Annotated in this window: 82 protein-coding genes and 3 pseudogenes; 40 read left to right on the top strand and 45 right to left on the bottom strand. The window is 63.3% G+C overall.

From position 1 onward, the window contains the following. Positions 1-164: 164 nt before the first annotated feature. From rluB to M2D63_RS15240, 5 genes and pseudogenes are all read right to left on the bottom strand, one after another. Complete coding sequence (rluB, locus tag M2D63_RS15260) at positions 165-1,256, bottom strand: 23S rRNA pseudouridine(2605) synthase RluB (protein ID WP_285863775.1); 1,092 nt, start codon at positions 1,254-1,256, stop codon at positions 165-167. Between the two features lie 152 nt (positions 1,257-1,408). Beyond that, positions 1,409-2,185 (bottom strand): annotated as a pseudogene (gene scpB, locus M2D63_RS15255) (SMC-Scp complex subunit ScpB); the annotation flags it as partial. 12 nt (positions 2,186-2,197) lie between these two features. Next, on the bottom strand, positions 2,198-2,896 hold the full coding sequence (locus M2D63_RS15250; protein WP_285863777.1) for a ScpA family protein: 699 nt from the start codon (positions 2,894-2,896) through the stop codon (positions 2,198-2,200). Between the two features lie 128 nt (positions 2,897-3,024). Next, a complete protein-coding gene (locus tag M2D63_RS15245) occupies positions 3,025-3,654 on the bottom strand; it encodes an L-threonylcarbamoyladenylate synthase (RefSeq protein ID WP_285863773.1) in 630 nt (209 codons plus the stop codon). Positions 3,655-3,667: 13 nt separating this feature from the next. Continuing rightward, positions 3,668-4,531 (bottom strand): PHP domain-containing protein, encoded by an 864-nt coding sequence (locus M2D63_RS15240; RefSeq protein WP_285863772.1) that lies wholly within the window; start codon positions 4,529-4,531, stop codon positions 3,668-3,670. A gap of 66 nt (positions 4,532-4,597) precedes the next feature. Here M2D63_RS15240 and M2D63_RS15235 point away from each other — a divergent pair, with 66 nt between their 5' ends. The 6 genes from M2D63_RS15235 to M2D63_RS15210 all read left to right on the top strand — a co-directional run bounded on the left by M2D63_RS15235 (position 4,598) and on the right by M2D63_RS15210 (position 8,644). Continuing rightward, on the top strand, positions 4,598-5,206 hold the full coding sequence (locus tag M2D63_RS15235) for a septation protein A (protein ID WP_285863771.1): 609 nt from the start codon (positions 4,598-4,600) through the stop codon (positions 5,204-5,206). 1 nt (position 5,207) lies between these two features. After that, positions 5,208-5,507: a YciI family protein gene (locus M2D63_RS15230; RefSeq protein WP_285863770.1), complete on the top strand. Its 300-nt coding sequence runs from the start codon at positions 5,208-5,210 to the stop codon at positions 5,505-5,507. 117 nt (positions 5,508-5,624) lie between these two features. After that, positions 5,625-6,026 (top strand): translation initiation factor 2, encoded by a 402-nt coding sequence (locus tag M2D63_RS15225; RefSeq protein ID WP_285863769.1) that lies wholly within the window; start codon positions 5,625-5,627, stop codon positions 6,024-6,026. Positions 6,027-6,033: 7 nt separating this feature from the next. Next, the gene (locus M2D63_RS15220) at positions 6,034-6,711 is read left to right on the top strand and encodes a response regulator transcription factor (protein WP_285863768.1); all 678 of its coding nucleotides are present in this window, start codon (positions 6,034-6,036) and stop codon (positions 6,709-6,711) included. Between the two features lie 119 nt (positions 6,712-6,830). Continuing rightward, positions 6,831-7,244: a Spy/CpxP family protein refolding chaperone gene (locus M2D63_RS15215; protein WP_285863767.1), complete on the top strand. Its 414-nt coding sequence runs from the start codon at positions 6,831-6,833 to the stop codon at positions 7,242-7,244. A gap of 65 nt (positions 7,245-7,309) precedes the next feature. Beyond that, positions 7,310-8,644, top strand: coding sequence for a HAMP domain-containing sensor histidine kinase (locus M2D63_RS15210; protein WP_285863765.1), 1,335 nt, complete (start codon positions 7,310-7,312; stop codon positions 8,642-8,644). 120 nt (positions 8,645-8,764) lie between these two features. Here the strand turns inward: M2D63_RS15210 and M2D63_RS15205 are convergent, their stop codons facing one another. Further along, on the bottom strand, positions 8,765-9,322 hold the full coding sequence (locus M2D63_RS15205) for a nitroreductase family protein (protein ID WP_285863764.1): 558 nt from the start codon (positions 9,320-9,322) through the stop codon (positions 8,765-8,767). A gap of 100 nt (positions 9,323-9,422) precedes the next feature. Here M2D63_RS15205 and M2D63_RS15200 point away from each other — a divergent pair, with 100 nt between their 5' ends. Continuing rightward, positions 9,423-10,877, top strand: coding sequence for a TrkH family potassium uptake protein (locus M2D63_RS15200; protein WP_285863762.1), 1,455 nt, complete (start codon positions 9,423-9,425; stop codon positions 10,875-10,877). Here M2D63_RS15200 and M2D63_RS15195 read toward each other — a convergent pair. After that, complete coding sequence (locus M2D63_RS15195) at positions 10,871-11,926, bottom strand: AraC family transcriptional regulator (RefSeq protein WP_285863761.1); 1,056 nt, start codon at positions 11,924-11,926, stop codon at positions 10,871-10,873. The genes M2D63_RS15200 and M2D63_RS15195 overlap by 7 nt on opposite strands. Positions 11,927-12,086: 160 nt before the next feature. Between M2D63_RS15195 and M2D63_RS15190 the strand changes: the two genes are divergently transcribed. The 4 genes from M2D63_RS15190 (at position 12,087) to M2D63_RS15175 (ending at position 14,956) form a co-directional block, all read left to right on the top strand. Beyond that, positions 12,087-12,398: a DUF962 domain-containing protein gene (locus tag M2D63_RS15190; protein WP_285863760.1), complete on the top strand. Its 312-nt coding sequence runs from the start codon at positions 12,087-12,089 to the stop codon at positions 12,396-12,398. 97 nt (positions 12,399-12,495) lie between these two features. Next, complete coding sequence (locus M2D63_RS15185; protein WP_285863759.1) at positions 12,496-13,089, top strand: HD domain-containing protein; 594 nt, start codon at positions 12,496-12,498, stop codon at positions 13,087-13,089. A gap of 143 nt (positions 13,090-13,232) precedes the next feature. Continuing rightward, the gene (locus M2D63_RS15180; RefSeq protein ID WP_285863758.1) at positions 13,233-13,997 is read left to right on the top strand and encodes an AraC family transcriptional regulator; all 765 of its coding nucleotides are present in this window, start codon (positions 13,233-13,235) and stop codon (positions 13,995-13,997) included. A 77-nt stretch (positions 13,998-14,074) separates the two neighbouring features. Further along, on the top strand, positions 14,075-14,956 hold the full coding sequence (locus M2D63_RS15175; protein ID WP_285863757.1) for a DMT family transporter: 882 nt from the start codon (positions 14,075-14,077) through the stop codon (positions 14,954-14,956). Between the two features lie 3 nt (positions 14,957-14,959). Here M2D63_RS15175 and M2D63_RS15170 read toward each other — a convergent pair whose 3' ends face one another. Beyond that, positions 14,960-15,244: a SelT/SelW/SelH family protein gene (locus tag M2D63_RS15170; RefSeq protein ID WP_285863756.1), complete on the bottom strand. Its 285-nt coding sequence runs from the start codon at positions 15,242-15,244 to the stop codon at positions 14,960-14,962. 70 nt (positions 15,245-15,314) lie between these two features. On the opposite strand from M2D63_RS15170, the gene M2D63_RS15165 reads away from it, so the two are divergent. After that, on the top strand, positions 15,315-17,504 hold the full coding sequence (locus tag M2D63_RS15165; RefSeq protein ID WP_285863755.1) for a patatin-like phospholipase family protein: 2,190 nt from the start codon (positions 15,315-15,317) through the stop codon (positions 17,502-17,504). A gap of 7 nt (positions 17,505-17,511) precedes the next feature. Here the strand turns inward: M2D63_RS15165 and M2D63_RS15160 are convergent, their stop codons facing one another. Together M2D63_RS15160 and recQ are read right to left on the bottom strand one after the other, a co-directional pair. Further along, complete coding sequence (locus M2D63_RS15160; protein WP_285863754.1) at positions 17,512-17,946, bottom strand: MarR family transcriptional regulator; 435 nt, start codon at positions 17,944-17,946, stop codon at positions 17,512-17,514. A 106-nt stretch (positions 17,947-18,052) separates the two neighbouring features. Next, positions 18,053-20,188, bottom strand: a complete 2,136-nt coding sequence (gene recQ, locus M2D63_RS15155) for a DNA helicase RecQ (protein ID WP_285863753.1) — start codon at positions 20,186-20,188, stop codon at positions 18,053-18,055. 246 nt (positions 20,189-20,434) lie between these two features. Between recQ and M2D63_RS15150 the strand changes: the two genes are divergently transcribed. Continuing rightward, complete coding sequence (locus M2D63_RS15150) at positions 20,435-21,028, top strand: UPF0149 family protein (protein ID WP_285863752.1); 594 nt, start codon at positions 20,435-20,437, stop codon at positions 21,026-21,028. A gap of 10 nt (positions 21,029-21,038) precedes the next feature. Next, entirely contained in the window at positions 21,039-21,404 is a 366-nt protein-coding gene (locus M2D63_RS15145) for a YbaN family protein (RefSeq protein WP_285863751.1), read from the top strand. A gap of 102 nt (positions 21,405-21,506) precedes the next feature. On the opposite strand, the gene M2D63_RS15140 is transcribed toward M2D63_RS15145, so the two are convergent. Then, a complete protein-coding gene (locus M2D63_RS15140; protein WP_285863750.1) occupies positions 21,507-28,595 on the bottom strand; it encodes a retention module-containing protein in 7,089 nt (2,362 codons plus the stop codon). 517 nt (positions 28,596-29,112) lie between these two features. On the opposite strand from M2D63_RS15140, the gene M2D63_RS15135 reads away from it, so the two are divergent. The 3 genes from M2D63_RS15135 to M2D63_RS15125 are packed head-to-tail and all read left to right on the top strand — an operon-like array spanning position 29,113 to position 34,039. Beyond that, complete coding sequence (locus tag M2D63_RS15135) at positions 29,113-30,486, top strand: TolC family outer membrane protein (RefSeq protein ID WP_285863749.1); 1,374 nt, start codon at positions 29,113-29,115, stop codon at positions 30,484-30,486. A gap of 29 nt (positions 30,487-30,515) precedes the next feature. After that, complete coding sequence (locus M2D63_RS15130) at positions 30,516-32,672, top strand: type I secretion system permease/ATPase (RefSeq protein ID WP_285863748.1); 2,157 nt, start codon at positions 30,516-30,518, stop codon at positions 32,670-32,672. Positions 32,673-32,683: 11 nt separating this feature from the next. After that, on the top strand, positions 32,684-34,039 hold the full coding sequence (locus M2D63_RS15125; protein WP_285863747.1) for an HlyD family type I secretion periplasmic adaptor subunit: 1,356 nt from the start codon (positions 32,684-32,686) through the stop codon (positions 34,037-34,039). Between the two features lie 39 nt (positions 34,040-34,078). On the opposite strand, the gene M2D63_RS15120 is transcribed toward M2D63_RS15125, so the two are convergent. The 4 genes and pseudogenes from M2D63_RS15120 to M2D63_RS15105 all read right to left on the bottom strand — a co-directional run bounded on the left by M2D63_RS15120 (position 34,079) and on the right by M2D63_RS15105 (position 38,156). Continuing rightward, the gene (locus M2D63_RS15120; RefSeq protein ID WP_285863746.1) at positions 34,079-34,705 is read right to left on the bottom strand and encodes a tRNA-uridine aminocarboxypropyltransferase; all 627 of its coding nucleotides are present in this window, start codon (positions 34,703-34,705) and stop codon (positions 34,079-34,081) included. 855 nt (positions 34,706-35,560) lie between these two features. Then, positions 35,561-36,535 (bottom strand): annotated as a pseudogene (locus M2D63_RS15115) (methyl-accepting chemotaxis protein); the annotation flags it as partial. A gap of 306 nt (positions 36,536-36,841) precedes the next feature. Then, positions 36,842-37,120 (bottom strand): annotated as a pseudogene (locus M2D63_RS15110) (PAS domain-containing protein); the annotation flags it as partial. Between the two features lie 142 nt (positions 37,121-37,262). After that, positions 37,263-38,156 carry a LysR family transcriptional regulator gene (locus M2D63_RS15105; protein ID WP_038613562.1) on the bottom strand — a complete coding sequence of 298 codons (894 nt, stop codon included), beginning with the start codon at positions 38,154-38,156 and terminating at the stop codon, positions 37,263-37,265. A 224-nt stretch (positions 38,157-38,380) separates the two neighbouring features. Here M2D63_RS15105 and speB point away from each other — a divergent pair, with 224 nt between their 5' ends. Then, entirely contained in the window at positions 38,381-39,331 is a 951-nt protein-coding gene (gene speB, locus M2D63_RS15100) for an agmatinase (RefSeq protein ID WP_285863744.1), read from the top strand. 141 nt (positions 39,332-39,472) lie between these two features. Continuing rightward, complete coding sequence (locus M2D63_RS15095) at positions 39,473-40,852, top strand: sodium:solute symporter (protein WP_285863743.1); 1,380 nt, start codon at positions 39,473-39,475, stop codon at positions 40,850-40,852. Positions 40,853-40,907: 55 nt separating this feature from the next. Here the strand turns inward: M2D63_RS15095 and M2D63_RS15090 are convergent, their stop codons facing one another. Continuing rightward, the gene (locus M2D63_RS15090; RefSeq protein WP_256205393.1) at positions 40,908-41,033 is read right to left on the bottom strand and encodes a PA1414 family protein; all 126 of its coding nucleotides are present in this window, start codon (positions 41,031-41,033) and stop codon (positions 40,908-40,910) included. Positions 41,034-41,157: 124 nt separating this feature from the next. Continuing rightward, positions 41,158-42,051 (bottom strand): putrescine utilization regulator PtrR, encoded by an 894-nt coding sequence (locus tag M2D63_RS15085; RefSeq protein WP_285863742.1) that lies wholly within the window; start codon positions 42,049-42,051, stop codon positions 41,158-41,160. A 105-nt stretch (positions 42,052-42,156) separates the two neighbouring features. On the opposite strand from M2D63_RS15085, the gene M2D63_RS15080 reads away from it, so the two are divergent. Further along, positions 42,157-43,341: an MFS transporter gene (locus tag M2D63_RS15080; protein WP_285863741.1), complete on the top strand. Its 1,185-nt coding sequence runs from the start codon at positions 42,157-42,159 to the stop codon at positions 43,339-43,341. Here M2D63_RS15080 and M2D63_RS15075 read toward each other — a convergent pair. Continuing rightward, on the bottom strand, positions 43,292-44,218 hold the full coding sequence (locus M2D63_RS15075) for a DMT family transporter (RefSeq protein ID WP_285863740.1): 927 nt from the start codon (positions 44,216-44,218) through the stop codon (positions 43,292-43,294). The two genes, M2D63_RS15080 and M2D63_RS15075, sit on opposite strands and share 50 nt — an antisense overlap. Positions 44,219-44,402: 184 nt before the next feature. Between M2D63_RS15075 and M2D63_RS15070 the strand changes: the two genes are divergently transcribed. Beyond that, on the top strand, positions 44,403-44,672 hold the full coding sequence (locus M2D63_RS15070; RefSeq protein ID WP_285863776.1) for a hypothetical protein: 270 nt from the start codon (positions 44,403-44,405) through the stop codon (positions 44,670-44,672). Between the two features lie 77 nt (positions 44,673-44,749). Here M2D63_RS15070 and M2D63_RS15065 read toward each other — a convergent pair whose 3' ends face one another. Beyond that, entirely contained in the window at positions 44,750-46,081 is a 1,332-nt protein-coding gene (locus M2D63_RS15065) for a DEAD/DEAH box helicase (RefSeq protein ID WP_285863739.1), read from the bottom strand. 145 nt (positions 46,082-46,226) lie between these two features. Between M2D63_RS15065 and M2D63_RS15060 the strand changes: the two genes are divergently transcribed. After that, positions 46,227-47,528, top strand: coding sequence for a mechanosensitive ion channel family protein (locus tag M2D63_RS15060; RefSeq protein ID WP_285863738.1), 1,302 nt, complete (start codon positions 46,227-46,229; stop codon positions 47,526-47,528). Here M2D63_RS15060 and M2D63_RS15055 read toward each other — a convergent pair. The 3 genes from M2D63_RS15055 to M2D63_RS15045 form a co-directional block, all read right to left on the bottom strand. Beyond that, complete coding sequence (locus tag M2D63_RS15055; protein WP_285863737.1) at positions 47,469-48,347, bottom strand: carboxylate/amino acid/amine transporter; 879 nt, start codon at positions 48,345-48,347, stop codon at positions 47,469-47,471. The two genes, M2D63_RS15060 and M2D63_RS15055, sit on opposite strands and share 60 nt — an antisense overlap. A gap of 179 nt (positions 48,348-48,526) precedes the next feature. After that, complete coding sequence (locus M2D63_RS15050) at positions 48,527-49,126, bottom strand: FMN-dependent NADH-azoreductase (protein WP_285863736.1); 600 nt, start codon at positions 49,124-49,126, stop codon at positions 48,527-48,529. 151 nt (positions 49,127-49,277) lie between these two features. Beyond that, complete coding sequence (locus M2D63_RS15045; protein WP_285863735.1) at positions 49,278-49,592, bottom strand: 3-phosphoglycerate kinase; 315 nt, start codon at positions 49,590-49,592, stop codon at positions 49,278-49,280. A gap of 49 nt (positions 49,593-49,641) precedes the next feature. On the opposite strand from M2D63_RS15045, the gene M2D63_RS15040 reads away from it, so the two are divergent. The 4 genes from M2D63_RS15040 to M2D63_RS15025 all read left to right on the top strand — a co-directional run bounded on the left by M2D63_RS15040 (position 49,642) and on the right by M2D63_RS15025 (position 53,844). Further along, on the top strand, positions 49,642-50,565 hold the full coding sequence (locus M2D63_RS15040) for a LysR family transcriptional regulator (protein ID WP_285863734.1): 924 nt from the start codon (positions 49,642-49,644) through the stop codon (positions 50,563-50,565). Between the two features lie 14 nt (positions 50,566-50,579). Further along, positions 50,580-51,392: an alpha/beta fold hydrolase gene (locus tag M2D63_RS15035; protein ID WP_285863733.1), complete on the top strand. Its 813-nt coding sequence runs from the start codon at positions 50,580-50,582 to the stop codon at positions 51,390-51,392. After that, positions 51,386-51,943, top strand: coding sequence for a peptidylprolyl isomerase (locus M2D63_RS15030; RefSeq protein WP_285863732.1), 558 nt, complete (start codon positions 51,386-51,388; stop codon positions 51,941-51,943). The genes M2D63_RS15035 and M2D63_RS15030 overlap by 7 nt, the downstream gene beginning before the upstream one ends. A gap of 68 nt (positions 51,944-52,011) precedes the next feature. Continuing rightward, positions 52,012-53,844 (top strand): ABC transporter ATP-binding protein, encoded by a 1,833-nt coding sequence (locus M2D63_RS15025; RefSeq protein ID WP_285863731.1) that lies wholly within the window; start codon positions 52,012-52,014, stop codon positions 53,842-53,844. Positions 53,845-53,947: 103 nt separating this feature from the next. On the opposite strand, the gene M2D63_RS15020 is transcribed toward M2D63_RS15025, so the two are convergent. The 6 genes from M2D63_RS15020 to hrpA all read right to left on the bottom strand — a co-directional run bounded on the left by M2D63_RS15020 (position 53,948) and on the right by hrpA (position 62,922). Next, positions 53,948-55,072, bottom strand: a complete 1,125-nt coding sequence (locus M2D63_RS15020) for a GNAT family N-acetyltransferase (protein WP_285863730.1) — start codon at positions 55,070-55,072, stop codon at positions 53,948-53,950. A gap of 125 nt (positions 55,073-55,197) precedes the next feature. Further along, a complete protein-coding gene (locus M2D63_RS15015) occupies positions 55,198-56,511 on the bottom strand; it encodes an OprO/OprP family phosphate-selective porin (RefSeq protein ID WP_285863729.1) in 1,314 nt (437 codons plus the stop codon). A 198-nt stretch (positions 56,512-56,709) separates the two neighbouring features. Next, positions 56,710-56,949 (bottom strand): anti-sigma factor, encoded by a 240-nt coding sequence (locus M2D63_RS15010; protein WP_285863728.1) that lies wholly within the window; start codon positions 56,947-56,949, stop codon positions 56,710-56,712. Then, complete coding sequence (locus M2D63_RS15005; protein ID WP_285863726.1) at positions 56,943-57,554, bottom strand: RNA polymerase sigma factor; 612 nt, start codon at positions 57,552-57,554, stop codon at positions 56,943-56,945. Before M2D63_RS15005 ends, M2D63_RS15010 begins: the two co-directional genes overlap by 7 nt. Positions 57,555-57,703: 149 nt before the next feature. Further along, positions 57,704-58,825 carry a beta-ketoacyl-ACP synthase III gene (locus M2D63_RS15000; protein ID WP_285863725.1) on the bottom strand — a complete coding sequence of 374 codons (1,122 nt, stop codon included), beginning with the start codon at positions 58,823-58,825 and terminating at the stop codon, positions 57,704-57,706. A 191-nt stretch (positions 58,826-59,016) separates the two neighbouring features. Beyond that, positions 59,017-62,922, bottom strand: a complete 3,906-nt coding sequence (gene hrpA / locus M2D63_RS14995; RefSeq protein ID WP_285863724.1) for an ATP-dependent RNA helicase HrpA — start codon at positions 62,920-62,922, stop codon at positions 59,017-59,019. A gap of 187 nt (positions 62,923-63,109) precedes the next feature. Here hrpA and M2D63_RS14990 point away from each other — a divergent pair, with 187 nt between their 5' ends. The 3 genes from M2D63_RS14990 to M2D63_RS14980 all read left to right on the top strand — a co-directional run bounded on the left by M2D63_RS14990 (position 63,110) and on the right by M2D63_RS14980 (position 66,073). Next, positions 63,110-63,274 carry a hypothetical protein gene (locus M2D63_RS14990; protein ID WP_285863722.1) on the top strand — a complete coding sequence of 55 codons (165 nt, stop codon included), beginning with the start codon at positions 63,110-63,112 and terminating at the stop codon, positions 63,272-63,274. A 97-nt stretch (positions 63,275-63,371) separates the two neighbouring features. Next, a complete protein-coding gene (locus M2D63_RS14985; RefSeq protein WP_285863721.1) occupies positions 63,372-64,736 on the top strand; it encodes a glutamine synthetase family protein in 1,365 nt (454 codons plus the stop codon). Between the two features lie 29 nt (positions 64,737-64,765). After that, positions 64,766-66,073, top strand: coding sequence for an FAD-binding oxidoreductase (locus M2D63_RS14980; RefSeq protein ID WP_285863720.1), 1,308 nt, complete (start codon positions 64,766-64,768; stop codon positions 66,071-66,073). Between the two features lie 93 nt (positions 66,074-66,166). Here the strand turns inward: M2D63_RS14980 and fadD1 are convergent, their stop codons facing one another. Further along, the gene (gene fadD1, locus M2D63_RS14975; RefSeq protein ID WP_285863719.1) at positions 66,167-67,864 is read right to left on the bottom strand and encodes a long-chain-fatty-acid--CoA ligase FadD1; all 1,698 of its coding nucleotides are present in this window, start codon (positions 67,862-67,864) and stop codon (positions 66,167-66,169) included. 297 nt (positions 67,865-68,161) lie between these two features. Next, the gene (gene fadD2 / locus M2D63_RS14970; RefSeq protein WP_285863718.1) at positions 68,162-69,850 is read right to left on the bottom strand and encodes a long-chain-fatty-acid--CoA ligase FadD2; all 1,689 of its coding nucleotides are present in this window, start codon (positions 69,848-69,850) and stop codon (positions 68,162-68,164) included. Positions 69,851-70,060: 210 nt separating this feature from the next. Between fadD2 and M2D63_RS14965 the strand changes: the two genes are divergently transcribed. Together M2D63_RS14965 and M2D63_RS14960 are read left to right on the top strand one after the other, a co-directional pair. Beyond that, positions 70,061-71,005 (top strand): alpha/beta hydrolase, encoded by a 945-nt coding sequence (locus M2D63_RS14965; RefSeq protein WP_285863717.1) that lies wholly within the window; start codon positions 70,061-70,063, stop codon positions 71,003-71,005. Between the two features lie 32 nt (positions 71,006-71,037). Further along, positions 71,038-71,508: a MaoC family dehydratase gene (locus M2D63_RS14960; RefSeq protein WP_285863716.1), complete on the top strand. Its 471-nt coding sequence runs from the start codon at positions 71,038-71,040 to the stop codon at positions 71,506-71,508. A gap of 3 nt (positions 71,509-71,511) precedes the next feature. Here the strand turns inward: M2D63_RS14960 and M2D63_RS14955 are convergent, their stop codons facing one another. The 9 genes from M2D63_RS14955 to M2D63_RS14915 all read right to left on the bottom strand — a co-directional run bounded on the left by M2D63_RS14955 (position 71,512) and on the right by M2D63_RS14915 (position 77,286). Continuing rightward, positions 71,512-72,747, bottom strand: coding sequence for an RNA polymerase sigma factor (locus M2D63_RS14955; protein ID WP_285863715.1), 1,236 nt, complete (start codon positions 72,745-72,747; stop codon positions 71,512-71,514). Further along, positions 72,744-73,232: an SRPBCC family protein gene (locus tag M2D63_RS14950; RefSeq protein WP_285863714.1), complete on the bottom strand. Its 489-nt coding sequence runs from the start codon at positions 73,230-73,232 to the stop codon at positions 72,744-72,746. The genes M2D63_RS14955 and M2D63_RS14950 overlap by 4 nt, the downstream gene beginning before the upstream one ends. Before the next feature lie 19 nt (positions 73,233-73,251). Beyond that, positions 73,252-73,596, bottom strand: coding sequence for a YciI family protein (locus M2D63_RS14945; RefSeq protein ID WP_285863713.1), 345 nt, complete (start codon positions 73,594-73,596; stop codon positions 73,252-73,254). Positions 73,597-73,685: 89 nt separating this feature from the next. Next, positions 73,686-74,120, bottom strand: coding sequence for a nuclear transport factor 2 family protein (locus M2D63_RS14940; protein WP_285863712.1), 435 nt, complete (start codon positions 74,118-74,120; stop codon positions 73,686-73,688). Positions 74,121-74,239: 119 nt separating this feature from the next. Beyond that, the gene (locus M2D63_RS14935) at positions 74,240-74,728 is read right to left on the bottom strand and encodes a GyrI-like domain-containing protein (protein WP_285863711.1); all 489 of its coding nucleotides are present in this window, start codon (positions 74,726-74,728) and stop codon (positions 74,240-74,242) included. A gap of 214 nt (positions 74,729-74,942) precedes the next feature. Next, positions 74,943-75,599 (bottom strand): LysE family translocator, encoded by a 657-nt coding sequence (locus M2D63_RS14930; protein WP_285863709.1) that lies wholly within the window; start codon positions 75,597-75,599, stop codon positions 74,943-74,945. A 96-nt stretch (positions 75,600-75,695) separates the two neighbouring features. Next, positions 75,696-76,028, bottom strand: a complete 333-nt coding sequence (locus M2D63_RS14925; protein ID WP_285863708.1) for a type II toxin-antitoxin system HicB family antitoxin — start codon at positions 76,026-76,028, stop codon at positions 75,696-75,698. Further along, the gene (locus M2D63_RS14920) at positions 76,025-76,279 is read right to left on the bottom strand and encodes a type II toxin-antitoxin system HicA family toxin (protein ID WP_285863707.1); all 255 of its coding nucleotides are present in this window, start codon (positions 76,277-76,279) and stop codon (positions 76,025-76,027) included. Before M2D63_RS14920 ends, M2D63_RS14925 begins: the two co-directional genes overlap by 4 nt. Before the next feature lie 47 nt (positions 76,280-76,326). Continuing rightward, complete coding sequence (locus tag M2D63_RS14915; RefSeq protein WP_285863706.1) at positions 76,327-77,286, bottom strand: threonine dehydratase; 960 nt, start codon at positions 77,284-77,286, stop codon at positions 76,327-76,329. 87 nt (positions 77,287-77,373) lie between these two features. Here M2D63_RS14915 and M2D63_RS14910 point away from each other — a divergent pair, with 87 nt between their 5' ends. The 3 genes from M2D63_RS14910 to ada all read left to right on the top strand — a co-directional run bounded on the left by M2D63_RS14910 (position 77,374) and on the right by ada (position 80,517). Next, complete coding sequence (locus M2D63_RS14910) at positions 77,374-78,720, top strand: PLP-dependent aminotransferase family protein (protein ID WP_285863705.1); 1,347 nt, start codon at positions 77,374-77,376, stop codon at positions 78,718-78,720. Continuing rightward, complete coding sequence (locus M2D63_RS14905) at positions 78,717-79,340, top strand: DNA-3-methyladenine glycosylase (RefSeq protein ID WP_285863704.1); 624 nt, start codon at positions 78,717-78,719, stop codon at positions 79,338-79,340. The genes M2D63_RS14910 and M2D63_RS14905 overlap by 4 nt, the downstream gene beginning before the upstream one ends. A 76-nt stretch (positions 79,341-79,416) precedes the next feature. Then, positions 79,417-80,517, top strand: a complete 1,101-nt coding sequence (gene ada / locus M2D63_RS14900; protein WP_285863703.1) for a bifunctional DNA-binding transcriptional regulator/O6-methylguanine-DNA methyltransferase Ada — start codon at positions 79,417-79,419, stop codon at positions 80,515-80,517. Positions 80,518-80,569: 52 nt separating this feature from the next. Here the strand turns inward: ada and M2D63_RS14895 are convergent, their stop codons facing one another. Next, complete coding sequence (locus tag M2D63_RS14895; protein ID WP_285863702.1) at positions 80,570-80,827, bottom strand: DUF2790 domain-containing protein; 258 nt, start codon at positions 80,825-80,827, stop codon at positions 80,570-80,572. A 277-nt stretch (positions 80,828-81,104) separates the two neighbouring features. Here M2D63_RS14895 and M2D63_RS14890 point away from each other — a divergent pair, with 277 nt between their 5' ends. Further along, positions 81,105-81,566, top strand: a complete 462-nt coding sequence (locus M2D63_RS14890) for a GNAT family N-acetyltransferase (protein WP_405310171.1) — start codon at positions 81,105-81,107, stop codon at positions 81,564-81,566. Here M2D63_RS14890 and def read toward each other — a convergent pair. Continuing rightward, positions 81,518-82,057, bottom strand: a complete 540-nt coding sequence (gene def, locus M2D63_RS14885; RefSeq protein WP_285863700.1) for a peptide deformylase — start codon at positions 82,055-82,057, stop codon at positions 81,518-81,520. The two genes, M2D63_RS14890 and def, sit on opposite strands and share 49 nt — an antisense overlap. Further along, positions 82,047-83,033, bottom strand: a complete 987-nt coding sequence (locus M2D63_RS14880) for a YihY/virulence factor BrkB family protein (RefSeq protein ID WP_285863699.1) — start codon at positions 83,031-83,033, stop codon at positions 82,047-82,049. The genes def and M2D63_RS14880 overlap by 11 nt, the downstream gene beginning before the upstream one ends. A gap of 192 nt (positions 83,034-83,225) precedes the next feature. Here M2D63_RS14880 and M2D63_RS14875 point away from each other — a divergent pair, with 192 nt between their 5' ends. Next, the gene (locus tag M2D63_RS14875) at positions 83,226-83,609 is read left to right on the top strand and encodes a hypothetical protein (RefSeq protein ID WP_285863698.1); all 384 of its coding nucleotides are present in this window, start codon (positions 83,226-83,228) and stop codon (positions 83,607-83,609) included. Here M2D63_RS14875 and M2D63_RS14870 read toward each other — a convergent pair whose 3' ends face one another. Next, a complete protein-coding gene (locus tag M2D63_RS14870) occupies positions 83,610-84,446 on the bottom strand; it encodes a S1 RNA-binding domain-containing protein (RefSeq protein ID WP_285863697.1) in 837 nt (278 codons plus the stop codon). It lies immediately after the preceding gene. A 111-nt stretch (positions 84,447-84,557) separates the two neighbouring features. Here M2D63_RS14870 and M2D63_RS14865 point away from each other — a divergent pair, with 111 nt between their 5' ends. Next, positions 84,558-85,427, top strand: a complete 870-nt coding sequence (locus M2D63_RS14865) for a DUF6279 family lipoprotein (protein WP_285863696.1) — start codon at positions 84,558-84,560, stop codon at positions 85,425-85,427. Positions 85,428-85,563: 136 nt separating this feature from the next. On the opposite strand, the gene aceK is transcribed toward M2D63_RS14865, so the two are convergent. Next, positions 85,564-87,285: a bifunctional isocitrate dehydrogenase kinase/phosphatase gene (aceK, locus tag M2D63_RS14860; protein WP_285863695.1), complete on the bottom strand. Its 1,722-nt coding sequence runs from the start codon at positions 87,283-87,285 to the stop codon at positions 85,564-85,566. A 219-nt stretch (positions 87,286-87,504) separates the two neighbouring features. Here aceK and M2D63_RS14855 point away from each other — a divergent pair, with 219 nt between their 5' ends. Continuing rightward, a complete protein-coding gene (locus M2D63_RS14855) occupies positions 87,505-88,647 on the top strand; it encodes a polymorphic toxin type 44 domain-containing protein (RefSeq protein ID WP_285863694.1) in 1,143 nt (380 codons plus the stop codon). 1,100 nt (positions 88,648-89,747) lie between these two features. Beyond that, on the top strand, positions 89,748-90,650 hold the full coding sequence (locus M2D63_RS14850) for a DMT family transporter (RefSeq protein ID WP_285863692.1): 903 nt from the start codon (positions 89,748-89,750) through the stop codon (positions 90,648-90,650). Between the two features lie 78 nt (positions 90,651-90,728). Here the strand turns inward: M2D63_RS14850 and M2D63_RS14845 are convergent, their stop codons facing one another. Further along, a complete protein-coding gene (locus tag M2D63_RS14845) occupies positions 90,729-91,619 on the bottom strand; it encodes a DMT family transporter (protein ID WP_285863691.1) in 891 nt (296 codons plus the stop codon). A gap of 174 nt (positions 91,620-91,793) precedes the next feature. Here M2D63_RS14845 and M2D63_RS14840 point away from each other — a divergent pair, with 174 nt between their 5' ends. Next, positions 91,794-91,919, top strand: a complete 126-nt coding sequence (locus M2D63_RS14840; RefSeq protein WP_285863690.1) for a hypothetical protein — start codon at positions 91,794-91,796, stop codon at positions 91,917-91,919. Positions 91,920-92,056: the final 137 nt, after the last annotated feature.

The raw sequence follows: 92,056 nt of genomic DNA, 5'->3' as shown, positions 1-92,056 counted from the left end.
GGAGCGAGCGGTTTTGCCTACTTTTCCCAAGAGAAAAGTAGGCCGCCGTAAGGGCGGAAGGGGCCGGCAGCGTCGCCGCAATGAATGGATAAGCTCAAAGCCCCGGCACCCACCCCCAAAAAAAAGGCCAACCCGAAGGTTGGCCTTTCTCCTGCCTTGACCGCTTAAGGACGAGGCTTGCGCGAGCTGCCTGGTCGCTTGGCAACCGGAGTACCACGCTTGTTCACTTCGCTCGGACGTTCGGCGACGGTGCTACGACCCCGCCCACTGTCCTTGCGTGGTGCCTCGCCACGCCCTGCGTCTTTACGCGGCGCTTCGCCACGCGGCTGGCGGGCAGGCGCCTCGGCGGCACCGGCATCCTTGGCCGGACGCAGCGTGCGCACGCGCTCGCCACGGCCCAGCGGACGAGTGGACTTGCGCTGCAGGCGCTCCAGCTTGTCCTTGGACTTGTGGTTGAGCACCGGCATGGCTACCGGGGTCAGGCCCACTTCGGCCGCCAGGATGTCCACTTCCTGCTGGCTCATTTCGCGCCAGCGGCCCATCGGCAGGTCGGAGTTGAGGAACACCGGACCGAAACGCACGCGCTTCAGGCGGCTGACCACCAGGCCCTGGGATTCCCACAGGCGACGTACTTCACGGTTGCGACCTTCCATCACCACGCAGTGGTACCAATGGTTGAAGCCTTCACCGCCTGGTGCTTCCTGGATGTCGGTAAAGCGCGCAGGGCCGTCCTCGAGCACGACACCGGCCTTGAGGCGGGCGATCATGTCTTCGTCGACTTCACCACGCACGCGCACGGCGTACTCGCGGTCCATCTCGTAGGACGGGTGCATCAGGCGGTTGGCCAGCTCACCGTCGGTGGTGAACATCAGCAGGCCAGTGGTGTTGATGTCCAGGCGGCCGATGTTGATCCAGCGGCCTTCTTTCGGCCGTGGCAGGCGATCGAACACGGTCGGACGGCCTTCAGGGTCGTCACGGGTGCAGATCTCGCCGTCGGGCTTGTTGTACATGATCACCCGGCGCACGGTCTCGGCAGACTCTTCACGCTTGATCAGGCGGCCATCGACGGAAATCGCGTCATGCAGGTCGACACGCTGGCCGAGGGTGGCATCGACGCCGTTGACCTTGATCCGGCCCTGGCTGATCCAGGCCTCGACATCGCGGCGCGAGCCCACGCCGATACGCGCGAGCACTTTTTGCAGCTTCTCGCCTGATGGCGGCAGTGGCTGGGTTTCTTGCAGGTCTTTATCACTCATCTGGGCACCTCCCGGTGTAGGAATGGAAAACTGGCTTGGCGCACTCGCGCCAAAAAGGGTCGCAAATCATACGCTGATCGCGACCGAAGCGCACCTGAGACTAGTCGATTTCGGCAAAGTTGCCGGGACTTTCCGCCCGAAGGCCGACGTTACTCGCGCGGCGTCTCGGGTTCGGTCTCCAGCGGCTCGGCGGCGTCTTCGACCGACGACTCGTCGAGCAGGTCGTCGAAATCGGTCTTGAGCCCTTCTTCCATGGCATCCAGCTCGGTCAGCAGGGTGCGAAAGCTGGTTTCCTCCGGCGCAGGCTCAGGCTCGGCACTGGCGTCGGCCAGGGCCTGCAGGTGGGCGGGCACCGGCGCGTCGTCGAGGTCCAGCACAGGTGCAGGTTCGGGCTCCATTTCGCGCAACTCGGCCAGCGGTGGCAGCTCGTCGAGGTTCTTCAGGTTGAAATGGTCGAGGAACGCCTTGGTGGTGGCGAACATCGCCGGTTTGCCCGGCACTTCCCGGTAGCCGACGATGCGGATCCACTCGCGCTCGAGCAGGGTCTTGATGATGTTGCTGTTGACCGCAACGCCGCGCACGTCTTCGATTTCGCCACGGGTGATGGGCTGACGGTAGGCGATCAGCGCCATGGTCTCCAGCAGGGCACGGGAGTAACGCTGCGGGCGTTCTTCCCACAAACGCCCGACCCAGGGGGCGTAGTCCTCGCGGATCTGCAAGCGGTAGCCGGACGCCACCTCCTTGAGCTCGAAGGCGCGACCGTTGCAAGACTTGCGCAGCACTTCCAGGGCTTTCTTGAACACCGCAGGTTCCGGGCGTTCGGCTTCCTCGAACAGCTCGTAGAGCCGTTCCAGCGATTGCGGTTTACCCGAGGCCAGGAGAAAGGCTTCGAGCAGGGGCGCCAGGTCGCGCGGGTCTGTCAGGTTCATGGCGTTGCTTGGTCACTCGACGCGGGCGCGGACGTGGATCGGCGCAAAGGGTTCATTCTGCACCAGTTCGATCAGGGATTCCTTCACCAGTTCGAGAATGGCCATGAAGGTCACCACTACGCCGAGCTTGCCTTCCTCGGCGCTGAACAGCTCGACGAAAGGCACGAAACCACCGCCCTTGAGGCGTTCGAGCACTTCGCTCATGCGCTCGCGGGTCGACAGCGCCTCGCGGCTGACCTGGTGGCTTTCGAACAGGTCGCCACGGCGCATCACCTCAGCCATGGACACCAGCAGCTCTTCCAGGCTGACCTCCGGCAACAACTTGCGCACCTTGGCCTGGGGCGCATCCAGACGCGGTACCACGACCTCGCGGCCAACCCGGCTCAAGCCATCGATGCCTTCGGCCGCCGCCTTGAAGCGCTCGTATTCCTGCAGCCGGCGGATCAGTTCGGCGCGCGGGTCGCCCTCTTCTTCCTCGACCTCGGTCGAACGCGGCAGGAGCATGCGCGACTTGATCTCGGCCAGCATCGCCGCCATCACCAGGTACTCGGCGGCCAGTTCCAGGCGCACGGTCTTCATCAGTTCGACATAGCCCATGTACTGGCGGGTGATTTCCGCCACGGGGATATCGAGGATGTCGACGTTCTGCTTGCGGATCAGGTACAGCAGCAAGTCCAACGGGCCTTCGAAGGCCTCCAGAAACACTTCCAGGGCATCCGGCGGGATATACAGGTCCACCGGCATCTCGGTCAGGGCCTGGCCGTAGACCAGCACCAGCGGCAGCTCCTGCTGGGCGCCTGCTTGCGGGTCGATGCTCGGCTCGGCGGTCGGTGCCTGGCTCACGCTTCGACCATGAACGGTGCCGGGTCGCCGCAACCGACGCGGATCACTTCCGGCTCGTCGCCGGTCAGGTCGATCACGGTGGACGCCTTGAGGTCGCCAAACCCACCATCGATGATCAGGTCGACATGGTGTTCGAGGCGCTGGCGGATCTCGTAGGGATCGGTCATCGGCTCCTCGTCGCCCGGCAGGATCAGGCTGACGCTCATCAAGGGTTCGCCCAGTTCCTCCAGCAGCGCCAGCAGGATGGGGTTCTGCGGTACACGCAGGCCGATGGTGCGGCGCTTCTCGTGCAGCAGCAGCCGCGGTACTTCGCGGGTGCCGTTGAGGATGAAGGTGTAGGGGCCGGGTACATGGGCCTTGAGAATGCGGAAAATGCCGGTATCGATCTTGGCGAACAGGCCCAGCTGCGACATGTCGCAGCACATCAAGGTGAAGTTGTGGGTCTTGTCCAGCTGGCGCAGGCGGCGAACCCGCTCCACGGCATTCTTGTCACCGATCTGGCAGCCCATGGCGTAGGCCGAGTCGGTGGGATAGACCACCACCCCGCCCTTGCGGATGATGTCGACGGCCTGTTTGATCAGGCGCGGCTGCGGGTTCTCCCCATGAATCTGGAAAAATTGACTCACACTATCTTCCTGTTCAGACGGCCGCGATAGGCTGCTCATGTTTGAATCGACGCCACAGCGGTGGCAGGTCCTCCGGCAATGGCCGGTAGGCACCGATCTCACCCCAGGTGCCTGGGCCATGGAAATCACTGCCGGCGCTGGCCAGCAGACCGAACTCACGGGCGAGGATGGACATAGTCCCCACCTGCTCGGCCGGCATCATCCCATTGACCACTTCCAGTGCCTGGCCGCCTGCTTGAATATAGTCGGCAATCAGCCGGCGGCGCTTGCTGCGTGTTAATTCATAGTGCATCGGGTGGGCCAGGCTCACCCAGGCACCGGCATTGCGCAGGGTCTGCACGGTGTCGTCCAGGCTCGGCCAGTGCAGTTTGACGTCCCCCAGCTTGCCGGCGCCCAACCACTTGCGAAATGCCTCGGCGCGGTCTCGGACGTGGCCTGCGCGTACCAGGTACTCGGCAAAATGCGGGCGTGCCGGGGCATTGCCGCTGTCGCCCAGCTCCTGCTGGATGGCCCGTGCGCCATCCAGTGCGCCGGGCATGCCCTTGAGGCCCAACCGTCGGTCGATTTCTTCGGCGCGCAGCCAGCGGCCGCGGTGCAACGCCTCGATCGCCTCCAGCAACGGGGCGGCGTCGAGGGCGAAGTTGTAGCCCAGGACATGGATGGTCGCGCCGCCCCAGGTGCACGACAATTCCACCCCGCTGACCCACTGCATGCCCAGGGCCTGGGTGGCGGCGCGCGCCTCGAGCTGGCCGTCGAGGGTGTCGTGGTCTGTCAGGGAGAGCATCCGCACGCCGTGCTCATGGGCCCGGGCGACCAGTACCGTCGGCGTCAGGGCGCCGTCGGAGGCGGTACTGTGGCAGTGCAGATCAACATTCATAGGTGGCGCTTTCGCTGTCTTTGATGTTTGTTATTATGCCGTCACATCCTGCTTCTGGCTGCCACTGTGAAACAATTCATCGATTTCATCCCGCTGTTCCTGTTCTTCATCGTCTACAAGCTTGACCCGCGTGCCGTCGAATTCGCCGGCCACAGCGTCGAGCTGGGCGGTATCTACAGCGCCACGGCCATGCTGATCCTCAGTTCCCTGGTGGTCTATGGCGCCCTGTTCATCCGCCAGCGCAAGCTGGAGAAAGGCCAATGGCTGACCCTGGTCGCCTGCCTGGTGTTCGGTGGCCTGACCCTGACCTTCCACAGCGAAACCTTCCTCAAGTGGAAGGCCCCGGTGGTCAACTGGCTGTTCGCCCTGGCCTTTGCCGGCAGCCACTTCGTCGGCGACCGGGTGTTGATCAAGCGCATCATGGGCCATGCCGTCAGCCTGCCGGACGGCGTCTGGACCCGCCTGAACCTGGCCTGGATCGGCTTTTTCCTGTTCTGCGGCGCGGCCAACCTGTTCGTGGCCTTCACCTTCCAGGACATCTGGGTCGACTTCAAGGTGTTCGGCAGCCTGGGCATGACCGTATTGTTCCTGGTGGCCCAGGGCGTTTACCTGTCCCGCCACCTGCACGACAGCGACCCCACCACGCCGCCTTCAACCCCGAAGCAAGAGGATTGACATGCTCTACGCCATCATCGCCAGCGACGTTGCCGACTCCCTGGAAAAACGCCTGGCCGCCCGTCCGGCGCACATCGAACGCCTGCAACAACTCAAGGCCGAAGGTCGCGTAGTGCTGGCCGGCCCGCATCCGGCCATCGACAGCAACGACCCGGGCGCCGCCGGTTTCAGCGGCAGCCTGATCGTCGCCGAGTTCGACTCCCTGGCCGCGGCCCAGGCCTGGGCCGATGCCGATCCGTACATCGCCGCCGGTGTCTACGACAAGGTCGTGGTCAAGCCGTTCAAGCAAGTCCTGCCCTGATCCGCTGCACACGGTGCGCCGCCGGGCGCACCGTTCCCGCCCTTTACCTGCGCAATTGCTCATTATTCTCGTCTGCCAGCCGACAACCTGCTGAATCGACAAGAATCAGGAGTTCCCATGCGTCTAGGTCCGTTGTCCCTGTTGCTGTGCCTGTTGCTGCTGAGCCCGCAAGCCTTGGCAGAAGAGGCCACCGCCAGCACCCCGCTGTCGCTCAGTGCCGGTAGCCAGATCACCGAGTTGCAGCAGCGCCTGAAGGAAAGCGAGCGCCTGCGCGAAGCGCTGACCGAGCAATTGCACAACGCCGACAGCGAACGCGAAAGCGCCCAACTGACCCGCCTGCGCCAGGAGAACCAGCGCCTGAAGCTGGCCATCAAGGAACTGCAGGCCAGCGCCCCGGCCCGACTGATTACCGACCAGCAGCAATGGTTCCTGATTGGCGGCGCAGTTGCCCTGTTGGCCGCACTCTGCGGTATCTTTGCCAGCGGCGGACACAGAAAGCGTCGGCAATGGTTGAATTGAGTGAGTCATGAGCGAGCTGTTACTGATTGATGATGACGAGGAACTCTGCGAGCTGCTGGGCAGCTGGCTGACCCAGGAGGGCTTTGTGGTGCGTGCCTGCCACGATGGCCAGAGCGCGCGCAAGGCCCTGGCCACGCAGGCTCCGGCCGCCGTGGTGCTGGACGTGATGCTGCCCGACGGCAGCGGCCTGGAGCTGCTCAAGCAACTGCGCAGCGAACATGCCGACTTGCCGGTGCTGATGCTCTCGGCCCGTGGCGAGCCGCTGGACCGCATCCTCGGCCTGGAACTGGGCGCCGACGATTACCTGGCCAAACCCTGCGACCCGCGTGAACTGACCGCCCGCCTGCGCGCCGTGCTGCGCCGCAGCCACCCCAGCACCCCGCCCAGCCAACTGGAAATCGGCGACCTGTGCTTCAGCCCGGCGCGTGGCGTGGTCAGCATCGACCAGCACGAGCTGACCCTGACCCTCTCCGAAAGCCGCATCCTCGAAGCCTTGCTACGCCAGCCGGGCGAGCCGCTGGACAAACAGGAACTGGCGCAGATCGCCCTGGGCCGCAAGCTGACCCTGTACGACCGTAGCCTGGACATGCACGTCAGCAACCTGCGCAAGAAGATCGGCCCGCACCCCGATGGCCGTCCGCGCATCGTCGCCCTGCGCAGCCGCGGCTATTACTACAGCCGGTAATGTCAGTAATGCGGGCGGGCATCTTTACTCAAGCTTTACGCTTGCCTGACCGCCGTTGACCTTGATCTCCCTAGACTGGGCACATCCGGTAATCACCGGCCCCTGAAAGGAGAGACACCATGCGCAAGACCCTTATCGCCCTGATGTTCGCTGCCGCACTGCCGACCGTCGCCATGGCCATGCCAGAAGACGGCTCGCGCCATGGCGATCACCACCGCGGTGGAGCGCCTTTCGCCCAGCTGGACCTGACCCGCGAACAGCGCCAGCAGATCCGCACGCTGATGGGCGAGCAGATGAAGAGCCGTCATGAAATCACCCAGCGCTACCTGGAAAAACTCCCGGCAGCCGACCAGAAGGCCCTGAAGGACGAGCTGAAGGCCAAGAAGGACAAGACCCAGGCCGACATCCGTGCCCTGCTCAAGCCCGACCAGCAGAAGAAGTTCGACGAGCTGAAGAAAGAGCAGGATGCACGCAGCGCCGAATGGAACGAGTTCAAGGCCTGGAAGGCTGAAAAAGCCACCAAGGCCCAGTAAGCTGTCAGCCACCCGCCCGACCTGCCTCCCGGCAGGCCGGGCTTTTGCCGTTGAAGGAGCCTCCCTTGCGTTCATTGTTCTGGCGCATCCTGGCCAGTTTCTGGCTGGCCATTGCCCTGGTCGCCGGCCTGTCGATCCTGCTCGCGCACATGCTCAACCAGGACGCCTGGATCCTCAGCCGCCATCCGGGCCTCAACACCCTGGCGCAGAAGTGGACCCAGCGGTACGAACAGGAAGGTCCGGATGCCGCGCAGCACTTTCTTGAACGGCGCAAACACCACTACAACATCGACGTGCAGGTGCTCAACGACAGCGGCGACGCCGTGGTGCCCGGCACCTTTCCGCGTCGTGCGGCGGCATTCGAGGCGCGGCGCAACAACGACGACCGCCGCCTGCCGTGGCGCCGGCTGACCGAGGAATACACCAGCCCCGAGAGCGGTGAAACCTACCTGCTGATCTACCGTATCCCACACCCGGAACTGGACGCCTGGCACCGCGACAGCCTGCTCTGGCCGCTGAGTGCCTTAGGCATTGCCCTGGTGGTGCTGACCCTGTTCAGCCTGCTGGTGACCCTGTCCATCACCCGCCCACTGAGCCGCTTGCGTGGCGCGGTACACGACCTGGGCCAGACCACCTACCAGCAGAACAGCCTGGCGCGCCTGGCCGCTCGCCGCGATGAGTTTGGCGTGCTGGCCAATGACTTCAACCGCATGGGCGCTCGCCTGCAGAGCCTGATCGGCAGCCAGCGCCAGCTGTTGCGCGACGTGTCCCATGAATTGCGCTCGCCCCTGGCGCGCCTGCGCATTGCCCTGGCGCTGGCCGAGCGCGCCGGGCCTGAACAACGCCAGGCGCTGTGGCCACGCCTGACCCGTGAGTGCGACCGCCTGGAAGCGCTGATCAGCGAAATCCTGGTGCTGGCCCGGGTCGATGCCGAGCAGGCGCGGGCTGAACCGGTGGACCTGGATGCGCTGCTGCAGAGCGTGCACAAGGATGCCCAACTGAGTGCACCAGAACAGGATATCCAGTTGCGCCACGACAGCGGCCTGAGCCTGCAGGGCTGGCCGACGCTGGTCGAGCGGGCGCTGGACAACCTGCTGCGCAACGCCCTGCGCTTCAACCCGCCGGGGCAGCCCATCGAAGTCAGCGGGGTGCGCGACAACGAGCGAATCGTGCTCAGCGTCCGTGACCATGGCCCGGGGGTGGCCGATGAGCACCTGGCGCAGTTGGGCGAGCCGTTCTTCCGCGCCCCCGGCCAGAGCGCCGCTGGCCATGGCCTGGGCCTGGCGATTGCGCGCAAGGCGGCGGAACGGCATGGGGGGAATTTGAGCCTGGCCAATCACCCTGAAGGGGGATTCGTGGCACGCCTGGAATTGCCGTTGGCCGGGCCGGGCAGTGCCTGACGTTAGATAGGCGGTGCCTCTATCGCAGGCTTTGCCAGCTCCCACAAGAGCCAATGCCGGCCACCGATCTGTGGGAGCCGGCGTAGCCGGCGATGAGGCCGGCACAGCCGCTACAAAACCTTACTCGCCCCAGGCCCTGACAAAATCGGCGGTCGCCAGCACCGGTGCGGTGCGCGGCTCGCTGAGCGGGGTACCCAGGTAGAGGAAGCCAATGATCTCCTCGCCCTCGGCCAGCTCCAGCCCCTTGGCCACATGGTTGTCGTAGGCAAGATCACCGGTACGCCACATCGCCCCCACGCCCTGGGCATGGGCCGCCAACAGAATGCCATGAGCCGCACAGGCCGCCGACAGACGCTGCTCCGACTGGGGAATCTTGAAGTGATTCTGCAAACGGGCGATCGCCACCACCAGCAAGGGCGCGCGCAACGGCATGGCCCGGGCCTTGTCCAGCGCTGCCTGGTTGGCATCACCTTTGGCCTGCACCGCCTCGGCGAACAGTTCTCCGAGTTTTTCCCGTGCCGCACCTTCGATGGTCAGGAACCGCCAGGGCCGCAACTGGCCATGGTCCGGGGCGCGCAAGGCGGCCTGGAACAAAGCCTCGCGCTGCGCGGCATTGGGCGCTGGCTCCACCAGGCGTGGTACGGAAACACGGTTGAGCAATGCGTCGAGAGCCTCCATCGGCTACCCCCTGAATAGAAATGTGCAGCTATTCTAGCGTTTACTTAAAAAGGTCCATAGGTAGAATGGCGCCCTTCCGCACCGAGTCAGAGCAGATCACATGGCGTTGCCGACTTTAAGGACTATTGGTTTCATCATCGGCATCTTCCTGATCACCCTGGCGATCAGCATGGTCGTGCCCATGGCCACCCTGGTGATCTTCGAGCGCACCGGCGACCTGCCGTCGTTCCTCTGGTCGAGCATGATCACCTTCATCGCCGGCCTGGCCCTGGTGCTCCAGGGCAAGCCCGAGCACGTGCACTTGCGCCCGCGTGACATGTACCTGCTGACGGTCAGCAGCTGGCTGGTGGTGGGCGTCTTCGCCGCCCTGCCCTTCCTGCTGACCCAGCACATCAGCTACACCGACGCCTTCTTCGAAAGCATGTCCGGCATCACCGCCACCGGCGCCACGGTGCTCAGCGGCCTGGACAGCATGTCGCCGGGCATCCTGATGTGGCGCTCGTTGCTGCACTGGCTCGGCGGTATCGGCTTTATCGCCATGGCCGTGGCGATCCTGCCATTGCTGCGCATCGGTGGCATGCGCCTGTTCCAGACCGAGTCCTCGGACCGCTCCGAGAAGGTCATGCCCCGCTCGCACATGGTCGCCAAGTCGATCGTGGCGGTGTACATCGGCATCACAGCTATTGGCAGCCTGGCCTTCTGGCTGGCGGGCATGAGCACCTTCGATGCCATCAACCACGCCATGTCGGCAATTTCCACCGGCGGTTTCTCCACCTCCGACCAGTCCCTGGCCCACTGGCCGCAGCCAGCGGTGCACTGGGTGGCGATTGTGGTGATGATCCTCGGCAGCCTGCCCTTCGCCCTCTACGTCTCCACCCTGCGCGGCAACCGCAAGGCGCTGATCAAGGACCAGCAGGTCCAGGGCCTGCTGGCGATGCTGCTGGTGACTTGGGTGGTGCTGGGCACCTGGTACTGGGCCACCACCGATCTGCACTGGCTGGAGGCCTTGCGCCACGTGGCGCTGAACGTGACCTCGGTGGTCACCACCACGGGCTTCGCCCTGGGCGACTACAGCCTGTGGGGCAACTTCTCGCTGATGCTGTTCTTCTACCTGGGCTTCGTCGGCGGCTGCTCCGGCTCGACCGCAGGCGGCATCAAGACCTTCCGCTTCCAGGTTGCCTACATCCTGCTCAAGGCCAACCTCAATCAGCTGATCCACCCGCGTGCGGTGATCAAGCAGAAGTACAACGGCCACCGCCTGGACGAAGAGATCGTCCGCTCGATCCTGACCTTTTCGTTCTTCTTCGCCATCACCATCTGCGTGATCGCCCTGCTGCTGTCCTTGCTCGGGGTCGACTGGATGACTGCCCTGACCGGCGCCGCCAGCACCGTTTCAGGCGTCGGCCCGGGCCTGGGCGAAACCATTGGCCCGGCCGGCAACTTCGCCAGCCTGCCGGATGCGGCCAAGTGGATCCTGTCCGCCGGCATGCTGCTCGGCCGCCTGGAGATCATTACCGTGCTGGTACTGTTCATGCCGGCGTTCTGGCGTCACTGACCGGCCGTCATTCCTTGCCGCTCCGGCGCCGGGGCCACAGCGCCCCCGCCCAGGCGCAAACGGTACTCGCCGGGGGTGACGTCGAACCAGCGGCGAAACGCCCGGAAGAAGTTGCTCGGGTCGGCAAACCCCAGCAGGTAGGCGGTTTCCAGCAAGGTCATGTTCGGTTGCGCCAGGTACTGCTCGGCCAGTTCTCGACGGGTGTCGTCGAGCAGGGTCTGGAAACTGGTGCCTTCTTCCTGCAGGCGTCGCTGCAAGGTGCGCTGGGACAGGTGCAGGGCCTGGGCCACGGTCTCGCGCTTGGGTTCGCCCTGGGGCAACATCCGGCACAACACCTGGCGGGCACGGTGGGTCACCCGGCTTTCGGAAAACCGCGCCAGGTACTCACCGGCAAAGCGATCGTGCAAGGTGGCCATGGCCTCGTTGGCCGTGGGCAACGGCGCCTCCATGTCGGCACGCTCGAACACCAGCGCATCATAGGGGGCAGCGAACACCAGCGGTGCATGAAAAGCCGTCTTGTAGGGCGTAATGTCCGCCGGTTGCGGCCCCTGGATCAACACCCGCCGGGGCTGGATCACCCGTCCGCTGAGCCAGCTGCACAGCGACAAGGCGCAGGCCAGCGAAGCTTCGGCGCTGTGCCGGGTCGGTGGCAGGTGGTCGCCATGAACCGTCAGGATCAAGGCATAACCGTCCGGTTCCAGACGGAAACTCAAGTCCGAGCTTTCGGCGATGATGCGCTGGTAGCGCACCAACCGCTCGAAACCGTCGGCCAGGGTGCGGCTCGACATCAAGGCATAGCCGACCACATGGAAGGACGCCGGGCGCACCACCCGCGCCATGTTCAGGCCGATGGCCTGGTTGCCCGACAGGTCGACCGCCAGTTGCCACAGGCGGGTCATGGAATCCTGGGTAAAGCGGGCATCAGGGTCGTCCAGCGCGGCGAAATCCAGGCCGAGCTGCTTGAACATGGCACGGCAATCCAGCCCTTCCAGCTCGAGTGCCTTGACGATCCCTGATGCCCAGCTTGCTGACGTGGTTCTTTCGCTCATGGCTGGCTTCTTATAGTCGAACTGTCCGCTCCTGCGGCGAACTCAAAGGATAGTCAATTGGCGCCTATTGTCACTGCCCTGCAGTGTCGGTCACTCTAGACTCGGATCAGGCTCCACGCCGTGTATCTTCGTCAGCACCGACAGACACAGGAGCAGCGTCGTGAACAGTCCTCAGCAATTTCGCAGTTTTGCCGAGTTCTATCCCTTCTACCTGGAAGAACACCGCCACCCCACCTGCCGTCGCCTGCACTTCGTCGGCACCAGCCTGGTCATCGCCCTGCTCGCCTACACCCTGGGCAGTGGCCAGTGGGCCCTGCTGCTGGCGGTGCCGTTCGCCGGCTACGGCTTTGCCTGGGTCGGCCACTTCTTTTTCGAGAAGAACCGCCCGGCCACCTTCAAGCATCCGCTCTACAGCCTGATCGGCGACTTCGCCATGTACCGCGACATGCTGCGCGGCAAGGTGTCCTTCTGATTTCGGCCCACAAGGTCAGCAAGCCGTCTTCAGCGGCCACTGTTCCGACAGGCGGTCAGGCTACAGTGGTTTTGCCCATCGCAACCCTGGAGCGCCGATGAACCAGCAGGCTCGTTTCACCCACATGCAAGATGGCACCCAGCAGGACTGGGCGATCATCGCCAGTGATTTCAGGGCCTATGCCAGCCAGCTGGCCGAGCGCATCCTGGCACACCTGCGCCTGCTCGACGGCGATTTCGGCGGTTTTCCCATCGACCGCCTGAGCCACTCGCTGCAAACCGCCACTCGCGCCTTTCGCGACGGGCGCGACGAGGAATACGTGATCTGCGCGCTGCTGCACGATATCGGCGACACCTTGGGCAGCTACAACCACCCGGACATCGCCGCCGCCATCCTCAAGCCCTTCGTCAGCCCGGAAAACCTGTGGATGGTGGAAAAGCACGGGATCTTCCAGGGCTATTACTTCTTCCACCACCTGGGCATGGATCGGCACCTGCGCGAGCAGTTCCAGGATCATCCGCAGTACCAGCAGACCATCGAGTTCTGCGCCCGCTACGATGCCGCCGCGTTCGATCCGGCCTACGACAACCTGCCCCTGAGCTTGTTCGAGCCGATGCTCAAGCGCCTGTTCGCCCAACCGCGCCAGTCGATCTACAAGGCCGCCCTGCAATCGATGGCTGAAAACGCCTGACTGCAGCTGTGGGAGCGGCGGTGCGAAGACTCGACTTGCCCGCACTACAATCTGGCGGGTAGGCGCGGGCTTGCCCCGCGATACAATCTGGCTGACAGTACACAATCGCGGGGCAAGCCCGCTCCTACCAGGAGGGCTCAGCAATGAGCAGCGCCTCGATACTTTCCCTGCGCCACTACCGTCACGACCTGATTGCCCACAGCCACCAGCACCCACAGTTGGTGTTCGGCCTGCGTGGGCAACTGGAGTTCGAGGTCGAAGGTCGCAGCGGCCGGGTCGATCGCCAGGGCCTGATGGTGATACCGGCCGGCGCCCACCATAGCTGCGGCAGCCCCGGCGGCAGCCATTGCCTGGTGCTCGATGTGCCAGACGACACCTGGCTGGCCCACAGCCTGGGCAGCCATGCCCTGGCCAGCCAGCGCCTGCTCGACCAGCCCGGACCGCTGAACCTGGACAACCGCCAGCAGCAACTGGTCGACTGGCTGGCAGCAAGCCCGGTGGCCGACCCGTTGATCGCCCAGCAAGGCGCCGTGCTGCTGCTTGCCAGCCTGAGCCAGGCAAGCCCGGCCGCGGTGGTGCACAAGTTGCTGCCCTATGCGGCCTTCGACGCACATATCGACCAGTATGCCGCCTACCCCTTGCAAGTGGCGGACCTGGCGCGCCTGGCCGGCCTGTCCAGCGCCCGCCTGCATACGCGCTTCGTCAGCGAAGCCGGCATGACGCCCATGGACTACGTCCGCCAGCGGCGCCTGCTGCAGGGGCGCAGGCTGCTGGTGGAAAGCGACCTGGCCATCGGCGAGATCGCCAGCCGGGTCGGCTACAGCTCCCAGAGTGCCTTTTCCGCCGCCATGCTCAAGGCCTTCGGCTGTTCGCCCCGGGCGTTAAGGCGCGAGTCCGGCGACAACTGACGCGAGGAACGCGACAGACAGCCGCGGCCACGGCTTCGTACACTGGCCGGGCTGTCCTGCCTCTTTCAAGGATCATCATGAACCACCGTACCGCACTCGGCGCCCTGCACATCGGCGCGCTGTTCTTCGGCCTCACCGGGGTCTTCGGCAAACTGGCCCAGGCCACGCCGTCGCTCATCGTCTTCGGTCGCGCCGCCTTTGCCGTGCTGGCCCTGGGCATTTTCGCCCGCTGCGCCGGCAAAGGCTGGCAGGCACTGCAAGGCCGGGACTGGCGTCGTCTGCTGCTGGGCGGCGTGCTGCTGGCCGGGCACTGGGTGAGTTTTTTCATTGCGGTCAAAGTCGCCGGCGTGGCGATCGCCACCCTGGGCTTTGCCAGCTTCCCGGCGTTTACCGTGATCCTCGAAGGCCTGCTGTTTCGCGAGCGCATCCGTAGCAACGAGATCATTCTGGTGCTGCTGGTGAGTATCGGCCTGGTGCTGGTCACCCCGGACTTCGACCTCGCCAGCCAGGCTACCGGCGGCCTGCTCTGGTCCCTGTTGTCGGGCCTGCTGTTCTCGCTGCTGTCGCTGACCAACCGGGTCTCGTCCGGGCGCATACCCGCGGTGCAGGCCGCCCTGTGCCAGAACGCGGTGGTCGCCCTGTGCCTGTTGCCGGCCGCAGCGCCGGTGCTGGGTGAGGTGGCGCCCATGGACTGGTTGTGGATCGGCCTGCTGGGGGTGTTCTGCACGGGCGTGGCCCACAGCCTGTTCGTCGCCAGCCTGGCGGTGATCAAGGCGCGCACCGCCGCGGTGGTATTCGCCCTGGAGCCGGTCTACGGCATCGCCATGGCCTGGCTGATCTTTGCCGAGACGCCCACCCCGCGCATGTTGCTGGGTGGCGTGCTGATCATCTTCGCCATCGTCATCTCCAGCCGCCTGGCGGCCGGCAATGCCGACAAGCGCGTCGCCGCCACCGGCTGAAAGTCAGGGACGGTCGCTGTGCCCCAGGTCGCGCTGCGGGTCGATCTGGTCGCGAACCCGCTGCTTGAGCACCTTGGCTTCCGGGAAGCCGCCATCGGCCTTGCGCTCCCAGATCTGCACGCCGTCACAGGTAATGCGGAAGACGCCACCGGTGCCCGGCTCCAGGGCCACCCGGGCCAGGTCGTCGCTGAAAGTGCTGAGCAGTTCCTGGGCCAGCCAGGCAGCGCGCAGCAACCACTGGCACTGGGTGCAATAGGTAATGACGATTTCGGCTTTGGGCGTATTCATGGGCTAACAGCTTCCTGACAGGCGGTCGTGCATATACTAGCGGTCTTTAGCCTTTGCTCCGAGAGTCCCGATGCACCGCCTGCTGTTGAGTCTGTTGCTGCTCGTCGTTTCCTTCCCGCTGCTGGCCGCCGAGCCGCCCCGACCTAAAGTCGGCCTGGTGCTGTCCGGTGGCGCCGCCCGTGGCCTGGCTCACATCGGCGTGCTCAAGGCCCTGGAAGAACAAGGCATCAAGATCGACGCCATCGCCGGCACCAGCATGGGGGCGGTGGTCGGTGGCCTGTATGCCTCCGGCTACAAGATCGATGAGCTGGAAAAACTGGCCCTGGGCATCGACTGGAAACAAGCCTTGTCCGACGCGCCACCGCGCAAGGACGTACCGTTCCGGCGCAAGCAGGATGACCGCGACTTCCTGGTCAAGCAGAAGCTCAGCTTTCGTGACGACGGCAGCCTCGGCCTGCCCCTGGGGGTGATCCAGGGGCAGAACCTGGCGTTGATGCTGGAAAGCATGCTCGCCCATGTCAGCGACACCCGCGACTTCGACAAGCTGCCGATCCCCTTCCGTGCCGTAGCCACCGACATCGCCAGCGGCGAAAAAGTGGTGTTCAGCCGCGGCCACCTGCCCCGGGTGATACGCGCCAGCATGTCGATACCGGCAGTGTTCGCCCCGGTCGAGCTGGACGGCCGGTTGCTGGTCGATGGCGGCATGGTCGACAACATCCCCCTGGATGTGGCGCGCGAGATGGGTGTGGACGTGGCCATCGTCGTCGATATCGGTACGCCGTTGCGCAGTCGTGACCAGCTGACCTCCGTGGTCGATGTGCTCAACCAGTCGATCACCCTGATGACCCGGCGCAACTCCGAAGAACAACTGGCCGCCCTGCACCACGACGACATCCTGATCCAGCCGCCACTGGCCAGCTATGGCGTCACCGACTTCGGCCGCGCCCAGGAAATGATCGATGCCGGCTACCGCGCCGCCCGCGCCCTGGACTCGCGCCTGGCGGTGCTCAAGCGTCCCGACGACAGCGACGAAGAACTCAATGCGGCGCGCTCGCCGAGCCAGCGTACGCCGGTGATCACCGCCATCCGCATCGAAAACGACTCGAAGGTCAGCGACGACGTGATCCGTTTCTACATTCGCCAACCCATCGGCGAACCCCTGGAGCTGGGCCGCCTGCAGACCGACATGGGCACCTTGTACGGCCTCGACTACTTCGACCGGGTGCAGTACCGGGTGGTGCACAAGGGCAAGGACAACACCCTGGTGATCAACGCCCTGGGCCGTCGCGGCGGCACCGACTACCTGCGCCTGGGCCTGAACCTGTCCGATGACCTGCAGGGCGACAGCGCCTTCAACATTGGCGCCAGCTACCGCATCAACGGCATCAACCAACTGGGCGCCGAGTGGCTGACCCGGGCGCAGATCGGCGACCAGCAAGAGCTGTACAGCGAGTTCTACCAGCCGCTGGATGCCGGCTCACGCTACTTCGTCGCACCTTACCTGGCCCTCGGCTCGCAGAACATCGAGGCGACCCTGGAGGACGACCCGATCGCCGAATACCGTCTGGAACGCTACGGCTTCGGCCTGAACCTGGGGCGCCAGATCGGCAACAGCGGCGAGGTGCGCTTCGGCGTCGGCCAGGCCTGGGGCAACGCCGAGGTGCGCATCGGCGACCAGGACCTGCCTCGGTTCAGCTTCAGCGAAGGCTTCTACGAGCTCAAGTACTCCTTCGATAGCCTGGACAACGTCTACTTCCCCCACACCGGCGAAGACATCAGCCTGGACCTGCGCCAGTACGAACCGGACCTGGGCTCGGACCAGCGTTACCGGCAGTGGCAGTTCAAGCTGGACAAGGCCCTGAGCAGCGGCGCCAATACCTGGGTACTGGGGGGCCAGTACGGACGGACCCTGGATGATGCCGAGGTGGTGACTTCAAGCTTCGTCCTGGGCGGCGCCCGGCAGTTGTCGGGCTTTCGCCAGGACTCGGTGTCCGGACAGAACATGAGCCTGATGCGCATGGTCTACTACCGCCGGCTGACGCCACGGGCCTACCTGCCGCTGGACTTCCCGCTGTACCTGGGCGGCTCGCTGGAGCGTGGCCGGGCCTGGAACAATGACAACGACTTCGACAGTGGCTACATCAATGCAGCCAGCGTCTTCATCGGCTTCGAGACACCCCTGGGGCCGCTGAACTTCAGCTATGGGGCCAACAGCGAGAATCAGAAGGCGTTGTACCTGAACCTGGGCCACACCTTCTGAGTCGGGGTCAGTTCTTTTCCAGATTGGCCAGAATCCGTGCATGCACCCGCATGCACAGGTCCAGCTCTTCTTCATCGATGCCGGTGAACAGCTCGACGCGCAAGGCATTGGCGATGGTTTCGATCTGCTCGATCAACGGCTTGGCCGGAGGGCACAGGAGGATTTTCTTGGCCCGCCGGTCTTCGAGCACCGCCTGACGGCGTACCAGCCCCTGGGATTCCAGGCTGTCGAGCAGGCGTGCCAGGGTCGGGCCCTCGACGCCGACGCTCTGCGCCAGTTCGCGCTGGGTGGGGGCTTCATCGAAACGGGCCAGGTGCAGCAGCACCAGCCAGCGCGCCTGGGACAGGTTCAGGCCGGCCAGGCGGCGATCCAGCTCGGCGCGCCAACCCCGGGACATCTGGGCCAGCTGCATTCCGAAGCGGTGGTGGTCGGTCAACGGCATAGAAAACTCATCATCAGAACTAATTATTAGTCAGCTAACCATGTCCCTGCACAACAGGCAAGGATCTATCGGGCTAACAATCGTTATAAATGATGACAAAACAGCCTTACATCTCGAATTCAGCCGCCAACGCCGCCCGCACGCAGTACAGAACGCCCTCGGGCACCCGCGCACCGAACAGCTCGGCCACGGCCGAGACCGGCGGCAGTTCGCCTTCGCCGTCGAGGAAGGCATCCTGGATTTCGGCCAGCAAGTCTTCGGGCAGGTCCAGGGCCTGCTCCAGCGACAGTTGCTGGCGGCCAATGGCTTCGGCCAGCAGGCTGTAGACGTTCTTCTCGCTGCAATTGAGCTGGCCTGCGATCTGTGCCGGGGTCATGCCGGCCCGGGCCAGGGTGGTCAACTCGTGGCGCAGGTCGGCCACCACCGGTGGCGTCTCGGCCGCACCACCCAGCACTTCGAGGAAGGCTTCGCCGTAGCGCTCCAGCTTGCGCGCGCCGACACCGCTGACCCGGGCCATTTCGCTGAGGCTGGTAGGCTGGCTGCGCAGCATCTCCAGCAGGGTCGAGTCGGGGAAGATGACGTACGGTGGCACGCCATGCTCCTCGGCCAGCTTGCGCCGCAAGGCACGCAAGGCTTCCCACTGTTCGCGCTCCTCGCCGCGCACCAGCTGGCTGGCCGGGCTGCCACCACCGCTGCTGCCCTTGCTGCTGGTCTGCGGCTTGAGGTCGCGGCGCAGTTCAAGGCTGACTTCACCGCGCAACAACGGCCGGCAGCTGTCGGACAGGCGCAGGCCGCCATAGCCCTCCAGGTCGATATCGGCAAGGCCACGGGCTACCAGCTGGCGGAACAGCGAACGCCATTCGCCTTCGGAGCGCGCCTTGCCGACGCCGTAGACGGCGAGTTTTTCATGGCCGAAGTTGCGGATCTTCTCGTTGTCACGGCCCAGCAACACATCCACCAGATGGCCGACACCATAGCGCTGGCCGGTGCGGTACACCGCCGACAGGGCCTGGCGCGCAGGCTCGGTGGCGTCCCAGGTCTGCACGCCGTCGATGCAGTTGTCGCAGTGCCCGCAGGGCTGGGGCAGTTCTTCATCGAAATAGTTGAGCAGGGTCTGGCGCCGGCAGCGGGTCTCTTCGCAGAGCGCGAGCATGGCGTCGAGCTTGTGCTGCTCGATGCGTTTGTGGCGCTCGTCGCCTTCGGAGTTCTGCAGCATCTGCTTGAGCATCACCATGTCCTGCAGGCCGTAGGCCATCCAGGCATCGGCCGGCAGGCCGTCACGACCGGCCCGGCCGGTTTCCTGGTAGTAGGCTTCCAGCGACTTGGGCAGGTCGAGGTGGGCGACGAAGCGCACGTTGGGCTTGTCGATGCCCATGCCGAAGGCGATGGTGGCGACCATGATCAGGCCTTCCTCGTTGAGGAAGCGGCGCTGGTTGGCGGCGCGGGTCTCAGCGGGCAGGCCGGCGTGATACGGCAGCGCCGGAAAGCCCTGCTCGCACAGGAAGGCGGCGACCTCGTCGACCTTCTTGCGCGACAGGCAGTAGACGATCCCGGCGTTGCCGCGCCGCTCGCCGAGGAATGCCAGCAACTGCTTGCGCGGCTGCTCCTTGGGCACGATGCGGTAGAAGATGTTCGGCCGGTCGAAGCTCGACAGGAAGCGCTCGGCGTTCTGCAGGTGCAGGCGGCTGACGATTTCCTCGCGGGTACGCATGTCTGCCGTGGCGGTCAGGGCAATGCGCGGCACCTGGGGAAACAGCTCGGCCAATTGCCCCAGTTGCAGGTACTCGGGACGGAAATCGTGGCCCCATTGCGATACGCAGTGGGCCTCGTCGATGGCGAACAGGGCGATGTCCAGGTCGCGCAAGAAATCCAGCATGCGCGGCTGCACCAGGCGCTCCGGCGCCAGGTAGAGCATCTTCACCTCGCCCCGGCGAATGCGCCCGGCCAGGTCGCGCTGTTGCTCGGGGCTCAAGGTGGAGTTGAGCGACGCCGCCGCCACACCCAGTTCGTCGAGGGTCGCTACCTGGTCTTCCATCAACGCGATCAGGGGCGAGACCACCACCGCCAGGCCCGGACGCAGCAACGCCGGCACCTGGAAACACAGGGACTTGCCGCCCCCGGTGGGCATCAGCACCAGCGCATCGCCACCCTTGGCCACGCATTCGATGATCGCCCCCTGGCGCCCCCGAAAACTGTCGTAGCCGAAGATGTCCTTGAGGACGCGCTGAGCCTGTTCGAGCATAAAAACTCCAAAAATCGCAGAACCATCCTGGGCACAGGCTGGATGAAAAACGCGCTTGCCACACCCAAAAATGCGTAAGCAGCTTTTACCCCGGCCACGTGATACGGGCGGCCCGGGGCAAAAGCCGGGCATTATACCCGAGCGTCCGCCTTCACAGGATGCTCTGCGATAGACGTCTTCCTTTGCCTTGTCTGCGCTGCAAGGTGCTAGAATTCAGTCATCGTTTATTCCCAAGGTAGCCCCGTAATGTCCTTCGCCGAGCAATTGACCCGCCTGCAAGCCTTCCTCGACGCCGACGAGCTGCACGAGGAGGCGCTGGACTACGTTGCCGCCCACGGCTACCTGACCGCGCTGTCGATCGGTACCGAGGTCGTTCCCGAGCGTGAATGGATCGAAGCCTTGTTCGCCGAAGAGCCGCACTACAAGGACGACGCCCAGCGCGAAGAGATCGAAGCCACGCTGATCCAGCTCAAGGCCCATATCGCTCGCCAGCTGGCCAGCGACGAGGAGTTCGAACTGCCTTGCGACCTCGACCTGGGCGAGGAGCCGGACGATTCCGACCTGCGCGGCTGGTGCATCGGCTTCATGGAAGGCGTATTCATGCGTGAAGAAGCCTGGTTCGAGACCGCCGAGGAAGAAGTCAGCGAAATGCTCCTGCCGATCATGGTCGGTTCGGGCCTGTTCGACGAGCAGCCTGAATTCGAAGACATCGCCAAGGATGCCAACCTGCAGGACGACATGATCGTCCAGATTCCAGAGGCCCTGACCGCGCTGTACCTGCTGCAGCACGCGCCGGACGAAAAACCAGCACCCGCGCTGCTCAAGCCACGCCACCACTGAGTTGGCGTCAATGCGCTACCTGCTGCTGGCCACCGGCTGGCTCAGCGTTGCGCTGGGGGTGATCGGGATCTTCCTGCCGGTGTTGCCGACCACCCCTTTCCTGCTCCTGGCTGCGGCCTGCTTCGCCCGCAGCTCGCCGCGCTTTCACCATTGGCTGATCAATCACCCGCAGCTCGGGCCGTGGATCCGTGACTACCTCAGTGGTGAAGGCATCCCGCTCAAGGGCAAGGTCTATGCGATCGGCCTGATGTGGTTGAGCATCGGCCTGTCCTGCTACCTGGTGCCACTGCCCTGGGCGCGCGCCTTCATGCTGACCAGCGCGGTGCTGGTCAGCATCTACATCCTGCGCCAGACGACCCTGCGACGGCCTTCATGAAACACCTCTGCAAATCCCTGTAGGCGCTCACACCCCATCGGGGGGAAAGCCCGCTCCAAAAACCGTCGGTTGGAGCGGGATGGCCCCGCGATTGCATGCCGGTTACACGGTATCCACCTTCAACGAATGATCGTTGAGCATGCCGTTGATGATGGTCGCCGTGTCCTGCCCCGCCGCAATCACCCCGCCGGCCCCCGCCGTCACCCCGTAATGCTGGGCCAGGTTGACCCCGGCAAGATCGATGGTCTGGGTCGGTGCCGCCCCCGCCACCACACTCACCTCGATGGTCGACACCACGCCGGCGCCGCTGCCGGTGACCTTGAAGTGCAGGTAATCATCCAGTGACGCCGAAGTGGCGTTCTCGCCCTGGAGCAGTTGCGACAGGTCGAGCCGGTCGGTGCCCGGAGTGAAGTCGCTCACCACATCGTGACCGCTGTTGCCTTGCTGCCAGAGGAAAGTATCGCTGCCGGCGCCCCCGCTCAGGGTGTTGTTCCCCGGCCCGCCGATCAGCACATCGTTGCCCCCGCCGCCATTGAGCGTGTCGTTGCCCAACCCGCCGCTGAGCAGGTTGGCATTGCCGTCGCCGGTGAGGTTGTCGTTGTAGTCCGAACCGATCAGGTTCTCGATCCCGCTCAGGGTGTCCGTTCCTGCCCCGAACGTATTCTGTGCCGAAGTGGTCGCCAGGCTGACGGTCACCGGCCCGCCGGCACCGGCATAGCTGGCCGTGTCGATACCGTCGCCGCCGATCAGCAGGTCATTGCCGTCGCCACCGATCAGCAGGTCGTTGCCATCGCCGCCATTGAGGGTGTCGTTGCCGGCACCGCCGATCAGTACGTCATTGCCGGCACCGGCATTGAGGGTGTCATCGCCCGACCCGGCCAGCAGGATGTCATCACCCCCGGTGCCAGTCAGGGTAGCGCCTGCCTGGTAGGAAATATCCACGTTGCCCGTGCCAGTGCCACCGTGTCCGTCACTGACCGTATAGGTGCCGTAGTAGGTGTCGGGCTGGGTATTGGCGTAGTCGACCGTCATGGTCAGTGCGTAGTTCTCCTGCGCGGTGGGGTTGCTGCCGCTGGGGTTGGACTGGTTGACCACATGGATGCTGTAGACACCGTCATGACTGGCGGTGAAGCTGGAACCGTCGGCGATGGTCTGATAGACGCCGTTCTCATCCTTCCACTCCATCAGGATATTGCCGGCCGGCCGATCGTGATCGAGCTTGAGCGATTCGCCTTTTTTCAAGCTGATGGTCAGCACATCTTCGGCGTTGGCGCCGCTCGACAGCGAACCCAGGTAGCCATTGACGATCAGCGCTGCGGTGGTGGCATTCGCGGCACCGCGGAACGCACTGCGCTCCAGGGCCTTGAACTGGTTGCTCAGGTTGTTGGTGTTGCTCGAGAAGTTCAGCGACGGCGTGCCACTGCCCACCGAGAAGCCCGCCCCCTTGGCCCAGTTGGTGTTGAAGGTGATCGGCGATGCGTTGAGCGGATCGCCGTTGGCGTCGCTGTCGTTGGCCAGCAATGCCTCGCCCGGCACGGTAAGGCTGCTGGAGAGGATGTTGGTGATGATATGGTCGGCCCCGGCCACGGGTGCTGCGTTGGAGTAGACATTGACCACCAGGTTGGCGCTGCTGAGGTCGCCATCGTTGTCACTGGCCGTGAAGCCGATGTTCTCGGTCACCGCACTGCCGCTGTCCTTCGGTGGCGTGTAGGTGAACTCGCCGGTGTCCATGTCGACCAGCAGGGTGCCGCCGAGCACGGTCTTGATGTTGAAGGTGTTGGTGGCCGTGTCGAAGCTGCCACGATCGGTGCCGGTGGCGGTGTAGCTGCCCTGCCCGCCATTGGCCTTGGGATCGTAGGTGTAGGTCGTGCCGTCGACCAGCAGCGCCTTGATGAAGCCGCCATCGGCGCCGAAGGTGCCACCGCTCATCAGGCTGCCGGTGATCGGCGCGCCCTGCACGGTGCCCGACAGCACCTGGTTCAGGGCATTGAGATCGGTGACCACCACGGCGTTGGTGTCGGTATGCGAACTACCGTCGTAGGCCAGGGGGTTGAGGTTGCTGTCGTTGACACCGGTGCCCAGGCCAATGGCATAGGACTTGATCCCGTTGTTGTCGAGGAAGGTCTTCCAGGCGGCCTCGTCAGCGGTGCCGATCGCCTGTCCGTTGGTGGGGTTGCCGTCGGAGAAGAAGTAACCGATGTTCTGCGCGCCGGTCAGTTTGCCTGCCGTGCTGAAGGCCGACTGCGCCGCGGCCACCGCCGCGTCGTAGTTGGTGCCGCCACCGGAATTGAGGCCGCTGACCAGGGCCTTGGCCTCGGCCACCGTCACCCACGACGTCGACAGGACCGTGGCGCCGCTGCTGAAGGTGACGATCTGGACCTTGACGTCGCCCATCTCGTCGTACTTGTCGAGCAAGGCATTGATGGCTTCCTTGGCCAGTTCCAGACGGGTCTTGCCAGACACCCCGGAGTAGTTGCTCATGCTGCCGGAGACGTCGATGGTCAGCAGCAGGTTGGAATCGACCTGCCCCGGCGTCACCGAACGCTCCGCCCCCACTACCGATCCCAGGTCGTCGACGATGGTCACATCCAGGGTCGCATTGGCGGTGCTGCCATCACGATCGACCGCCGTGACAGGGATGGCCTCGTTGAGGTCATTGATGCCGTTGGCATCCGGGTGGTTTTCGCTATCGAGCAAGGTGTAGGTGTAGCTGACCACGCCGGTCGCCGGGTTGTAGCCGGTGATGGTCAGCGAGTTGCCCAGCGGCGTGGTGCCGGTTTGCGGGAAACCTGCGACCACCCCGCCACTGACCACGTTGATGCCACCGACGGTCAGGGTCTGCAGGCCGTCCGGCGCGGTCACCGTAAAGCTGCCGGTGCGGGTCAGGGCCGCGGTGTCCGGGCTGGTGCCGTCACCGAGGTTCTTCTCGTAGACCGTCTGTTCGCCGCCGTTGACGTTCAGGCCATCGATGGTGACCGGGTTGTCCAGGTTGCTGACGTTGAGTTTCAGGGTCGCGGTGCTGGTGTCACCGTCCGCATCCTTGAGGGTGTAGGTAAAGGTCTCGGTACCGGTTGCGCCACCCTTGAGGCTGATGAAATCCGGATCACTGGTGTTCAACGTGTAGGTGTAGGTGCCGTCGGCCGCCAGCACCAGGGTGCCGTATTTGCCCGTGATGGATTGCGGGGTGATTGGCCCGCTGGTAATGCGGTCGGCGCCCTGGACATCGTTGCTCAGCACGTTGCCGGTCAGGATCAGCTGGGTTTCCGTGGCCGTGGTGGTGTTGACGTCGTCGTATGCCTTGGGCGCATCGTCGACGATATTCACATCGAGTGTGCCGCGGGCGCTGCTGCCATCCTTGTCGGTGGCGACGATCACGAAGCCTTCGGTCAGGAAGGTGCCATTGCCGGTGGTGTGCGCTTCGTTGTCCACCAGGGTGTAGGTGTAGGTCACCACGCCCGTGGCGGGGTCATAACCGGTGATGGTCAGGGTGTTGCCCAGCGGCGTGGTGCCCGACTGCGGGAAGCCGCCGACACCGTTGCTGATCACCGTGACGCCCGCCACGACCAGGGTCTGCAGGCCATCCGGAGCGGTGATGGTGAAACTGCCGGACTGGGTCAGGGCGGCCCCGTTCGGGCTGCTGCCGTCACTGAGGTTTTTTTCGTAGACCGTCAGTTCGCCACACTCGATATCCAGGCCCTTGATCGTCACCGGATCGTTCAGGTTGCTGACATTGAGTCTCAGGGTGGCCGTCGAGGTGTCGCCGTCGGCGTCCCTGAGGGTGTAGGTGAAGGTCTCGATGCCATTGCCGGCGCCATGGGCGATGAAGTCCGGATCGCTGGTGTCGAGCGTATAGGTGTAGGAACCGTCGGCGGCCAATACCAGGGTGCCGTAGGTGCCGGTGATGGTTTGCGGGGTGATCGGACCGCTCGCAATGCGGTCGGCGCCCTGGACATCATTGCTCAGCACGTTGCCGCTCAGGGTCAGCTGGGCCTCGCTGGCCGTCACGGCGTTGCTGTCGTCGTATGCCTTGGGGGCATCGTCGACGATGTTCACATCGAGTGTGCCGCGAGCGGTACTGCCATCGGTATCGGTGGCGACGATCACAAAGCCTTCGGTCAGGAAGGTGCCATTGCCGGTGGTGTGCGCTTCGTTGTCCACCAGGGTGTAGGTGTAGGTCACCACGCCCGTGGCAGGGTTGTAACCGGTGATTGTCAGGGTATTGCCCAGCGGCGTGGTGCCGGACTGCGGAAAGCTGCCGACGCCGTTGCTGATCACGGTGACGCCGGCGACGACCAGGGTCTGCAGGCCATCCGGGGCGCTGATGGTGAAGCTGCCGGACTGGGTCAGGGCGCCAGCGTCCGGGCTGCTACCGTCGCTGAGGTGCTTTTCGTAGACCGTCAGTTCGCCACAGTGGATATCCAGGCCCGTGAGCGTCACCGGGTCATTCAGGTTGCTGACATCGAGTTTCAAAGTGGCCGTCGAGGTGTCGCCGTCGGCATCCTTGAGGGTGTAGGTGAAGGTCTCGAAGCCGGTACCGCCGCCTTTTAGGTTGATGAAGTCCGGATCACTGGTGTTCAGGGTGTAGGTGTAGGTGCCATCCGCCGCCAGCACCAGGGTGCCGTAGGTACCGGTGATGGTTTGCGGGACGATTGGCCCTGTGGTCACGCGGTCCGCGCCCTGGACATCGTTGCTCAGTACGTTGCCGGTCAGGATTTGCTGGGTCTCGCTGGCCGTCACGGCATTGCTGTCGTTAACCGCGGTCGGCAGGTCATCGATGATATTCACATCGATGTTGCCACTGGCACTGCTGCCATCGGTATCGGTGGCGGTGACCACGAAGCTTTCACTCAGGCCGTTGGCGTCGTTGCCAGTGGCGTGGGCCTCGTTGTCCAGCAGCGTGTAGGTGTAGCTGACAACACCGGTGGCGGCATTGTAGCCGGTGATGGTCAGGGTATTACCCAATGGAGTGGTGGCCGATTGCGGAAAGCCCACCGCCACCCCGCCACTGACCACGGTGATGCCGCCGACGGTCAGGGTCTGCAGGCCATCCGGCGCCCCCACGGTGAAGCTGCCGGCCTGGGTCAGGGCGGCATTGTTGGGCGCACTGCCGTCGCCGAGATTTTTCTCGTAGACCGTCAGCTCACCGCCCTCGACGTTCAGGCCGGTGAGGGTCACGGGATCGTTGAGGTTGCTGACATTGAGCACCAGCTTGGCGGTGCTGCTGTCGCCATCGGAGTCGGTGATGGTGTAGGTAAAGGTCTCGCTCCCGTTACCACCACCCTTCAGGTTGATGAAGTCCGGGTCGCTGGTGTTCAAGGTGTAGGTGTAGGAACCGTCGGCCGCCAGCACCAGGGTGCCGTAGGTACCGGTGATGGTCTGCGGCGTGACCGGGCCGGTGGGCACACGGTCGGCACCTTGCACGTCATTGCCGAGCACGTTGCCGGTCAGGGTCAGCTGGTTCTCGGTGGCGGTGACGGCGTTGCTGTCATCCGCCGCCGTCGGCACATCGTCGAAAATGGTGACGTCGATATTCAGGCTGGCGCTACTGCCATCGGTGTCGGTAGCCACCACGGTGAAGCTTTCGCTGCCACTGGGGCTTGCCTGGGCGCCATTGCCCTGCAGGGTGTAGCTGTAGGTCACTTCACCCGTGGCCGGGTTATAGCCGGTGATGCTCAGTGTGCTGCCCAGGCCCGTGGTGATCGACTGCGGGAAGGCATTGACCACCCCGCCACTGATGACCGTGATGCCCCCGACAGTCAGGGTTTGCAAGCCATCGGCCGCCGTCACCGTGAAGGTGCCACTGCGGGTCAGCGCCGCCGCATCGGGGCTGCTGCCGGTGTCCAGGTTCTTCTCGAACAGCACCAGCTCGCCGCCGCTGAGGCTCAACCCGTTGAGTTCGACCGGGTCATTGAGGTTGCTGACATTGAGCACCAGGTTGGCGCTACTGCTATCGCCGTCGGCATCGGTGAGGGTGTAGGTGAAGGTCTCGATCCCGTTGCCACCGCCCTTGAGGTTGATGAAGTCCGGGTCGCTGGTGTTCAAGGTGTAGGTGTAGGAACCGTCGGCCGCCAGCACCAGGGTGCCGTAGGTACCGACGAAGGTGCCGGGAGTGATGGGGCCGGTAGGCACACGGTCGGCACCCTGCACATCGTTGCTCAGCACATTGCCGGTCAGCACCAGCTGGTTTTCCGACGCCGTCAGCGCATGGCCATCGTCTACCGCACGGGGGACATCGTCGATCACGACAATGTCCAGCGAACCGCTGGCGGCATCGCCATCGCTGTCGCTGACCAGCACCGTGATGCTCTCGCCCAGGCCGTTGCTGCCGTTGCCGGCAGGATGGCTCTCGGCGCCGGTGAGGGTGTAGCTGTAGCTGACCACGCCGGTGGCCGCATCGTAGCCGGTAATGGTCAGGGTATTGCCCAGCCCGGTGGTGATCGACTGGCCGACACCGGTCACGACCCCGCCGGTCACCACATTGATGCCGCCGACGTTGAGATTGAACACGCCGTCTGCCGCCACCACGGTGAAGCTGCCCACCCGGGTCAGCGCCGCCGGATCGCTGGCCGAGCCCTGTGCCAGGCTGGCCTCGTTCAAGGACAACTCGCCACCGTCGACGGCAAGCCCCACGAGGCTGACCGGATTGTTCACCACCGGCAGCAGCGGGGGGGCGTCATTGTTGTTGAAGTCGCCGACCTCCAGATCGGCGATTTCCGGAAAACCATTGAAGCCGGCGGTAGGGAAACCGATGACCGGATCGACCCGAGCGGCCACTTCATCGAGGATCACGAACGAGTGACCACCGCCCAGGGCACCCGCTGCGCCGCCGCTGCCGGGGCCTGCGGCGGTGGGATCGGCTTCCTGGCTGGGGTCGGCACCGGCAGCGATGGCTTGCTGGAGTTTCTCCACATCGGTGAGCTGGGCCTGGCTTGGCGTCAGGGCATCCGGCGAATCCACCTGGGACGCCTGACCGGCCAGCAATTGCGGCGTCAGCTCCAGGCTACTGCCCCGCCCCAGGGTGAGTTCGCCGCCGTTTTGCAGACGAACGGCTACCGCGCCAGCAGCCCCGGTCTCCAGTTGTTCGCCAGCAAACAGCCGGTCACCTTCAAGCAGTGCCCGACGAGTGCCGTCGTTGGCCACTGCGAAGACCTCACCGACTACCTTGCTGACAATCCCGATTAACTTGGCCATGGGCGCTCTCCTCCGCTGCGGAACGGTTTTTCGCAGAAAAGCGCTCTGATTCTCGCGGGGTCGACCCACCACGCCAGTCTTGGGCCGATACCCAGAAAGTGCTGAAAACGCAGGTGGATTTCAATGGAATCAACACCTTCGTCTGACAGACACTTCGTGAACGTGGAAAAACGACATGGCCACTTGGCATCTGCCAAAAATTTGTCGCCTCGTCTGCTCTTCCTCCATCCCCTCCGCTACATCCGTGCCCTTTGCCGCAAAAAATAATTGAACTTTTTCTGACGCCCGAAAAATGCCAGCTAGCGCAGCATCGACGGGTCGCCTGATATGAACAATGTCTTGGTTTGCTTAGACCGCATAAGTTTTTTTTCGCATAACCTTTATGAAAAAATCTTCTAAGTTCTCCTTATAAATGTTCTTAGCTCTGTTGTTACAAGCCAGAAACGGTTAACACCATAAAACCGTCAAAAATATGGCGACAGCAATACCTCATTAGGAAATCAGGGAGAAGTACCCCATGCGCGTTTTGACCCCCATCACCAGTGCAATACTGTTGGCCATGGCATGCGCCAATGCTCAGGCGATGTCGATTACGGAAGCTGTGCAAAGCGCCGTGGACCAACATCCGGAGATCGGCGCCAGCCGCAACAGTCGACTGTCTGCCGATGAAGACGTGAAAGTGGCCAAAGGTGGTTACTTTCCCCGCGTCGACCTGATCGCCGGTTACGGCCGGCAAAAATCGGACAACACCAATACCCGCACTACCAATCCCGACGGCACCCGCAACCACAACACCGAAACCCTGAACTACACCCAGTCGGACCTGCGCCTGCGGCAAATGCTGTTCGACGGTTTCAACACGCCGAACGAAGTCGGACGCACGGAAGCGGTGGTCAACTCCCGCGCCTACTTCACCCAGGCCACCGCCGAGACCGTCGCCCTGCGCGCCATCGAGGTGTACCTGGAAGTGCTCAAGCGCCGCGAGCTGGTAACCCTGGCCAAGAACAACCTGCAGGCGCACCTGCGGGTCGATGACCAGATCGGCCTGCGCAGCGAGCGTGGTGTCGGCAGCAACGCCGACCGCGACCAGTCCACTGCCCGTCGCGCCCTGGCGGAAAACAACCTGTACACCGCCGAAGTCGACCTGGCCGACGCCGAAGCCAACTTCTTCAGTGTGGTCGGGCGTCCAGCCGACGAGCTGGAAACCCCGGTCACCATCAAGGGTGAAATGCCCGCCAGCCTTCTGGACGCACGCCAGGGCATGCTGGAACACAACCCCTACCTCAAATCGGCGCAAGCCGATGTGCAAGCCGCCGAGCAGCAGTACGAAGTGGCCAAGTCGCCGTTCTACCCGCGCCTGGATGCCGTGCTGGCCACCGGGGCGAACAACAACACCGCAGGCCAGGTCGGTCACGACAACAACGACTGGCAAGCCGGCGTCGAGATGAGCTACAACCTGTTCCGCGGCGGCAGCGACAAGGCCCGCCTGCAGTCGGATGCGCACAAGATCAACCAGGCCATGGACATCCGCAACAACGCCCTGCGCACCCTCAACGAGAACCTGGCGCTGGCCTGGAACGCCATGACCAACGCTCGCCTGCAAACCCCGACCGCCCGTGAATACGCCGACACCTCCACGCGGGTGCGCGCGGCCTACCAGGATCAGTTCGGCCTCGGCCAACGCACCCTGCTCGACCTGCTCGACAGCGAAAACGAGCTGTACAACGCCAACCGCCGCTACACCGAAGTGCGCTACACCGAGGAGTTCTCCATGTACCGGGTGCTGGCCAACATGGGTGAACTGCTGAGCAAGCAGCGCATCTCGTTGCCGCCCGAAGCCATTGCCAAGAGTGAAGTGAGGAACGAAGCCCGGTTGCCCGACATGCGTTAATCACCGACACGCTGCAGGAGTAGGCCATTGTGACCAGCATGCAACCTGCGAGCTCGGCGGCGGATCCGCGCCAGAGTTTCGATGACCCGCTACTCGATGGATTGCTGATTCTCTGCAAGTTGCATGGTTGTACCGTCAGTCGCGCGGGCCTCAGTGCCGGCCTGCCGCTGGCGCAGCAACGCCTGAGCCTTGACCTGCTGCCCCGGGCCGCCGCCCGCGCAGGGTTGCAGGCCCGGGTGCTGCGCCGCGAGCTTGGCGCCATTTCAGCGCTGAACCTGCCGGTGCTGCTGCTGTTCAAGGAAGGCCGCTGCGCCGTGCTGCGGCGCTGGGGCGACGATGGCCGGGCGCTGATCCTGCCCTGCGAGGCCGAAGGCGGCGAGCAGTGGGTCAGCCACGAGGAACTGGAGCAGGCCTACGCCGGCGAAGCCCTGTTCGCCCGCCCCCGGCACGAACTCGAAGACCTGCGCGCGCCCCTGATGCCACGGGTCAACGCCTGGTTCCGCGATACCCTCAAACTGTCCCGCTGGCTCTACAGCGATGCCGTGCTGGCCAGCCTGCTGATCAACCTGCTGGGCCTGATGGTGCCGCTGTTCGTCATGCAGACCTACGACCGGGTCGTACCCAACCAGGCGATTTCCACCCTGTGGGTGCTGGCCGTCGGCCTGTTGATCGGTACCCTGTTCGAATTGATCCTGCGCGTAGTACGCGCCCACTTGCTCGATCAGGCCGGCAAGAAAACCGACCTGATTCTCTCGGCGACCCTGTTCGAGCGCATCACCGGCATGTCGATGAAAGCCCGCCCGGCCACGGTCGGCGGCTTTGCCCAGAGCATCCACGACTTCCAGGGGCTGCGCGAGTTTCTCACCGCCGTGACCCTGACCAGCGTCATCGACCTGCCCTTCGTGGTGCTGATGCTGCTGGTGATCGGCCTGCTCGGCGGCTGGCTGGTGGTGATCCCGCTGATCGCCTTCCCGCTGACCATCATCTTTGCCCTGTTCATCCAGGTGCGCCTGCGCGACACGGTGCAGAAGAGCCTGGCCCTGGGCGCGGTGCGCCAGGCGCTGTTGATCGAGACCCTCGGCGGCCTGGAAACCCTCAAGGCCTGCAGCGCCGAAAGTGAACGCCAGTACCAGTGGGAAAGCACCCACGGCGCCCTGACCCGCCTCGACGCCCATGCCCGCAACCTGTCGGCCCTGGCCACCAACGGCACGTTGTTCATCCAGCAGTTCTGCGGCATGGCGACCATCGTCGCCGGGGTCTACAGCATCATCGCCGGCAACCTCAGCGTCGGCGCCCTGGTGGCCAGCTACATGCTCGGCAGCCGGGTCCTGGCGCCCCTGGGGCAGATCGCCGGGCTGATCACCCGCTACCAGCAAGCACAGTTGACCATGCGCAGTACCGACGCCCTGATGGCCCTGCCCCAGGAACGCCAGGTGGGCCAGCAACCGCTGGAACGCACGCAACTGCACGGCGGGCTTGAGGTCAGCCACGTCACCTTCCGCTATGCCGGGCAAAATGCTGCGGCCCTCAATGGCGTCAGCTTCAGTGTCAAACCCGGCGAGCGCATCGGCATCATCGGCCGCAGCGGCTCGGGCAAAAGCACCCTGGCCCGGCTGATGATGGGCTTCTACGCCCCGGACGAAGGACAGATCCTGCTCGACAACCTCGACCTGCGCCAGCTCGACATCGCCGACCTGCGCCATCAGATCGGCTACGTCGCCCATGACCTGCCGCTGCTGGCCGGCAGCCTGCGCGACAACCTCACCCTCGGCGCCCGCTACGTGAGCGACGCGCGCATGCTGGAAGTGGCCGAGCTGACTGGCGTCAGCGAACTGGCCCGCCAGCACCCGCAAGGCTTCGACCGCCCAGTGGGCGAACGTGGCCAGCTGCTCTCCGGCGGCCAGCGCCAGTCGGTGCTGCTGGCCCGGGCGATGCTGCTGGAACCGCCGATCATGATCCTCGACGAACCCACCAGCCACATGGACAACGCCAGCGAAGACCAGCTGCGCCAGCGCCTGCACGGCTGGGTGCAGGGCAAGACCCTGCTGCTGGTCACCCACCGTACCTCGATGCTCAGCCTGGTCGACCGCCTGCTGGTGCTCGACAACGGCAAGGTGGTGGCCGACGGGCCGAAGGACGCGGTCATCGACGCACTGCGCAAAGGCCGGGTCGGTACGGCCATCTAGGGGGTCCAGTCATGTCCATCAGTCAAGGCCTGCGCAGCTACTTCCAGAGTTTCGGCAAGACCGCCGAACGCGACTACATGCCCGACGTGGCCGGCGCCACCCTGCAGGATTCGCCGCGCCTGTCGCGCATCACCGTGTGGCTGGCCGCCGCCCTGCTGCTGGTCGCCCTGGTCTGGGCCTGGTTCGCGGTGCTCGATGAAGTCACCATGGGCGAAGGCAAGGCGATACCGTCGAGCAAGGTGCAGGTCATCCAGAACCTGGAGGGCGGCATCGTCACCGAGATCTTCGTCCGCGAAGGGCAGATGGTGAACAAGGGCGATACTTTGCTGCGCCTGGATGACACGCGTTTTCTGTCCAACAAGGGCGAGAGCGAGGCAGACCGCTATGCCCTCAGCGCCCAGGTCGAGCGCCTGTCGGCCGAAGCCGAAGGCCGCCCCTTCCAGGTCTCCGATGAAATACGCGCCAAGGCGCCGCAAGTGGCCGAGGACGAGCTGTCGCTGTACCAGTCCCGGCAGCGTCGCCTGACCAGCGAGAAACAGACTCTCAACGAACAACTGCGGCAGAAGACCCAGGAGCTGGCCGAGTTCCGCTCCAAGGCCGAACAGTACCGTTCGGCCCTGGCCCTGCTGCAACAGGAACTGAACATGTCTACGCCGCTGGTGGGCACCGGGGCGATTTCACCGGTGGAGATCCTGCGCCTCAAACGCAGCACCGTGGAAGCCCGTGGTTCGCTGAACGCCACCACCCTGGCGATCCCCCGGGCTGAAGCGGCGGTTGCGGAAATCAAGAGCAAGATCGAAGAGGCCGATGCCGGTTTTCGCTCGGAGGCAGCCAAGGAACTCAACGAGAAGCGCACCGACCTGTCGAAGATCACCGCGTCCAGCATCGCCATCGATGACCGCGTCACCCGCACCACGGTGGTCTCGCCGGTGCGCGGCATCATCAAGCTGCTCAAGGTCAACACCATTGGCGGCGTGGTCCAGCCGGGCAGCGACCTGGTGGAGATCGTGCCGCTGGAAGACAACCTGCTGATCGAAGCCAAGGTGCGCCCGCAGGACGTGGCGTTCCTGCACCCCGGGCAGTCGGCGATGGTCAAGTTCAGCGCCTATGACTACACCATCTACGGAGGCCTGAAGGCGAAGCTGGAGCTGATCAGCGCCGACACCGTGACCGATGACAAGGGCAATTCCTTCTACCTGATCCAGGTGCGTACCGACAAGAATCACCTGGGCGGCGACAACAAGCCCTTGCTGATCATCCCTGGCATGACCGCGACGGTGGACATCATCACCGGGCAAAAGAGCGTGCTCGACTACCTGCTCAAGCCGGTGCTCAAGGCCCGCACCGAGGCCATGCGCGAACGCTGACCGTGGGAGCGGGCTTGCCCCGCGATGGCGTTCTGTCTGTCACATTGCATCGCGGGGCAAGCCCGCTCCCACAAGGTGATTGCGCTCGAACGTCTCGCGTCCCATCGCCTTGATCTGCCCTTCGATCAAGGCGTCGAACGGTTTGAGCAACGCGTCGAAACAGTTCGGCGCCTCCAGCACATTCAGTGCCTGCACCACCGCCTCCAGGGTCGACAGTGCCCCCGGTGCGGGTGCCTTGCGCAGGCGATAGCGCGAGGGCAGTACCTGGGCCAGGGTTACCCGCGGCAAGGCCGCCAGCAGCGGGTTCAGGTGCAGCAGCTTGCTCGCCTTGCGCCAGGTGCCGTCGGGCACGACCAGCAGCCAGGGACGCTCATCGGCGTCGGTTGCGTAACCGCTCAGTGGTTGCGCATCCTCGCCGGGAAACAGCAGTGCACTGCGGTACCCCGGTACGGCGATCAACCCGGCCAGGTCGTCGAACACCTCCCCTACCACCAGCTCGGCATTGCGCAGGCCCAGGGCGGCCAGTTTGGCAGTGTTGAGTGCATGGCGCACTTCGCTGGGGTGCTGCAGCAGCAACACGCGGGTGCGACTGTCCAGCGACGGGATCAGCGGGCAAAGGCAATGGGTTTGTGGACGCAGGCAGCGTTCACACTGGATTCTGGACATCGGGCTCTCCTGGGGCGACAAATTGTGCCACAGCAGTACCGAAAGAAGGTTCTTCACGGGATTCTGGGGACTACGATCCTTGGGTTTGGGTTTGGGTGCTGAGGCTGCGAGCTTATCCATTCCATGCAGCGATGCTGCCGGCCCCTTCCGCCCTTACGGCGGGTCCCTTTTGTCTTGGCAAAAGGAACCAAAACCGCTCGCTCCTGCATCCGGCCCTCCGCTGCGCTCCGGGTTCCCTCGCTACGGTGTCTTCCAGGGGCTGCGCGGCCTACGACTTGCTTCGCCAAGTCTACGGCTCGCGTTCTTCGGCTACGCCGAAGGGTGCTACGCACCTGCCCCCTACAGACACCTACGCTCGGCCTCCTGAAGTCGCGAAGTTACGGGTGGCGCCTGCGCGGACGCATCTTCGAAATCAGAGGTTGGCGAAGCCTGGTTGACGCCATCGCGGGGCAAGCCCGCTCCTACGGTTGCTCTTGATCTTCATGCGCGTCATTTCGGGCGCCGCAGAATGCGACTTCAGGAGGCCGAGTGGAGGTGTCTGGAGGGGCCGTGCGCAGCACCTTCGGCGTCAGCCGAAGAACGCGAGCCGTAGACTTGGCGAAGCAAGTCGTAGGCCGCGTGGCCCCGGAGGGCGCCGGAGCGAGGGGACCCGAAGCGCAGCGGAGGGCCGTATGCAGGAGCAAGCGGTTTTGCCTACTTTTCCCAAGAGAAAAGTAGGCCGCCGTAAAGGCGGAAGGGGCCGGCAGCGTCGCCACATCGAATGGATAAGCCCGCAGACTCGACACCCAAGCCCAAGCCCAAGGATCTCGTGAAAAGCCGAAAAAAGCCCACTTCCCTGTGGGCGAGACAAACAGGTCAACGGTTGAAGCGTTCAGCCAGGCCGTACAGGGAGTCGGCCATGCGCTCCAGCTCCTGGCTGATCTCAGCACCTTGCTTGGCTTGTCCGGCACTGTGATCGCAGAGCTGGGCGATGCGGGTGATCTGCTGGTTGATGTCCTCGGCCACATGGCTCTGCTGTTCGGAGGCCGTGGCCATCTGTTGGCTCATGCCGGTAATGCGACTGACGGCTTGGGTGATCCCCACCAACGCCGATTGCACCGCTTCCACGCGCTGCACGCTGTCGCGGGAAATCTGCTCGCCCTTGCTCGCCGTCGACACCGCCCGCTGTGCCCCGTCGCGCAGGGAGGCGATGATCTGGTGAATCTCTTCGGTGGAAGTCCGGGTGCGCTGGGCCAGCGAACGCACTTCGTCGGCCACCACGGCAAAACCACGGCCCTGCTCGCCAGCCCGCGCCGCCTCGATCGCGGCATTGAGCGCCAGCAGATTGGTCTGTTCGGCGATCGAGGTGATCACATCCACCACGCTGCCGATCGACTGGGTCTGCTCGGCCAGGGCATTGACCGCCTGGCCAATGTCATTGACCGCCTCGTTCATGCTGCTCATGGCCTGCAGGCTCTGGCGGGCCAGGTCGCTGCCCTGCTGGGCCAGTTGATCGGCATCGGCGGCGGCCGTGGCGGTGCTCTGTACGTTGTGGGTGACTTCCTGGATGGTCGCCGCCATCTGCGCGATGGCGGTGGCCGACTGGTCGGTTTCACTGCGCTGGCGGTCGAGCATCTGGGCCTGGGCACCGGACAGGTCGGAGGACTGTGCAGCCCGTGACTTCACCCCTACTCCGGCATCTACCAATCGGGTCAGGGCCGTCTGCAAACGGGCTTCTTCACTGAGGATCGCCAGGTCCAGCTGCCCTTGCAGGCCCTTGTTGTCGCTGTAGGTCAGCGCCACCAGCGGGCTGGTGAAGGCCTTGGGGTGCTCGCCCAGGGTCCGCCTGATCACCCGCTGCTGGCGCGCCTCGGTCAGGTACCAGGCGCTGAGCAGGCTGGCCATCAGCACGCCGAGCGCCGCGTATTGCGGCAGCCACAGGTAGGCAGAGGCCGACAGCACTCCGGCGCCGATCAATGGCCAGCCGTGTTCCAGCGCAGCGCCGGCGCGCGCCGTCCAGGGCACCGCCGCACGGCCCTGGCGCAACCGCGCATAAAGCGCCGTGGCCCGGCGGATCTGGTCGCGGCTCGGTACCGAACGCACCGATTCGTAGCCGCTGACCCGGCCGTTTTCATAGATGGCCGTTACGTAGGCGCTGACCCAGTAGTAATCGCCGTTCTTGGCGCGGTTCTTGACCACGCCCATCCACGGCTTGCCCTGTTTGATGGTCTCCCACATATGGCCGAATACCGCCGGCGGCATATCAGGATGGCGCACCAGGTTGTGTGGCTGTCCAAGGAGTTCTTCGTAGGTAAAGCCGCTGATGGCGACGAAGGCATCGTTGCAATAGGTGATGCGGCTGTTGAGGTCGGTGGTGGAGATCAGGCGCTGGTCGTGGGGGAAGGTTCTTTCATGCTCAGTGACGGGCAAATTCATGCGCATCTAGGCAATTCCTTGCTTGGAATTTTAGGGGGAAACACGTCAAAGCAAGGAAATATTTAGCAAAAGAATTGTTGAGAAATCGTTAATAACCGAGGAAATCACCAGGTTTATTTGATTTTTCAAGACGACATTTCGGTCAAGCGGGCGTGAGCTGCGCCTTGAGCAAATCGCGGAAGGTCTGGATCAGCGGTTCACGGCTGCGTCCCCGGCGAATGATCATGGAAAACGGCGCCTGGTAGCCGAACGTGGCCGGCGACAATACCCGCAAATCGCCCTTGTCGGCCCAGGCCTGGGCATAGTGTTCCGGCAGGTAGCCGATATAGGCGCCGGAGAGCACCAGAATCAGCTGCGCCTCCATGCTTTCCACCGTTGCCGCGCTGTGCTTGAAGCCATGGCGGGCCAGTTCTGCCTGGCTCCAGTAGCCACGCCCGACCATGCGCTGCTGGGTGATGACCTGCTCGGGAATGCGCCGCTCATGGAACAGCGGATGGCGGTTGCTGCAGTACAGCCAGTGCTGCTCGCGGTACAGCGGCTGGTACACCAGCCCGCTCATGCGCGTGGAGAAGGCACCGATGGCCAGGTCCAGGCGGTTGTCCTGCACGCCCAGCTGCAACTCGTAGGGGCTGGAGACCGACAGGTGCAGGTGTACCGCCGGGTGCTCCTGGCTGTAGGCGCCGATGGCTTCGGCCAGGGGCAAGGCGCGGTCGCCGACGGTCGAGTCGATCACTCCCAGGTTCAGCGTACCGCGCAGCTCGCCCTTGAGGGCGGCGGCGTACTGCTCGAAGCCGTCCATCTCCGCCAGCAGGCGCAGGGTCTCCTGATGGAACAGCTCGCCCTTGCTGGTCAGGCTGAAACCGCCACGGCCACGGTGACAGAGCACGATGCCCAGGGCCGCTTCCAGCTGGCTCATGTAGGTGCTGATGGCCGAGGTCGACAGGTTGAGTTCGCGCTGGGCGTTGGCGAAGCCCTGGTGGCGCACGACGCTGACGAAAATGCGCAGGAGTTTCAGGTCAGGCAGTGCGGAGGCCATGGAAATCGGAGTCCAGAATAGACGGCAATGCAGAAAGTCTAACCGGCTTTTCGCGATTAGTTTAGGAAAACCTGAACTAAGTATTTGCCTGTAGCGATTCTCTTCGGCCACTACCTTTTGCAGACTTTGCTGCAATGCACCTGCTCACCGGCGTAAACGGGATCTACCCAGGCCCGCGAGACAGGTTCCAACAACTAGAACAATCGAATCGATGAGGCCCGACCGTGGACAAGATTCTTCACCAACCACTGGGCGGCAATGAAATGCCGCGTTTCGGCGGTATCGCCACCATGCTCCGCCTTCCTCATCTGCCGAGCGCCGAAGGCCTGGATGCGGCTTTCATCGGTATCCCCCTGGATATCGGTACCTCGCTGCGCTCGGGCACCCGCTTCGGCCCACGGCAGATCCGTGCCGAGTCGGTGATGATCCGTCCCTACAACATGGCCACCGGCGCCGCGCCCTTCGATTCGCTGTCGGTCGCCGATATCGGCGACGTGGCGATCAACACCTTCAACCTGCTTGAAGCCGTGCGCATCATCGAAGAAGCCTACGACGAGATCCTCGAACACAACATCATCCCCCTGACCATGGGTGGCGACCACACCATCACCCTGCCGATCCTGCGGGCGATCCACAAGAAGCACGGCAAGGTAGGCCTGGTGCACATCGATGCCCACGCCGACGTCAACGATCACATGTTCGGCGAGAAAATCGCCCACGGCACCACCTTCCGCCGCGCCGTGGAAGAAGGCCTGCTGGATTGCGACCGCGTGGTGCAGATCGGCCTGCGCGCCCAGGGCTATACCGCCGAAGACTTCAACTGGAGCCGCAAGCAGGGCTTCCGTGTGGTCCAGGCCGAAGAGTGCTGGCACAAGTCCCTGGCACCGCTGATGGCCGAAGTGCGCGAGAAAGTCGGCGGCGGCCCGGTTTACCTGAGCTTCGACATCGACGGCATCGACCCGGCCTGGGCCCCAGGCACCGGCACCCCGGAAATCGGTGGTCTGACCACCATCCAGGCGATGGAAATCATCCGTGGCTGCCAGGGCCTGGACCTGATCGGCTGCGACCTGGTCGAAGTCTCGCCGCCTTACGACACCACCGGCAACACCTCGTTGCTCGGCGCCAACCTGCTGTACGAAATGCTCTGTGTTCTGCCCGGCGTAGCACATCGCTAACAGTCACCGGCAAGGAGCTTCACCCCGGCAGGAGCCATGACGGCGGTCCGCACAAGACGGGCCGCACTACGAAGAAATGACCTGCGCAGGTAATCCGTGCGCAGGCACGATCTCACATAAAAAAGATAATCGGAGACACCCATGGCCTTGGACATACTTGTTGTATTGATCTATGCCGCCGGCATGCTCGCATTGGGCTGGTACGGCATGCGCCGGGCAAAAACCCACGAAGACTATCTGGTCGCCGGGCGTAACCTGGGCCCCAGCCTGTACATGGGCACCATGGCCGCCACGGTCCTGGGCGGCGCGTCCACCGTCGGCACCGTGAAGCTGGGCTATGTGCACGGTATTTCCGGCTTCTGGCTGTGCGCGGCACTGGGCCTGGGCATCATCGCCCTGAACCTGTTCCTCGCCAAACCGCTGCTGCGCCTGAAAATCTTCACCGTGACCCAGGTCCTGGAGCGTCGCTATAACCCGATGGCCCGCCAGGCCAGTGCGGTGATCATGCTGGCCTACGCCCTGATGATCGGCGTGACCTCGACCCTGGCCATCGGTACTGTGCTGCAGGTGCTGTTCGATCTGCCGTTCTGGGCGTCGATCTTGCTCGGTGGTGGCGTGGTGGTGGTGTACTCGACCATCGGCGGCATGTGGTCGCTGACCCTGACCGACATCGTCCAGTTTGTGATCAAGACCGTCGGCCTGATGTTCATCCTGCTGCCAATCTGCCTGTACCGCGTCGGTGGCTGGGATCAACTGGTGGCCAAGCTGCCGGAAGCCAGCTTCAACCTGACCACCATCGGTTGGGACACCATCATCACCTACTTCCTGATCTACTTCTTCGGCATCCTGATCGGTCAGGACATCTGGCAGCGCGTGTTCACTGCCCGTGACGAAAAAGTCGCAAAACGTGCCGGTACCACCGCCGGTATCTACTGCGTGATCTACGGTCTGGTGTGTGCGGTGATCGGTATGGCGGCCCACGTGCTGCTGCCGGATCTGGACAATGCCAACAACGCCTTTGCCGCCATCGTCAAATCCGCCCTGCCTGACGGCATCCGCGGCCTGGTGATCGCTGCTGCGCTGGCGGCGATGATGTCCACGGCCAGTGCCGGCCTGCTGGCAGCTTCGACCGTGCTCACCGAAGACCTGCTGCCCAAGCTGCGCGGCGGCAAGCAGTCGAGCCTGGCGGTCAACCGCCTGTTCACTCTGCTGACCGGTATTGCCGTACTGGGTATCGCCCTGGTGGTCGAAGACGTGATCAGCGCCCTGACCCTGGCCTACAACCTGCTGGTAGGTGGCATGCTGGTGCCGCTGATCGGTGCGATCTACTGGAAGCGCGCCACCACTGCGGCGGCAATCACCAGTATGTCCCTGGGCTTCGTCACCGCCCTGGTGTTCATGCTCAAGGATGGTATGGATGCCAACACGCCGATCTACTACAGCCTGGCGATCGGTCTGGTCAGCTTTGTGCTGGTGAGCCTGATGTCCCGTCGTCCGGCGGGTGCGGTAAACCTGGCCTGATACAGGCAAACGATAGCCGTCGCATCAGCCCTGATGCGGCGGCCCGAGCCAAGCGCTAGCGCCGAGGCTGGCGCTTGCGCTGCTCCTCATCGGTGGGAATCGGCACCGGCTGCAATGGCGGTGGAATCAAGCCCAGGGCCGCAGCCAGGTCATGAAGCCAGTTGAACAGATTATTTCTCATAACTCCCCCTTACGGGTCAGCCTGCACGGTGATTCAATCCTGCGATGCTTCATACAGATCATAGTCCTATGTCTGACATCGCGCATGGTCTAGCTACATGAGTTGGGGACAAGTTTGATTTCGATCAAGCCCCCACCGCCACTTCCACCCCCTGCATAACTGTTTCCCCTTGTTGCAGATCGATCCAGGCACTCAAGTTCGCGCCACGCATGCCCTTGCGCCACATCAGCCAGGTGGTGGCCTGGTCGAACGGCGCCTGCAGCCGATGCGCCGCCACCCGCTCGCGACCCGGCAGGCTGGCGAGCATCGACTCGGCCATCAGCGCCACACCCGCGCCCGCAATCACACAGGCCAGCATGCTCGGATAGGACTCGATTTCCATGACCCGGCCCATGGCCGCATGATCGTGGGCATACCAGGCTTCCAGGCGCATGCGGTAGGAACAGCCCTGGCGAAAGGTGAACACCGCCCGCCCGGCCACATCCCGGGCACTGCGCACCGGCAGATGGTCCGGCTCGGTGATCAGCACCAGGGTTTCATCGCATAGCGGCACGCCGTCGAGCCCGGCCAGGGCCAATGGTCCGTCCACCAGGGCGGCATCCAGGCGACCGTTGAGCAGGCCTTCGAACAACTCGCCACTGGGCGCCGCCTGCACCTGCAGGTTCACCGCCGGGTAGGCTTTGTGATAACGCGCCAGCAGGGCCGGCAGATGAATCGCCGCCGTGCTGTACATGGTGCCCAGGGCGAAATCCCCCGCCGGCTGCCCGCCCTGCACCGCCGCCACGGCTTCATCGTGCAGCGCCTGCAGGCGTGCGGCGTAATCGAGCAAGACCTTGCCCGCCGGCGACAACTGCAGGCGCTGGCGCTCACGGCGAAACAACTCGACACCCAGTTGTTCTTCCAGCTGGCGCAGCCGGGTGGACAGGTTCGACGGCACCCGGTGCAGGCGTTCGGCGGCCCGGGTTACCGAACCTTCCTCGGCGACCGCCTGAAAAATCCGTAGCTGGCTGAGCTCCACGAGATCTTCTCCATAACAGAACAAGTTTCTCATCATTATTCAATTTTACTGAAAGTCAATCGACAGTAGCCTGACGGTCATCGCCATCGCTTCAGGAACCTGGACATGTCTCCTTTCATTAGCCTGTTCGCCAGCGCCATCGCCCTGATGATGGCCATGGGCATCGGTCGCTTCGCCCTCACCCCGCAACTGCCGCACCTGATCGGCGAAGGTCAGGTCAGCCTCACCGCCGCGGGCCTGATCGCCGCGGCCAACTACCTGGGCTATTTGCTCGGTGCGCTGGACGCCATGTTCGCCCGCCGGCCGGGCCAGGTCAGCGCACGCCTGCACGGCGGCCTGTGGCTATGCGCGCTGCTCACCCTGGCGTCGTTCTGGGCCAGCGGCTTCTGGAGTCATTTGCTGCTGCGTTTCGGTACCGGCGTGGCCAGCGCCTGGGTGCTGGTGATGCTCACCAGCCTCACCCAGCAGCTCGCCGCAGCCAGCAACCGACCGCGCACGGGCGCACTGGTTTTCGCCGGCCCCGGGGTTGGCATCATGCTGACAGGGTTACTGGCGCTGGTCTCCAACCTGTACGGCCTGGGCTCGGCGCCGCTGTGGCTGATCTATGCCGGTGCGGCGCTGGCGATGTTGCTGGCGGTGCTGCCGTTCCTGCCACGCCCGCAGCCAGCTTCGGCGCCGGCTGCCACCACAGTGACGATGCCAGCGCCCACTCGGGGGATTGCCCGCCTCTGCCTGGTCTATGGGCTGTACGGGATCGGCTACATCATCCCGGCCACCTTCATGTCGCAGATGGCCAGTGCGCGCTTCCAGGGACACTGGCTGGCCGATCTGTTCTGGCCGGGTTTCGGCCTGGCGGCCGCCATCGGTGTAGGGGTGGCCAGCCTGCGTCGCCCGGCCACCGGCAGCACCTCGCGCTGGTTGATGATCACCTTGTGGCTGCAGGCCGTCGGCGTGTTCGCCTGCCTGCTGGACAATGGTCCGGGGCTGGCCCTGGGGGTGATCCTCTGCGGCGGACCGTTCCTGGCCTGCATGCAACTGGTGATGCAACGCTCGCGGGAGCTGGCGCCCCAGGCCACCCAGCGCAATGCCGGCCTGCTCACCGCCTGCTTCGCCGTCGGCCAGCTCAGCGGCCCGTTGCTGGCCGCCCTGAGCAATCAGTTCGCAGGCAGCCTGCAACCGGCGCTGATCGTCGCCGGTAGCGGCCTGCTGCTGGCCGGTGCACTGCTCTGGCGCCCGCAGGTCAGCCGAGCAGACTGCGCAAGCGTCGGCGTATCCATTGCTCGGCACTGACCAGGGTAACGCCGAGCAGGACCATGATGGCCCCGAGCACGAAGTTCATGCTCAGCGGCTCACCGAGCAACAGCACACCGAAGGTCACCCCGAACAGCGGGGTGATGAAGGAGAACACCGCCAGGTTCGAAGCCAGGTAGCGGCGCAGCAGCCAGAACCAGGCAAGGTAGCTGAAGAATGACACGATCAGCCCCTGGAACAGCAGGCTGCCGATGGAGACGGGGGTAAAGCTGACGTGGCTGACCTGGCCGCTGACGGCCGCGATCAGCAGCAGCCCGACGAAACCGACCGCCAGTTGGTAGAACAGTGTCAGGGTCGCCGGGGCCTCCGACAGCCGTGAGCCGCGCACCACCACCGTGGTGGCGCCCCAGGCCAGGCCGGCCAGTACACCGAAGGCATCGCCCAACAACATGCGGCTGTCCATCTGCTCCAGCGACATCCCGCCGGCGAAGGCAAAGGCAATACCGCCGAACGACAGCAGGATGCCCAGCCATTGCAGCGGTCGCAGGCGCTCGCTGGGCAGCAGCCAGTGCAGGCCCAGGGCCGTGAATACCGGTGCGGTATAGAGGAACACCGACATATGTGCTGCCGACGTCAATTTCAGCCCTTCGGCGATGAACAGGAACTCCAGGCCGAACAAGGCGCCGGCCAGCACCCCGCCGCGCCAGGTGTGCGCCACCTGGTCCCAGCCGCCACGCCAGCACATCAGCAACCCCACCAGCACCGCCGCCATGCCTGAGCGCAGGGCCTGCTGCATCACCGGGGCGATGTCTGGCGCGGCCCATTTGATCATCACCTGCTGGATACCCCAGATCAGGCACAGCACCAGCATGACTTGCAGGGCAAAGGCATCGGTATTGCGGCGGGTGGCGCTCATTGCAGGCACCCGGTTGTCACGTATGGCATGGCAGATTCTCGGCAACTGTGGATCCAGTGCCGATTATCGGGGGCTGCAGGCCTGTATTGCCAGCCTTGGATTCGTCGAACACCTACTGGGGGCTCGACTGAACTTTGCGCGCCCGGGTGCGTTCAACCGCATAACCATGTCAGGGAGTTGCGCCATGAAGACCTTGTTGAACATCACTGCCGCCGCCAGTTTGCTGTTGGCCTTGCCCAGCTGGGCCTGCACGCTGGAGGAAGCCACGGAAAAACGCGAGGAACTGGCCAAGGAGGTTTCTCGACTGACGGAGCAGAATCCGCAGAAGGCCAAGGAAATCAACGAAGAATTGAAAGGGATGAAGCTGGACAGTGCCAGCCGGGATCTGCCTGACAAGTGTCAGCTGATCGATCGGCGCTTGCAGGAATTGCGCACGGCAGAGAAGCAGGTTTGAAGCCATCGCGGGGCCAGCCCGCTCCTACACAGCTATCTGTAGGAGCGGGCTTGCCCCGCGATGAGGCCTGAATGGCTTTACTCGGCAGCCGCCTCAGGCTTGCGACGCTTGAGCGGCGCCAGGCCGTCGGCGCTGGCCAGCGGTGCATTGCGCTTGGGCTTGGCGGTCGGCTTGCGTTTGGCCGCTGCCGTGGTCTTCTTGTCGCCCTTCTTGTCGGTCTTTTTCTTCTTCACCCCGGCCGCCTTGCCCGAGGCCTTGACCTTCTTCGGCCCGCCGTAGGTGCCCTTGACCTCCTTGATGACCCGGCGCTCGAAGCTCTGCTTGAGGTAGCGCTCGATGCTCGACATCAGGTTCCAGTCGTTGTGGCAGATCAGCGACACTGCCAGGCCTTCGTTACCGGCACGGCCGGTGCGACCGATACGGTGCACGTATTCGTCGCCACTGCGCGGCATGTCGAAGTTGATCACCAGGTCCAGGCCGTCGACGTCCAGGCCGCGGGCGGCGACATCGGTGGCGACCAGGATCTTCGCCCCGCCCTGCTTCAGGCGCTCGATAGCCAGCTTGCGGTCCTTCTGGTCCTTGTCACCGTGCAGGACGAAGGCCTTGTAGTCCTTGGCCACCAGGTGACCGTAGATGCGGTCGGCCATGACCCGGGTGTTGGTGAAGATGATTGCCTTGTCGTAGGTCTCGTTCGCCAGCAGCCACTGGACGATCTGTTCCTTGTGCTGGTTATGGTCGGCGGTGATGATCTGCTGGCGAGTGCCCTCGGCCAGCTGGCTGACGCTGTTGAGCATCAGGTGCTCAGGGTCTTTGAGCACTTTGCCGATCATCTCGCGCAGGCTGGCACCGCCCGTGGTGGCGGAGAACAGCATGGTCTGTTCGCGGTTCGGGCACTCGTTGCACAGGCGCTCGACGTCTTCGGCAAAGCCCATGTCGAGCATGCGGTCGGCTTCGTCCAGAACGATGACCTGGACATGCTCCAGCTTCAGGTTACCGGCATTGAGTTGCTCGAGCAGGCGGCCCGGGGTGCCGATCAGCACATCCGGCACCTTGCGCAGCATGGCAGCCTGTTCCTTGAAGTCTTCGCCACCGGTCACCAGGCCCGCCTTGATGAAGGTGAACTGGGAGAAGCGCTGGACTTCCTTGAGCGTCTGTTGCGCCAACTCACGGGTCGGCAGCAGCACCAGGGCGCGGATCTCGACGCGCTTCTGCTGCAGGTCGACCAGGCGATTGAGCAGCGGCAGGACGAAGGCTGCGGTCTTGCCGCTACCGGTTTGCGCCGTCACCCGCAGGTCCCGCCCTTGCAACGCCAGGGGAATGGCCGCTGCCTGCACCGGCGTCGGCTCGACAAAGTTCAGCTCGGCCACGGCTTTGAGCAGGCGTTCGTGCAGGGCGAATTGGGAAAACACGGGTGTACCTCGGGCATGGGCAAAAAATTCAGTTGCATAGGGTAACGTTTTCCGGCGTCGACGCCGAATTTCTTTTGCCCCCCGCCCGTCGATCCGCGCTCTAATACCCCCTGTTTTTCGAAATACGGACACTCCTCAACGCGTTATGGACATTCAACAGATGTGGCAAAACACCCTGGACCTCTGGGGCACGCTCGACCAACACCCGGTGTTGCACGCCGGCCTGGGCCTGACGGTACTGCTGGTGATCGCCCTGGTGCTGGGCCGGGTGGCGCGCTTCCTGATCCTGCACGCCGCCCGCCTGCTGGGGCGCCAGCCGGCCCTGCACTGGCTCAATGACCTGCGCCAGAACAAGGTCTTCCATCGCCTGGCCCAGACCACCCCGTCGCTGCTGGTGCAGTTCGGCCTGAAACTGGTGCCGGAGCTGAACGCCACCAGCCAGCATTTCCTCGGCAATGTGGCCCTGGCGTTCACCATCCTGTTCCTGACCCTGGCCCTCTCGGCCCTGCTCGACGCCCTGCTGGACATCTACGCCCGCACCGAACACGCGCGCACCCGCTCGATCAAGGGTTATGTGCAACTGGCCAAGATGGTGCTGTTCGTGTTCGCCGCGATCGTCATCGTCGCCACCCTGATCGACCGCTCGCCGCTGTTGCTGCTGTCGGGCCTGGGTGCCATGTCGGCGGTCATTTTGCTGGTGTACAAGGACACCCTGCTGTCGTTCGTGGCCAGCGTGCAGCTGACCAGCAACGACATGCTGCGGGTCGGCGACTGGATCGAGATGCCCCAGGTCGGCGCCGACGGCGATGTGGTGGATATCACCCTGCACACGGTCAAGGTGCAGAACTTCGACAAGACCATCGTCTCCATCCCCACCTGGCGGCTGATGTCCGAGTCGTTCAAGAACTGGCGCGGCATGCAGCAGGCCGGTGGGCGGCGAATCAAGCGCAGCCTGTTCATCGACGCCGGCGGCGTGCGCTTCCTGCGCCCCGACGAGGAGCAGCGCCTGGGTGAAGTGCGTCTGCTGAGCGACTACATCGCCCGCAAGCGCAACGAGCTCAAGAGCTGGAACGAGGCCCAGGGCAACGTCGCCGAGCTGTCCGCCAACCGCCGACGGATGACCAACATCGGCACCTTCCGCGCCTATGCCCTGGCTTATCTTAAGAGCCACCCGGACATCCAGCCGAATATGACCTGCATGGTCCGCCAGATGCAGACCACCGCCCAAGGCGTGCCGCTGGAGATCTACTGCTTCACCCGCACCACCGTGTGGGCTGACTACGAACGCATCCAGGGCGACATCTTCGACTACCTGCTGGCGGTGATGCCGGAGTTCGGCCTGAGCCTGTACCAGCAACCCAGCGGCAACGACCTGCGCGCCGGCCTGCTACCCGCGACCCTGCCCGGCCAGCACCGCACGCTCAGTGCCGAGACGGCCGAGCCATAGCGAAGCGAGGATCACCGCGCCACCGATGAACAGCCTGCCCAGGGGCTCGTGCTGGTTCCAGATCAGCAGGTTGAGCAACAGCCCCACCGGCACATGCAGGTTGTTCATCACCGCCAGGGTAGCGCCATTGACCAGGCAAGCGCCCTTGTTCCACCAGTACAGCCCCAGCGCCGTCGGGCACAGGCCGAGGAACAACAGCACCAGCCACTGCACGTCGGTGCTGGGCAGGTGCTGGCGGTTGCCGAAGGCCAGGAAGGCCGGCAGCACCACCAGCAAGGCACCCAGGTAGAAGTAGCCGAAGCGTCGGTAGTGCGGCAAGTCGCTGGGGTTGCGCGCGATCAGGTGGCGGTACAGCACCTGCCCGGCGGCGTAGGTGAAGTTGGCCAGCTGCAGCAGCAAAAAGCCCATGAAGAAGTCCGGGCTGATGCTGTCGAAACGGATCACCGCCGCCCCCGCCACCGCCACTAGTGCAGCCAGCAACGCCCAGGGGTTGAAGCGCCGGTTCAGGGCGTCCTCGATCAGGGTCACATGCAAGGGGGTGAGGATGGTGAACAACAGCACTTCCGGCACCGTCAGCACCCTGAAGCTCAGGTACAGGCAAACATAGGTGATGCCGTATTGCAGGGCGCCGATCAGCAGCATCGAGCGCATGAAGCGAGGCTCGACCTGGCGCCAGCGGGTCAGCGGCAGGAACACCAGCCCCGCCAGTAGCACCCGCGCCAGCACGGCGAAATAGCTGTCGACCTGCCCGGCCAGGTACTCGCCGATCAGGCTGAAAGAAAACGCCTGGATCAGCGCGACGATCAATAAATAGCCCATGGTTGCCCCTTGCTGTGGAGGCGGCGACCTTAGCTTTTCGTGGGGGTGGGGGCAACTGGTGATCGCGGGGCAAGCCCGCTCCTACAGGTTTTCTTCACGCCCACAAAAAAGCCCGGTCAATGACCGGGCAGGTACACCTAAGGAGCAACAGGTGTCAGGCGGGAAAGATCAGGTGCGACTCAAGCCACCGCAGCCAGCTGGGCCTTGGCCTGGTTCAAGCCTTTCTCGTGGAAGTCGCCGCCCATGTTCAGGCCTTCGGCATGGATGAAGGTCACGTCATGGATACCGATGAAGGCCATCACCTGGCGCAGGTAGGGTTCCTGATGGTCGCTGGTCGCACCAGCATGGATGCCGCCACGCGCGGTGAGGATGTAGGCACGCTTGCCGGTCAGCAGGCCTTGTGGACCGGTTTCGGTGTACTTGAAGGTGACACCGGCGCGCAGCACATGGTCCAGCCAGGCTTTCAGGGTGCTGGGGATGGTGAAGTTGTACATCGGCGCGGCCAGTACCAGCACATCGGCGGCCAGCACTTCATCGGTCAGTTCGTTGGAACGGGCCAGGGCCTTGAGCTCTTCGTCACTGCGCTGCTCTGCAGGCTTCATCCAGCCACCGAGCAGGTTGGCGTCCAGGTGCGGGACCGGGTTGACGGCCAGGTCACGCTGGGTGATGACGTCGGCCGGGTGTGCGGTCTGCCACTGGCTGACGAAATCACGGGTCAGTTGCCGGGAGATCGAATCCTGCTGGCGGGCGCTGCTTTCGATAACGAGTACACGGGACATGGTTGCCTCCATCGGCGAATGTGGTCAGTCGATGGAGGGAAGATTAATCAGTGACCGATCGATTAAAAAGCGTAAAATCTGGGTGCAATCTATCAGTTAATTTGTTTTATTTGCTCGATGCTCTACCCTCAACGGCAAGTCGTACCCCTGGCTACTGCGGTTTGCAGCTCAGGGCGATGCGCAGCTTGATGATTTCGCGGTTGAACTTGGCGGTGGCATCGACGCTTTTCTTCGCCGGTACCTGCACACGACGCACCCGCGGGGCTTCCGGCCCGTTGCGGAAGGTCACCTTGCACTGGGCGGCGACGTCACCATAGTTGTTCACGGTGATCGAGCCGATGTCGCGGTCGGTGTCGTAGGTGACGTAGTCGATCTTGACGCCTTCGATGGTCTTTTCCACATCGATGGGGTACGCCAGCGCGGTGAGCGGAAGCAGGGCCAGCAGTACTGCAAAACATTTCTTCATTCGACGCTCTCCATGAAAGAGCGCCAGCTTAGGACAACAGGAGCCGAAGATGAAAGCGCCGCGCGTTACCCTGGATCAGTGGCGGACCCTCCAGGCAGTGGTCGACCACGGTGGTTTCGCCCAGGCGGCAGAAGCGCTACACCGCTCGCAATCCTCGGTCAGCTATACCGTGGCGCGCATGCAGGACCAGCTGGGAGTGCCACTGCTGCGCATCGACGGACGCAAAGCGGTGCTGACCGAAGCCGGCAACGTGCTGCTGCGCCGCTCGCGGCAACTGGTCAAACAGGCCAGCCAGCTGGAAGACCTGGCCCACCACATGGAACAGGGCTGGGAAGCCGAGGTGCGCCTGGTGGTCGATGCTGCCTACCCCAACGCCCGCCTGGTCCGCGCCCTGAGCGCCTTCATGCCGCAAAGCCGTGGCTGCCGGGTACGCCTGCGCGAAGAGGTGCTGTCCGGGGTCGAGGAGGTGCTGCATGAAGGCATCGCCGATCTTGCCATCAGCGGCTTCAATATTTCCGGCTACCTGGGCACCGAACTCAGTTCGGTCGAGTTCGTCGCCGTCGCCCACCCGGAACACAGCCTGCACCGCCTGGGCCGCGAGCTGAGCTTCCAGGACCTGGAAAGCCAACTGCAGGTGGTGATCCGCGACTCGGGCCGTGCGCAACCCCGCGACGTTGGCTGGCTGGGCGCCGAACAACGCTGGACCGTGGGCAGCCTGGCCACCGCTGCAACCTTCGTCAGCAGCGGCCTGGGCTTTGCCTGGCTGCCGCGCCACCTGATCGAACGGGAACTGCGCGAAGGCCTGCTCAAGCCCCTGCCGCTGGATCAGGGTGGCAGTCGCCATCCACTGTTCTACCTTTATTCGAACAAGGACAAACCCCTGGGTCCGGCCACGCAGATTCTCATCGAGTTGCTGCGCAACTTCGACACCGCGCCGCTGGACGTCCCCTTCGCCGCCCCCGCCCAAGCCTGACAGGAATCACGCCCATGGCCTATTTCGAACATGAAGGTTGTTCGCTGCACTACGAGGAATACGGCCAGGGCGAGCCGCTGGTGCTGCTGCACGGCCTGGGATCCAGCACCCGGGACTGGGAAATGCAGGTGCCGGACCTGGCTCGGCATTACCGGGTGATTCTGATGGACATCCGCGGCCACGGCCGCTCCGACAAACCCCGCGAGCGCTACAGCATCGCCTCGTTCAGCGCCGACCTGCTGGCGTTGCTCGAACAGTTGCAGACCGGCCCCGTGCACCTGGTCGGCCTGTCCATGGGCGGCATGGTGGGCTTTCAGTTCGCCGTCGATCATCCCGAATGGCTGCGCAGCCTGTGCATCGTCAACAGTGCCCCGGAGGTCAAGCGCCGCACCCGCAGCGACTGGATCTGGTGGGCCAAGCGTTGGGCCATGGCCCGCCTGCTGAGCCTGGAAGCCATCGGCAAGGGCCTGGCCGCGCGCCTGTTCCCCAAGCCCGAACAGGCCGAACTGCGGCGCAAGATGGCCCAGCGCTGGGCCCAGAACGACAAGCGCGCCTACCTTGCCAGTTTCGATGCCATCGTCGGCTGGGGCGTCAGCGAACGCCTGGCGCAGATCAGCTGTCCTACCCTGGTGATCACCGCCGACCAGGATTACACCCCGATACAACTCAAGGAACGCTATGTCCGCCTGATTCCCCAGGCGCGACTGGCGGTGATCGAGGATTCGCGGCACGCTACACCCCTGGACCAACCTCAGGTTTTCAACCAGACGCTGCTGCACTTCCTGTCAGCGTCCACCACTTCTCAAGGAACATTGAGCCCATGCTGAAAAAACTCATGCTCGCCACCTGCTCGGTCGTCTTCGCCACCAGCCTGATGGCGGCCGACAAAGCGCCCCATGTCCTGCTGGACACCAGCTTCGGCCCGATCGAAGTGGAACTGGACCCGGTCAAGGCGCCGATCAGCAGCAAGAACTTCCTCGAATACGTGGACAGCGGCTTCTACAACAACACCATTTTCCATCGGGTGATCCCGGGCTTCATGGTCCAGGGTGGCGGCTTTACTGATCAGATGTCGCAGAAGGAAACCAAGGCGCCGATCACGAACGAAGCCAGCAATGGCCTGCACAACGTCCGTGGCACGCTGGCCATGGCACGCACCTCCGACCCCAACTCGGCTACCAGCCAGTTCTTCATCAACGTTGCCGATAACGATTTCCTCAACCCGGGCCGCGACCGCGGCTATGCCGTGTTCGGCAAGGTGACCAAAGGCATGGAGGTGGTCGACCAGATCGTCAACTCGCCGACCACCGTAAAGAGAGGCATGCGCGACGTACCGGCCGATCCGGTCTACATCAAGTCGGCCAAACGCATCGACTGAAACACCGGGGGCTCACAGGGACGTGACCCCAGGCCTTAAGGTCGAACCAGACAGGAGTTACCCTTTCCATGCTGTTCCGCCGTTTCGAAAAGTTGATCGATATCTTCCGTGAGGCGCCCACGGCGGCGCCGCCCAGCACGGTCTGGCCGTTTTACCTGTACTACCTGCGCCAGGTCTGGCCCAGCTTTGCCGCGCTACTGGTGATCGGTTTTATCGGCGCGCTGATCGAAGTGGCGCTGTTCAGTTACCTGAGCCGGATCATCGACCTGGCCCAGGGCACCCCTTCCAGCAACTTTTTCAGCGACCACGCCGGCGAGCTGCTGTGGATGCTGGTCGTGGCGCTGATCCTGCGCCCGGTGTTTCTCGCCCTGCATGACCTGCTGGTGCACCAGACCATCAGCCCGGGCATGACCAGCATGATCCGCTGGCAGAACCACACCTTCGTGCTCAAGCAGAGCCTGAACTTCTTCCAGAGCGACTTTGCCGGACGTATCGCCCAGCGCATCATGCAGACCGGCAACTCGCTGCGCGACTCGGCGGTCCAGGCCGTGGATGCCCTCTGGCATGTGCTGATCTATGCCATCAGCTCGCTGGTGCTGTTCTTCGAAGCCGACTGGCGCCTGATGCTGCCGCTGCTCGCCTGGATCGCCAGCTACATCGGCGCGCTCTACTACTTCGTGCCACGGGTCAAGGAACGCTCGGTGATCTCCTCGGACGCCCGCTCCAAGCTCATGGGGCGGATCGTCGACGGCTACACCAACATCGCTACCCTCAAGCTGTTCGCCCATACCGAACACGAACAACAGTACGCCCGCGATGCCATCAGCGAGCAGACCGAGAAGACCCAGCTCGCCGCCCGGGTGGTCACCAGCATGGACGTGGTCATCACCAGCCTCAACGGCCTGCTGATCGTCACCACCACGGGCCTGGCCCTGTGGCTGTGGACCCAGTCGCTGATCACGGTCGGTGCCATTGCCCTGGCCACCGGCCTGGTGATCCGCATCGTCAACATGTCCGGCTGGATCATGTGGGTGGTCAATGGCATCTTCGAAAACATCGGTATGGTCCAGGATGGCCTGCAGACCATCGCCCAGCCGGTCACCGTCACCGATGTGCCGAACGCCCCGGCGCTCAAGGTCGAACGCGGTGCGGTCAAGTTCGAGAACGTGGGCTTTCACTACGGCAAGGGAAGCCGGGTCATCGACGGCCTGAACCTGGACATTCGCCCCGGCGAAAAAATCGGCCTGATCGGCCCGTCAGGTGCTGGTAAATCGACCCTGGTCAATCTGCTGCTGCGCCTGTACGACCTGGAAAGCGGGCGCATCCTGATCGATGGCCAGGACATCGCCCGGGTGACCCAGGCCAGCCTGCGTGCGCAGATCGGCATGATCACCCAGGACACCTCGCTGCTGCACCGCTCGATCCGCGACAACCTGTTGTACGGACGCCCGGATGCCAGCGAAGCCGCGTTGTGGGAAGCAGTACGCCGGGCGCGGGCCGACGAGTTCATTCCGCAATTGTCCGACGCCCAGGGCCGCACCGGCTTCGATGCCCATGTCGGTGAGCGCGGGGTCAAGCTGTCCGGCGGCCAGCGCCAGCGCATCGCCATTGCCCGGGTACTGCTGAAAAACGCGCCGATCCTGATCATGGACGAGGCGACCTCGGCGCTGGATTCGGAAGTCGAGGCGGCGATCCAGGAAAGCCTGGAAACCCTGATGAAGGGCAAGACCGTGATAGCCATCGCCCACCGCCTGTCGACCATTGCCCGCATGGATCGCCTGGTGGTGCTGGAAAAGGGGCGGATCGTCGAGATGGGCAGCCATGCCGAGCTGCTCGCTCACCAGGGGCTGTATGCCCGATTGTGGCATCACCAGACTGGCGGGTTTGTCGGTATCGATTGAAGCACCTGTAGGAGCGAACTGTGGGAGCGGGCTTGCCCCGCGATTGCGTCACACCACATCGCGGGGCAAGTCGAATCGTCGCACCGCCACTCCCACAGGGTCATCAAGCCTGGCGGTACGGCAACGCCGCCCTGGCCTCCTCGGCATACGCCATCACCCCCGCCCGCTCCTGTTCAAGGAACTCCACCACCGCCCGGCGCAAGCCCGGGTGCAGCAGGTAATGCCAGGAGCGGGTAATCACCGGCTCAAAGCCCCGGATCAGCTTGTGCTCGCCCTGCGCCCCGGCATCGAAGCGCTGCAGGCCTTCGGCGATGGCGAAGTCCATGCCCTGGTAGAAGCAGGTTTCGAAATGCAGCCGGTCGAATTCATCCACACAGCCCCAGTAGCGGCCATACAGGCTGTCGCCGCCCACCAGGCTGAAGGCCATGGCCACGTCGCGTCCGGCCTGGCGCGCCATGACCACCCGGATCGCTTGAGGCATGCGCTCGGCCAGCAGGCTGAAGAACGAGCGCGTCAGGTACGGCGCACGACGGCGCACGGCGTAGGTATTGGCATAGCAGGCAAAGACGAAGTCCCACTGTGCCTCGCTCAGCTCATCGCCGCGGTACCAGCGAAATTCGATTCCCTGCCCCGCCACCTGCTCACGCTCCTTGCGCATCTGCTTGCGCTTGCGCGAGCTGAGGCTGTCGAGGAAGTCCTGGAAGTCCCGGTAGCCCTGGTTGCGCCAGTGAAACTGACAGCCAAGGCGCTCCATCCAGCCCTCACGCCCCCGCATCACGGCATCGCCGTGCTCATCGGTGAAATTGATGTGAGCGCCTGACAGCCCCTGCTCGAACAATTCTGCAGTCAGCTGGTCGACCAGCTCGGCGGCCGCCTCGGGATTACCCAGCAGCCGCGCACCGGTCACCGGGGAAAACGGCACGGCGCAAAGCAGTTTCGGGTAGTACGCAATTCCCGCCCGCTCGCAGGCATCAGCCCAGCCATGGTCGAAGACATACTCGCCATAGGAATGGCTCTTCACATAGGCCGGCAACGCGGCCAGTAACTGACCCGCGGTATCGGTCAACAACCGATGGGCCGGAGTCCAGCCTGTGCGCGAAGAAACGCTGCCACTGTCTTCCAGGCTGCTCAGGAAGGCATGGCGCAAAAAGGGTTGCTCCCCCGGCACCAGGGCATCCCAGTGCTGTGGGGCAAGATCGGCGAGGTGAGACAAGGTCAGGGTAGGCATTGGCGCAGTCTGCCTCGTCAGGCGCGCGAAAAAAAGCCCAGTGGGAGCGGGCTTGCCCCGCGATTGCGTTTTGTCGGGCAAATCGCAATCGCGAGGCAAGCTCGCTCCCACAGCAGCGGTGTTGCTTAGAACACGTATTGCGCGCGCATGACGAAACCATCGCCGCTGTCGTCGCCGGCAGCGTTTTCGGCGTTGTCGACCTTGGACTTGACGTACACGCCGCTGAGTTTGATCGACTCGTTGGCGTACCAGTTCAGACCGACGTTGTGCACCTTGCCTTCGACATCGTCGATGTTGGCGAACGCGCCGTTGTCATCGTCGGTGCTCAGGTGATCGTAGCGGTAGAACACTTCCCAGGCGCCGATCTGCTTGTTCGACGGCTTGATGCTGTCGAACTTGCCGAGTTTGTAGCCACGGGCTTCACCGGTGAGGGTGTAGGCCAGTTGACCGTAGTAGCCTTCGGACTTGATGTCGGAGAAGGCAGCGCTGTCAGCCTCGGTGTCACGTTTGATGTATTCGCCCTGTACCGAGAATGGCCCCATGGCCCAGGCGGCTTCCAGGTTCCAGGCCATGTCGGTGTCGTAGGCACCGACCGGGGTGTTGTTCTGGCCGCCGAGCAGCAGGCGGTTGCCGTTGCTGCCGGCATCCTGGCCACCGTCGGTGCTCACGCCACGCATGCCCAGGCGGCTGCGGATACGGCCGTCGAATGCGGTGTCGGACAGATCGCGCTGGGCGTAGTTGATACCGAAGTGCAGGACATTGCCGGTTTCGTGCATCGGGGCGAATACGCCGCGCAGGTTGAACTGCTTGGTGCTGTCGCCATCCTTGTCCTGGTTGGTGGCGTCCTTGGCGAACACACCGACCGAACCGTACAGCGACTCACCGGCGTTACCCGATACCTGCAGGCCCATGCCGCCGTTGTGGGCGTTGGTCCAGTCCACCAGGTCGTAGGCGGCGGTACGCTCCTGGGCGGTGACCCACTTGGAGCTGGTGGCCTTTTCCAGACCGAACTCAGGGTCGAAACGACCGACCTTGATCTGCACCGGCTTGAAGCCGTTGTAGGCCAGCGAGGCTTCGTCGAAGTAACCGTCTTCGCTGCGGTTGTCACCGCCGGAGTTGTGCGAGAAGTCGTAGGCGATCTGGTAGGCCCAGTCGGTGTACATCACACCACCCAGCTCCAGGTAGGCACGGCGGAAGTAACCGGCGTCGGCAGTGTTGCCGTTGTTGGTGTAGAAACCGTCGAAGCGGCTGTAGTCGGCCTGGACACGACCGCCCAGCTTGAAGCTGAATTCCTTGTCGGTAGTAGCGACCTCGAGGCCACCTTTGGTCTTGACTACGATATCGGCGCCGTCGGTGGTTACGGTACCCGCGAAAGCCTGGGCGGTTACGGCCATGGCCAAGGCGCTGGCTGCGAAACCTGCGAAGTGCTTACGGATCATCGAAGTAGCTCCCCTACTGTATGGTCTTGAAAGTGTTGGAAAAACACGCGGCCAGGGCCACTTGTGCTGGGGAGGAATCTTGGCGGGGGGTTATGTCAGATCAGTGGCTTTTATATAAATGTTTTATGACAACGGAACTTTTTTACTTCCAAACGAAATAAGCCGGAAAACGCCATTGCAGCGCCTTCCAGTCGTCGTTCAGGGCTTGTTCGCGCCCCGCTGCTCGCGCGACAGACGCTCGGCCAGCGCCGCGCTACCGGGCTCCGGTGCTGGCGGCATGGCCCGCACGGTGGCCTGGGCCAGTTGCAGCTGCTTGATGAAGCGCCGGCAGTTTCGGCAGAACAGCAGGTGCTGACGCACCATCAGGCGCTCGCCCAGGTTCAGTTGTTCATCGACGAAGTCGCTGGAGCGGGCGACTAGTTCCTTGCAGGTCAGCATTGGCCGGTTTCCTCGAAGTGTTCCAGGGTCGCGAAGACCTTCAGCCGTGCCCGGTGCAGCAGCACGCGGACATTGGAGAGCGAGATATCGAGAAGATTACAGATCTGTTCCAGTTCCAGCCCCTGGCGTTCGCGCAACACCAGGACGCTGCTTTGCAGCTCCGACAGGCTGAGCAAGGTGTGCTCCAGGCACTTACGCAGCTCGTCCTGGCTGAGCAAGGCTTCAGGGCTGTCTTCGTGCCAGGCTGAAGGCGCCAGCAACCAGTGGCCGTCGCTGGCAAAACGCTCGTCGCCGATGCTGCCATGGGGCGCGGGCAGGTCGTCGAGCAGCACTTCCCGGCGGTTGTGTTTGTAACGGGTCTTGGCCGCGTTGGCGGTAATGGTCAGCAGCCAGGTCTTGAGGCTGGAACGCTGCTGGAATCCGCCCAGGTTGCGCACCACCGCCAACCAGGCATCCTGCACCACCTCATCGGCGTTGCGGCTGCCGACAATGGCATAGGCCACGGCGCGCATCGCTCCTTGATAGGTATCGACCAGTTCCTTGAAAGCCTGTTGCTCGCCCTTGAGCAGCCGCTCGAGCAAGCGGCCTTGTTCTTCACCTGTCATCGCCATCCATCCGTCGTTGTGCCGGTAGAGTCTGATTAGAGGAGTTTGTTACAGGCTTGGCGATCAGCAAAGGGAACATTCACGGGGGAACGATTCCCTTTGCCATTGGATAGAACCGCCTCAGCGTTGTGTGACGGTTCGCAGGTCGATCAGCGCTTGCGCAGGATCACGCTACCGATGGAATAACCGGCGCCGAACGAACTGAGCACACCCAGCGCGCCCTTGGCCAGGTCGTCCTGGTGCTTGTGCAGGGCGATCACCGAGCCGGCCGAGCTGGTGTTGGCGTAGCTGTCGAGGATCACCGGTGCCTCTTCTTCCAGCGCATCGCGGCCCAGCAGCTTCTTGACGATCAGGTGGTTCATGCTCAAGTTGGCCTGGTGCAGCCAGAAGCGCTTGACGTCACTGACGTTGAGGTTGTTCTCGGCCAGGTGCTGGCCGATCAGCTCGGCGACCATCGGGCAGACTTCGCGGAACACCTTGCGACCTTCCTGGACGAAGAGCTTGTCCGGAGCACCGATGCCCTCTTCGGCGGCGCGGTTGAGGAAGCCGAAGTTGTTGCGGATGTTGTTGGAGAACTGGGTCAGCAGCTTGGTGCTGACGATGTCGAACTGATGGGCGGAGGTCGCCAGGTCAGCCCGCTCGACCAGCACGGCAGTCGCCGCGTCACCGAAGATGAAGTGGCTGTCGCGGTCGCGGAAATTCAGGTGGCCGGTGCAGATTTCCGGGCTGATCACCAGTACGGCGCGGGCCTGGCCCAGTTGCACGCTGTTGCAGGCGGTCTGGATGCCGAAGGTGGCCGAAGAGCAGGCGACGTTCATGTCGAAGCCGAAGCCGTTGATGCCCAGGGCCTGCTGCACTTCGATGGCAATGGCCGGGTACGGGCGCTGCAGGTTGGAACAGGCGACGATCACCGCATCGACGTCGGCCGCCGTGCGCCCGGCCCGTTGCAGGGCCTGCTCGGCAGCCGCCACGGCCATCTGGCAGAGGATCGACGGCTCGTCGTTGGAACGCTCCGGCAAGCGTGGCTTCATGCGCTGCGGGTCGAGGATGCCGTCCTTGTCCATGACGAAGCGGCTCTTGATCCCCGAGGCCTTTTCGATGAAGGCGGCGCTGGACTCAGCCAGGGCCTGGACTTCGCCACGCTCGATGGCCTGGGCGTTGTCAGCGTTGAACTGCTGCACATAGGCATTGAAGGAATCCACCAGCTCCTCGTTGGAGATGCTGTTGGCCGGGGTGTACAGGCCGGTGCCGCTGATGACGACGTTATGCACGGTCGTTCCTCTGTTCAGGGGCCGATGCCGGTCGGGCAGCGGCCTGTTCGATTCGAAAATGGTACGAACGTACCAATTTGTGCAGGCAATAACCCCCGTGCGGGATCGCCGCGGGGCCTCTCATTGGTTAAACACCGCTGCCGGGCAGGCAGCGGTCATATATCGGCCAAGTGTGCCACAAATAAAGGTCTCTAGGCTTCTACCTGACTCCACTGCTTGTTCAGTCGCTTGTCGGAAACCGGCACCTTGGTGCCCAGCTGCTGGGCGAACAAGGACACCCGATACTCCTCCAGCCACCAGCGGTACAGCGTCAGATGTGCATCGCGCTTGCCTTCCTGGGCGTGCTTGTCGGCGCGGGTCTTGTACTGCGTCCAGAGATTACCCAGCTCGCCGCTCCAGACCCGGTCCTTCTGGACCTGGCTGCCCAGTTTCTCCAGGCGCAGTTCGACGGCCTTGAGGTAGCGCGGCATCTCCTTGAGCCACAGCATCGGAGTTTCACGGACAAAGCCCGGGTACACCAGGTTGCCCAGTTGCTGCTTGATGTCGTTGAGCGCCACGGCCTGGGCCAGGTCGATCTTGCCCTTGAAGCGCTTCTGCAACCCATGCCAGAGCTTGAGGATCTCCAGGGTCAGGCGCGCCAGGCGTTCGGCGTGCTCGGTCCAGCTGCCGCGCTTGCGCTCGGCCAGCGAGGCCAGGCCGGCACCATCGCGTGGCAGGTTGCTTTCACCGTCGAGGATGCAGCTGTCGAGGCTGGCCAAAAGGATATCCTCGACCAACGCCTCGATACGCCCCAGTTCGCGGTACAGCAGGCCAAGCTCGGTAAGGCCGGGCAACTTGCCGCGCAGGAACTTGGCCGGCTCGGCCAGTTGCTGCAGCAGCAGGCGCTGCAAGGCGCGCCGGTGCTGGAACTCGGCTTCGGCCTGGGTCGAGAAACGCCCTTCCTTGACCGTGCCATTTTCCTCCACCAAGGCCGGATAGACCGTCATCGACAGCCCGGCGATCTTCTGCTGGGCGGTCTCGGCCACCTGGGCGAAGGCCTTGGCCTGCACCGGCTGCTGGCTCTTTTCGGTCTGCGGCACGGCCAGTGCGGCCTGGCTGGCGGCGGCAAAGCGCGCGGTCAGTTCCGCCAGGTCGCGGCCTTCGCCAAGGAACTTGCCGCGCCCGTCGACCACTTCCAGGTTCATCTTCAGGTGGTTATCGACTTGTCCTGCGGCTTCGGCCCAGGCCTCATCGCTGACTCGTGCCCCGGTCATGCGCAGCAGTTCGCGGCCCAGGGCCTGGGGCAAGGAGCCTTCGGCAAAGGTCATGCGTTGCAGGGCGGCCTTGACGAAGTCCGGTACCGGCACGAAGTTCTTGCGCAGGGCCTTGGGCAGGTTGCGCACCAGGGCGATGCACTTGGCTTCGAGCAGGCCCGGCACCAGCCACTCCAGGCGTTCGCCCGGCAGGCTCGGCAACAATGGCGCCGGTACCCGCACCGTGACACCGTCGCGCGGATGATTGGGTTCGAAGTGATAACTCAGGGCCAGGCTCAAGTCGCCCAGGCGCAAGGTGTCGGGGTACTGCGCCGCCGTGACCTCGCTGGCCTCGCGGGCCAGCACGTCTTCCTCGCGCATGATCAGCAGCTGCGGATCTTTCTGGCTGTTGACCCGGTACCAACTGTCGAAGGTCGCGGTCTGGTGGATCTCGGCCGGCAAGCGCGCCTCGTAGAAGCCGTAAAGGGTTTCGTCGTCGGCGAGGATGTCGCGACGCCGGGCCTTGGCTTCCAGTTCGTCGAGTTGTTCGAGCAGGTTGCGATTGGCGCTCAGGCACTTGGCCCGGGACTGGATTTCACCGCCCACCAGCGCCTCGCGGATAAACAGCTCGCGGGACATCACCGGGTCGATCGGCCCGAAATGCACCGGGCGACGGCCGACCACGATCAGGCCATAAAGGGTGACCTGTTCATAGGCCACCACCTGGCCGCGCTTCTTCTCCCAGTGCGGCTCGAAGTGGTTCTTCTTGACCAGGTGGGTGGCCAACGGCTCGATCCAGTCCGGCTCGATCTTGGCCACCATGCGCGCGTAGAGCTTGGTGGTTTCGACCAGTTCGGCGGTCATGATCCACTGTGGCCGCTTCTTGCCCAGGCCCGAGGACGGATGCACCCAGAAGCGTCGCTGACGGGCACCGAGGTAGTCGCCGTCTTCGGTCTTCTGGCCGATCTGGCTGAGCAGGCCGGAGAGGATCGCCTTGTGCAGTTTCGGGAAATCGGCCGGGTCCTTGTTGATGCTCAACTGCAGATCGCGACAGATCAGGCTCAACTGGCGGTGCGCATCGCGCCATTCGCGCAGGCGCAGGTAGTTGAGGAAATTCTTCCGGCACCAGTTGCGCAGCGGGCTGGCGGTCAGGGCCAGGCGTTGTTCTTCGAAGCCGCGCCACAGGTTGACCAGGGCGGCGAAGTCGGAATCGGCATCCTTCCACTGCGCATGCGCCTGGTCGGCGGCCTGCTGGCGCTCCGGCGGACGCTCGCGCGGGTCCTGCACCGACAGGGCGCTGGCGACGATCAACACTTCATTGAGGCTGCCCTGCTTGGCACCTTCGAGCAGCATGCGCCCCAGGCGTGGGTCGACCGGCAGGCGCGCCAGTTGCCGGCCCAGTGGTGTCAGCTGGTTCTCGCGGTTGACCGCCGAGAGCTCCTGCAACAGGTTGAAGCCGTCGCTGATGGCTTTGCCATCCGGCGGCTCGATAAAGGGAAAGGCGTCGATTTCACCCAGGCGCAGATGGAGCATCTGCAGGATCACCGCCGCGAGGTTGGTACGCAGGATCTCCGGATCGGTGAACGCCGGCCGTGCGTTGAAATCCTCTTCGCTGTACAGGCGCACGCAGATGCCCGGTTCGACCCGCCCGCAACGGCCTTTACGCTGGTTGGCACTGGCCTGGGACACCGCCTCGATGGGCAGGCGCTGGACCTTGGCGCGGTAGCTGTAGCGGCTGATCCGCGCGGTGCCGCTGTCGATCACATAACGAATGCCCGGCACCGTCAGCGAGGTTTCGGCGACGTTGGTCGCCAGCACCACGCGCCGCCCCGGATGGGACTGGAAAATCTTCTGCTGCTCGGCCGGCGACAGGCGCGCGTACAGCGGCAGGATCTCGGTGTGGCGCAACTGGGCCTTGCGCAGCATCTCGGCGGCGTCGCGAATCTCGCGCTCGCCGGGCAGGAACACCAGCACATCACCCGGGCCCTTGCCCTGGCCGCGCTCATGGGCGGCGATTTCGTCGAGGGTGGCGAGAATCGCCTGGTCCACGGTCAGGTCGTCTTCGACCCGGTTGCCCTCCTCGTCCTGCTCGCTGGTCAACGGCCGGTACCAGGTTTCCACCGGGTAGGTGCGGCCGGACACTTCGATGATCGGCGCATCGTCGAAGTGCTTGGAGAAGCGCTCAAGGTCGATGGTCGCCGAGGTGATGATCACCTTCAGGTCCGGGCGACGAGGCAGCAGGGTCTTGAGGTAGCCGAGCAGGAAGTCGATGTTCAGGCTGCGTTCGTGGGCTTCGTCGACGATGATGGTGTCGTAGCGTTCGAGAAAGCGGTCGTGCTGGGTTTCGGCCAGCAGGATGCCGTCGGTCATCAGCTTGACCAGGGTGTTGGCGTCGCTCTGGTCTTCGAAGCGCACCTGGTAGCCGACCAGCGCGCCCAATGGTGTACCCAGCTCTTCGGCGACCCGGGTGGCGACGCTACGCGCCGCGATCCGCCGGGGCTGGGTATGGGCGATCAGGCCGTGCTGGCCACGCCCCAGCTCCAGGCAGATCTTCGGCAACTGGGTGGTTTTGCCCGAGCCGGTTTCACCGGCGATGATCAGCACCTGATGCTCGGCCAGCACCTTCTTGATCTCGTCACGCTTGGCCGCAATCGGCAGGCTGTCGTCGTAACGGATGCTCGGCACGCTGGCCTTGCGCGCAGTGACCTGGGCGCAGGATGCCTGGACCTTGTCGACCCACTGCGCAAGCTTGGCCTCGTCCGGGCGCTTGCGCAGTTCGTGCAGTTGCCGGCGCAGGCGATGGCGCTCGGCAATCATGGCGTGGTCGAGGTTTTTCAGCAGTTGATCGATGGCGTGGTCAGTCATGGGGCGCTTTTTAGTCGTGCAGGTGAGCCTGCTTTTACATGATCGGCATAGGAAGGGCTGGGATTGTCGCAGATTTGCCCGGCCTCGGCACGGTCGTGGCAAAGGCGTTCTTTGTTTAGCCAGGATTGATCTGAAGGTATACAAAGGCTGATTTAATGAACCTTCACCGGCATGGGAGTATCGAGGCATGACTTCGCCCCTGCGTTTGCCCCGCCCGTTGTTGCGCCCTTCGTTCCCGAAGGTGCGGGCGCGCTCTGGCGAAAACCCGCTGGTGCACATCATTCTCGCCTTCTGGGCCTTGTGGCACTGCCGCCATGCCCGCCCACCGGACGCCCTCCTCGCTTCGCACTGAACCGTGCGGCCAGCGTCTGGCCGACTTTCCTTGTCGATGACTGCCGCCATACTGGTGAAGACAGTCCTGTGCGCCTGACGGCGCGAGCGAGAGCCCCATGCAATTTGCCCCCATCGAGCAGGCCCGAACCTTCCTGGCCGCCAACCCCGATATCGAGATGATCGAACTGTTCATCCTCGACGCCAACGGCGTGCCACGCGGCAAGCTGCTGCACCGCGAAGAGCTGCTGGCGGTGTATGAAAGCGGACGGCCGCTGCCCAGCACCATCCTGGGCCTGACCCTCAATGGCGACGATGTGGAGAACTCCGGACTGGTGTGGGACGTCGGCGATATCGACTGCCGCGCCTACCCCCTGGAGAACAGCCTGGTGCGCCTGCCCTGGCGGCAGATTCCCACCGCTGCGGTGCAGGTCAGCATGCACCCGACCGAGGGCATGCCGGCGAGCATCGCCGACCCACGCCACCTGCTGGTCAAGGTCATCGATGCGCTCAAGGCCGATGGTTACCACCCGGTGATGGCCTGCGAGCTGGAGTTCTACCTGCTCGATCAGAAACGCGATGCGCAGGGCCGGCCACAACCGGCGCTGGACAGCGACGGCGGCCGCCCTCGCGGCACCCAGGTGTATGGCCTGCGGGAACTGGAACAGATCGAGCCGTTCCTCGCCGACCTCTATGCCGCCTGCAAGGCGCAGGGTATTCCGGCACGCACAGCGATTTCCGAGTATGCCCCGGGCCAGGTGGAAATCACCCTAGAGCATGGCGATGCCCTGCTGGCCATGGACCAGGCGGTGCGCTACAAGCGCCTGGTCAAGGGGGTGGCCAACAAGCACGGTATGCAGGCCTGTTTCATGGCCAAGCCGTTCGATCACCTGGCCGGCACCGGCATGCACATGCATGTGAGCCTGGCCGATGCCCAGGGCAACAACCTCTATGCCAGCGAAGACAAGGCTGGCACACCGCTGCTGCGCCAGTCGGTGGCGGGTATGCTCAAGCACCTGCTCGACTCGTTGCTGCTGTTCTGCCCCAACGCCAACTCCTACCGCCGCTTCCAGGCCAACAGCTATGCGCCGCTGGCGCCGACCTGGGGCGTCGACAACCGCACCGTGAGCCTGCGGGTGCCGGGTGGCCCGGCCAACAGCCGGCACATCGAACACCGCATCTGCGGCGCCGACGCCAACCCGTACCTGGCCGCTGCCGCGATCCTCGCCAGCCTGCACCAGGGCATCCGCCAGCAGCTCGACCCGGGTGCACCGGTCGAAGGCAACGGCTACGCCCAGGCCAAGCAATTGCTGCCCACCGACTGGCTGACCTCGCTCAAGGCCCTGGAGGCTTCGGACTGGGCAAGGGAAGCCTTTGGCGAGGCCTTTCTCGGCGTCTACCTGGCGGTCAAGCGTGCCGAATACCGTCAGTTCATGGCCGAAGTCGGCGAACAGGACTGGCGCTGGTACCTGACCCAGGCCTGATCCCTTTATTTTTGCACCCAGGATTTTTTATGAACGCAGCCGTGAATGCCGGCACTGCCCAGCGCAGCGCCTCCTACTACACCGCCAGCCTCAATGACAGCACCCAGTACCCCACCCTCAAGGGCACCGTGAAGGTCGACGTGGCCATCATCGGCGGCGGATTTACCGGTGTGGCCAGTGCCGTCGAGCTGGCCGAACGTGGCCTGAAGGTCGCCATCGTCGAAACCAATCGCATCGGCTGGGGCGCCAGCGGGCGCAACGGCGGCCAGGTCACCGGCAGCCTGTCCGGCGATGAAGCCATGCGCAAGCAGATGCGCGACAAGCTCGGCGATGACGTCGATGACTTCATCTGGCACCTGCGCTGGCGCGGGCACCAGATCATCGAGCAGCGGGTGGAACGCTACGGCATCGCCTGCGACCTCAAGCGCGGTCACTTGCATGCGGCGATGAAAGCCTCGCACATGGACGAACTGCGTTCATTCGAAGCCGAGGCGCGGCGCCGCGGCATGGGTGATCAGGTGCAGTTGCTCGATCGCCAGGACATGGCGCAGCACCTGCAAAGCCCGCTGTACCTGGGTGCGCTGAAAAACCTGCGCAACCTGCACCTGCACCCGCTCAACCTGTGCCTCGGCGAAGCCCGTGCGGCCCATGGCCTGGGCGCGCTGATCTTCGAAAACTCCGAAGTGCTGGACATCGTCCATGGCCCGCAACCTGCCGTGGTCACCGCCCAGGGGCGGGTCGAGGCCAAGCAGATCATGCTGGCCGGCGACGTCTACCACAAACTGGAAAAACGCCAGCTCAAGGGCAAGATCTTCCCAGCCATGGGCGGCATCGTCACCACCGCGCCGCTGGGCGAGCTGGCAGCGCAGATCAACCCCCATGACCTGGCGGTATACGACTGCCGTTTCGTCCTCGACTACTATCGCCTGACGGCCGATGGTCGCCTGCTGTTCGGCGGTGGCGCCAACTACTCGGGGCGTGACTCGCGGGATATCGCTGGTGAATTGCGGCCGTGCATCGAGCGCACCTTTCCGGCGCTCAAGGGCGTTCCGATCGAGTTCCAGTGGAGTTGCGCCATGGGCATCGTGGTCAACCGCATTCCGCAGCTGGGCAAGCTGTCGGACAATGTCTGGTACTGCCAGGGGTATTCCGGGCATGGCATCGCCACCAGCCACATCATGGGCGAGATCATGGCCGAGGCGCTGACCGGGACGCTGGAGAAGTTCGATACCTTCGCCGGCTGCAAGCACATCAAGGTGCCCATGGGCGATGTGCTGGGCAATCCGCTGCTGGCGGCGGGGATGTGGTACTACCAGATGCTGGAGAAATTGCGCTGAGGCCAATCGCGGTGGGAGCGGGCTTGCCCCGCGAAGCGATGTGGCTGACACACCGCGATCGCGGGGCAAGCCCGCTCCCACGAAGCCCGGGCCTCAGGCGATCTTCTTCAGGCCCAGCTTTTTCAGTTCTTCATCACGCAGTTCACGGCGCAGGATCTTGCCGACGTTGGTGGTCGGCAGCGCCTCGCGGAACTCGACGTAACGCGGCACCTTGTAGCCGGTGACATTGGCGCGCATGTGCTCCATCACCTGCTCCTTGGTCAGGGTCACCCCTGGCTTGGCGACGATGAAGATCTTGATCACTTCGCCGGACTTCTCGTCAGGCACACCGATAGCCGCGCACTGCAACACGCCCGGCAGTGCTGCCAGCACATCTTCGAGCTCGTTCGGATAGACGTTGAAACCGGAGACCAGGATCATGTCTTTCTTGCGGTCGACGATGCGCATGTAGCCGTCAGGCTGGATCAGGGCGATGTCACCGGTCTTCAACCAGCCTTCGCTGTCGAGGATCTCGTTGGTGGCATCCTGGCGCTGCCAGTAGCCCTTCATCACCTGCGGCCCCTTCACGCACAGCTCACCGACTTCACCCAGCGGCAGTTCGACACCGGCGTCGTCGATGACCTTGCACAGGGTCGACGGCACCGGAATGCCGATAGTGCCGATCTGGTTCTGCTCGGCCGGGTTCACCGCCGCCACCGGGCTGGTCTCGGTCATGCCGTAGCCTTCGCAGATGGCGCAACCGGTGACCGCCTTCCAGCGCTCGGCCACGCTCATCTGCAGGGCCATGCCGCCCGACAGGGTGATCTTCAGCCCGGAGAAATCCAGCTTGCGGAAGGTCTCGTTGTTGCACAGGGCAACGAACAAGGTGTTCAGGCCGACAAAGCCGCTGAACTTCCACTTCGACAGTTCCTTGACCATTGCCGGCAGGTCGCGCGGGTTGCTGATCAGGATGTTGTGGTTGCCGATCAGCATCATCGCCATGCAATGGAAGGTGAAGGCATAGATGTGGTACAGCGGCAGCGGCGTGATCAGGATCTCGCAACCTTCATTGAGGTTCGAGCCCATCAGCGCCCGGCACTGCAGCATGTTGGCCACCAGGTTGCGGTGGGTCAGCATCGCGCCCTTGGCCACCCCGGTGGTGCCGCCGGTGTACTGCAGCACGGCCACATCATTGCTGTCCGGGCTGGCTTCCTTGACCGGCCGGCCGGCGCCCTTGCTCAACACATCATTGAACTTGATCGCCTTGGGCAGGTGGTAGGCCGGCACCATTTTCTTCACGTACTTGATCACGCTGTTGATCAACAGGCGTTTTACCGGTGGCAGCATATCGGCCACTTCGGTGACAATAACGTGCTTGATCTGGGTCTTGGGCACCACCTTCTCGGCCAGATGCGCCATGTTGGCCAGGCACACCAGCGCCTTGGCGCCGGCATCGTTGAACTGGTGCTCCATTTCCCGCGCGGTATACAACGGGTTGGTGTTGACCACGATCAGGCCGGCCCGCAAGGCGCCGAACACGGCGACCGGGTACTGCAGGACGTTGGGCAGTTGCACGGCGATGCGATCGCCAGGTTGCAGGTCGGTGTGCTGCTGCAGGTAGGCGGCAAACGCCCCCGACAGCTCGTACAGCTCGCCGTAGGTAATGGTTTTGCCCAGGTTGCTAAAGGCTGGTTTATCAGCAAAGCGTTGGCAGGACTGTTTCAGCACTGCCTGGATGTTCGGGTACTCGTCAGGATTGATTTGCGCCGCAATCCCGGCTGGGTACTTATCCTTCCAAAAATTTTCGATCATGGAAGCCCACTCCTTCAGCAACAGCGAATTCTTCACCGCAGTCGATGCGATTATTATTGATATGAGATTACGGTTTATTGCAAACCTGATAATCGAAAGCGGGCCGAGAGTAGCAGCTTTGCCAGGGGTCGCCTAGAGCTAAAGCAGCCCAAACAGTCATAAAAATGACTCTTGATTATATCGTAGTCATTTTTAGAGTAAACAATCTAAAAGACGGGATTTGTAGGAGCGGGCTTGCCCCGCGATGGGTTTGTGCGAACCCATCGCGGGGCAAGCCCGCTCCTACAGAGGCAACGATCAGGCGATGTCGCGCAGCTCGCGGCGCAGGATCTTGCCCACCGCCGTCATCGGCAAGGAATCGCGCACCACAATGTGCTTGGGCACCTTGTAGCCGGTGAAATTGGCCTTGCAGTAGGACTTGAGCTCTTCAAGGCTGACCCCGCCCTCCCGCGGCACCACGAACAGTTTCACTGCCTCGCCGGAACGCTCGTCGGGGATGCCGATCACCGCGCAGTTGGCCACTTGCGGGTGGCCCATGACCACTTCCTCGATCTCGTTGGGGTACACGTTGAAACCCGAGACGATGATCATGTCCTTCTTGCGATCGACAATCCGGGTGAAACCATCGGGGTCGATCACCGCGATATCGCCGGTCTTGAACCAGCCTTCGCTGTCCAGCGCCTCGGCCGTGGCCTCGGGATGCTGCCAGTAGCCCTTCATCACCTGCGGGCCCTTGATGCACAACTCGCCGCGCTCGCCGAACGGTTGCTCAATGCCCTCATCGTCGATCACCTTGAACGCGGTGCCCGGCACCGGAATGCCCACGGTACCCAGGCGCGCCAGTTGCCCATACGGGTTGGTGCTGGCGACCGGCGACGTCTCGGTCAGGCCATAGCCTTCGACAATGCGGCAACCGGTCAGGGCTTCCCAGCGCTCGGCGGTGGCCGTGACCAGTGCGGTGCCGCCGGAGTTGGTGACCTTCAGCGCCGAGAAATCCAGCTCCTTGAATTTCGGATGGTTCATCAGCGCGACGAACAGGGTGTTGAGCCCGATCAGCGCGGAAAACCGCCACTTCTTCAGCTCTTTGACAAAGCCGGGGATGTCCCGCGGGTTGGTGATCAGCACGTTGTGGTTGCCGGTCACCATCATGCACATGCAGTTCGCGGTGAAGGCATAGATATGGTAGAGCGGCAGCGGCGCGATCATCACCTCCTGGCCTTCCTTGATCAGCCGCTGGCCATCCGGGCCGTGCTGGGAAAAACAGGCCAGCACCTGGAGCATGTTGGCCACCAGGTTGCCGTGGGTCAGCATCGCGCCCTTGGCCAGCCCCGTGGTGCCGCCGGTGTATTGCAGCACGGCGACGTTGTCGAGGCTCTGCGCCACCGGCCGCAGCGACTGGCCACGGTCCTGTGCCAGGGCGGTCTTGAACGGCACGGCCTGGGGCAGGTGGTAGGCCGGCACCATCTTCTTGACCTTGGCTACCAGGGTGTTGACCAGCCAGCCCTTGGCCGCCGGCAGCATGTCGCCCATCCGCGCTTCGATGAGAAATTCGATGTTGGTGTCAGGCAACACTTCCTCCACCAGCTTGCCGAACATGTTCAGGTAGACCAGTGCGCGCGCCCCGGAATCCTTGAACTGGTGACGCATCTCCCGCGCGGTGTACAGCGGGTTGGTGTTGACCACGATCAGCCCGGCGCGCATGGCACCGAATACAGCGATGGGGTACTGCAGCACGTTGGGCATCTGCACCGCAATGCGGTCGCCCGGCACCAGATCGGTGTGCTGCTGCAGGTAGGCGGCAAAGGCCGCGGAATGGCGTTCCAGCTCGGCATAGCTCAGGGTCACCCCCAGGTTGCTGAACGCCGGGCGGTCAGCGAACTTCTTGCAGGAGCGTTCGAACACTTCGACCACAGACTTGTAAGCATTCATGTCTATGAGCGAAGGAACGCCTGCGGGGCGCTTGTCATTCCAGAAATCAGCTTGCATTTATTCTTGTCCTCATACCTGAGCCGTTCCGGCCCCCCTGGCCTTCTTGGCGAAGAGGGTACTTTGCCGACGTTAGCAGGTATGCCGCAGGTGGCAAATACGCCAAGGGCTGTCATTAACATTGTGAATCTTGTTTGTGGCCGCCTTTCGATTGCATGCTTGGGTTATACACTGTGCTGACTCACCGTTCCGCGTGCACAAGGACCCGCCATGCACCACGATGCGTTCTGGCTACCGACCTGCGATCACAGCAACCTGTATGTCTACCAGTGGCTGCCGGACACACCGATCAAGGCGGTGGTGTTACTGGCCCACGGCATGGCCGAGCACGCAGGTCGCTACCAGCGCCTGGGCGAAGCCTTGTGCGCTGCCGGGTTTGCCTTGTTCGCCCACGACCAACGTGGCCACGGCCGTACTGCCGAACTCGGTACCCTGGGCCTGTTCGCCCGGCACAACGGCTGGAGTACGGTGATCAACGACCTGGGCCTGCTCAGCCAGCATATCGGCCTGCTGTACCCCGGCACACCGGTGTTCCTGTTCGGTCACAGCATGGGCAGCTACATTGCCCAGGCCTACCTCATGCACCACGGCGCCAGCCTGCAGGGCGCGATTCTCAGTGGCTCGAACTTCCAGCCGCCGGCGCTGTACCGCACCGCCTGCGTGATCGCCCGCTTCGAGTCCTGGCGCCAGGGCCCGCTGGGCCACAGCGCACTGATCGACTGGTTGTCGTTCGGCTCCTTCAACAAGGCCTTCAAACCCAATCGCACGCCGTTCGACTGGCTGAGCCGCGACAGCAGCGAAGTCGACCGCTACGTGGCCGACCCGCTGTGCGGCTTTCGCTGCAGCAACCGCCTGTGGATCGACCTACTGATGGGCCTGGAGCAGATCAGCCGGCCCGCCAACCTCAAACAGATCGATCCGAACCTGCCGATCCTGGTCATGGGCGGCGAATGTGATCCGGTCAGTGCCGGCAAGCGTCTCAAGGATCTGGCCGGTGCTTTGCGCCTGGCCGGCAACCAGCATGTGCAGTTGCAGCTGTACCCGCAAGCGCGACATGAACTGCTCAATGAAACCAACCGTGACGAGGTCACGGCCGCCATCATCGACTGGCTGGAACAGGCCCTGGCCCTTGGCCGCCCTGCCCGCAGCGAATGACGGCCGCCCCCGCGCCTACAGGAACCGAATCGATGACCCAGGTCACCAACACGCCCTACGAAGCCCTTGAAGTCGGCCAGACCGCCAGTTTCAGCAAGACCGTCGAAGAACGCGACATCCAGCTGTTCGCGGCGATGTCCGGTGACCACAACCCGGTGCACCTGGATGCCGAGTTCGCCGCCAAGAGCATGTTCAAGGAGCGTATCGCCCACGGCATGTTCAGTGGCGCCCTGATCAGCGCCGCGGTGGCCTGCGAACTGCCTGGCCCGGGCACCATCTACCTGGGTCAGAAGATGAGCTTCCAGAAGCCGGTGAAGATCGGCGACACCCTGACCGTGCGCCTGGAAATCCTGGAGAAGCTGCCCAAGTTCAAAGTGCGCATTGCCACCAATGTGTACAACCAGAAAGACGAACTGGTGGTCGAAGGCGAAGCCGAGATTCTCGCACCACGCAAGCAGCAGGTCGTCGACCTGGTCAGCCCGCCACCGATCAGCATCGGCTAAGGTTTACAGCTCGCGCAGGCGGCGCTCGATAAAGCGCCGTTCGGCGCCCTGGGCGGTCAGGCCCAGCGCGGTCTGATAGGCCGCCCGCGCCTGCTCCGGCCGCCCCAGTTGCCGACAGAGTTCGGCACGGGCGGCATGGGCCAGGTGGTAATCCTGCAACTGGCCACGGGCCAGAATCGCCTCTATCGCATCCAGGCCTGCCAGGGGACCATCACGGCGCGCCAGGGCAGCGGCGCGATTGAGCTCCACCACCGGTGACGGCCAGCCCTGCAGCAGCACATCGTACAAACCAACGATTTCTGTCCAGTCGGTCTGCTCGGCACTGGCGGCCTGCGCATGCACGGCGGCGATGGCCGCCTGCAGGCTGTACACGCCCAGTTGCCGGCTGCGCAACGCCTGCTGCACCAGTTGACTGCCCTCGGCGATCAGCGCGCGGTTCCACAGGCTGCGGTCCTGTTCGTCGAGCAGGATCAACTCGCCGTTTTCATCGCTGCGCGCCTGCTGCCGCGAGGCTTGCAGCAGCATCAGCGCCAGCAGGCCAAGTACTTCGGGGTCTGGCAGCAGTTGCTGCAACAGCCGGCCCAGGCGAATGGCTTCATCGCTCAGGTCATTGCGCATTAGGCTGTCGCCCGAAGACGCCGAATAGCCCTCATTGAACACCAGGTAGATGACCCGCAGCACGCTGTCCAGGCGCTCGGGCAATTCGCCCAGCGATGGCACTTGATAGGGTATCTGCGCATCGCGGATCTTGGCCTTGGCGCGCACGATGCGCTGGGCAATGGTGGCCGGGCTTTGCAGGAAGGCCCGGGCGATTTCCTCGGTGGTCAGATCGCAGACCTCGCGCAAGGTCAGCGGCACCTGGGCGTCGGCGGCCAGTGCCGGGTGACAGCAGGTGAAGATCAGACGCAGGCGATCGTCCTCAAGCTCTTCATGCTCCACCTCATCCTCCTCCAGTGCCTCGAGGGCCATCATCAACTGCACCTGGGAGCGGTCGAAACGGGCGCGTCGGCGTATCCCGTCAATAGCCTTGAAGCGCCCGGTAGACACAAGCCAGGCCCGGGGATTGGCAGGAATGCCATCTCGCCGCCAACGCTCCACGGCCACGAAGAAGGCTTCGTGCATGGCTTCCTCGGCCAGGTCGAAGTCGCCCAGCAGACGGATAAGCGTTGCCAGGATGCGTCGTGATTCGCGCTGATAGACCGACTCGACCTCGGCCCGCACCTGCGCCAGCGTCGTCATCCGCCGGGCATCTTGTGGATCACCAGGTCCACCAGCCGGTCGAGGCTTTCGCCCCAGCCGCGATGAAAGCCCATTTCCTCATGGGCCAGGCAATCGGTGGCATTCCAGTGCCAGGCGCGCGCGGTGTAGCGGGTCTTGCCCTGGACATCCTCGAAGGTCACCACCACGGTCATGAATGCCCTGTTCGATGGCACCCAGCCCGGGCCGAAGGCATCGGTGAAGACAATCCGTTCGGGCGCGACGATCTCCAGGAACACCCCCTGGTTCGGGTATTCGGTGCCATCCGGAGCCTGCATCACGGTGCGAAACAGCCCACCCACCCACAACTGCATTTCACACACCGGCGTGGACATGCCGTTGGGGCCCCACCATTGCGCCAGCAGCTCAGGTTCGGTCCAGGCCCGGAACACCTTGCTGCGCGGCGCATCGATCAGGCGGGTGAGGGAAAGCTCGTACTGCGCCGCCCCGGGCGGATAAAGGCTCATCGTGATGGTCTCCCTCGGCTCAGGGTTGCAGTTCGCGGACCGGCCTCACTTCAACGCTGCCGACCCGGGCGGCAGGTATACCCTTGGCGATGTTCAGCGCCTCGTTGAGGTCGCGCGCATCGACCAGGTAGAAGCCGGCCAGTTGCTCCTTGGTTTCGGCAAAAGGGCCGTCCGTCAGGCTCATGTGCCCACCGCGCACGCGCACCGTGGTCGCGGTCTGTACGGGCTTGAGCGCTTCGGCGGCCAGCATGCGCCCGCTACCCTGGATCGACTCGGCATAGGCCATGCACTCGGCATCGGCAGGGCTGTCGGGCAGGCTGTGCAGCAGCCCCTCTTCACAGTAGACCAGGCACAGATATTTCATCTGTCATCTCCAGGGCGGAAAGTGAACTATGACTGCTAATCGCACCATCAGGGAAAGCGCGATTTGGCGTAAGACCTGTCGCTTTAATTTCAAGGTTTGAGCGAAAACAGGGCAGCTCCGGACTCCATGTCGAAAGGCGCCGACCAGTGCTCGTGAATCACTTGCCATTGCCCGCCGATACGCTGGTAGCCGACGGTGACGCGCATGTAGCAGCTTTGGTCCTCACCGCCTTCCGGGGTGGCCGGGCCGCAGCGGTTGAGCCAATGAGCAATGGCCAGTTCCGGCGTGGCCTGGATCTGCAACTGCTCCACCTCGAAGACCATCTCGCCGGGGCAATGCTCCATACAGGCCTGCCAGTGGGCGCGGTAGGCGGCCTTGCCCTGGAACTGCAGGGCCTTGACCGCATCGAAGGCGCGGATGTTGTCGGCGTAAGGGGCGGTGATGGCGTCGACGTCCCGGCTGCGAACGGTCGGGATCCATTGCTCGATCAGTTGACGAATTTCGTGTTCGGCGGCGCTGCTCATGGTCGTGTCCTCGGTGCGTCGACAGGTGTGGAGCGCCGATCGGTACGGCGCATTCACAGATGGTCGAATGAGGGTGCAAGGAATCGACAGCAGCGCTGAAAAAAGTGACCGACCTGCACCTAGCGAGGCTCGAGCGGCAACCAGATCTCCATGACGCTGTGGCTGTCGAACGGATCGAAATTCTTGCCATAGCGCTCGAATTCCGGGGCCTGCGCGGCCCGCTCGCCAGAAACCGGCAGCCAGTCGTGCCAGATGGCCTGGAAGGTATCCTTGAGGTGGTCGAGGCTGCCATGGTGCTCGAACACCGCATAACGCTGGGGCGTGAGTTCGATGTGCTGAAAATCGGCCGGCAGCAACTCGACGTTCTTTACTTCAACGCCGGCGATGTAATCGAAATTGCCCTTGCCGTCGGCATTGCAGCACACGCCATAGGTGAAGTCCGAGCACTGCCCCGGCACCCGACCGATGTAAGGCTCGAAGCGCTGCCACAGGTGAGGAATCTTGCTGATCGTGGACTGCTTGAAGCGTCCACCGAGACCGGCGATGACCAGCGGGGCGGCGACGTCGAAGCGTACGGGGCGAATGGCGGATTGAATCGGGTCGGACATTTCCTTTGCCTTAATCAAACAAGAGCCCCTCGCGGGGCTCCAGGTCGTTGTCATGGAAGGAAACCACTGGCGGCCGCACGTTTTGCACGTTTGGCGGCGCGTTTTTCCTCAGCGGTTTTCAGGGGCTTTTTCTTGGCCATTTTTTTTGCATCAAGACCTTTCATCGCAAAGATCCTCCGGCCTGACGGCACCTGCGCACGGGTGCCCCGACTGATTATAGACCCGCTGTGGCAGCCGGCACGGCGAGGATGAATTCCCGATAACCGGAGACAATCACGTACACCGCGAAGTAGCAGAAAATCGCCGCCGAGAGCAGGTAGGACCAGGTCAGCAGCCGCTCACCCAGCAAGCGCCCGCCGTGACTGGCAATCAGGCACAGCGACAGGCACCAGAGCAGCCCGGCGGCGAAAAAGCCGGACAGGAACAATCCGGCTTCCATCAGGCTGCCACCACCGGAACGGGAAATCAGCACCCCGCCCACCGCGGCAAACCAGAGGATGGCGCTGGGTGACGACATCGCCAGTACGATCCCGCGGACAAACTCGCGCCAGGACGATTCCACCACCACCTCGCCCGGTTGCAGATGCCCCTCCCCGCGCCAGGCGGCCAGCAGCATCTTCAGCGCAAACCAGATCAACATCATCGACCCGCCCACCCACAACACCCAGCGCACGGCCTCGAACTGCAGCAGCACGGTCATCCCGGCCAGGGCCGCCAACGCGTAGACCAGATCGCCCACACAGGTGCCCAGCCCCAGCCAGAACCCCTGGAGAAAGCCGCGCTGCATGGCCAGGGTGATCATGGCGATATTGGCGATGCCGATATCCAGGCACAGGGAAAGACTGAGGAGAAATCCATTGGAGAAAGGCATGGGGCATTCCATAGACAGCGTTGAAGGCAGGCGCTATTAAAGCGGGAAACGCCGTGGCTGTATTGGAAGAAATTGCTTCGCCCGAGCGAAATCCCGTCAAGCCTGAGCCGCACGCTCGAAGACTTCGTCCGCCCACTGATTGAGACTCTTGCCCGCTGACTGTGCGGCAATGGTCGCCGCAGCGTGGACCTCTGGGCGAATGCGCAACATGACCTTGCCTGACGCGGGCCGCTCGGGCGCCACACCACGCTCGGCACAATCGGCCAGGTAATCGTCCAGCGCCAGGTGAAACGCCTCATGCAACTGGCTGACGGAGCTGGCATGAAAGCTGATGATGTCCCGAACGCCCAGTACCCGGCCGACGAAAATGTCGTCACGGGGGTCGTAGTCGATGCGGGCGTTGTAGCCCTTGTGGTGCATCGTGTTCATGGCTGTACTCCTGCCCGCAGGAGAAACTCGCGGGCTTCTTCGACTTGATATCGCTTGGCCTCCTTGCCCGGGTGCGGCCTGTGGCAACGCCACTGCTGAGCCCCCAGAACAAGCTTGACCCTGGAACCCTCACGCTCAACCACCTGGCCGCCCAGATGCACAACCAGTGCTTCAATGTCGGCGAACACCAGAATGGCACTGGTGGGCGTGCGAAAAATGCTGTCGAGGATTTTGCGATATCGATTGTTCATCGGAAAATGCTATCAAAATAAGATAGCACTTTTTCCAACAGATCAATTCAACATTTTTCACTCAACACCTGCGCATACCGCTCCCGATCGACATTGGCGCCACTGAGAATCACCGCCACCTTGCGCCCCCGTTGCCGCTCGCGCTCCTGGATCAGGGCCGCCAGGCCTGCCGCCCCCGCGCCTTCCGCGGTGTTGTGGGTATCCTCGTGATAGATGCGCATGGCCCCGGCGATTTCATCATCACTGACCCGCACGATACGCGCCGCATGCGCGCGGATGATTTCGAAGGCCTCGGGCATCGGTATGCGACAGGCCATGCCGTCGGCGAAGGTGTCGGCGGTGGCGGTAGTGACGATCTGGCCTTGCTCGACACTCAAGGCAAAGGCATCCGCCGCCGTGGACACCACGCCGACGATCTCGGTGCGCAGCCCCAACAGGTTGCGGGCCTGGATCAGGCCGCAGATGCCCGAGCCCATGCCGATAGGGACATAGACACAATCGAGGTCGCGCACGGCCTCAAGCAATTCCAGGGCATAGGTCGCCACCCCGCGCACCAGTTGCGGATGAAACGACGGCACCATTTCATAGCCGTGCAATTGCGCCTGGCGCGCAGCCTCCTCACGGGACTGGTCGAAGTCGGCGCCATGCTCGATCAACTCCGCACCGAGTGCGCGCATCGCCGCGTTCTTTTCTCGTGAATTGCCCTGGGGCACGACGATGATGATCGGCAGTCCGGCATTGCGCGCCGCCAGCGCCATGCTCTGGCCATGGTTGCCCCGCGTGGCGGTGACCAGCCCCCGCACCTGCGGCCGCTCTGCCCGCAACCATTGCACATAGAGCAAGCCACCCCGGACCTTGAAGGCGCCGGTCGGGGCATGGTTCTCGTGCTTGACCCAGACTTCGCAACCCAAGCGCTCGGCCAGCCGCGGCCAGGCATATTGGGGGGTGGCAGGCACATGGGCATTCACCAGGCGGGCAGCATCACGCAAGGCAGGCAGGTCGAACATGGGGCACCTCGGCAGCAGTGGGTTTGACCTGATCCTAGCGCCGGGGCATTGTATGGGTAAAAGCTTATATTGCATGGCCAACAATAAATGTGGACACCCACCCTCCCCGACAATGACCAGCCGCGCTACCTGGCACTGGTCGATGCCATTGCCACGGCCATCGAGCGTGGCGAGCTGAAGGTGGGCGAGCGCCTGCCGCCGCAACGACGCCTGGCCTGGAACCTGGGGCTCAACCCCAGCACCACGCAGCAGGCCTACCGGGAAGCCGCCGTGCGACACCTGGTCAGCGGTGAGGTCGGCCGTGGCACCTATGTGCTGGCCGGCAGCAAGGAGGCCACGCTGTTCCACCTCAAGCAGCAGGACCTGCAGCCCGACCTGATCGACCTGTCGACCAACGTGCCGGCCATCGACCCCGACAACCACGACATCGAGCTCACCCTGCAGAGCCTGCTGAGCAGTGGCGAAACCCGTAGCCTGGAACATTACCTGAGCGCAGAGGCGCTGTTGCTCGCCCGGGTGCAAGGCGCCGCCTGGCTGGGCAATCGTGGCCTGCAACTGACCGCGAGCCAGGTGCTGCTGTGCGGCGGTGCCCAGCAGGGCCTGTTCAGCCTGTTGCTGTCGCTGTGCCAGGCTGGCGAGCCGGTGCTGGTCGAAGCCCTGACCGCGCCTGGCATCAAGGCCGCCTGTCGGCAATTGCGCCTGCCCTTGCAGGGCATTGCCCAGGACCTGTACGGCATCATCCCGCACGACCTGGACCGGGTCGCAAGGGCCACCGGCGCCCGGGTGGTGGTGCTTACGCCCAGTCTGCAGAACCCCACTGCCACCTGCATGAGCCTTGAGCGCCAGCAGGCCGTTGCCGACGTGGTGCGCCGCCACGGCCTGCTGGTGATCGAGGATGATGTCTACGGCGCGCTGGTCGACCAGCCCCCCTTGTGGCCGCTGCTCGGCCAGCAGGGTATTCTGCTCAGCAGTTTGTCCAAGACCGTCGGCGCAGGCTTGCGCCTGGGCTGGATCGTCGCTAACCCGCAGTGGCTGGCCAAGGTCGACCCGCATGCCCAGGCCACCCACTGGCAGGTATCACCGCTGAACCTGCAGATCGCCTGTCGCTGGATCGCCGACGGCACCGCCGCCCGGCGCCTGGCCTGGCAGCGCGAAGAAATCGCCTGGCGCTGGCGCCTGGCGCGGCGGATCCTGGGCAGTGACCGGCTCTACAGCCAGCACCCCTCCCCGCACATCTGGCTGCACTGCACACAACCGGCACAAGCCCTGGTGCAACGCTGCCGGGCCCATGCCGTGGAGGTGGTCCCTGCCGAGGTCTTTGCGGTAAAACAGAGCGACCTGCCGGCCGTTCGCATCAGCCTGTCCGCCGCCAGCAGCCGCGCCGAGCTGAAACAGGCGCTGGAGCGGGTGGCGCAGGCCCTGGAGAAACAATGAGCGAATTCTACCGCCAGGCCGAGGGCTTCCTGGCTTCCCTGGACCCACACTGGGCCGCGCATGTCCAGGCCATCGGTCCCTGCCAGCATCAGCCGCGCCCCAATCGCGACCCCTACCAGGCGCTGGTGCGGGCGATCGCCTACCAGCAACTGCACGTCAAGGCCGGCGATGCGATCCTCGGACGCTTCCTGGCGCTCTATCCGGATTGCGACTTCCCCAGCCCCGCACAGGTGCTGGCGACTACGCCGGAAAAGCTGCGCGCCTGTGGTTTTTCCGCCAGCAAGCTGGCGACCATCCAGGGCATTGCCCGTGCCCGTGAAGAGGGGCTGGTACCCGATCACGACCAGGCCCTGGCGCTGAATGACGAACAGCTGATCGAGCGCCTGGTCAGCCTGCGCGGTGTCGGTCGCTGGACGGTGGAGATGCTGCTGATCTATACCCTCGAGCGCATGGACATCCTCCCGGCCGATGACTTTGGCGTGCGCGAGGGCTACCGTCGATTGCAGGGGCTGGAGACCCAGCCAAAGCGTCGGCAGATGATCGAGCTCGGGCAGGCCTGGAGCCCTTATCGAACCGTGGCCGCCTGGTACCTGTGGCGAGTGCCGAGCCCCCGAGTTTGAACGCAAGAGCCGGAGTTACTTGCGCCGCCGCCTACGCCACTCTGGAGCCGTTGACACTCAGCGAGAGCACGTTGAAATGAGCCAGGGCAAATCCCGAATCAGCGAAACCGATCCACGCTGGCAAGCCATGCTGGCCCGCGACCCGGCAGCGGACCGGGCCTTCGTCTATGCCGTGCGTACCACCGGGGTGTACTGCCGCCCCAGCAGCACCTCGCGCCTGCCACGGATCGAGAACGTCGAGTTCTTCGACACCGCCGAACAGGCCGAAGCCGCTGGCTACCGTCCCAGCAGGCGGCGGGCAGCGGATCAGACGCACCGGGCCGAACAGCATCGGGCCCAGGTGACCCAGGCCTGCCAGTTGATAGAAGCGGCCGAGTCAGCGCCCAGCCTCAACCAACTGGCCGAGCAACTGGGCATGAGCCCCTTCCACTTTCACCGGGTGTTCAAAGCCATCACCGGCGTCACGCCCAAGGCCTACGCGTCGGCGCACCGGGCGCGCAGGGTGCGAGCCCAGTTGCAGCAAGCGAGCAGTATTACCGAGGCCCTGTATGAGGCCGGCTTCAATTCCAACAGCCGCTTCTACGAGTCCAGCAACGCGCGCCTGGGCATGACCCCCGGGGCTTACCGCGATGGAGGGGCCAATACCGAAATCCGCTTTGCCATCGGCCAGTGTTCATTGGGTTCGATCCTGGTGGCGCAAAGTGCACGGGGCATCTGCGCGATACTGCTCGGTGATGACCCGCAGCAATTGCTGCACGACCTGCAGGACAAATTCCCGAAGGCTGAACTACTGGGTGGGGATAGCGGATTCGAAACCCTGGTGGCCAGGGTGGTGGGCCTGATCGAGGTGCCGGGAATCGGCCTCGATCTGCCGCTGGACCTACGCGGCACGGCCTTTCAGGAAAGGGTCTGGCAAGCCCTGCGAACGATCCCGGCCGGCACCACGGCCAGCTATGCCGAGATTGCCCGCAAGATCGGCGCCCCCAGGGCCGTACGCGCCGTGGCCCAGGCCTGCGCGGCCAATGCCCTGGCGGTAGCCATTCCCTGCCACCGGGTGGTGCGCAGCGATGGCAACCTTTCGGGTTACCGCTGGGGTGTCGAACGCAAGCGTCAACTCCTGGCCCGCGAAAGTCCCGTGGATGGAACGACCGGGCAACAGGATTGCGCAGAGTTTTGACAATAAAGCCTTGCCAGTTACAACTAACGGATAATTCAACTAGTACAAGTATTCAACCGTTGCTGCAACCATTACCCATGGCGCGGTATTCTATGGTGTGGCGTTGCCCTTGATGGTCTTCGTAGACCATGGTGGCCGGCACGACTTCACACACATTGGGCAGGGTCGACAAACTGATGACTTTGGCGATATCCAGGTTCTGGCTATAGTCGTATTGTTCAACGGCTGGCTGTGCCGATGCAGTTGTTACTTCATCTGCCAGGGCGAACGAAGACAGACCAGCCAGTGCAAGTACCAGTAAACTTTTCATGATAATAAGCCTGCAAAGCAATCAAACGAATCGATTGACTTCTATTGGCCAACAGGGGCGCGGAGAAGTTGCTATATCAACTAGCGGACATAACACGAAGTACCGGTCCCACTGTTTGTATTCTTGGTGGGACAGGGCTAGTTTACAACTTGGCCTGTAAGCTTTAAGCCCTGCCCCGGACATTCACTGTTACGTGTTTTGCAACAATGCCTTCCGCCTGCAGCCCTCGACAACCTGCCTATGCCGGTGTAAAAGCCCGGGCTAGAGCCTCTGCTGGATGATTCTCGTGACCAACCTACGCTTCTGCTCGCTAAGCGGGCTCGAACAGCCATTATTGAACAAATTCTACAAAAGCCAGGGTTCACCCATGCGCGCCACCGCCAATGGCCAGTGCTGGGTCGCCCGTGACCAGGGCATTGTCGCGGCCTTGTGCCTGAGCCCGGTCGGCGAGGGTCACTGGCTGACCGGGTTGTGGGTGGAGCAGGCCTACAGGCAGCAGGGGATCGCCGGACGGCTGATCGACCAGGCCATCGGCTCGATCGAGGGGCCGGTCTGGTTGTTCTGCCACCCGGACCTTTCGACCTTCTACCAACGCCAGGGATTTGCCCAGTGCATGGAACTGCCCGCGCCACTGGCCGAGCGCCTGGCCCGATACCAGCGCAGCAAGCCGTTGCTGGCGATGATCCGTGCTCAGTCGTCGCTGGCCGGATCCAGCCCGGGGAACAGCACCTCGGTATAGCCGAACTTGCTGAAGTCGTGGATGCGCGAGGGGTAAAGCCGTCCGATCAGGTGATCGCACTCATGCTGCACCACCCGGGCATGGAAGCCTTCGGCGATCCGGTCGACCGGCTGTCCCTGCGGGTCGATGCCCTCGTAGCGAATACGTTGAAAACGCGGCACCACGCCGCGCAGGCCGGGCACCGACAGGCAGCCTTCCCAGCCGTCTTCCACCTCGGTACCCAGCGGGGTGATCACCGGATTGAGCAGAATGGTCTGTGGCACGGGTTCGGCGTCCGGATAACGCTCGCTGCGCTCGAAACCGAAAATCACCAGTTGCAGGTCGACGCCGATCTGCGGCGCGGCCAGGCCGACACCGCCGACATGGCGCATGGTCTCGAACATGTCGGCAATCAGTTGCTCAAGTTCAGGACTGCCGAGCAGTTGCGAGGGCACGGGCGGTGCAATGCGCAGCAAGCGCTCGTCGCCCATTTTGAGAATGTCACGAATCATGGGAAGTTCGACTCAAGGGTTCGCCTTCGTGGGCATCCGAATGGTCATGGGAGTGGTCGCGGCCCAACCCGGAAACATGTTTTTTCTCATGTTCATGGACCTCGCCGCCCGCCCCCGTGTTGTCGGGGCTCTTGCCTTCGGCCGACATGTAGTCGATCACGGCATTCATTTCCGCGCCCAGCAACAGGACCGCCGCAGAAATGTAGAAATACAACAGCAAGACAATGATCGCACCAATACTGCCGTACATGGCGTTGTAGTCGGCGAAGGTCTTGACGTAGTAACCGAACGCCAGGGAGGCGATGATCCACACCACGACCGCCAGTACCGAGCCTGGCGTGATCAGCCGGAACTCCTGCTTCACATCCGGCATCACGTAATAGATCAGCGCCACCGCCATCATCATCAACAGGATGATCGCCGGCCAGCGCAACACGGTCCACAGGGTGACGATAAACTCCTGCATGCCGATCTGGGCGGCGATCCACTCCATGACCTGCGGCCCCAGCACCATCAGCGCGGCGGCGGCCAGCAGCATGCCGGCGATGCCCACGGTATAAATGACCGACAAAGGCAGACGCTTCCAGATGGGCCGCCCTTCGACCACATCGTAGGCCGCGTTCATGGCGCTCATCATCAGCCGCACGCCGGCCGAGGCCGTCCACAGGGCGATGACGATACCCACCGACAGCAGGCCGCCCTTGGACTGCTGCAACTGGTCGATCACCGGATTGACCTGCTCCAGGGCCTGGGGCGGCAAGACCAGTTCCGATTGCAGGCGCAGCCAGGAAAAGAAGTCGGGCAGGTGCAGAAAACCGATCAGGGCGATCAGGAACAGCAGGAAGGGAAACATCGAGAACAGCATCTGGTAGGCCAGCGCCGAGGCATAGGTGGACATCTCGTCATCGAGAAACTCCTTGACGGTGCGCACCAGCACGCGATGCAACGGCAAGCCGCGCAGGTCGGGGAAAATCATAGCGTCTCCTTTCGCCGTTCGAGGGTCATGGCCTGGGCTCCTCATTCAGGTCTTCATTGAAGTCTAAACGACGATCGACCCAAAGTTGCCATCGATTGGCGCAGATTACCCAGACGACCCGACGCCGCTTTATGTTTCGCTGCATTGCCAGCACAATAGTCGACCTTTCAAGCGTCACCCGTAGGAACCTGCATGAAACTCGACAAACCCGCCGCCATCGCCCGTCGCAACCTGGAGCTGGATAAACCCGTGCTCGCCAGCGACAACACCCTGTTCGCCGTGCTCGATACCAAGCGCAGCCTGTGGTGGTTCGATGTGCCGGTGAAACTGGTACTGCGCAAAGGAGCGGCCGACTGGGTCAACCTGCTGCTGCACACGCCCGAAACCGACGAGTTGCAGCACTTGAAGGTGCCGGTGAACTACCTGAAGGCCCATCTGGAAAAAATGGAAGTGCGCCACCCCGGCAAGCGACGCTCGACCATCAGCCTGGCCCTGAGCGCTGACCGCGACTCGCTGCTCCAGGACCTGCGCCCGGGCGGCGAAAACCTGAACTTCGCAGGCTTTCGCCAGGCCTGATCAGACCAGCTCGATGCGGTCGGCGTGGATGACGATACGGCCATCCTTGTACAAGGCACCGATGGCCTTCTTGAAGTTGCCCTTGCTGACCCCGAACAGGTCGCTGATCAGCTGCGGATCGCTCTTGTCGCTGACCGCCAGCACACCATTGGCCTCCTTGAGTTTGGCCAGGATCTTGTCCTGCAGGCTGTTGGCCAGGTCCTGGCCGACCGGTTGCAGGCTCAGGGCGATCTTGCCGTCGCTGCGCATTTCCTTGATGTAGCCCTTCTCCTGCTTGCCGGCGCGCAGGAACTTGAACACTTCGTTCTTGTGGATCAGGCCCCAGTGCTTGTTGTTGATGATCGCCTTGAAGCCCATCGGGGTTTCTTCGACCACCAGCAGGTCGACTTCCTGGCCGGCTTTGTAGGTGGCCGGCACCTTGTCCAGGTAGCGGTCCAGGCGCGCGGTGGCAGTGATCCGGCGAGTGCGCTTGTCCAGGTAGGCATGCACCACGCAGTACTCGCCCTGGCGCATCTGGCGCTTTTCTTCGGAGTACGGCATCAACAGGTCCTTGGGCAGGCCCCAGTCGAGGAAGATGCCGATGCTGTTGATTTCCTTGACCTTGAGGCTGGCGAACTCGCCGACCTGCAGCTTGGTCTTTTCGGTGGTCGCGATCAGCTTGTCTTCGCTGTCCAGGTAGACGAACACGTTCAGCCAGTCTTCGACTTCGGTGGGCGTGTCCTTGGGAATGTAGCGGTTGGGCAGGAGGATTTCGCCATCCACGCCGCCGTCCAGGTACAGGCCGAAGTCCGTGTGTTTCACGATTTGCAAACTGTTGTAACGCCCAACTAGAGCCATTTCCGAAAATCCTCAAAGCAAGACCGGCATTCTACACCGGAACCTGCGAAAGGAACCGCAATGGGCCAAGCTGATCTATAAAGACAAGCACGCCACCGCAAGGATTCGCTCATGTACGCCAGCCTGTACAAGCCCCTGCGCAGCCTCCTGCTTCTGCTCACGGCCGCCCTGCTGGTGCTGGCCTGCAACCGTATCGACCTGGCCTATCGCAACCTCGATATGCTGGTGCCCTGGTCGTTGAACGACTACCTGAACATGAACCGCCAGCAGAAGACCTGGTTCGACCAGCGGCTCAAGCAGCACCTGGCCTGGCATTGCCGCACTCAGCTGCCGGGCTACCTGAACTGGATCGACGAAGTCCGACAGATGGTCGCCACCAACCAGGTCACCGATCAGCAATTGCAACTGCGCACCCAGGAAGCCAAGCAGGCCATTGCCCGGGTGGCGGACCAGATCACCCCTTCGGCCGCCCAGTTGTTGCGGGCGATGGACGATGAGCAGGTGCGCGAGATGCGCCAGGCGTTCAGCGAAGACATCAGCGAACGCCAGGCCCGTTTTGTGAAAACACCCCTGGCCCGACAGATCGAATCGCGCGCCGAACGCATGGAAAAGCGCCTGTCGCCCTGGTTCGGTGAACTGAGCTCGCAACAACAGGTGCGCATCATGGCCTGGTCGCAAAGCCTGGGTGAGCAGAACCGTGAATCGATCGCCAACCGGGCGAATTGGCAGGCGCACTTCAGCGCGGCGCTGGACCAACGCAAGACCGCCAACTTCGAGCCGCGCCTTGCGCAATTGCTGAAAAATCGTGAAAGCCTGTGGACGCCGGAGTACCGCCAGTTCTTCCAGCGCTCCGAACAGGAGACGCGACGCCTGCTGATCGACCTGATGGCCCAGAGCAGCGAACGCCAGCGCCAGCACCTGGAGCAGAAGCTGGACCAGGTGCGCAAGGATTTCAGTGAGATGAAGTGTATGAAAGGTTAACGCTCGAACACTTGTGGGAGCTGGCGTAGCCTGCGAATGGCCGGCTCGGCTATACACCGCGTTGCGCTCGATCGCTGGCTGTCGCCAGCTCCCACAGGGTCTGGTGACGCTCTCTCGGGGCTGGGTGAGTTGTTTTTCAGCATTCCCGGGCCTTGCGCCGGTACGGGAACACGTCGATCACCTTGCCGGCGCGAATCGCCTCCTGCAGCCCTTTCCAGTAGTTGGCGTCGTACAGTTCGCCATGCAACTGGCTGAATAACCGGCGCTGGCCACTGTCGGCGAACAGGAACGGCGGGAACTCCTCGGGAAACACATCCAGCGGTCCGATCGAGTACCAGGGCTCGGACGACATCTCGTCTTCCGGAAAGCGCGGCGGCGGGATGTAACGGAAGTTGACCTCGGTGAGAAAGCAGATCTCGTCGTAGTCGTAGAACACCACCCGGCCATGACGGGTCACGCCAAAGTTCTTCAGCAGCATGTCGCCGGGGAAGATGTTCGCCGCCGCCAGTTGCTTGATCGCCAGGCCGTAGTCTTCCAGGGCCTCGCGCACCTGGGCGTCGTTGGCGTTCTCCAGGTACAGGTTGAGCGGGGTCATGCGCCGCTCGGTCCAGCAATGGCGCACCAGTACGGTGTCACCTTGCACCTCGACGGTCGAGGGCGCCACTTCGAGCAGTTCGGCCAGGCACTCGGGCTCGAATTTGCTCAAGGGGAAGCGAAAGTCGGCGAACTCCTGGGTATCGGCCATGCGCCCTACCCGATCGACACTCTTCACCAGCCGATACTTCTCGATCACCGTGGCGCGGTCGACACTCTTGGACGGCGAAAAGCGGTCCTTGATGATCTTGAACACGGTGTTGAAGCCCGGCAGGGTGAACACGCTCATGACCATGCCGCGCACACCCGGGGCCATGATGAAGCGGTCGTCGGTGCTGGCCAGGTGATTGATCAGCGCCCGGTAGAACTCCGACTTACCGTGCTTGTAGAAGCCGATGGAGGTGTACAGCTCGGCAATGTGCTTGCCCGGCAGAATGCGCCGCAAGAAGCCGACGAACTCGGCCGGCACCGGCACATCGACCATGAAGTACGAACGGGTGAAAGAGAAGATGATCGACACTTCGGCTTCATCGGTGATCAGCGCGTCGATCTCGATGCCGTGGCCTTCGCGGTGCAGCAGCGGAATCACCAGTGGCCACTGCTCGTCCCGGGTGTAGATCCGCCCCACCAGGTACGCCCCCTTGTTTCGGTACAGCACCGGCGAGAACAGTTCCACCGCCAGGGCCGGGTCCTTGCAGACCCAGTCCGGCAGGTTCTCGCGCAGTTGCGACTCCAGCCGGTGCAGGTCGCCCTGCAGGTCGCCGTAGGGGGCGTCGAAGCTGTAGTCGGCAAAGATCTGCGCCAGCAGGCTGCCCAGGCTGCCCTGGGGCCGGTAGGTGCGGGTTTGCGCCGCCCGTTCATGGCTGCGCAGCGACGGTCGGGTGGTGTGGATGAACATGCAGCCGTCGCTGATCAGGTCGTGGCGGAACAGGCTGCAGAAGATCGAGTTGTACCAGGTCTCCGACAGCTCATCGTCCAGGCGCGGGTCGATCAGGTTGATGTAGGCGCTCTTGACCAGTGGCCAGAGCGCCACGTCCAGCAGTTCCTCGGCCTCGAACGCCTCACGCAGCCAGCCACTGACTTCGCTGACCTTTTCCTCGTAGAGGTTGATCCGCGCCGCCGACGCACTCTGGGTCTGCGGCCACTGGGCCTGCTCGAAGCGGGCACGGGCGCCAATGGTGATCTGGCGAAAATGCTCCCGGTAGTTGTCGAATCCATCGAGAATCATCCGGGCGATATCGGCGGCCGGCCATTGCTGGGGCATACGTCAGACCTCTGCGGGCATGTCAAAGCCTGAGCTTAGCCAGTCGCCGCGGGCAACGAAAGCCCATTGCCCCGGGCGTATCGGCCAAATTCGCACGACTCATTGACGCGCATCTTCAGAAGTTTCCTCCACGTTCTTCAGACAAGCACTGCATACCTATCACTTCAGCGCCGTTCAAAGTGCACGTTTTTCAGCATCCAGCTGGAACGTTTGACCTGAATGGAACAACTGCTAAAGGGAGTTGATATGGCAACCGGGCATTTCATCCGCTTGGGAGACAAAACCACTTGTGGTGGTACGGTTCTGGAAGCGGACACCCGCGTCATGATGTTTGGAATTGCTCATGCCCGCGAGGGTGATCGAGTCTCTTGCGGCAAGGATGGCAAGGCTTATCCAATCGTTGGCGGGGTGTCCTTCATCAGCAGTCACGGCAGGTACGTGGCAGGAACCCTGGACAGCATCAGTGGCTGTCCATGCAAGGCCCGACTTCTCCCCTCGAGTTTTAACGCCTCTTATGAGTCCAGGCGGAACGCGACACCACGAGACTCCGGTGCAGTTGATCAAGCTCCCAGTTTCTCTGGCAATGGTCCCGCGCAGACCGCCTCAATGACGAATGTTCGAACTCCCCCTCATGCCGACGCATCCCCACTTGTCCCACCCGAACAGCTGGATGAGGTTAAAACAGCCCCCATCGCCTGCAATCATCCTGATCAAATGGAAGAGTTGGCGAAGTACATTGCGGGAGAAATGAATCGCAACATCCGTGACCCGGCTGTATTGGAGATGAAAAGTCTCATTAACTACGACCCTGATGTGGCGGCAAAGCAGTTCTCAAAACTACCATTTTTCGCTCGCCTGGGTGGCTCACCGAACTACAGCGACATCGCTAAAGCTAAAAAGGCGGCAGCAGCGGCAATCTGGACTAAAAAAGTTGGACAGGATATGGAGTGGGACCACAAGCCGAAACTGATAAAGCTATTTGGTACAAAACCTTGGCATAAGCAAGGGGCATATGACTACTACTACGATATTTGGTCGAACATTCACTACGGATATGTAGGTATAGCCGCTGGTCTTTCAGACAGCGTCTTGCTAGATGGCGCCGGTGTTGAGCAAATAGGTTCTGATTTATACCGGCAAGCGCGGAACCCTGAAAAATTCAAAGGCCCACGCAGGACGGACGGTGTTGAAGGGATGCGAGCATGGGACGATGTTCCCGATAGGGTGTCAATCGTCATAGGAATGAACCTTTACAAGGAGTACCCGGACGGTGGTGTCACTGCCAAAATCATCATGGATAAAGTGTTGGCGGTGCCAATAGTAGAATGGGCTACAGGGATTCAAAAACATGACTGTACATAAGACAAGTCCGACACGCCTTGGGCGGTGGGCTGCCCTGTTGCTAGTGGTAGCGGCAGCGCTCTGGTACTACGCACCGCCAAAGGTCTACATCTTCTATTCAAAGGACGGTACAAAGGACATTAGCTACGTCCTGAACACACAAAATAGAATCGTCCGGGGAGATTTGCGTCCAAATGAGACAACGGGTGATGTTGGACACATCTTTCCGAATGAAGAGTTCTTTATGAGATTCGATTGGTGGAGCGCAGGTGAGCGTAGGCACTGCATCAGTATCACGCCCAAATGGCCGACGACAGAAATCTACCTCGACCGTAACGGCGATATCGATAGGAGCAAAGGGAGCGGTACAGACACTGATCGTTTGAAACAGTGCATCGCGGACACTGCAAAACCATAACGGCAATACCCCCAAAAGCCACCAAAATAATCATGGAGAAGGTCCTTGCTGTAAACAAGAGGATTGGGGGAGAGGGCTTTAATGTCCACAACTGTAAGCAAGTTCAGTAAGGGGAAAGTGATCACTCTGCTCCTCCTCGCATCACTTATATTTTGGTATGTGACGTTGCCGAGAGTCGCTGTTTATTACTCCAGAGATGGAACGGAGAGGCTCCACTACATCTGGAACACACAGCACCGTATCGACAGAGGAGACATGCTCCCTGGACAAGCGACTGCAGATATCGGCCACCTATTCCCAGACGAGGATTTCTTCATGATTTTCGATTGGTGGATCGGCAAGGGAACTCGGAGTTGTATCCGCATATCACCAGAATGGGGGAAAACGATCGACGTCTATCTTGACCCGGCAGCCAGGATCGACGCTACTAAAACAGGTCCTGAGAATATTGCTCATTTGAAGCAGTGTGTGGGCGCACCTAATCCATTTCGGCCCTAAGCACGAATACGACTGGGTGTGATGGACGCGGTGAAAACGTATGCTGAGGCCTGAAAGAACGCCAGTGCCCGAGTTGTACGGGCGAGCCCAGCCTTCTGCAGCGGCATAACCCGGCGATGGCGAATTCAACAGCAACATCCAGATTGCTTCCACCGCCCCCGTCGGTGACACTCGCGCCCCTACCAAGGATCAGGAGTACGCTACCGTGAGCCCCATCGCCCTCACCCGCCTGTTGATGCTTGCCGCTGTCTGGGGGGCGAGCTTTCTGTTCATGCGCATCATCGCGCCCGTGCTGGGCACCCTGCCGACGGCGTTTTTCCGGGTTTCGATCGCCTGCGCAGGCTTGCTGGTGATCCTTGCCCTGATGCGCGTGCGCTGGGACTTCAACGGCAAACTCAAGGCCTGCCTGCTGCTGGGCATGATCAACTCGGGAATCCCGGCCACCCTCTATTCGGTTGCGGCCCAGGTGCTGCCGGCCGGTTACTCGGCCATTTTCAATGCCACCACGCCCCTGATGGGAGTACTGATCGGCGCCCTGCTGTTTCGCGAGCCCATGACCCTGACCAAGCTGAGTGGCATTTTCCTCGGCCTGTTCGGCGTCGGCATTCTCAGTGGTGCAGGCCCGGTGGCGTTCGACGCGCAATTGCTGCAGGGTGCCCTGTCGTGCCTGGCGGCCACCACCTGCTATGGTTTTGCCGGCTTTCTGGCCCGGCGTTGGCTCGACCAGCAAGGCGGCCTGGACAGCCGCTTGTCGGCCCTGGGCAGCATGCTCGGTGCGACCTTGTTGCTGTTGCCGCTGTTCGGCTACAGCGTGCTGACCCAACCACCGGCCAGCTGGGGTGGCTGGGATGTCTGGCTGTCGTTGCTGGGCCTGGGCCTGGTGTGCACCGCGTTCGCCTATATCCTTTACTTCCGCCTGCTGAGCGAAATCGGCCCGGTCAAGGCCAGTACCGTGACCTTCATGATCCCGGCTTTTGGTGTGCTCTGGGGCGCGTGGTTGCTGGATGAGTCGCTGTCGATGGCGCACCTGTACGGCGGGCTGCTGATTGCCGTGGCCCTGTGGCTGGTGCTCAAGCCCGCCGCGGTCGGGCGGGCTGTCCGGGCCTGAAACCGTCGGCCCCTTCGCGGGGCAAGCCCGCTCCCACAGGGGGGTGTAGGAGCGGGCTTGCCCCGCGATACGCGGACACTAGTCAGCCTGCAGTTGCACCGCACTTACCGCCGGCTTGCGGAACACAAACAGCAATCCGACCACGATCAACCCCATACCCAGCAAACTCAATACCGCCAGGCGATTACCGAAGATCAGGTAGTCCATGATCGCCGTCACCGCCGGCACCAGGTAGAACAGGCTGGTGACATTGACCAGGTTGCCACGGGCGATCAGCCGGTACAGCAACAGGGTCGCCAGCAGCGACACCACCAGCCCCATCCACAGCAAGGCCGCGATGAAACTGCCGGTCAGTTCGACGTGCAGCGTCTGGAACGGTGCGAACACGGCACACATCAGCAGGCCGGCCATGTACTGCAGCGGCAGCGTCCCCATGGGGTTGTCGGTAATGCGCTTCTGCATGATCGAGCCGAGGGTCATGCTCGCCAGCGCCAGCAAGGCGAACAGCATGCCGGCCAGGGAAATGCCGCCCAACCCGATGCCCTGGTAGACCACCATGATCAAGCCGCTCAAACCCAGGCCCAGGCCGAACAACCGGCTCCAGGAGCGCTGGCGCTCCATCAGCACCACGGTGAGGATGGGTTGCACGCCCATCACCGTGGCCATGATCCCCGGGGTGACATGGGTGTTCAGCGCCAGCAGGTAGAAGATCTGGTAGGCACCGAGCAGCACGCAGCCGGTGGCCAGGGCCTGCAGCACCCCGGCGCGCTGGCGCGGCCAGCGCAATTTGAGCAACGGCGCGAGCAGCAACAGGCCGCACAGGGCCAGGGCCGAACGCAACAGCAGAAAGGCAAAGGGACTGGCGTGGGCCAGGCCCAGCTTGGAGCCGATCGCCCCGCTACTCCAGAGCAGGACGAACAGGCCGGTGGTGGCCGCCGAGGCCACGGATTGTTTCGATAAAGCAGACATGAATGCCACCTGTATTCGGGCAGATAAGCCGAACGGTGCTGCCCGGGCGGGCAGCCAACCGTGTTCAGTAGGGTGCAGGTGTGATGGGACGCAGCGACCGGCTGCTTAGCCCAGCACTACCACCGCTGGCGGTGCGACGACGCACACGACCACGCTACTGACAGGTGGAGGGTAGTGACTGATCATGGCCGGCTGCTGGCTCCCACGCACAACGACAACCGCGTCGGGCGCGGTGGCGAATACGGTGGTGAGAGAGGAAGCTGGCATGAGCAGGTCTTCGGTGAGATGAACTGTGGCTGACTATAGCGGTGACTTTATCGCGGGGGGCGCCCCCCCCCCCCCGGGGGTGGGGGGGTGCCCCCCATATGGGGTGAGTACAAACACCCCAACAACCCGGGGGGCCCCCCCCCCCCCCCCCCCCGACGCCACACCCCGGA

Source organism: Pseudomonas sp. BJa5 (assembly GCF_030272875.2).
Taxonomy (GTDB): Bacteria; Pseudomonadota; Gammaproteobacteria; order Pseudomonadales; family Pseudomonadaceae; genus Aquipseudomonas.
Note: the sequence above shows the minus strand (reverse complement) of the source record. Positions and strands in the feature narration are given on the sequence as shown.

Coding starts and splice junctions, on each gene's coding strand:
- M2D63_RS15195 (WP_285863761.1), bottom strand. CDS start 11,926: ATGAGCGAAAGAACCACGTCAGCAAGCTGGGCATCAGGGATCGTCAAG.
- M2D63_RS14855 (WP_285863694.1), top strand. CDS start 87,505: ATGGAACAACTGCTAAAGGGAGTTGATATGGCAACCGGGCATTTCATC.
- hrpA (WP_285863724.1), bottom strand. CDS start 62,922: ATGACTGACCACGCCATCGATCAACTGCTGAAAAACCTCGACCACGCC.
- M2D63_RS15120 (WP_285863746.1), bottom strand. CDS start 34,705: ATGTCCAGAATCCAGTGTGAACGCTGCCTGCGTCCACAAACCCATTGC.
- M2D63_RS15205 (WP_285863764.1), bottom strand. CDS start 9,322: ATGGAGGCTCTCGACGCATTGCTCAACCGTGTTTCCGTACCACGCCTG.
- M2D63_RS15220 (WP_285863768.1), top strand. CDS start 6,034: ATGAGCGAGCTGTTACTGATTGATGATGACGAGGAACTCTGCGAGCTG.
- M2D63_RS15010 (WP_285863728.1), bottom strand. CDS start 56,949: ATGCTGACCTGCAAGGAACTAGTCGCCCGCTCCAGCGACTTCGTCGAT.
- M2D63_RS15015 (WP_285863729.1), bottom strand. CDS start 56,511: ATGATCCGTAAGCACTTCGCAGGTTTCGCAGCCAGCGCCTTGGCCATG.
- M2D63_RS15090 (WP_256205393.1), bottom strand. CDS start 41,033: ATGAGAAATAATCTGTTCAACTGGCTTCATGACCTGGCTGCGGCCCTG.
- M2D63_RS15050 (WP_285863736.1), bottom strand. CDS start 49,126: ATGTCCCGTGTACTCGTTATCGAAAGCAGCGCCCGCCAGCAGGATTCG.
- M2D63_RS14890 (WP_405310171.1), top strand. CDS start 81,105: ATGATTCTCGTGACCAACCTACGCTTCTGCTCGCTAAGCGGGCTCGAA.
- M2D63_RS15055 (WP_285863737.1), bottom strand. CDS start 48,347: ATGGGCTATTTATTGATCGTCGCGCTGATCCAGGCGTTTTCTTTCAGC.
- M2D63_RS15045 (WP_285863735.1), bottom strand. CDS start 49,592: ATGAAGAAATGTTTTGCAGTACTGCTGGCCCTGCTTCCGCTCACCGCG.
- M2D63_RS14875 (WP_285863698.1), top strand. CDS start 83,226: ATGAAACTCGACAAACCCGCCGCCATCGCCCGTCGCAACCTGGAGCTG.
- M2D63_RS14940 (WP_285863712.1), bottom strand. CDS start 74,120: ATGAGCAGCGCCGCCGAACACGAAATTCGTCAACTGATCGAGCAATGG.
- M2D63_RS14880 (WP_285863699.1), bottom strand. CDS start 83,033: ATGATTTTCCCCGACCTGCGCGGCTTGCCGTTGCATCGCGTGCTGGTG.
- M2D63_RS15145 (WP_285863751.1), top strand. CDS start 21,039: ATGCGCTACCTGCTGCTGGCCACCGGCTGGCTCAGCGTTGCGCTGGGG.
- M2D63_RS15075 (WP_285863740.1), bottom strand. CDS start 44,218: ATGAGCGCCACCCGCCGCAATACCGATGCCTTTGCCCTGCAAGTCATG.
- M2D63_RS15080 (WP_285863741.1), top strand. CDS start 42,157: ATGTCTCCTTTCATTAGCCTGTTCGCCAGCGCCATCGCCCTGATGATG.
- recQ (WP_285863753.1), bottom strand. CDS start 20,188: ATGCTCGAACAGGCTCAGCGCGTCCTCAAGGACATCTTCGGCTACGAC.
- M2D63_RS14925 (WP_285863708.1), bottom strand. CDS start 76,028: ATGAACACGATGCACCACAAGGGCTACAACGCCCGCATCGACTACGAC.
- M2D63_RS15140 (WP_285863750.1), bottom strand. CDS start 28,595: ATGGCCAAGTTAATCGGGATTGTCAGCAAGGTAGTCGGTGAGGTCTTC.
- ada (WP_285863703.1), top strand. CDS start 79,417: ATGAGCCAGGGCAAATCCCGAATCAGCGAAACCGATCCACGCTGGCAA.
- M2D63_RS15160 (WP_285863754.1), bottom strand. CDS start 17,946: ATGCCGTTGACCGACCACCACCGCTTCGGAATGCAGCTGGCCCAGATG.
- M2D63_RS15125 (WP_285863747.1), top strand. CDS start 32,684: ATGTCCATCAGTCAAGGCCTGCGCAGCTACTTCCAGAGTTTCGGCAAG.
- M2D63_RS15105 (WP_038613562.1), bottom strand. CDS start 38,156: ATGGCCTCCGCACTGCCTGACCTGAAACTCCTGCGCATTTTCGTCAGC.
- M2D63_RS14990 (WP_285863722.1), top strand. CDS start 63,110: ATGACTTCGCCCCTGCGTTTGCCCCGCCCGTTGTTGCGCCCTTCGTTC.
- M2D63_RS15025 (WP_285863731.1), top strand. CDS start 52,012: ATGCTGTTCCGCCGTTTCGAAAAGTTGATCGATATCTTCCGTGAGGCG.
- M2D63_RS15180 (WP_285863758.1), top strand. CDS start 13,233: ATGAGCAGCGCCTCGATACTTTCCCTGCGCCACTACCGTCACGACCTG.
- M2D63_RS15030 (WP_285863732.1), top strand. CDS start 51,386: ATGCTGAAAAAACTCATGCTCGCCACCTGCTCGGTCGTCTTCGCCACC.
- fadD1 (WP_285863719.1), bottom strand. CDS start 67,864: ATGATCGAAAATTTTTGGAAGGATAAGTACCCAGCCGGGATTGCGGCG.
- M2D63_RS15005 (WP_285863726.1), bottom strand. CDS start 57,554: ATGACAGGTGAAGAACAAGGCCGCTTGCTCGAGCGGCTGCTCAAGGGC.
- M2D63_RS15150 (WP_285863752.1), top strand. CDS start 20,435: ATGTCCTTCGCCGAGCAATTGACCCGCCTGCAAGCCTTCCTCGACGCC.
- M2D63_RS14870 (WP_285863697.1), bottom strand. CDS start 84,446: ATGGCTCTAGTTGGGCGTTACAACAGTTTGCAAATCGTGAAACACACG.
- M2D63_RS14845 (WP_285863691.1), bottom strand. CDS start 91,619: ATGTCTGCTTTATCGAAACAATCCGTGGCCTCGGCGGCCACCACCGGC.
- M2D63_RS15040 (WP_285863734.1), top strand. CDS start 49,642: ATGAAAGCGCCGCGCGTTACCCTGGATCAGTGGCGGACCCTCCAGGCA.
- M2D63_RS15020 (WP_285863730.1), bottom strand. CDS start 55,072: ATGCCTACCCTGACCTTGTCTCACCTCGCCGATCTTGCCCCACAGCAC.
- M2D63_RS14980 (WP_285863720.1), top strand. CDS start 64,766: ATGAACGCAGCCGTGAATGCCGGCACTGCCCAGCGCAGCGCCTCCTAC.
- M2D63_RS15070 (WP_285863776.1), top strand. CDS start 44,403: ATGAAGACCTTGTTGAACATCACTGCCGCCGCCAGTTTGCTGTTGGCC.
- M2D63_RS14955 (WP_285863715.1), bottom strand. CDS start 72,747: ATGACGACGCTGGCGCAGGTGCGGGCCGAGGTCGAGTCGGTCTATCAG.
- M2D63_RS14945 (WP_285863713.1), bottom strand. CDS start 73,596: ATGAAATATCTGTGCCTGGTCTACTGTGAAGAGGGGCTGCTGCACAGC.
- M2D63_RS15170 (WP_285863756.1), bottom strand. CDS start 15,244: ATGAATACGCCCAAAGCCGAAATCGTCATTACCTATTGCACCCAGTGC.
- aceK (WP_285863695.1), bottom strand. CDS start 87,285: ATGCCCCAGCAATGGCCGGCCGCCGATATCGCCCGGATGATTCTCGAT.
- M2D63_RS15215 (WP_285863767.1), top strand. CDS start 6,831: ATGCGCAAGACCCTTATCGCCCTGATGTTCGCTGCCGCACTGCCGACC.
- M2D63_RS15035 (WP_285863733.1), top strand. CDS start 50,580: ATGGCCTATTTCGAACATGAAGGTTGTTCGCTGCACTACGAGGAATAC.
- M2D63_RS14930 (WP_285863709.1), bottom strand. CDS start 75,599: ATGCCTTTCTCCAATGGATTTCTCCTCAGTCTTTCCCTGTGCCTGGAT.
- M2D63_RS14960 (WP_285863716.1), top strand. CDS start 71,038: ATGACCCAGGTCACCAACACGCCCTACGAAGCCCTTGAAGTCGGCCAG.
- M2D63_RS14895 (WP_285863702.1), bottom strand. CDS start 80,827: ATGAAAAGTTTACTGGTACTTGCACTGGCTGGTCTGTCTTCGTTCGCC.
- M2D63_RS15185 (WP_285863759.1), top strand. CDS start 12,496: ATGAACCAGCAGGCTCGTTTCACCCACATGCAAGATGGCACCCAGCAG.
- M2D63_RS15175 (WP_285863757.1), top strand. CDS start 14,075: ATGAACCACCGTACCGCACTCGGCGCCCTGCACATCGGCGCGCTGTTC.
- M2D63_RS14935 (WP_285863711.1), bottom strand. CDS start 74,728: ATGTCCGACCCGATTCAATCCGCCATTCGCCCCGTACGCTTCGACGTC.
- M2D63_RS15060 (WP_285863738.1), top strand. CDS start 46,227: ATGGACATTCAACAGATGTGGCAAAACACCCTGGACCTCTGGGGCACG.
- M2D63_RS15225 (WP_285863769.1), top strand. CDS start 5,625: ATGCGTCTAGGTCCGTTGTCCCTGTTGCTGTGCCTGTTGCTGCTGAGC.
- fadD2 (WP_285863718.1), bottom strand. CDS start 69,850: ATGCAAGCTGATTTCTGGAATGACAAGCGCCCCGCAGGCGTTCCTTCG.
- M2D63_RS14965 (WP_285863717.1), top strand. CDS start 70,061: ATGCACCACGATGCGTTCTGGCTACCGACCTGCGATCACAGCAACCTG.
- M2D63_RS15135 (WP_285863749.1), top strand. CDS start 29,113: ATGCGCGTTTTGACCCCCATCACCAGTGCAATACTGTTGGCCATGGCA.
- M2D63_RS14905 (WP_285863704.1), top strand. CDS start 78,717: ATGAGCGAATTCTACCGCCAGGCCGAGGGCTTCCTGGCTTCCCTGGAC.
- M2D63_RS15230 (WP_285863770.1), top strand. CDS start 5,208: ATGCTCTACGCCATCATCGCCAGCGACGTTGCCGACTCCCTGGAAAAA.
- M2D63_RS14950 (WP_285863714.1), bottom strand. CDS start 73,232: ATGAGCCTTTATCCGCCCGGGGCGGCGCAGTACGAGCTTTCCCTCACC.
- M2D63_RS15200 (WP_285863762.1), top strand. CDS start 9,423: ATGGCGTTGCCGACTTTAAGGACTATTGGTTTCATCATCGGCATCTTC.
- M2D63_RS14915 (WP_285863706.1), bottom strand. CDS start 77,286: ATGTTCGACCTGCCTGCCTTGCGTGATGCTGCCCGCCTGGTGAATGCC.
- M2D63_RS14920 (WP_285863707.1), bottom strand. CDS start 76,279: ATGAACAATCGATATCGCAAAATCCTCGACAGCATTTTTCGCACGCCC.
- M2D63_RS15165 (WP_285863755.1), top strand. CDS start 15,315: ATGCACCGCCTGCTGTTGAGTCTGTTGCTGCTCGTCGTTTCCTTCCCG.
- M2D63_RS14865 (WP_285863696.1), top strand. CDS start 84,558: ATGTACGCCAGCCTGTACAAGCCCCTGCGCAGCCTCCTGCTTCTGCTC.
- rluB (WP_285863775.1), bottom strand. CDS start 1,256: ATGAGTGATAAAGACCTGCAAGAAACCCAGCCACTGCCGCCATCAGGC.
- M2D63_RS15240 (WP_285863772.1), bottom strand. CDS start 4,531: ATGAATGTTGATCTGCACTGCCACAGTACCGCCTCCGACGGCGCCCTG.
- M2D63_RS15095 (WP_285863743.1), top strand. CDS start 39,473: ATGGCCTTGGACATACTTGTTGTATTGATCTATGCCGCCGGCATGCTC.
- M2D63_RS14910 (WP_285863705.1), top strand. CDS start 77,374: ATGTGGACACCCACCCTCCCCGACAATGACCAGCCGCGCTACCTGGCA.
- M2D63_RS14985 (WP_285863721.1), top strand. CDS start 63,372: ATGCAATTTGCCCCCATCGAGCAGGCCCGAACCTTCCTGGCCGCCAAC.
- def (WP_285863700.1), bottom strand. CDS start 82,057: ATGATTCGTGACATTCTCAAAATGGGCGACGAGCGCTTGCTGCGCATT.